Origin of the sequence: Curtobacterium pusillum (assembly GCF_013359865.1) — a bacterium.
Classification (GTDB): domain Bacteria; phylum Actinomycetota; class Actinomycetes; order Actinomycetales; family Microbacteriaceae; genus Curtobacterium; species Curtobacterium pusillum.
In genome coordinates this window covers 1-110,613 of the sequence record NZ_JABMCE010000084.1, presented here as the reverse complement: position 1 = coordinate 110,613, position 110,613 = coordinate 1, and the positions used below count along the sequence as shown (strand labels likewise).

General features: G+C 71.0%; 114 protein-coding genes, 1 tRNA gene and 1 pseudogene (1 of these 116 only partly in view). 71 read left to right on the top strand and 45 right to left on the bottom strand.

Annotated elements, in window-relative coordinates; all coding sequences use genetic code 11:
- The 4 genes in view from HP507_RS13955 to HP507_RS13940 are tightly spaced (at most 13 nt apart) and all read left to right on the top strand, a layout consistent with a single transcriptional unit that may run on beyond the window.
- Window positions 1-232, top strand: partial view of an MFS transporter gene (locus tag HP507_RS13955; RefSeq protein WP_175352396.1) — the 3' portion only. Its footprint begins 1,208 nt before the window's first position; 232 of the gene's 1,440 nt are visible here — the last part of the coding sequence; the start codon falls outside the window, past its left edge; its stop codon occupies window positions 230-232.
- Entirely contained in the window at window positions 229-1,179 is a 951-nt protein-coding gene (locus HP507_RS13950) for a nucleoside hydrolase (RefSeq protein ID WP_175352395.1), read from the top strand. Before HP507_RS13955 ends, HP507_RS13950 begins: the two co-directional genes overlap by 4 nt.
- Window positions 1,176-2,045, top strand: a complete 870-nt coding sequence (locus HP507_RS13945) for a PfkB family carbohydrate kinase (protein ID WP_175352394.1) — start codon at window positions 1,176-1,178, stop codon at window positions 2,043-2,045. The genes HP507_RS13950 and HP507_RS13945 overlap by 4 nt, the downstream gene beginning before the upstream one ends.
- Window positions 2,046-2,058: 13 nt before the next feature.
- Window positions 2,059-2,835, top strand: coding sequence for a GntR family transcriptional regulator (locus tag HP507_RS13940; protein ID WP_175352393.1), 777 nt, complete (start codon window positions 2,059-2,061; stop codon window positions 2,833-2,835).
- Between the two features lie 4 nt (window positions 2,836-2,839).
- Here HP507_RS13940 and HP507_RS13935 read toward each other — a convergent pair whose 3' ends face one another.
- Entirely contained in the window at window positions 2,840-3,601 is a 762-nt protein-coding gene (locus tag HP507_RS13935; protein WP_175352392.1) for a glycosyltransferase family 2 protein, read from the bottom strand.
- 146 nt (window positions 3,602-3,747) lie between these two features.
- Here HP507_RS13935 and HP507_RS13930 point away from each other — a divergent pair, with 146 nt between their 5' ends.
- From HP507_RS13930 to HP507_RS13890, 9 genes are all read left to right on the top strand, one after another.
- On the top strand, window positions 3,748-4,563 hold the full coding sequence (locus HP507_RS13930) for a hypothetical protein (protein WP_175352391.1): 816 nt from the start codon (window positions 3,748-3,750) through the stop codon (window positions 4,561-4,563).
- A complete protein-coding gene (locus HP507_RS13925) occupies window positions 4,560-5,003 on the top strand; it encodes a phage holin family protein (RefSeq protein WP_175352390.1) in 444 nt (147 codons plus the stop codon). Before HP507_RS13930 ends, HP507_RS13925 begins: the two co-directional genes overlap by 4 nt.
- On the top strand, window positions 5,000-5,572 hold the full coding sequence (locus tag HP507_RS13920) for a DUF3618 domain-containing protein (RefSeq protein WP_175352389.1): 573 nt from the start codon (window positions 5,000-5,002) through the stop codon (window positions 5,570-5,572). The genes HP507_RS13925 and HP507_RS13920 overlap by 4 nt, the downstream gene beginning before the upstream one ends.
- A gap of 89 nt (window positions 5,573-5,661) precedes the next feature.
- Window positions 5,662-6,093, top strand: a complete 432-nt coding sequence (locus HP507_RS13915) for a MarR family winged helix-turn-helix transcriptional regulator (protein WP_175352388.1) — start codon at window positions 5,662-5,664, stop codon at window positions 6,091-6,093.
- 58 nt (window positions 6,094-6,151) lie between these two features.
- Window positions 6,152-6,793, top strand: coding sequence for an MBL fold metallo-hydrolase (locus tag HP507_RS13910; RefSeq protein WP_175352387.1), 642 nt, complete (start codon window positions 6,152-6,154; stop codon window positions 6,791-6,793).
- Window positions 6,794-6,847: 54 nt separating this feature from the next.
- A complete protein-coding gene (locus HP507_RS13905; protein ID WP_175352386.1) occupies window positions 6,848-7,528 on the top strand; it encodes an HAD family hydrolase in 681 nt (226 codons plus the stop codon).
- Between the two features lie 33 nt (window positions 7,529-7,561).
- Window positions 7,562-8,044 (top strand): GNAT family N-acetyltransferase, encoded by a 483-nt coding sequence (locus HP507_RS13900; RefSeq protein ID WP_271207338.1) that lies wholly within the window; start codon window positions 7,562-7,564, stop codon window positions 8,042-8,044.
- 49 nt (window positions 8,045-8,093) lie between these two features.
- A complete protein-coding gene (locus HP507_RS13895; protein WP_175352385.1) occupies window positions 8,094-8,714 on the top strand; it encodes a TetR/AcrR family transcriptional regulator in 621 nt (206 codons plus the stop codon).
- Complete coding sequence (locus HP507_RS13890) at window positions 8,711-10,396, top strand: MDR family MFS transporter (RefSeq protein ID WP_175352384.1); 1,686 nt, start codon at window positions 8,711-8,713, stop codon at window positions 10,394-10,396. The genes HP507_RS13895 and HP507_RS13890 overlap by 4 nt, the downstream gene beginning before the upstream one ends.
- A 299-nt stretch (window positions 10,397-10,695) precedes the next feature.
- Here HP507_RS13890 and HP507_RS13885 read toward each other — a convergent pair whose 3' ends face one another.
- On the bottom strand, window positions 10,696-11,694 hold the full coding sequence (locus HP507_RS13885) for a LacI family DNA-binding transcriptional regulator (protein ID WP_271207337.1): 999 nt from the start codon (window positions 11,692-11,694) through the stop codon (window positions 10,696-10,698).
- 156 nt (window positions 11,695-11,850) lie between these two features.
- Between HP507_RS13885 and uriH the strand changes: the two genes are divergently transcribed.
- The 4 genes from uriH (at window position 11,851) to HP507_RS13865 (ending at window position 16,210) form a co-directional block, all read left to right on the top strand.
- A complete protein-coding gene (gene uriH / locus HP507_RS13880; RefSeq protein ID WP_175352383.1) occupies window positions 11,851-12,867 on the top strand; it encodes a uridine-preferring nucleoside hydrolase UriH in 1,017 nt (338 codons plus the stop codon).
- A gap of 5 nt (window positions 12,868-12,872) precedes the next feature.
- Window positions 12,873-14,291: a uridine transporter UriT gene (uriT, locus tag HP507_RS13875; RefSeq protein WP_175352382.1), complete on the top strand. Its 1,419-nt coding sequence runs from the start codon at window positions 12,873-12,875 to the stop codon at window positions 14,289-14,291.
- Window positions 14,288-15,145: a ribokinase gene (locus HP507_RS13870; RefSeq protein ID WP_175352381.1), complete on the top strand. Its 858-nt coding sequence runs from the start codon at window positions 14,288-14,290 to the stop codon at window positions 15,143-15,145. Before uriT ends, HP507_RS13870 begins: the two co-directional genes overlap by 4 nt.
- 129 nt (window positions 15,146-15,274) lie before the next feature.
- On the top strand, window positions 15,275-16,210 hold the full coding sequence (locus HP507_RS13865; protein WP_175352380.1) for a Ppx/GppA family phosphatase: 936 nt from the start codon (window positions 15,275-15,277) through the stop codon (window positions 16,208-16,210).
- A 3-nt stretch (window positions 16,211-16,213) separates the two neighbouring features.
- On the opposite strand, the gene HP507_RS13860 is transcribed toward HP507_RS13865, so the two are convergent.
- Window positions 16,214-16,864 carry an antibiotic biosynthesis monooxygenase gene (locus HP507_RS13860; protein ID WP_175352379.1) on the bottom strand — a complete coding sequence of 217 codons (651 nt, stop codon included), beginning with the start codon at window positions 16,862-16,864 and terminating at the stop codon, window positions 16,214-16,216.
- A gap of 77 nt (window positions 16,865-16,941) precedes the next feature.
- Here HP507_RS13860 and HP507_RS13855 point away from each other — a divergent pair, with 77 nt between their 5' ends.
- On the top strand, window positions 16,942-17,421 hold the full coding sequence (locus HP507_RS13855; RefSeq protein ID WP_175352378.1) for a DUF6328 family protein: 480 nt from the start codon (window positions 16,942-16,944) through the stop codon (window positions 17,419-17,421).
- Here HP507_RS13855 and ku read toward each other — a convergent pair.
- On the bottom strand, window positions 17,418-18,461 hold the full coding sequence (ku, locus tag HP507_RS13850; protein ID WP_175352377.1) for a non-homologous end joining protein Ku: 1,044 nt from the start codon (window positions 18,459-18,461) through the stop codon (window positions 17,418-17,420). The two genes, HP507_RS13855 and ku, sit on opposite strands and share 4 nt — an antisense overlap.
- 106 nt (window positions 18,462-18,567) lie before the next feature.
- On the opposite strand from ku, the gene HP507_RS13845 reads away from it, so the two are divergent.
- From HP507_RS13845 to HP507_RS13835, 3 genes are all read left to right on the top strand, one after another.
- Complete coding sequence (locus HP507_RS13845; protein ID WP_175352376.1) at window positions 18,568-19,458, top strand: SDR family oxidoreductase; 891 nt, start codon at window positions 18,568-18,570, stop codon at window positions 19,456-19,458.
- Window positions 19,455-21,977, top strand: coding sequence for an ATP-dependent DNA ligase (locus tag HP507_RS13840; protein WP_175352375.1), 2,523 nt, complete (start codon window positions 19,455-19,457; stop codon window positions 21,975-21,977). The genes HP507_RS13845 and HP507_RS13840 overlap by 4 nt, the downstream gene beginning before the upstream one ends.
- Window positions 21,978-22,112: 135 nt before the next feature.
- Window positions 22,113-22,271, top strand: coding sequence for a hypothetical protein (locus HP507_RS13835; protein ID WP_175352374.1), 159 nt, complete (start codon window positions 22,113-22,115; stop codon window positions 22,269-22,271).
- Window positions 22,272-22,560: 289 nt separating this feature from the next.
- Here HP507_RS13835 and HP507_RS13830 read toward each other — a convergent pair whose 3' ends face one another.
- The 4 genes from HP507_RS13830 to HP507_RS13815 form a co-directional block, all read right to left on the bottom strand.
- The gene (locus tag HP507_RS13830) at window positions 22,561-22,737 is read right to left on the bottom strand and encodes a hypothetical protein (protein WP_175352373.1); all 177 of its coding nucleotides are present in this window, start codon (window positions 22,735-22,737) and stop codon (window positions 22,561-22,563) included.
- Between the two features lie 10 nt (window positions 22,738-22,747).
- Window positions 22,748-23,710: a sugar phosphate isomerase/epimerase family protein gene (locus tag HP507_RS13825; RefSeq protein ID WP_175352372.1), complete on the bottom strand. Its 963-nt coding sequence runs from the start codon at window positions 23,708-23,710 to the stop codon at window positions 22,748-22,750.
- 185 nt (window positions 23,711-23,895) lie between these two features.
- The gene (locus HP507_RS13820; RefSeq protein WP_175352371.1) at window positions 23,896-24,579 is read right to left on the bottom strand and encodes a fumarylacetoacetate hydrolase family protein; all 684 of its coding nucleotides are present in this window, start codon (window positions 24,577-24,579) and stop codon (window positions 23,896-23,898) included.
- A 37-nt stretch (window positions 24,580-24,616) separates the two neighbouring features.
- Window positions 24,617-27,088 carry a phosphoketolase family protein gene (locus tag HP507_RS13815; protein ID WP_175352370.1) on the bottom strand — a complete coding sequence of 824 codons (2,472 nt, stop codon included), beginning with the start codon at window positions 27,086-27,088 and terminating at the stop codon, window positions 24,617-24,619.
- A 207-nt stretch (window positions 27,089-27,295) separates the two neighbouring features.
- Between HP507_RS13815 and HP507_RS13810 the strand changes: the two genes are divergently transcribed.
- The gene (locus tag HP507_RS13810) at window positions 27,296-27,973 is read left to right on the top strand and encodes a hypothetical protein (protein WP_175352369.1); all 678 of its coding nucleotides are present in this window, start codon (window positions 27,296-27,298) and stop codon (window positions 27,971-27,973) included.
- 108 nt (window positions 27,974-28,081) lie between these two features.
- On the opposite strand, the gene HP507_RS13805 is transcribed toward HP507_RS13810, so the two are convergent.
- The gene (locus HP507_RS13805) at window positions 28,082-28,684 is read right to left on the bottom strand and encodes a DnaJ family domain-containing protein (RefSeq protein WP_175352368.1); all 603 of its coding nucleotides are present in this window, start codon (window positions 28,682-28,684) and stop codon (window positions 28,082-28,084) included.
- A 71-nt stretch (window positions 28,685-28,755) separates the two neighbouring features.
- Here HP507_RS13805 and HP507_RS13800 point away from each other — a divergent pair, with 71 nt between their 5' ends.
- The gene (locus HP507_RS13800; RefSeq protein WP_175352367.1) at window positions 28,756-29,817 is read left to right on the top strand and encodes a sodium:calcium antiporter; all 1,062 of its coding nucleotides are present in this window, start codon (window positions 28,756-28,758) and stop codon (window positions 29,815-29,817) included.
- Here HP507_RS13800 and HP507_RS13795 read toward each other — a convergent pair.
- Window positions 29,772-31,649 (bottom strand): glycoside hydrolase family 15 protein, encoded by a 1,878-nt coding sequence (locus HP507_RS13795; protein WP_175352366.1) that lies wholly within the window; start codon window positions 31,647-31,649, stop codon window positions 29,772-29,774. The two genes, HP507_RS13800 and HP507_RS13795, sit on opposite strands and share 46 nt — an antisense overlap.
- A gap of 463 nt (window positions 31,650-32,112) precedes the next feature.
- On the opposite strand from HP507_RS13795, the gene HP507_RS13790 reads away from it, so the two are divergent.
- The 3 genes from HP507_RS13790 (at window position 32,113) to HP507_RS13780 (ending at window position 34,859) form a co-directional block, all read left to right on the top strand.
- Window positions 32,113-33,279 carry an RtcB family protein gene (locus HP507_RS13790; RefSeq protein ID WP_175352365.1) on the top strand — a complete coding sequence of 389 codons (1,167 nt, stop codon included), beginning with the start codon at window positions 32,113-32,115 and terminating at the stop codon, window positions 33,277-33,279.
- A gap of 1 nt (window position 33,280) precedes the next feature.
- Complete coding sequence (locus tag HP507_RS13785) at window positions 33,281-33,910, top strand: DUF6226 family protein (protein WP_175352364.1); 630 nt, start codon at window positions 33,281-33,283, stop codon at window positions 33,908-33,910.
- A gap of 115 nt (window positions 33,911-34,025) precedes the next feature.
- Window positions 34,026-34,859 carry a DUF1206 domain-containing protein gene (locus HP507_RS13780; RefSeq protein ID WP_175352363.1) on the top strand — a complete coding sequence of 278 codons (834 nt, stop codon included), beginning with the start codon at window positions 34,026-34,028 and terminating at the stop codon, window positions 34,857-34,859.
- Window positions 34,860-34,954: 95 nt separating this feature from the next.
- Here HP507_RS13780 and HP507_RS13775 read toward each other — a convergent pair whose 3' ends face one another.
- Window positions 34,955-35,527 carry a hypothetical protein gene (locus tag HP507_RS13775; RefSeq protein WP_175352362.1) on the bottom strand — a complete coding sequence of 191 codons (573 nt, stop codon included), beginning with the start codon at window positions 35,525-35,527 and terminating at the stop codon, window positions 34,955-34,957.
- A gap of 89 nt (window positions 35,528-35,616) precedes the next feature.
- Between HP507_RS13775 and HP507_RS13770 the strand changes: the two genes are divergently transcribed.
- Both HP507_RS13770 and HP507_RS13765 read left to right on the top strand, forming a co-directional pair.
- Window positions 35,617-36,492 carry an SMP-30/gluconolactonase/LRE family protein gene (locus tag HP507_RS13770; protein ID WP_175352361.1) on the top strand — a complete coding sequence of 292 codons (876 nt, stop codon included), beginning with the start codon at window positions 35,617-35,619 and terminating at the stop codon, window positions 36,490-36,492.
- Window positions 36,493-36,562: 70 nt separating this feature from the next.
- Window positions 36,563-37,642 (top strand): alpha/beta fold hydrolase, encoded by a 1,080-nt coding sequence (locus HP507_RS13765; RefSeq protein ID WP_175352360.1) that lies wholly within the window; start codon window positions 36,563-36,565, stop codon window positions 37,640-37,642.
- Window positions 37,643-37,722: 80 nt separating this feature from the next.
- On the opposite strand, the gene HP507_RS13760 is transcribed toward HP507_RS13765, so the two are convergent.
- The 5 genes from HP507_RS13760 to HP507_RS13740 form a co-directional block, all read right to left on the bottom strand.
- Window positions 37,723-38,916 (bottom strand): NAD(P)/FAD-dependent oxidoreductase, encoded by a 1,194-nt coding sequence (locus HP507_RS13760; protein WP_175352359.1) that lies wholly within the window; start codon window positions 38,914-38,916, stop codon window positions 37,723-37,725.
- 8 nt (window positions 38,917-38,924) lie between these two features.
- A complete protein-coding gene (locus HP507_RS13755; RefSeq protein WP_175352358.1) occupies window positions 38,925-39,725 on the bottom strand; it encodes an SDR family NAD(P)-dependent oxidoreductase in 801 nt (266 codons plus the stop codon).
- A 9-nt stretch (window positions 39,726-39,734) separates the two neighbouring features.
- Entirely contained in the window at window positions 39,735-40,241 is a 507-nt protein-coding gene (locus HP507_RS13750) for a Dps family protein (RefSeq protein WP_175352357.1), read from the bottom strand.
- Window positions 40,242-40,326: 85 nt separating this feature from the next.
- The gene (locus tag HP507_RS13745) at window positions 40,327-40,839 is read right to left on the bottom strand and encodes a MarR family winged helix-turn-helix transcriptional regulator (RefSeq protein WP_175352356.1); all 513 of its coding nucleotides are present in this window, start codon (window positions 40,837-40,839) and stop codon (window positions 40,327-40,329) included.
- 130 nt (window positions 40,840-40,969) lie between these two features.
- Window positions 40,970-41,530 (bottom strand): NADPH-dependent FMN reductase, encoded by a 561-nt coding sequence (locus tag HP507_RS13740; RefSeq protein ID WP_175352355.1) that lies wholly within the window; start codon window positions 41,528-41,530, stop codon window positions 40,970-40,972.
- 192 nt (window positions 41,531-41,722) lie between these two features.
- On the opposite strand from HP507_RS13740, the gene HP507_RS13735 reads away from it, so the two are divergent.
- From HP507_RS13735 to HP507_RS13710, 6 genes are all read left to right on the top strand, one after another.
- Window positions 41,723-43,675, top strand: a complete 1,953-nt coding sequence (locus tag HP507_RS13735) for a DUF11 domain-containing protein (protein WP_175352354.1) — start codon at window positions 41,723-41,725, stop codon at window positions 43,673-43,675.
- A gap of 184 nt (window positions 43,676-43,859) precedes the next feature.
- Entirely contained in the window at window positions 43,860-44,501 is a 642-nt protein-coding gene (locus tag HP507_RS13730; protein ID WP_175352353.1) for a DUF308 domain-containing protein, read from the top strand.
- The gene (locus HP507_RS13725) at window positions 44,498-44,761 is read left to right on the top strand and encodes a hypothetical protein (RefSeq protein WP_175352352.1); all 264 of its coding nucleotides are present in this window, start codon (window positions 44,498-44,500) and stop codon (window positions 44,759-44,761) included. The genes HP507_RS13730 and HP507_RS13725 overlap by 4 nt, the downstream gene beginning before the upstream one ends.
- A gap of 19 nt (window positions 44,762-44,780) precedes the next feature.
- Entirely contained in the window at window positions 44,781-46,229 is a 1,449-nt protein-coding gene (locus tag HP507_RS13720) for an MFS transporter (RefSeq protein WP_333781369.1), read from the top strand.
- 97 nt (window positions 46,230-46,326) lie between these two features.
- Window positions 46,327-46,872, top strand: coding sequence for an RNA polymerase sigma factor (locus tag HP507_RS13715; RefSeq protein WP_271207335.1), 546 nt, complete (start codon window positions 46,327-46,329; stop codon window positions 46,870-46,872).
- Window positions 46,862-47,644: a hypothetical protein gene (locus HP507_RS13710; RefSeq protein WP_175352351.1), complete on the top strand. Its 783-nt coding sequence runs from the start codon at window positions 46,862-46,864 to the stop codon at window positions 47,642-47,644. Before HP507_RS13715 ends, HP507_RS13710 begins: the two co-directional genes overlap by 11 nt.
- A gap of 54 nt (window positions 47,645-47,698) precedes the next feature.
- Here HP507_RS13710 and HP507_RS13705 read toward each other — a convergent pair whose 3' ends face one another.
- Window positions 47,699-48,610, bottom strand: a complete 912-nt coding sequence (locus tag HP507_RS13705; RefSeq protein WP_175352350.1) for a LysR family transcriptional regulator — start codon at window positions 48,608-48,610, stop codon at window positions 47,699-47,701.
- Window positions 48,611-48,658: 48 nt separating this feature from the next.
- On the opposite strand from HP507_RS13705, the gene HP507_RS13700 reads away from it, so the two are divergent.
- Complete coding sequence (locus tag HP507_RS13700) at window positions 48,659-49,936, top strand: MFS transporter (RefSeq protein WP_175352349.1); 1,278 nt, start codon at window positions 48,659-48,661, stop codon at window positions 49,934-49,936.
- Window positions 49,937-50,118: 182 nt separating this feature from the next.
- On the top strand, window positions 50,119-50,730 hold the full coding sequence (locus HP507_RS13695) for a hypothetical protein (protein WP_175352348.1): 612 nt from the start codon (window positions 50,119-50,121) through the stop codon (window positions 50,728-50,730).
- Between the two features lie 26 nt (window positions 50,731-50,756).
- Here the strand turns inward: HP507_RS13695 and HP507_RS13690 are convergent, their stop codons facing one another.
- The gene (locus tag HP507_RS13690; RefSeq protein ID WP_175352347.1) at window positions 50,757-51,665 is read right to left on the bottom strand and encodes a cation diffusion facilitator family transporter; all 909 of its coding nucleotides are present in this window, start codon (window positions 51,663-51,665) and stop codon (window positions 50,757-50,759) included.
- Window positions 51,666-51,713: 48 nt separating this feature from the next.
- Between HP507_RS13690 and HP507_RS13685 the strand changes: the two genes are divergently transcribed.
- Both HP507_RS13685 and HP507_RS13680 read left to right on the top strand, forming a co-directional pair.
- Complete coding sequence (locus tag HP507_RS13685; RefSeq protein ID WP_175352346.1) at window positions 51,714-52,391, top strand: DUF4166 domain-containing protein; 678 nt, start codon at window positions 51,714-51,716, stop codon at window positions 52,389-52,391.
- Entirely contained in the window at window positions 52,391-53,368 is a 978-nt protein-coding gene (locus HP507_RS13680) for an epimerase (protein ID WP_175352345.1), read from the top strand. Before HP507_RS13685 ends, HP507_RS13680 begins: the two co-directional genes overlap by 1 nt.
- Here the strand turns inward: HP507_RS13680 and HP507_RS13675 are convergent.
- The gene (locus HP507_RS13675) at window positions 53,337-54,278 is read right to left on the bottom strand and encodes an EamA family transporter (protein ID WP_175352344.1); all 942 of its coding nucleotides are present in this window, start codon (window positions 54,276-54,278) and stop codon (window positions 53,337-53,339) included. The genes HP507_RS13680 and HP507_RS13675 overlap by 32 nt on opposite strands.
- 72 nt (window positions 54,279-54,350) lie before the next feature.
- Here HP507_RS13675 and HP507_RS13670 point away from each other — a divergent pair, with 72 nt between their 5' ends.
- Window positions 54,351-55,265: a LysR family transcriptional regulator gene (locus tag HP507_RS13670; RefSeq protein ID WP_175352343.1), complete on the top strand. Its 915-nt coding sequence runs from the start codon at window positions 54,351-54,353 to the stop codon at window positions 55,263-55,265.
- An 83-nt stretch (window positions 55,266-55,348) separates the two neighbouring features.
- On the opposite strand, the gene purB is transcribed toward HP507_RS13670, so the two are convergent.
- The 3 genes from purB to HP507_RS13655 all read right to left on the bottom strand — a co-directional run bounded on the left by purB (window position 55,349) and on the right by HP507_RS13655 (window position 57,737).
- Window positions 55,349-56,734: an adenylosuccinate lyase gene (gene purB / locus HP507_RS13665; protein ID WP_175352342.1), complete on the bottom strand. Its 1,386-nt coding sequence runs from the start codon at window positions 56,732-56,734 to the stop codon at window positions 55,349-55,351.
- A complete protein-coding gene (locus tag HP507_RS13660; protein ID WP_175352341.1) occupies window positions 56,731-57,243 on the bottom strand; it encodes a low molecular weight protein-tyrosine-phosphatase in 513 nt (170 codons plus the stop codon). Before HP507_RS13660 ends, purB begins: the two co-directional genes overlap by 4 nt.
- 95 nt (window positions 57,244-57,338) lie before the next feature.
- Entirely contained in the window at window positions 57,339-57,737 is a 399-nt protein-coding gene (locus tag HP507_RS13655; protein ID WP_175352340.1) for a phage holin family protein, read from the bottom strand.
- 50 nt (window positions 57,738-57,787) lie between these two features.
- On the opposite strand from HP507_RS13655, the gene HP507_RS13650 reads away from it, so the two are divergent.
- The 5 genes from HP507_RS13650 (at window position 57,788) to HP507_RS13630 (ending at window position 63,399) form a co-directional block, all read left to right on the top strand.
- Window positions 57,788-58,867, top strand: coding sequence for a histidinol-phosphate transaminase (locus HP507_RS13650; RefSeq protein WP_175352339.1), 1,080 nt, complete (start codon window positions 57,788-57,790; stop codon window positions 58,865-58,867).
- A gap of 23 nt (window positions 58,868-58,890) precedes the next feature.
- Window positions 58,891-60,027, top strand: a complete 1,137-nt coding sequence (locus HP507_RS13645) for a thiamine pyrophosphate-dependent enzyme (protein WP_175352338.1) — start codon at window positions 58,891-58,893, stop codon at window positions 60,025-60,027.
- A gap of 86 nt (window positions 60,028-60,113) precedes the next feature.
- Window positions 60,114-61,073, top strand: a complete 960-nt coding sequence (locus HP507_RS13640; protein ID WP_175352540.1) for an alpha-ketoacid dehydrogenase subunit beta — start codon at window positions 60,114-60,116, stop codon at window positions 61,071-61,073.
- A 40-nt stretch (window positions 61,074-61,113) separates the two neighbouring features.
- The gene (locus HP507_RS13635) at window positions 61,114-62,694 is read left to right on the top strand and encodes a dihydrolipoamide acetyltransferase family protein (protein ID WP_175352337.1); all 1,581 of its coding nucleotides are present in this window, start codon (window positions 61,114-61,116) and stop codon (window positions 62,692-62,694) included.
- Between the two features lie 129 nt (window positions 62,695-62,823).
- A complete protein-coding gene (locus HP507_RS13630) occupies window positions 62,824-63,399 on the top strand; it encodes a GNAT family N-acetyltransferase (RefSeq protein ID WP_175352336.1) in 576 nt (191 codons plus the stop codon).
- A gap of 80 nt (window positions 63,400-63,479) precedes the next feature.
- Here HP507_RS13630 and HP507_RS13625 read toward each other — a convergent pair whose 3' ends face one another.
- The 3 genes from HP507_RS13625 to HP507_RS13615 are packed head-to-tail and all read right to left on the bottom strand — an operon-like array spanning window position 63,480 to window position 66,548.
- Window positions 63,480-64,118 (bottom strand): ABC transporter ATP-binding protein, encoded by a 639-nt coding sequence (locus HP507_RS13625; protein WP_175352335.1) that lies wholly within the window; start codon window positions 64,116-64,118, stop codon window positions 63,480-63,482.
- Window positions 64,115-66,139, bottom strand: coding sequence for a hypothetical protein (locus tag HP507_RS13620; RefSeq protein WP_175352334.1), 2,025 nt, complete (start codon window positions 66,137-66,139; stop codon window positions 64,115-64,117). The genes HP507_RS13625 and HP507_RS13620 overlap by 4 nt, the downstream gene beginning before the upstream one ends.
- Window positions 66,140-66,155: 16 nt before the next feature.
- Window positions 66,156-66,548, bottom strand: a complete 393-nt coding sequence (locus HP507_RS13615) for a lactococcin 972 family bacteriocin (protein WP_175352333.1) — start codon at window positions 66,546-66,548, stop codon at window positions 66,156-66,158.
- A gap of 217 nt (window positions 66,549-66,765) precedes the next feature.
- Here HP507_RS13615 and HP507_RS13610 point away from each other — a divergent pair, with 217 nt between their 5' ends.
- Window positions 66,766-67,500, top strand: a complete 735-nt coding sequence (locus HP507_RS13610) for a GntR family transcriptional regulator (RefSeq protein WP_175352332.1) — start codon at window positions 66,766-66,768, stop codon at window positions 67,498-67,500.
- Window positions 67,501-67,600: 100 nt separating this feature from the next.
- On the opposite strand, the gene HP507_RS13605 is transcribed toward HP507_RS13610, so the two are convergent.
- Together HP507_RS13605 and HP507_RS13600 are read right to left on the bottom strand one after the other, a co-directional pair.
- Window positions 67,601-68,053 (bottom strand): PTS sugar transporter subunit IIA, encoded by a 453-nt coding sequence (locus tag HP507_RS13605; RefSeq protein ID WP_175352331.1) that lies wholly within the window; start codon window positions 68,051-68,053, stop codon window positions 67,601-67,603.
- Window positions 68,050-68,286, bottom strand: a complete 237-nt coding sequence (locus HP507_RS13600) for a PTS sugar transporter subunit IIB (RefSeq protein ID WP_144761695.1) — start codon at window positions 68,284-68,286, stop codon at window positions 68,050-68,052. Before HP507_RS13600 ends, HP507_RS13605 begins: the two co-directional genes overlap by 4 nt.
- A 179-nt stretch (window positions 68,287-68,465) precedes the next feature.
- Between HP507_RS13600 and HP507_RS13595 the strand changes: the two genes are divergently transcribed.
- The 13 genes from HP507_RS13595 (at window position 68,466) to HP507_RS13535 (ending at window position 80,191) form a co-directional block, all read left to right on the top strand.
- On the top strand, window positions 68,466-69,731 hold the full coding sequence (locus HP507_RS13595; protein WP_175352330.1) for a PTS transporter subunit EIIC: 1,266 nt from the start codon (window positions 68,466-68,468) through the stop codon (window positions 69,729-69,731).
- A gap of 115 nt (window positions 69,732-69,846) precedes the next feature.
- Complete coding sequence (locus HP507_RS13590) at window positions 69,847-70,758, top strand: metal ABC transporter solute-binding protein, Zn/Mn family (RefSeq protein WP_175352329.1); 912 nt, start codon at window positions 69,847-69,849, stop codon at window positions 70,756-70,758.
- The gene (locus HP507_RS13585; RefSeq protein WP_376984991.1) at window positions 70,755-71,639 is read left to right on the top strand and encodes a metal ABC transporter ATP-binding protein; all 885 of its coding nucleotides are present in this window, start codon (window positions 70,755-70,757) and stop codon (window positions 71,637-71,639) included. Before HP507_RS13590 ends, HP507_RS13585 begins: the two co-directional genes overlap by 4 nt.
- Window positions 71,639-72,562, top strand: a complete 924-nt coding sequence (locus HP507_RS13580; protein WP_175352328.1) for a metal ABC transporter permease — start codon at window positions 71,639-71,641, stop codon at window positions 72,560-72,562. The genes HP507_RS13585 and HP507_RS13580 overlap by 1 nt, the downstream gene beginning before the upstream one ends.
- Complete coding sequence (locus tag HP507_RS13575) at window positions 72,559-72,984, top strand: Fur family transcriptional regulator (protein WP_175352327.1); 426 nt, start codon at window positions 72,559-72,561, stop codon at window positions 72,982-72,984. The genes HP507_RS13580 and HP507_RS13575 overlap by 4 nt, the downstream gene beginning before the upstream one ends.
- Window positions 72,985-72,994: 10 nt before the next feature.
- A complete protein-coding gene (locus HP507_RS13570) occupies window positions 72,995-73,690 on the top strand; it encodes an alpha/beta fold hydrolase (RefSeq protein ID WP_175352326.1) in 696 nt (231 codons plus the stop codon).
- 54 nt (window positions 73,691-73,744) lie between these two features.
- On the top strand, window positions 73,745-75,205 hold the full coding sequence (locus tag HP507_RS13565) for a lipase maturation factor family protein (protein WP_175352325.1): 1,461 nt from the start codon (window positions 73,745-73,747) through the stop codon (window positions 75,203-75,205).
- 259 nt (window positions 75,206-75,464) lie between these two features.
- Complete coding sequence (rpmB, locus tag HP507_RS13560; RefSeq protein ID WP_022903747.1) at window positions 75,465-75,701, top strand: 50S ribosomal protein L28; 237 nt, start codon at window positions 75,465-75,467, stop codon at window positions 75,699-75,701.
- Window positions 75,701-75,871: a 50S ribosomal protein L33 gene (gene rpmG, locus HP507_RS13555; protein WP_022908193.1), complete on the top strand. Its 171-nt coding sequence runs from the start codon at window positions 75,701-75,703 to the stop codon at window positions 75,869-75,871. Before rpmB ends, rpmG begins: the two co-directional genes overlap by 1 nt.
- A gap of 2 nt (window positions 75,872-75,873) precedes the next feature.
- The gene (rpsN, locus tag HP507_RS13550; RefSeq protein WP_022908192.1) at window positions 75,874-76,179 is read left to right on the top strand and encodes a 30S ribosomal protein S14; all 306 of its coding nucleotides are present in this window, start codon (window positions 75,874-75,876) and stop codon (window positions 76,177-76,179) included.
- Window positions 76,180-76,455: 276 nt separating this feature from the next.
- Window positions 76,456-76,743: an HU family DNA-binding protein gene (locus tag HP507_RS13545; protein ID WP_175352324.1), complete on the top strand. Its 288-nt coding sequence runs from the start codon at window positions 76,456-76,458 to the stop codon at window positions 76,741-76,743.
- Window positions 76,744-76,877: 134 nt separating this feature from the next.
- Entirely contained in the window at window positions 76,878-78,875 is a 1,998-nt protein-coding gene (locus HP507_RS13540; protein WP_175352323.1) for a bifunctional copper resistance protein CopD/cytochrome c oxidase assembly protein, read from the top strand.
- On the top strand, window positions 78,875-80,191 hold the full coding sequence (locus HP507_RS13535) for an ATP-dependent DNA helicase (protein ID WP_217508798.1): 1,317 nt from the start codon (window positions 78,875-78,877) through the stop codon (window positions 80,189-80,191). Before HP507_RS13540 ends, HP507_RS13535 begins: the two co-directional genes overlap by 1 nt.
- A gap of 74 nt (window positions 80,192-80,265) precedes the next feature.
- On the opposite strand, the gene HP507_RS13530 is transcribed toward HP507_RS13535, so the two are convergent.
- Complete coding sequence (locus tag HP507_RS13530) at window positions 80,266-80,718, bottom strand: DUF4383 domain-containing protein (protein ID WP_175352321.1); 453 nt, start codon at window positions 80,716-80,718, stop codon at window positions 80,266-80,268.
- Window positions 80,719-81,058: 340 nt separating this feature from the next.
- On the opposite strand from HP507_RS13530, the gene HP507_RS13525 reads away from it, so the two are divergent.
- The 5 genes from HP507_RS13525 (at window position 81,059) to HP507_RS13505 (ending at window position 86,361) form a co-directional block, all read left to right on the top strand.
- Window positions 81,059-81,856 (top strand): phosphatase PAP2 family protein, encoded by a 798-nt coding sequence (locus HP507_RS13525; RefSeq protein WP_175352320.1) that lies wholly within the window; start codon window positions 81,059-81,061, stop codon window positions 81,854-81,856.
- Between the two features lie 88 nt (window positions 81,857-81,944).
- On the top strand, window positions 81,945-83,084 hold the full coding sequence (locus HP507_RS13520) for a CE1758 family FMN-dependent luciferase-like monooxygenase (RefSeq protein WP_175352319.1): 1,140 nt from the start codon (window positions 81,945-81,947) through the stop codon (window positions 83,082-83,084).
- Window positions 83,085-83,170: 86 nt separating this feature from the next.
- A complete protein-coding gene (locus HP507_RS13515) occupies window positions 83,171-84,193 on the top strand; it encodes a permease (RefSeq protein WP_175352318.1) in 1,023 nt (340 codons plus the stop codon).
- The gene (locus HP507_RS13510; RefSeq protein ID WP_175352317.1) at window positions 84,180-84,962 is read left to right on the top strand and encodes a TIGR03943 family putative permease subunit; all 783 of its coding nucleotides are present in this window, start codon (window positions 84,180-84,182) and stop codon (window positions 84,960-84,962) included. The genes HP507_RS13515 and HP507_RS13510 overlap by 14 nt, the downstream gene beginning before the upstream one ends.
- The gene (locus tag HP507_RS13505; protein WP_175352316.1) at window positions 84,952-86,361 is read left to right on the top strand and encodes a hypothetical protein; all 1,410 of its coding nucleotides are present in this window, start codon (window positions 84,952-84,954) and stop codon (window positions 86,359-86,361) included. The genes HP507_RS13510 and HP507_RS13505 overlap by 11 nt, the downstream gene beginning before the upstream one ends.
- Here HP507_RS13505 and HP507_RS13500 read toward each other — a convergent pair.
- The 8 genes and pseudogenes from HP507_RS13500 to HP507_RS18565 form a co-directional block, all read right to left on the bottom strand.
- A complete protein-coding gene (locus HP507_RS13500; RefSeq protein WP_175352315.1) occupies window positions 86,358-87,317 on the bottom strand; it encodes a helix-turn-helix transcriptional regulator in 960 nt (319 codons plus the stop codon). The genes HP507_RS13505 and HP507_RS13500 overlap by 4 nt on opposite strands.
- A 158-nt stretch (window positions 87,318-87,475) precedes the next feature.
- Window positions 87,476-88,522 (bottom strand): NAD(P)-dependent alcohol dehydrogenase, encoded by a 1,047-nt coding sequence (locus tag HP507_RS13495; RefSeq protein WP_175352314.1) that lies wholly within the window; start codon window positions 88,520-88,522, stop codon window positions 87,476-87,478.
- A 110-nt stretch (window positions 88,523-88,632) separates the two neighbouring features.
- Window positions 88,633-89,667 (bottom strand): glycerate kinase family protein, encoded by a 1,035-nt coding sequence (locus HP507_RS13490; RefSeq protein WP_175352313.1) that lies wholly within the window; start codon window positions 89,665-89,667, stop codon window positions 88,633-88,635.
- 134 nt (window positions 89,668-89,801) lie between these two features.
- Entirely contained in the window at window positions 89,802-90,947 is a 1,146-nt protein-coding gene (locus HP507_RS13485; RefSeq protein ID WP_175352312.1) for an FAD-dependent oxidoreductase, read from the bottom strand.
- 63 nt (window positions 90,948-91,010) lie between these two features.
- Window positions 91,011-91,973: a class A beta-lactamase gene (gene bla / locus HP507_RS13480; protein WP_175352311.1), complete on the bottom strand. Its 963-nt coding sequence runs from the start codon at window positions 91,971-91,973 to the stop codon at window positions 91,011-91,013.
- Between the two features lie 241 nt (window positions 91,974-92,214).
- On the bottom strand, window positions 92,215-92,442 hold the full coding sequence (locus tag HP507_RS18570) for a zinc-ribbon domain-containing protein (RefSeq protein ID WP_217508813.1): 228 nt from the start codon (window positions 92,440-92,442) through the stop codon (window positions 92,215-92,217).
- 207 nt (window positions 92,443-92,649) lie between these two features.
- Window positions 92,650-92,880 (bottom strand): IS3 family transposase, encoded by a 231-nt coding sequence (locus HP507_RS13470; RefSeq protein ID WP_175352310.1) that lies wholly within the window; start codon window positions 92,878-92,880, stop codon window positions 92,650-92,652.
- Window positions 92,881-92,938: 58 nt separating this feature from the next.
- A pseudogene (locus HP507_RS18565) lies at window positions 92,939-93,166 on the bottom strand (DDE-type integrase/transposase/recombinase); the annotation flags it as partial.
- A 408-nt stretch (window positions 93,167-93,574) separates the two neighbouring features.
- Between HP507_RS18565 and HP507_RS13460 the strand changes: the two are divergent.
- Window positions 93,575-94,036 (top strand): hypothetical protein, encoded by a 462-nt coding sequence (locus tag HP507_RS13460; RefSeq protein WP_175352309.1) that lies wholly within the window; start codon window positions 93,575-93,577, stop codon window positions 94,034-94,036.
- 3 nt (window positions 94,037-94,039) lie between these two features.
- Here the strand turns inward: HP507_RS13460 and HP507_RS13455 are convergent, their stop codons facing one another.
- Window positions 94,040-95,101 carry a hypothetical protein gene (locus HP507_RS13455; protein WP_175352308.1) on the bottom strand — a complete coding sequence of 354 codons (1,062 nt, stop codon included), beginning with the start codon at window positions 95,099-95,101 and terminating at the stop codon, window positions 94,040-94,042.
- Window positions 95,102-95,625: 524 nt separating this feature from the next.
- On the opposite strand from HP507_RS13455, the gene HP507_RS17610 reads away from it, so the two are divergent.
- Complete coding sequence (locus HP507_RS17610) at window positions 95,626-95,886, top strand: hypothetical protein (protein ID WP_217508797.1); 261 nt, start codon at window positions 95,626-95,628, stop codon at window positions 95,884-95,886.
- Between the two features lie 24 nt (window positions 95,887-95,910).
- Here the strand turns inward: HP507_RS17610 and HP507_RS13450 are convergent.
- Window positions 95,911-95,981 (bottom strand) — tRNA-Gly (locus HP507_RS13450).
- Between the two features lie 210 nt (window positions 95,982-96,191).
- Between HP507_RS13450 and HP507_RS13445 the strand changes: the two genes are divergently transcribed.
- Together HP507_RS13445 and HP507_RS13440 are read left to right on the top strand one after the other, a co-directional pair.
- Entirely contained in the window at window positions 96,192-97,259 is a 1,068-nt protein-coding gene (locus tag HP507_RS13445) for a DUF6177 family protein (RefSeq protein WP_175352307.1), read from the top strand.
- Window positions 97,249-97,596 carry a hypothetical protein gene (locus tag HP507_RS13440; RefSeq protein ID WP_175352306.1) on the top strand — a complete coding sequence of 116 codons (348 nt, stop codon included), beginning with the start codon at window positions 97,249-97,251 and terminating at the stop codon, window positions 97,594-97,596. Before HP507_RS13445 ends, HP507_RS13440 begins: the two co-directional genes overlap by 11 nt.
- Before the next feature lie 96 nt (window positions 97,597-97,692).
- Here HP507_RS13440 and HP507_RS13435 read toward each other — a convergent pair whose 3' ends face one another.
- Entirely contained in the window at window positions 97,693-99,738 is a 2,046-nt protein-coding gene (locus HP507_RS13435; protein WP_175352305.1) for a bifunctional copper resistance protein CopD/cytochrome c oxidase assembly protein, read from the bottom strand.
- A 96-nt stretch (window positions 99,739-99,834) separates the two neighbouring features.
- The gene (locus HP507_RS13430) at window positions 99,835-100,950 is read right to left on the bottom strand and encodes a GNAT family N-acetyltransferase (protein WP_175352304.1); all 1,116 of its coding nucleotides are present in this window, start codon (window positions 100,948-100,950) and stop codon (window positions 99,835-99,837) included.
- Between the two features lie 81 nt (window positions 100,951-101,031).
- Here HP507_RS13430 and dcd point away from each other — a divergent pair, with 81 nt between their 5' ends.
- From dcd to HP507_RS13415, 3 genes are all read left to right on the top strand, one after another.
- Window positions 101,032-101,619 (top strand): dCTP deaminase, encoded by a 588-nt coding sequence (gene dcd / locus HP507_RS13425; RefSeq protein ID WP_070417116.1) that lies wholly within the window; start codon window positions 101,032-101,034, stop codon window positions 101,617-101,619.
- Between the two features lie 98 nt (window positions 101,620-101,717).
- Entirely contained in the window at window positions 101,718-102,233 is a 516-nt protein-coding gene (locus HP507_RS13420) for an XRE family transcriptional regulator (RefSeq protein WP_175352303.1), read from the top strand.
- Complete coding sequence (locus HP507_RS13415; protein ID WP_175352302.1) at window positions 102,230-102,559, top strand: HepT-like ribonuclease domain-containing protein; 330 nt, start codon at window positions 102,230-102,232, stop codon at window positions 102,557-102,559. The genes HP507_RS13420 and HP507_RS13415 overlap by 4 nt, the downstream gene beginning before the upstream one ends.
- A gap of 152 nt (window positions 102,560-102,711) precedes the next feature.
- Here HP507_RS13415 and HP507_RS13410 read toward each other — a convergent pair whose 3' ends face one another.
- From HP507_RS13410 to HP507_RS13390, 5 genes are all read right to left on the bottom strand, one after another.
- Entirely contained in the window at window positions 102,712-103,812 is a 1,101-nt protein-coding gene (locus HP507_RS13410) for a substrate-binding domain-containing protein (RefSeq protein WP_175352301.1), read from the bottom strand.
- Window positions 103,813-103,888: 76 nt separating this feature from the next.
- Window positions 103,889-105,181 (bottom strand): multiple monosaccharide ABC transporter permease, encoded by a 1,293-nt coding sequence (gene mmsB / locus HP507_RS13405; protein WP_175352300.1) that lies wholly within the window; start codon window positions 105,179-105,181, stop codon window positions 103,889-103,891.
- Window positions 105,178-106,701, bottom strand: coding sequence for a multiple monosaccharide ABC transporter ATP-binding protein (gene mmsA / locus HP507_RS13400; protein WP_175352537.1), 1,524 nt, complete (start codon window positions 106,699-106,701; stop codon window positions 105,178-105,180). The genes mmsB and mmsA overlap by 4 nt, the downstream gene beginning before the upstream one ends.
- A 405-nt stretch (window positions 106,702-107,106) precedes the next feature.
- Window positions 107,107-108,126 (bottom strand): LacI family DNA-binding transcriptional regulator, encoded by a 1,020-nt coding sequence (locus HP507_RS13395; protein WP_175352299.1) that lies wholly within the window; start codon window positions 108,124-108,126, stop codon window positions 107,107-107,109.
- A 177-nt stretch (window positions 108,127-108,303) separates the two neighbouring features.
- Entirely contained in the window at window positions 108,304-109,353 is a 1,050-nt protein-coding gene (locus HP507_RS13390; protein ID WP_175352298.1) for a magnesium and cobalt transport protein CorA, read from the bottom strand.
- A gap of 337 nt (window positions 109,354-109,690) precedes the next feature.
- Here HP507_RS13390 and HP507_RS13385 point away from each other — a divergent pair.
- On the top strand, window positions 109,691-110,613 hold a 923-nt coding region (locus tag HP507_RS13385; protein WP_175352297.1), incomplete at its 3' end, for a PKD domain-containing protein.

The following is a 110,613-nucleotide window of genomic DNA, read 5'->3' as shown; positions in this document are numbered from 1 at the left end:
TGCCCCGGGCTCGCTGCCCGGGATCCACGGCGCGTGCTTCGGCCTGGGAGCGGGCACCGGCGTGGCCCTGGTCGGACCCGCCGTCAGTGCGGGCACTCCCGAGGGGTACCACCTCGCCCTCTGGGTCTCCGTCGCGCTCACCACCGCCGCGTTCGCCGCCGCACTCGTCCTCCGTCCCACCCCGAACGCTCTGCCCGCCGGAGCACGCCCCGAAGGAGCCATGACCGCATGACCACCCCCACCGTTCCGCTCTTCCTCGACTGCGACACCGGCGTCGACGACGCGCTCGCGCTCACCTACCTGCTCGACGTCCCGCACGTCGACCTCGTCGGCATCGGCACCGTGTCCGGGAACATCGACTCGGCCACCGCGGCCGTCAACACCACGGCGCTCCTCGGCATGTGCGGTCGGACCGTCCCCGTGGCCGTCGGGGCGCACGACCCGCTCGGCGGTGCCTACGGCGGCGGGGCCCCGCACGTCCACGGCGTCAACGGCGTCGGCGGAGTCGACCTGCCCGCGGGGGTCGCGGCGGCGGAGGACCCGGCCGCGGAGCTCCTCGTCCGCCTGGCGCGTGACCACGCCGACACCGCGCGGAAGCTCGACGTCCTCGCCATCGGACCGCTGACGAACCTGGCCGTCGCCCTCGACCTCGAGCCACGCCTGCCGGAGCTCGTCGGCACGCTCACGATCATGGGCGGCGCCGTGTGGGACGCCGGCAACGTGTCCCCGACGGCCGAGGCGAACATCCACAACGACGCCGAGGCTGCACGTCGGGTCCTGCGCGCCGGCTTCGACCTCGTGCTCGTCCCGCTCGACGTCACGCGGCAGCACCGGTTCGACGACGCCGACGCGGAGCGGTTCACCGCCGCCGGTGACCCGCTGCGGGTGGCGCTCGGGACGATGCTGAGCCGGTACATCGACTTCTACGAGACGGTCGACCACGTCCGCCGCGCACCGCTGCACGACCCCCTCGCGGCGGCGATCGCGGCCGGCGAGGTCGAACCCACCGTCCGCCCCACGCCGCTCGACGTCGTGGTCGGCGGTGCCGAGCACGGCCGGACCGCCCCCGTCGCCGACGGCCCGTCGGTCCGGGTCGTGGTGACCGCGGACGAGCGGGCGGCCGACGTCATCCGGGACCGCATCCTCGCAGTCGCCCCGAACCCGGCGGTGCGAGCGTGACCCGCACGGGCGCACTGCCGTCCATCGCGGTGCTCGGCAGCATCAACGTCGACACCGTGTTCCGGGTCGGGGAGCTGCCGGCGCCGGGCGAGACCGTCCTCGCCGACGACCGCATGACGTTCCTCGGCGGCAAGGGTGCGAACCAGGCGGTCGCAGCAGCCCGACTCGGCGCGGACGTCACGGTGATCGGGACGGTCGGGGACGACGCCGACGGTGCGTTCGCGCTCGCCCGGCTCCGGGCCGCCGGGGTCCGGACCGACCTCGTCGCCCGCGCGACGGACGCCCGGACCGGCACCGCCGCCGTCGCCGTGGACGCGGCGGCCGAGAACGCGATCGTCGTGCACCCCGGTGCGAACGACCGCGTCACGCTGCCGCACCGGATGCCCGACGTCGATGTGCTCCTGTGCCAGCTCGAGGTCGACCCGGCCGTCGTCGACGCCGCCGTGGCACGCGCCGACGGCTTCGTCGTGGTCAACGCCGCACCGGCCCGTCGACTCGACCCCGCGACGCTCGACCGCGCCGACCTCGTCGTCGTCAACGAGCTCGAGTGGGCGGCGTTGCCGGAGCTCGCCCGCTGCCGCCGCGTCGTCGTCACGGCCGGGTCCGAGGGAGCGGCGCTCGTCGAACACGGCGAGCGGGTCCTCCGGGTCCCGGCGGTCCGGACGGCGGCGCGGAACACCGTCGGCGCCGGCGACGCGTTCACGGCCGCGGTGACCATCGGCTTCGCCATCGGGCTCGACCCCGCCGAGGCACTCGCCACCGCGGCGCAGGTCGGTGCGTCGGCCGTCGCCCAGGAGGCGTCGCAGCCCGACCTCGACCCGTTCGACACCCAGCGCTCGCGAGCGCTCGCCGCGGCCGTCGTCTGACATGGTGGGGAGCATGACCGCACCCGCCGAGGCCCTCCGCGGCCCGCTCCCCGCACACGCGGGCGTCCCCCTCCGCGTCGCTGCGTACATGCGCATCAGCGACGCGATCCGGAGCGGAGCCCTCGCCCCCGGTATCCTCCTGCCGTCGGAGGCGGAGCTCGTGGAACTCCTCGGCGTCTCCCGGACCGTCGTGCGCGAGGCGCTCATCTTCCTCGAGGAGGACGGTTTCATCCGCTCCCGTCGCGGCATCGGACGGTTCGTCGCTGAGCGCCTGCCGGTGTCGGGCATCGAGCGGGTCGAGGCACCCGAACGCCTCCTCGCACCCGAGGGCGGCACCGTCGTCGAGCGCACCGAGATGGTGGTCCAGGACCGGACGGGGCTGTTCGCCGCCGAGTCGCTCGGCCTCGCGGAGTCCGCCCAGTCCTGGTTCGTCGAGAGCGTCGTCCGCCGCGGCGACGTCGCCGTCGGGCTCGTCCAGGAGCACCTGCCGTCCGACGACGCCCTCGTCGGCGAACTCGCGCCCGTCCGCGAACTCCTCCGAATGAGCCGGCCGGACGAGACGGTGTTGACGGCGCTGCTGCAGGCGGGGATCGTCCCCGGCCCGGGCACCACCGAGATCTCGATCGGCACCCCCGGCGAGACACGTGGTCACCGCCTCGGCGTCGCCGCGGACGAGCCGGTGCTCGTCCTGTCCCGGAGCCTCCGGTTCGCGGGTCGACCGCTCTACGTCTCCAAGATCCTGGTGAACCCGCACGAGGCACGCATCACCGTCGCCCACGGCGCCCCCTGAGCCGTCAGCGACGGGACCAGCGGGTGGCGGCGCGCTCGCGCACCGCCACGCGTGCCCGTCGCGCCCACCGCCGCACCGGGTTCGCCCGTCGCCCGTTCACACGGAAGGTGTGGAAGGCGCGTCGGGTCCGCAGCAATGCGGACGGGAGGCTCGACAGCGGTCGTGCGGACACCTGCACCTCGAGCGCGGGGTCGGCCACCACGCGCCAGCCCGGGTCGAGCTGCATGCTCAGGTCCACGTCGTCGTGCACCTCGGCGTCCTCCCGGTGGACGTGTGTGCGGACCGCGAGCCACGTGCGCCGACGCATCGCCATCGCCGACCCGAAGAGCGGCGGTCGACCGAGCGCGGCCCGCATCAGGACGAAGTAGGGGCGCATGTACACGACGTCCCAGAGTCGGCTGACGACGGGGCCACCATCGCGCGGGCGTCCGGGGCCGGTCACCGCGACGACCGCCGGGTCGTCGAGGAGTCGCACAGCGGCGGCGATCCACCCGGGTGGCGGGACCGAGTCGGCGTCGAGCCGGACGATCACGTCGCCGGACGCGCGGTCGTAGCCGCGTGCGGAGGCGCGGGCGATGCCGCGGACGCGCTCGGTGAGGACGACCGCCCCTGCCGCACGCGCCACCGCGGCGCTGTCGTCACGGCTCCCGTTGTCGACCACGATCACCTCGTCGGCCGCCACGGACTGTTCGGCCAGGGCGTCGAGGCAGCGGCAGAGGTGCACCGCGTCGTCGCGCACGGGCACGACGACCGAGACGGAGAGCATCCTCCGATCCAACCGGGAGCGCGCTGTGCGGACCGACGATCCGCGCTTCGCGGCGTTCCTGGACCGTGGCACAGCGCCGTCCGCGCACGGTCGATGTCGCAACGCCCCCGGTGCACGCCGGGGCCACGACAACCGGAAGGCCGACCATGACCACGAACCCACCCGGGAACGACTCCGGGACGCCCATCCACGACCGCACCGCCGCCTCCGAGGGGCACGAGATCCGTCCGGGCGTGACCGTGCCGTCCTTCGCGAGCGGCACGACCGCCGCCGGACCCTCGGACCCCGACGCAGCACGCCCGTACGCTCCGTACGGCGACGACGCGGCGGAGTTCGACGCGCCCCTCGACGCGATCCCCGCGGACGAGCAGCTCCCCGCCACCCCGAGCTCGACGGCGGCCCCGTCCTACACCGGGACCGGGACGACGAGCGGGAGCGCGGACGGTGGTTCCGGCAAGGCCGACGCGGCGAAGGGTGCTGCGCAGGACGTCGCCGGTGACGCGAAGGCGAAGGCCTCGGACGTCGCCGGCACGGCCAAGGAGCAGGCCTCGAACGTCGCGTCCGAGGCGACCGACCACGCCAAGCAGCTCTACAGCCAGGCGACGGACACGCTCAAGGAGCAGGCGGCGGACCAGCAGCAGCGTGCCGCCGGGGGCCTGCGGAGCATCGGTGAGCAGCTCGGCCGCATGGCGGAGAACGACGACGAGCAGGGCGTCGCGTCGAAGGTCGTCCGCGACCTCTCGGGGCGCGCGAACTCCGTCGCCGGGTTCCTCGAGAACCGCGACCCGGGCTCGCTGCTCGACGAGGTGAAGTCCTTCGCCGCGAAGCGTCCCGGTACCTTCATCGCGATCGCCGCCGGTGCGGGGATCCTCGCCGGGCGTCTGACGAAGGCGCTCGCCACCGAGGTCAAGCACGAGAAGGAAGCCGGCGACTCGTCGACCGGGACCGGGAGCGGCGTATGAGCCACACCGTCCCGGGCGCCACGCCCACCGGCGAACCGTCGCCCGAGGAGCGCGCCGCCACGACGCCGCTCGGCGAGCTGCTCTCCGACGTGTCGCGCGACCTGTCGAGCCTGTTCCGGCAGGAGGTCGCCCTCGCCAAGGCCGAGTTGACCGACTCCGCGAAGAAGGCCGGCAAGGCGGGCGGGATGTTCGGCGGCGCCGGGCTCACCGCACTGTTCGCGCTGCTGTTCCTGTCGATCGCCGCCTGGTGGGGCCTCGGGTACCTCGTCGGCAACGCGTGGTCGGCCCTCATCATCGCCGCGATCTACGCGATCGTCGCCGCGGTCCTCGCGCTCCGCGGGCGCAAGGAGATCAAGGAGATCAAGGGCGCGCCCCAGACGATCGAGACCGCCAAGGAAGTCCCCGAGACACTGAAGCCCAACACCGGGAGGAAGCCATGAGCACCCCAGACGAGATCCGCGCCGACATCGAGCGCACCCGAGGTGAACTCGGTTCCGACGTCGACGCCCTCGCCGACAAGGTGAGCCCGTCGTCCATCGCGCACCGTCAGACCGAGAAGGTGAAGAGCCGGTTCCAAGGCGTCCGCGAGTCCGTCATGGGCGCGGCCGGTTCGGCACGCTCGAGCGCCTCCGGATCGGCGTCCGGCGCCACCGACCAGGCGAAGGACGTCGCGCACCGGGGCGTCGAGAAGGCGAAGGGCAACCCCCTCGCAGTCGGTCTCATCGCCTTCGGAGCCGGTTGGCTCGCCTCGTCGCTGATCCCCACCTCCGACAAGGAGGAGGAGCTCGCCGGCGAGCTGAAGGACAGGGCTGCGCCCCTCGTCGAGGACGTCAAGGGCCAGGCGAAGGACGTCGGTTCCCAGCTCGGCGACGTGGCGAAGGGGCACGCGCAGGACCTCAAGGACACCGCGCAGGACGCGGCGCAGACGGTCAAGGACGAGGCGCAGGGTGCCGCGTCCGACGTGAAGGACCACGCGCAGGGCGCTGCGGACGACGTGCGCAGCAGCTGACGCGACCAGACGACGCAAGGCCCGTGGCGACACCGCCACGGGCCTTGCGTCGTCTGCCCGTGGACCGTCACCGGCGGTACGGTCGAGACATGACGACACACCCCGACGCCCTCGCGGAGGAGCTCCGCGAGTCGATCGGGCGCATCGTGCGGGCGACCCGGGCGCTGACGGACGGGCTCCCGCAGACGCAGAGCGCGAGCCTCGGGCTGCTCGACCGGCAGGGGCCGATGACGATCGCCGAGCTGGCCCGCGCACGCGGAGTCAAGCACCAGGGGCAGTCGAGGACGGTGGCCGAGCTCGAGGAGCGCGGCTTCGTCGTCCGCGGGGTCGCCGACGGCGACCGCCGCGTGTCGGTCATCCGGCTCACGGACGCCGGCCGGGACGTCATGCTCCGCGAGCGTCGCGCGCGTGCCGGGACCTTCGCATCGGTCATCGACTCCGACCTCTCCGACGCGGAGCGCGCGGTGCTCGCCCAGGTGCCGGAGCTCCTCCACCGCATCGCCGGTCGGCTCGAACGGTGAACGGGCTCTCATCCGGACCAGGCTCACCGATGTACAACACGGTTGTAGACTCGTCCGCATGGAGCTGACGAAGTACAACCACGCCACCGTCGTCCTCGAGCAGGACGGCGCCACCCTCGTCATCGACCCGGGCACCTTCACGCCCGAGGCCGCCGACCTCGTCCGACGCGCCACTGCCGTGCTCGTCACCCACGAGCACGCGGACCACTTCGACGTCGACGCCATCCGCTCGGGACTCGACGCGAACGAGTCCCTCGTGGTCCGGGGGCCCGCCGGGGTCGTCGAGCAGCTCGGGGAGCACGGCGGCCGGGTCGCCGCGGTGCGGGCGGGCGACGCGTTCGAGGTCGGCCCGTTCTCCGTGCAGGTCTTCGGCGAGGAGCACGCCGTCATCCACCGGGACATCCCGACGATCGCCAACGTCGGCTTCCTCGTGAACGGCGCGGTGTTCCACCCGGGTGACGCCTACCTCGTGCCCGGTGTTCCGGTGCAGACGCTGCTCGTGCCGACGAGCGGCCCCTGGGCGTCCACGGCCGCCGGCGTCGACTACGTGCGCGAAGTCGCTCCGGAGCGCGCCATCCAGATCCACGAGCTGCTGCTCAGCGACGCGGGACAGCAGATGAACGTCCGCATGCTCGGGACCGAAGGGCTCGGCGGCGTGCCGACCACGATCCTCCAGGTCGGCGAGACCGCGACCGTCTGACGGACGCGATGCGCTCCTGAGAGGCGATCCGCGCCTCCGGGCCAGCATGGGAGCATGCCCGACGCACCCTCCACTGCTGTCCTCTTCGACATCGACGGGACCCTCGTCGACTCGAACTACGCCCACGTCGACGCCTGGTGGCGCGCCTGCCGCGCGGCGGGCGCGCCCGTCGACGCCTGGCGGGTGCACCGGGCGATCGGCATGGACTCGGGCAAGCTCCTCGAGTCGCTGCTGCCGGACGCTGCGGAGGACGTCCGCGCCACGGCGAAGGAGTTCCACACCGCGTACTACGCGGAGCAGATGCTGCGGCTCCGGCTGCTGCCCGGTGCGCGTGACCTCCTCGAGGCGGTGGCGGCCGCCGGGCATGCGGTCGTGCTCGCGACCAGCGCCCCGGAGCAGGAACTCGAGCGGCTCCGCGAGCTGCTGGACGCCGAGGAGTGGATCGCCGCGGTGACGAGCGGTGAGGACGTCGACGAGGCGAAGCCCGCGCCCGGGATCGTCCAGGTCGCGCTCGACCGGGTCGGGGTGTCCGCCGACCGGGCGGTGATGGTCGGAGACGCGATGTGGGACGTCGAGGCCGCCGGGAAGGTCGGCGTGCCGTGCGTGGCCGTGATGACGGGTGGCATCGGCGGCGACGAACTCCGCGGCGCCGGCGCCGCCGTGGTGGTCGAGGACGCCGCTGCGGTGCTCGCGGACCTCGTGGCCGGGAAGGGACCGATCGCCGAGCTGTCCTGATCGTGTCGGTCCTCCGTGCCAGGATGGACGACCGTGATCACGATCGAACGCGTCGCGTGGGAGGACCCCCGCGGAGTGGCGCTCCGCGCCCGCATGGACGAGGAGATGCACGACCGGTACGGCGCGTCGAACGCTGACGAGGACCCGGCGGTGACCGCCGAACGCGGCCGTGCCCTCGCTGTGGACCCGGCGACGATCATCACCTCGCTGCTCGCGATCGACGAGGACGGCGAGGCCCTCGGCCACATCGCGGTCCGGCGGCTCGGTGACGAGGTCGAGCTGAAGCGCCTCATCGTGCTCGCGGCGGCGCGGGGCAAGGGTGCGGCGACCGCGCTGCTCGCCGAGGGGGAGCGGGTCGGACGGGAGCACGGCGCGACCCGGCTCGTCCTGCAGACCGGGGACAAGCAGCCCGAGGCGGTCGCGCTCTACGAGAAGACCGGGTGGACCCCGATCCCGGTGTACGAGCCGTACGCGGCGACGATGCCGTGGTCGTTCTGCTTCGAGAAGGCGCTCTAGCCACCGAGCCCACGTTGCACTCTGAATCCGAGAGTGCAATTCTTGACCAGTGAGCACCACCGAACGCACGCGCGCGCTGCGACGACGCATGATCGTCGAGGCGCGTCGTTCGACGGTCGAGCACGGGCTGCACGGCTTCACGATCGAGCAGCTCTGCGACACCGTCGGGGTGTCCCGGCGCACGTTCTTCAACCACTTCGCGTCGAAGGAGGACGTCGTCCTCGGCATCGAACTGCACGCGAACGAGGACGTGCTCGTGGACTTCGCCGCGGGCAGGGCCGTACCGGCGGACCTCGACCCGCTCGGGTCGATCGTGGCGCTGGCTATCGAGCACGTGCACCTCGTCGGGCTCGACCGCGCCGACGAGGCCCTGGTCCGCCGGGTCTTCGAGCGGGAGCCCGCCCTGGTCGCGCGGTTCCTCTCGGCGACCGACGTCCAGCTCGCCAAGGTCACCGACGCCGTCGGACAGCGCTTCGGCTGGACCGACCCCGACGACCGGCGGCCCCGGCTCGTCGTCGAGACGGCCGCCGGGCTGCTCAAGGTCACGGCCGGCACGTACTTCGACGACGCGTTCGACGAGGCGACCGGACCCGCGTTCGACGAACTGCTCACCGAGAACCTCCGCCTCCTGAGGGCGGCCATCACGACCGGACAGGACCACACCGCATGAGCGCCACCGCGCCGGGCACGACCAAGCGTGCCCGCCCAGGCTCCGACGGACCGCTGCTCCTCACGCAGCGCCGGATCTGGATCATCTTCTCCGCCCTCATCGCGGGGATGCTGCTCTCCAGCCTCGACCAGACCATCGTCTCCACGGCGATGCCGACCATCGTCGGCGAGCTCGGCGGTGTCGCCCACCAGGCGTGGATCACGACCGGGTACCTGCTCGCGTCGACGATCGTCATGCCGATCTACGGCAAGTTCGGCGACGTGATCGGACGGCGCACGCTGTTCCTGGTCGCGATCGCGCTCTTCACGCTGGCGTCGCTCGGCTGCGCCCTGTCGACGGACTTCTGGCAGTTCGTGGTGTTCCGTGCCCTGCAGGGCCTCGGCGGCGGTGGCCTCATGATCCTGTCGCAGGCGATCATCGCCGACATCGTCCCCGCCTCGGAGCGCGGCAAGTACCTCGGCCCGCTCGGCGCGATCTTCGGTCTCTCGGCCGTCGGCGGCCCGCTCCTCGGCGGTTTCTTCGTCGACCACCTGACGTGGAACTGGGCGTTCTGGATCAACATCCCCGTCGGCATCGCCGCGTTCGGTGTCGCGTGGTTCGCGCTGACGCTGCCGAGCAAGAAGGCCACCAAGCGGGTCGACGTCCTCGGCGTCGCGCTGCTCTCGGCGACGACCGCGTGCCTGGTGTTCTTCACCGAGTTCGGTGGCAACCGCGAGCACGGCTGGGACGCGCCGGAGACCTGGGCCTGGGGTGCCGGGTTCCTCGTCGCCGCCGCGCTCTTCGTGCTCGTCGAGTCCCGGGCGCAGGACCCGATCATCCCCCTGTCGTTCTTCCGGAACCGCACCTTCGTCCTGGCGACGGGGATCGGCTTCGTCCTGGGCATCGGCATGTTCGCGGCGATCGCGTTCGTCCCGACGTTCCTGCAGATGTCCTCCGGCACCTCGGCGGCCGTCTCCGGTCTGCTCATGCTCCCGATGATGGCCGGCCTGATGGGCACGTCGATCGTCTCGGGTGTGCTCATCACGAAGACGGGCAAGTACCGGCTGTACCCGGTCGTCGGCACCGTCCTCGTCGGCATCGCGATGCTGAGCATGACGACGCTCGCGGCGACGACCCCGATCTGGCTGATCTGCGTCTACCTGTTCGTGTTCGGCGCCGGGCTCGGTCTCATCATGCAGGTCGTCGTGCTCGTCGCGCAGAACGCCGTGCCCCCGCAGGAGGTCGGCACCGCGACCTCGACGAACAACTACTTCCGCGAGGTCGGCGCCTCCCTCGGTGTCGCCGTGTTCGGCGCACTCTTCACGTCGCGCCTGACGGACACCCTCACCGGGGTGTTCACCGACGCGGGCGTCCCGGCGTCCCAGGCGGCGAGCAGCAGTGCGAGCATCGACCCGAACGCCCTGTCGAAGCTGCCGGAGGCGCTGCAGGACGGCATCGTGAACGCGTACGCCGACTCCCTCGCGCCCGTGTTCTGGTACCTGCTGCCGTTCATCGCCGCCGCTCTCGTGCTCGCGCTGTTCCTGCCGCAGATGAAGCTGGCGGACGTGGCCGGCATGGTCGCCCGCGGCGAGGCCATCGGTGGTCCCGAGGCCGACGAGCTCGAGCGCGCCCAGCGCGAGGGCCGCGCGGCCGGCGCGCCGGCTGCCGCCGGGCCCACCGCGGTCGAGCGCTCCGAGGAGTAGCTGGCGGGCGGCCCCGCGAAAGCGACAGGCTGCCGCGGGGGTCCTGCGGCAGACTGTCGCTTTCGCGGCACGGGCGGCGCACGAAGCCTGTGGTGAGTCGCTTCGGCGGGGTGGTCGCGCCCGTCTCCGGCCTGGAGGCGCGGGTCGGCCCCGCACCGTGCCTCCCGTCCGTCGCGCTCTCGCGAGAGCGACAGGCTGCCGCGGGAGTGACGCGCCAATGTGTCGCTTACGCGGGACGGACGGCGTCCGGTTGCTGTGGCCTGTCGCTTTCGGGCGGGTGCGCGGCTTCGCGCGGGGCGCTACGCGCCCGTGCTCGCGCGACGCACCAGGTGCGTCGGCAGCGACGCCGACTCCGGCGCGATGCCGTCCAGTGTCGCGAGCAGCCGCAGGGCCGCCGCACGGCCGAGGTCTGCGCCGGGGAGTGCGACGCTCGTCAGGGCCGGCGCCGTCACGGACGACGACGGCAGGTCGTCGAAGCCCGCGACCGCGAGGTGTCCGGGAACGGCGATGCCCAGCTGTCCCGCCACCCGGAGCACCCCGTACGCCAGGGTGTCGGCGGCCGCGACGACCGCCGTGACGCCGTCCTCCTGCCAAGCCTCGATGACGTGCTCGGTCGCGGACGCCGCGGCGTCCACGGTGAGGTCGGCACGAGCCGTGACCTCGGAGACCGCGATGCCGGCGGCGGCGCAGGCCTGCTCGAAGAGCTCCCGGCGGACGCCGAACGTCGTCGCGCGCGAGGTCCCGTCGAGGTACCCGACGCGCCGGTGCCCCTGCTCGTGCAGGTGCCGCACGAGGTCGTGCACGCCCGGGGAGAGGTCGTAGTTCACGGCCTCGGAGCCGCCCGGGGCGTCGAGCAGGACGACGGGCACGGTGGCGGTCATCGCCTCGCCCGCGGCGGGGGCGTCCACCAGGATGCCGGCGGGCCGGAGGCGCTCGAACCGCCGGACGTCGGCGGCGACGGGCTGGGCGCCGCGCTCGGTCACCGAGAGCACGAGCTGGAACCGGTCGCCGACGGTGTCCCGCACGCCGCGGATGACCTCGGCGAAGAACGGGTTCGACAGGTCCGGCGCGATGAGGACGACCAGGTCCCCGCTGCCCCGCGCAAGGGAGCTCGCGGCGTGGTCGACCACGTACCCGAGCTCCTCGACGGCGTCACGGACGCGCGTGGCGATCGGCGCCGAGACCCGGCCGCGGTCCTTGCCGTTCACGACGAGGGACACGGTGGCGATGCTCGTCCCGGCGCGTTCGGCCACCATCGCCGCGGTGACACGACGGGGGACCGAGGCGGATGCTGGCACGCAGCGAGCCTACCGAGATCGGCCAGCGGACTTGACGTCAAGCGTTTGATGCGATGAGATGTCAAACGCTTGACGCGCCGCAGGAGCTGATCCTCCGCTGCGGACCCCCACCGCGTCGGGCCCCGACCTCATCCCCGAAGAAGTGGAGCGCCCAGCGTGCCCGAGAAGATCATCCTCGACTGCGACCCCGGCCACGACGATGCCGTCGCCATCCTGCTCGCCCACGGCAACCCGGACATCGAGCTCCTCGCCGTGACCACCGTCGTCGGCAACCAGACCCTGCCGAAGGTCACCCGCAACGCGCTCGCCGTCGCCCGGATCGTCGGCATCACCGGCGTCCCGTTCGCCGCCGGCGCCGATCGCCCGCTCCTGCGCCAGATCGAGGTCGCACCGGACATCCACGGCGAGAGCGGCCTCGACGGCCCGATGCTCCCCGAGCCGTCCTTCCAGCTGGACGAGCGGCACGCGGTCGACCTCATCATCGACACCGTCATGGCGCACGAGCCCGGCACGGTCACGCTCGTGCCGACGGGCGGCCTGACGAACATCGCGCTCGCCGCCCGCAAGGAGCCCCGCATCATCGAGCGCGTCAAGCAGGTCGTGCTCATGGGCGGTGGCGTGCATGTCGGCAACTGGAGCCCGGTCGCCGAGTTCAACATCGTCATCGACCCCGAGGCGGCGTCGATCGTGTTCGAGGCCGGCTGGGAGGTCGTGATGGTCGGCCTCGACCTCACCCACCAGGCGCTCGCGACGCCGGAGGTCGCCGCCCGCATCGCCGCCGTGGGCACCGCGCCCGCCGCCTTCGTCGGTGAGCTGCTCGACTTCTTCGGCCAGACCTACAAGGACGCGCAGGGCTTCGACGCCCCGCCCGTGCACGACCCCTGCGCCGTCGCCTACGTCATCGACCCCACCGTCGTCCGTGCCGTGAAGGTCCCGATCCACATCGAGACGCAGGGCACCCTCACGCTCGGCATGACGGTCGCGGACTTCCGCGCGCCGGCGCCCGAGGACTGCCGCACGAGCGCCGCCATGGAGCTCGACCACGGCCGGTTCTGGGACCTCGTGGTCGACGCCCTCGAGCGCATCGGCGAGACGCCCGACACGGGCTGGACGCCGCGCCCCACAGCGGACGCGATCGCGTCCGACGAGAACACCGTCAGCCCGGAGGCCTGAACGCCATGACCACCATCTCGACGACGAAGTCGAAGCAGTCCATCGCGGCACTCACCGCCGCACTGCTCGCCGCCTGCATCGCCTTCCAGCTCAACGCGAGCATGCTCAGCCCCGCGCTGGTCACGATGGCCCGCGAACTGCACACCGACGACGCCACGATCGGCCTGTCGCAGACGCTGTTCTTCACCCTGGCAGCGCTGTTCTCGCTGTTCCTCCCGCGCCTGTCCGACATCGTCGGCCGCAAGCGCGTCCTGCTCGGCATGCTCGCCGTGATGCTCGTCGGCAGTGTCGTGGCAGCGCTCGCGGTGAACGTCCCGATGCTGTTCGCGGGCCGGATGATCCAGGGCGTCACGGGGCCGGTCGTGCCGATCGGCCTGCTCATCCTCCGCAACGAGATCGCCGACCCGAAGCGCTACGGCGCCGCGCTCGGGCTGCTGACCGCGGTCAACGGCGGGATCGCGGGTGTCGACGCGCTCGCCGGTGGCTGGATCGCGACGCACTTCGGGTTCCGCGGGATCTTCTGGGTCATCGCGATCGTCACCGTCATCGCGGCGATCATGGTCGCGGCCTGGGGCGTCGAGTCGAAGCCGTCGGCCGGCACCCGCATGGACTGGCTCGGCGTGCTGCCCCTCGTCGTCAGCGTCGGGGCGCTCCTCACCGCGTTCAACGAGGCCGGCAAGCTCGGCAGTGCGAACTGGGCGATCGTCGTCGGCGGGATCGTGCTCGCCCTCGTCGCGTTCGGCGTCTTCTGGGCCGTCGAGTCGCGGGTCCGCGAACCCCTCGTCGAGACGCGGTTCCTCAAGCGCCGCGCGACCTGGGCGCTCCTCGTCACGACGCTGCTGACGATGACCGGTGTGTTCGCCGTGGTGAACGGTCTGGTCACGTCGCTCGCGCAGAACACGGACGCGGGCTTCGGGATGGAGGCCGACCTCGCCTCGCTCGCGTTCCTCACCCCGTACGCGCTGGTCGGCTGGGTCGTCGGACCGTTCGCCGGTCGGCTCGCGCCGACGCTCGGCTACCGTGCCGTGCTGCGCGTCGGTCTGATCGGCAGCATCGTCGCCACCGTGCTCATGGCGCTCGTCGGGGTGCACTCCCTGCCGGTGCTCATCGCCGCCACGGTCCTCATCGGCATCACGTACGCGGGCATCGCGAACATCATCCTCAACGGGCTCGGCATCGTGCTGTCGCCGGAGTCGAACCCCGGCTTCCTGCCCGGCCTCAACGCGGGTGCGTTCAACCTCGGCGCGGGCATCAGCTTCGCGGTGCTGCCGGCGCTCCAGATCGCCCTCGGGACCGGCGGGTCCGCGGGGACCGCGGGCTACTCCGGTGGCATGCTGCTCGGTGCCGTGATCACGTGCGCGGCGCTCGCCACGTCCTTCCTCATCCCCCGCCCGGCCTCGGCCGAGACAGGAGCCGCTGCATGACCCGGATCGTCGTCGTGGGCAGCCTCAACGCGGACCTGGTGGTCCGCACGGAGCGCTTCCCGAAACCCGGCGAGACCCTCCAGGGGTCGGACCTCGCGATCCTGCCGGGGGGCAAGTCCGCCAACCAGGCGGTGGCAGCCGGGAGGCTCGGGGGCACCGTGCGCCTGATCGGTGCGGTCGGCGACGACGGGAACGGTGCGCTGCTCCGCGACTCCGTCGCGGCCGCGGGTGTGGAAACGACGCACGTCGCCGTCCGGGAGGGCGTGGCCACCGGCACCGCCGTCATCACGGTCGACAGCGCGGGGGAGAACACGATCGTGATCTCCGCCGGCGCGAACGGCACCCTGACGCCGGACGACGTGCCCGCCGACGCGTTCGAGGGCGCCGGGGTGCTGGGTCTCTGCCTCGAGGTCTCGATCGACGTCGTCCTCGCCGCCGCCCGTGCCGCACGCGCCGCGGGTGTCACGGTGCTGACGAACCTGTCGCCGTTCGGTGCCGTCCCGCAGGAGCTCCTCGACCTGACCGACGTGCTGCTCGTCAACGAGCACGAGGCCGTGTCGCTCGGCGAGCACGGCGTCCGGCGCTCGATCGTGACCCGGGGCGGCGCCGGCTGCACCGTGCACGACGGCGACGACGACCCGGTGTCGGTCGACGCCGTCCGGGTGGAGCCGGTCGACACCACGGGCTGCGGGGACGCGTTCATGGGGGCCGTGGCGCTGCGGCTCGCGGCGGGCGACTCCCTCGTCGACGCGGCGCGGTTCGCCGTCGGTGTCGGGGCGTACGCCGCGACCAAGCCGGGCGCGCAGTCCTCGTACCCGACCGCCTCGGAACTGGAGTCCTTCCTGCGGGCGTGACCCGCGCCTCCCGACCCGCGCCTCCCGGTCCGCGAAACGCAACGTTGGCGGTTGTTCGCAGCGTTACTGCGCTGCGAGCAACCGCCTCGTTTGCGTTTTGCGGGGGTGGGGTGCCGGTATTCTGCGTGCGTGCGCGTAGGAGTCCTCGACATCGGGTCCAACACCGGCCACCTCCTCGTGGTCGACGCCCACGGCGGGGCCGCGCCGTTGCCGGCCTCCTCGTTCAAGCAGCCGCTCCGGCTCGCCGAGCACCTCGACGCCGCAGGCGCGGTGACCGAGGCGGGCGTCGACGCACTCACCGCCTTCGTCGCCGACGCCGTCCGCGTCGCCGAGGAGCGCGGGTGCGAGGACATGCTCGCGTTCGCGACCTCGGCGGTGCGCGACGCGGGGAACTCCGAGGCCGTGCTCGCCCACGTCGAGTCGGCCACGGGCGTCGAGCTCGCCGTGCTCTCCGGCGAGGACGAAGCGCGGCTGACGTTCCTCGCGGTCCGGCGCTGGTTCGGCTGGTCCGCCGGACGCCTCGCGGTCTTCGACATCGGCGGCGGGTCGCTCGAGATCGCCGGCGGCGCGGACGAGGCGCCCGACGTGGCGTGGTCGATGCCGATCGGTGCCGCACGACTGGCCCGCACGTACTTCGCGGAGGGCACCCCCACGGAGGACGACGTCCGCCGGATCCGCCACGAGATCCGCGTCGAGATCGCCCGCGACGCCGGGCTCCTGCTGCGCGCCGGGCGACCCGACCGTGCGGTGGCGACCTCGAAGACCTTCCGCTCGATCGCGCGGATCTGCGGCGCAGCGCCCTCGGGTGCCGGGCCGCTCGTGCCCCGTGCGCTCGACGGGGCGGTCCTGCGCGAGAAGCTGCCCTCGTTGCTGACGATGAGCGTCGAGCAGCTGTCCACACTGCCCGGGGTCTCGGCGAGTCGGGCGCACCAGGTGGTCCCGGGAGCGCTCGTCGCCGAGGCGTGCCTGGACATCTTCGACCTGCCGGCGCTGGAGATCTGCCCGTGGGCGCTGCGCGAGGGCGTGATCCTCGAGCGGCTCGACCAGCTGTCGGTGCTGGGCTGAGTCCTACGCGCTGCGCGATGCCGCGTTCCGCCGCGCCGCGCGCACCGATGCCGCGCTCCGCGGTGACGCGAGGAGCCACGGCCGGATCAGGCGCGTGACGAACGGCAGCACCCAGAACGTCATGATCGGCGTGAGCACGAGCGTCGTCAGGAGCACCCGGGGCAGCACGGGCAGCGCACCGAACGCGGGGACCAGCCAGGCCATGAGGTATGTGAACGCCAGGTTGACCGGGAAGAACCCCAGCCAGATGCTCACCGCCTGCTTCCACCGCGGCGGTGCGCTCGAGGCCGGGGCGTCCTGCGGAACGTCGAACCAGCCCTCGATGCCGGTGCGCTTCTCGACGCGGGACTCCACCACGAGGTCACGGCCGAGATCGAGCCACCGCAGCCGGTCGTCGGAGTTCTCCCACGTGGCGAGCGAGTCGTGGTCGGCGAACCGGTACAGCATGTGCCACTCGCGGCTCGTGGCGTGCGAGCGCACCCATCCCGAGCCGAGGAACCCGGGGTAGCGGTTCGCCAGGTTCACACCCGACTGCACCCAGCGGGTGACGTCCGGGATCCGGTCGGGTTCGACCAGGCGGGTGATGGAGACGGTGACGGGCGGGCCTGCGCTCAAGGATGACGAGGGCGGGCTCCCTGGCTCTTGTGGAGTCATGCCCCAAGTGTCGCGGACCCGTGTTTCCGGCTCGTGTCGGATCCCGGTCGGACGCTCGCCCTGGGTAGGTTCGCGGTATGAGCGAGACCGAGCGCGGGCGGCACGAGACACCGACCGAACGATGGGACCGGAACTGGGCCGACATCCAGCAGGAGCTCCGGATCGTGCAGACCGGCACGCAGATCCTCGCCGGGTTCCTGCTGACCCTGCCGTTCCAGCAGCGGTTCACGTCCCTCACCGCGCAGCAGGAGACGATCTACCTCGTCCTCGTCGTGCTGGCCGTCCTCGTCACCGTCACGGCGCTGTCCGCGGTGGCCTCGCACCGGCTGGTCTTCCGCCAGCGGCAGAAGCACGACCTCGTGCGGGCGGGCAACGTCATCCTCATCGCGGCACTCGTCGCGAGTGCGCTGCTGTTCGCGGGCACCGTGCTGTTCGTGTTCGACGTGGTCATCGGCGACGTCGGGGGACTCGTCGGCGGGATCGTGGTGTTCGTCGGAACGGCACTGCTCTGGGGGTCGATCCCGATCGCACTCCGGCACACCCGCAGGGACGGCTAGCTCGCCTTCTTCTTGGCGGCGGGCTTCCTGGCCGGCGCCTTCCTCGACGTCGAGTTCGAAGCGGTCGACTTCGAAGCGGTCGACTTCGGCGCTGCGGTCTTCTTCGCGGCCGTGGTCTTCCGGGCCGCCGGCTTCTTCGTCGAGTCGTCCGTGTCGTCGTCCGCCGAACCCGACGACGATCGCGAGCCGGACGACGAGCGCGACCCCGCGCCTCCGGTCCGGGACGACGACGACCGCGACGACGACCGCGACGACCGGTTCTTGTCGACGGACGCCCGCAGGGCGGCCATCAGGTCGATGACGTCGCCGCCCTCGCCCTCGGCCTCCTCGGCGCGCTCGCCGAAGGTCTTCTCGGTGTCGATGTCGTCACCGGCCTCGAGCTTCGCGTCGATGAGCTGCTGCAGCTCCGCCTGGTACTCGTCGGTGTAGCGGTCGGGGTCGAAGTCGGTGGACATGCTGTCGACGAGCGAGGACGACATCTTCAGCTCGTTCGCGCTGACCTTCACGGACGCGTCGAGGCTCTTGAAGTCCGCGGCGCGCACCTCGTCGCCCCAGAGGAGCCCCTGCAGCAGGATGACGTCGTCGTTCACACGGAGCACTCCGAGCCGGGTCTTCTGGCGCAGGGTGAACTGCACGATCGCGAGCCGGTCGGTCTTCGCCAGGGTCTCCCGGAGCAGCACGTACGCCTTGGGGGAGCGGGAGTCCGGCTCGAGGTAGTACGACTTCTCGAACATCATCGGGTCGACCTGCTCGACGGGCACGAACTCGAGAACCTCGATCTCGTGCGACTGCTCCTCGGGGAGCTTCTTGAAGTCGTCCGCGGTCAGCACGACGGTCTTGTCGCCGTCGTCGTAGGCGCGCTGGATGTCGGCGTACTCGACCTCGTGACCGAACTCGCACACGCGCTTGTACCGGATGCGGCCCTTGTCCTCGTCGTGGACCTGGTGCAGCGAGACGTCGTGCGTCTCGGTCGCCGCGTAGACCTTGATCGGCACGTTGACGAGCCCGAACGCGATGGAGCCCTTCCAGATCGACCTCATGTGGACATGATGCCCGTCTCTGCACAGGAGCGCCCGGAGTGGACGGGTTCTCCACAGTTCCGGCTTCGCTGAACCGCGTGACGCGTCCCGCGAGCACGATGGACCCATGAGCCAGCTCGACAAGCAGGACCCGCGCTCGCAGTTCCCGCGACCGCCGTTCCCCGCGCAGACACAGCAGGGGTCCGGGCTGGCGAGTGCGATGGACCCCGAGCCCGACCACGGGGAGACGAGTTACCTCGGCACGGGGCGGATGCCGGGATACCGGGTGCTCGTGACCGGTGCCGATTCGGGCATCGGTCGGGCGGCGGCGATCGCGATGGCGAAGGAAGGCGCCGACGTCGCGCTCAACGCACTGCCCGAGGAACGCGACGATCTCGAAGCGGTCCGCGACATCGTGGGGGACCTCGGCCGGAAGGCGGTGTTGCTGCCCGGTGACCTCACGGACGAGGCCTTCTGCCAGGAGCTCGTCCGCGACGCCGTCAGCGAGCTCGGCGGACTCGACGCCCTCGTCCTGGTGGCGGGGCACCAGCAGGTGCACGAGGACGTCACCCAGCAGTCGACCGAGGACTTCGACCGGACGATGAAGCTCAACCTGTACTCACTGTTCTGGCTCGTCCGCGCCGCCGTGCCGCACATGGCCCCGGGCAGCGCGATCGTGACGACGAGTTCGGTGTCGGCGTACCTGCCGCAGGACCGGATGATCGACTACGCGGCGACGAAGGCGGCGATCATCGCGTACACGAACGGTCTCGCCCGGCAGCTGGCCTCGAAGGGCATCCGCGCGAACACGGTCGTCCCGGGTCCGGTGTGGACGCCGCTCCAGCCGATCAGCTACCCGGGCGACGAGATCGCCGCGTACGGACAGGACACCCCGTTCGGACGGCCCGCGCAGCCGGTCGAACTCGGCAGCGCCTACGTGTACCTCGCCGGGCCGGAGTCGTCGTACACGTCCGGCTCGACCCTCACGGTGGCGGGAGCGACCGGGGTGGCGCTGTGAGCCCGACCGCCCGGAAGACGGTCGTCCTCGTGGGCGACCGACGCATCGCCCTGACGAACACCGACAAGGTCCTCTACCCCGAGACGGGGACCACCAAGGGTCGCGTGATCGAGTACTACGAGCGGGTGGCGCCGTGGATGATCCCGCACGTGAAGGACCGTCCCGTGACCCGGAAGCGCTGGGCGAACGGTGTCGACGGGAAGGTCTTCTTCGAGAAGAACCTGCCGGACTCCGCCCCGGACTGGGTCCGCCACCACACGATCCACCACTCCGAGCACGACAACGAGTACCCGATCGTCGACGACCTGCCGACGCTCGTGTGGATGGCGCAGCAGGCCGCGCTCGAGCTCCACGTGCCGCAGTGGCGGTTCGGGCCCCGCGGCGGGCAGCAGAACCCCGACCGGCTCGTCCTCGACCTCGACCCGGGTGACGGGGTCGGGTTGCCCGAGTGCGTCGAGGTGGCGTTCGCGGCGCGCGAGCTCCTGCACGGCATGGGGCTGGACTCGTACCCGGTGACGTCCGGGTCGAAGGGCATCCACCTGTACGCGGCGCTCGACGGTCGGGCCACGACGGCGCAGGTGTCCGACGTTGCGCACGAACTCGCCAGGGCGCTCGAGCAGGACCTCCCCGATCTCGTGCTGTCCTCCATGAGCCGGGCCGAGCGCACGGGCAAGGTCTTCGTCGACTGGTCGCAGAACAACGGCAACAAGACGACGATCGCTCCGTACTCCCTGCGCGGCCGGGACCGGCCGACGGTCGCGGCCCCGCGCACCTGGAACGAGCTCGAGGAGCGCGGACTCGCCCAGCTCACGCTGGACGAAGTGCTCGAACGCCTGGAGGCGCGGGGCGACCTCCTGCACCCGGTCGCGTCCGCCTCGCTCGCGGTCGGCAGGCAGGACCACGGTCACTGGGACAGCGACCGGACCCAGCGGGCGAACGACGCGGAACAGCCGGCCCGCGACCGCCTGGCCACGTACCGGGCGAAGCGCGACGCCGCGAAGACGCCCGAGCCGGTCCCCGAGGAATCGCCGACGGTCCGGAAGGACGGCACGCCGACGTTCGTCATCCAGGAGCACCACGCCACCCGGGACCACTACGACTTCCGGCTGGAGCACGAGGGCGTCCTCGTCAGCTGGGCACTGCCGAAGGGCGAACCGACGGACCCGGGCAAGAACCACCTGGCCGTGCAGACCGAGGACCACCCGCTCGAGTACGGCGCGTTCGAGGGCACGATCCCGAAGGACGAGTACGGCGGCGGAACGGTCACGATCTGGGACGACGGCACCTACGAGCTCGAGAAGTGGCGAGAGGGCGAAGAGGTCATCGTCACGCTGCACGGACGGGCCGGCGGCGTCCGTCGGCTGGCGTTGCTGCACACGCGCGGCCGGGGCCGAGGGCGCGAGGGCGACGAGAAGAACTGGCTCATCCACCGCACGAAGGACCAGCCGGACCGCTCGGCGGACGACGGTGACGGCGCGGGGCCGAGCCGCGCCTCCCGGTCGTCCTCCGTTCAACGGGACGGACAGCGGCGCATCGCCGGGGCGGCGGCCTCCGAGACGGCGCCGTCCGATCGCCGCACGATGCAGGCGTCGCTCGCGAAGGGGGAGCCGACCCTCGACCCGGCGGACTGGGCGTTCGAGATGAAGTGGGACGGCATCCGAGCGCTCGCGACCGTCCGCAACGGCGAGGTGACCCTCCGCAGCCGGAACGACAACGACCTGACCACGCAGTACCCCGAGCTGCAGGAACTCGGGGAGCGCGCCGGGGTCGACGGTGTGTTCGACGGTGAGATCGTCGCGCTCGACGGCCGTGGCCGTCCGTCGTTCCAGCTGCTGCAGAACCGGATGGGCCTGACCCGGAAGCGCGAGGTCGACGCCGCGCGCGAGGCGACACCGGTCCGGCTGCTGCTCTTCGACGTGCTCGAAGCCGACGGACACGACCTCACGAGGCTCGGGTACGACGCGCGACGGCAGGCGCTCGAGACCGTGGTGGACCCCGGTGGCGCGATCGACGTCCCGCCGGCGTACCAGGGGGATCTGGCACGAGCGATGTCCGACTCGGCCGACAAGGGGCTCGAGGGGGTCGTGGCGAAGAAGCGGTCGTCGAAGTACGCCGAGGGGCGGCGCTCCGAGGCGTGGTTGAAGCTCAAGCACCACGCCACGCAGGAGGTCGTGGTCGGCGGGTGGAAGCCCGGCAGCGGACGGCGTGCGGGCGGTGTCGGATCCCTGCTGCTCGGCGTGCCGGGGCCGGACGGGCTCGAGTACGTCGGGAAGGTCGGCACCGGGTTCCGCGACCGGGACCTCGACGAGATCGGATCGGTGCTCGGGGTGCTCGAGCGGAAGACCTCCCCGTTCGTGGACGTCCCACGGCCGGACGCCCGTGACGCGCACTGGGTGACCCCGAAGCGTGTGGGCGAGGTGGAGTTCGCTGAGTGGACGTCGGACGGACGGCTCCGGCAGCCATCGTGGCGGGGGTGGCGGGTGGACAAGGACCCCTCCGACGTCGTCAGGGAGACGTGAGCATGCATCCGCATGGGGTCAGCCCACGGCGAACTTCCGTCCCCCGCACCGCCCCCCGCCGGGGGACGTTTGGTCAGGGATCGTCCTGGATTCTGGCACGGGCTGTTACGTTCGGCGGGACGAAAGGGCGCGAGCATGAGCGCGAGCAAGTACCTGCCCCCCTTCTCCGCGGAGGAACGAGTCACGATCGCAGGGGACCGATCGGCACGGACAGCCGTGGCTCCGGGAGCCCCGCTGACCGAGTCGGAGGAGGTCACGTACGCGGACTTCCTCGGTGACGAGGTCGACGAGTAGGCACCCGTCCCCGTGCTTCGGTGCGGAGTGATGAGCGGGCCCGGGGAAGGCGGCCCGCGCGCCGGATCAGGGAACGCACGGGCCGCCGTCGAAGCGCCGTGACCGATCGTTGGGGGTGACCGGTCACGACGCCACCAGACGCGTGACGCCTCTGGTGGACACGTGCGGAAGACGTGCCCGACACCGTGAACGTCACGTCCCAGCCGGAGATTCCCGCGTCGACGCCCGTGGTCGCACCGGCATCCGGGGTCGTCGCGATCGACAGAGGATCAGGCGCGCGCGGGGAGGATCACGGCGCGGGCGCAGGACCGTCGGCCGGTTCGGAGTCGTCGGCGACGGGGAGGTCCTCGTCGATGAGCTCGTCCTCGTCGGGCTCGGTCACATCGGCCGCCGCCGCCTTCGCCTCGTCGATGGTCTCCTGCGAGCGGCGGAGCAGGTCGTCGTCGTGTGCTGCGTGGTCGGTCATGCGTTCGACGCTACGCGGGCGTGCCTGTGTCGGCATCACGCCGGCGGTCGCTCCGCTGCCAGGAAGCGGGCGGCTCGAAGTCCACCGCGGAGGTCGGCGCAGGCGTGGTCGGCATCGCCGGGGCGGCGGGTGCGCCGTACGCGTCCGCGGCATCGAGCACGGCCCGGGTCGCCGCGGCAGCGGTCCGGAGCGCGTCCCCGATCGGCATGGCGCGGTGCGCGGCCGTCCGGACCTCGACACCCCACGGTTCGTCGTACCCGAGGTCCCGGACGGTGCGGACGAATCCGGGGAGGTCCCATGCGCCGGCGCCGGGCAGGTGCCGTGCTTCGCGCGATTCCTCGGCGAGCGTCATGCCCGCCGGCGTGTGCAGCAGTCCGTCGCTGAGCTCGACCGCGGCGAGCGTCGCGGGAGCCACTCCCTGTTGGATCGACGCGAGGGTGGACCCGCCCCGGAGCGCGTGCATCGCATCGACGAGCAGGCCGCCGTTCGGATGGCCGGCTGCGGCGACGAAGCGGGAGGCTCGTTCGACCGTCGGCAGGTTCGACCACGGTTCGGGTTCGAGCACGAGCTGAGCACCGACCTTCGCCGCCTGACCGGCCAGTTCGAGCCAGTCGTCGATCATCGCCGCGGGGGAGATCCCGGGCAGGGTCGTGTCGGCCCGGGCGATGACCTGCCAGGCGCTGAGGCTCGAAGCCGCCTCGAGCACGACCCCGCGGTCGGCGTCCTGGTCGGCGGTGCGGCCGGCGCACGTCCACCAGCGTTCGAGCGGCCCGAGCTGGACCCAGACGATGCCGGAGCCGTCGAGCACGCGGCGGAGTTCGGCGAAACCGATCGTGGCGCGCACCTCGTGCAGATCACCGAGCGTGAGTGACAGTCCTGCGAAGCCGGCGGCACCGACGGCGCGGATGCGTTCGACTATCGGCTCGACGCCCGCCCATGTCCAGGACGTCGCGAGCAGGTCGTGTTCCTGCACGGCGCCACCTCCGTTGTCCGGACACGGCCGATGGCCCCGTCGCGATCGGCGTGTCCCGTGTGTGAAGACGTCGCGAGCCCGAACAGCGACGCCGACACCTTGCTACTCGCCGTCGCTGTGAGCCCTCCCAGCCCGCGCACAGCTGTGAGCCCTCCCAGCCCCCGCACATCTGTGCGCGGGGGTGTTCAGGTGATCCGCGTCCGCACCGAACCGACCCCTGCGATGGTGCCCTCCAGGGTGTCGCCCCGCTCGAGGGCACCCACGCCCTCGGGAGTGCCGGTCATGAGGAGGTCCCCGGGGGCCAGAGCAACGAAGCGGGACAGCTCGGCGACGGTCTCCGCCACCGACCAGATCTGGTCCGCGAGGTCACCGGACTGTCGGAGCGCCCCGTTCACCCGCAGCTCGATCGGACCCGAGGCCGGGTCGACGTCGGCGGCGGGGACGAGTTCACCGATGGGCGCCGAGGCGTCGAACCCCTTCGCGGTGTCCCACGGGCGACCGAGCCTCTTGGCCTCGGCCTGCAGGTCACGACGGGTCAGGTCGATGCCGACGGTGTACCCCCACACGTGCGCGAGGGCGTCCTCGACGGCGATGTCCGCGCCGCCGGTCCCGATCGCCACGACGAGTTCGACCTCGTGCTCGAGGCGCTCCGTGATCGACGGGTACGGGGTGTCGGCGCCGTCCACCACGACGGCGTGGGCCGGCTTCGTGAAGAAGAACGGCGGCTCGCGGTCCGGGTCGTGGCCCATCTCCCGTGCGTGGGCGGCGTAGTTCCGTCCGACGCAGAACACCCGTCGGACGGGGAAGCGGCCGCCGGTCGACGTCGGGACGGTCGGGAGGGGCGGGGCCGGGATGACGAGGTCGCTCACCGTTCCAGCGTGGCACCTCGGTCCTGCGAGCTCGGCGTCAGTTGCCGGGCGCCGCCCCCTCGGTCTCACCCGTGCCCGGATCGCCACCGGTGCCACCCGACGCCGGCTCGTCCTGCGGCCACCCCGAGAACCGCCACTCGCCCACCGACGGGTGGTCCTCACCCCGCGTGTACGCGTACGTACGCGCAGCCTCCCGCGCGTCCGAGAGCCGGCCGAGCAGGGACTCGTGCGCCCCGGCGTCCACCCGCGTCAGCGCATCGTGCGCGAGCGCGAACCGATCCATCTCGTTCCGCATGAGCATGTCGAACGGCGTCGTCGTGGTGCCCTGCTCGAGGAAGCCGTGCACGTGCAGGTCGTCGTGCCCGTGCCGACGGTAGGTGAGCTGGTGCACCAGCGAGGGGTACCCGTGGAACGCGAACACGGTCGGCGTCCCGGGCAGGAACAGTTCGTCGTACCGCTCGTCGGGGATCGGGTGCTCGTGCTTCCGGGGGTCCCCGAGCGCGAGGAGGTCGACGACGTTGACGACGCGCACCCCGACGGACGGCGCGTGCTGCCGGATGATGTCCGCGGCGGCGACGGCCTCCACGGTGGGGACGTCCCCGGCGCAGGCGAGCACGACGTCGACGTGCCCGACGGTGTCCTCGGTGCCGGCCCAGTCCCACGTGCCGAGTCCGGCGGACACGTGCGTGACCGCGTCGTCCAGTGACAGGAACACCGGCTCGGGGTGCTTGCCGGCGACGATCACCTCGATGCGGTCGGTGGTCTCCATCGCGTGCGCGGCGACGGCGAGCAGCGCGTTGGCGTCCGCCGGCAGCTTGATGCGGACGAGGTCCTGCTGCTTCGACGCGACGACGTCGAGGAACCCGGGGTCCTGGTGCGAGAAGCCGTTGTGGTCCTGCCGCCAGACGTGCGACGAGAGCAGGATCGACAGGTTCGAGACGGGGGCACGCCAGTCGATGTCCGTCGAGGACTCGAGCCACTTCGCGTACTGGCCCACCATCGAGTCGATGATGTGTGCGAACGCCTCGTAGGTGTTGAGGATGCCGTGGCGTCCGCTCAGCACGTAGCCCTCGAGCATGCCCTCGAGCAGGTGCTCGGACAGCACCTCGGTGACCCGGCCGTGGGCGCCGAGGTGCTCGTCTCCGACACCGCGCTGGGCGCGCCAGACGCGGGAGGTCACGTCGAACACGGCGTCGAGCTTGTTCGAGACGGTCTCGTCGGGGCCGAACAGGCGGAACGCGGACGGGTTGCGCTGGACGAGCGCGGCGATCCACGGTCCGAGGGTGCCCGTGGCGCTCGCCGGGGTGCCGGCGGGGACGCCGAACTCCTCGAGTCCCGGCCGGTCGAGTGCGGTGCGGAGGCGTCCGCCGTTCGCGTGCGGGGTCGCGCTCATCCGGCGGTCGCCGGAGGGCCGGATCGTGGTGAGGATGCCGATCGGCTGTCCGTCGTCGTCGAAGAGCTCCTCGGGCCGGTAGGAGCGCATCCACTCCTCGAGCTGCCGGCGGTGCTCGTCGTTCTCCCTGACAGCGGGAAGCGGGACCTGGTGCGCGCGGAAGGTCCCCTCGACCTGCTGGCCGTCGACCTCCTTCGGCCCGGTCCAGCCCTTGGGGGTCCGCAGCACGATCATCGGCCAGCGGGGGCGGAGGTCCGTGGCACCCGCGGGCAGCCCGGACGCGGCGCGCTGCGCCTGGGCCCGTGCGGCTGCCTGGATGTCGTCGATGGTCGCGAGTGCACGGCGGAGCGCCGCGTCGAACAGGGCGTGCACGGCGTACGGGTCGTCGTCGACGCGGGAGGAGTCCACGGTGATCGGCTCGTACCCGAGGCCGCGGAAGTACGCGTCCAGGTCGTCGGACGGGATGCGGGCGAGGACGGTCGGGTTCGCGATCTTCCACCCGTTGAGGTTGAGGATCGGCAGCACGGCGCCGTCGGACACCGGGTCGAGGAAGGTGTGCGCCTGCCAGGAGCCCGCGAGCGGCCCGGTCTCGGCCTCGCCGTCGCCGACGACGCACGCGACGACGAGGTCGGGGTTGTCGAGCGCCGCCCCGTACGCGTGCGCGAGGGAGTAGCCGAGTTCGCCGCCCTCGTTGATCGACCCGGGCGTCTCCGGGGCGGCGTGCGAGGGGATCCCGCCGGGGAACGAGAACTGCCGGAAGAACGCCTGGAGCCCGGCGGGGTCGGGGGTGATGGAGGGGTAGAGCTCGCCCCAGGTGCCGTCGAGCCAGGCGTTCGCGTTCATCGCCGGACCGCCGTGGCCCGGACCGCAGACGTAGAGCAGATCGCGGTCGGTGTCGGCGATGAGAGCGTTGCAGTGCGCGTACACGAGGTTGAGCGCGGGGGAGGTGCCCCAGTGCCCGAGCAGCCGCGGCTTCACGTCCTCCGGGGCGATCGGGCGGTCGAGCAGCGGGTTGTCGAGCAGGTAGATCTGCCCGACCGTGAGGTAGTTCGCGGCGCGCCACCAGGCGTCGATCGCGCGGATCCGGTCGGTGCTCGTCGAGGATGCGGTGGCCATGCCCCCACGCTACGGAGGGGCATGCGGAGCGATCCCAGAAAGTCGTCCAAACCGTTTGCGAGGGGGTGCCGAATGAGTGTCACAAGGGCAAACGCCCAGGGCACTCTCCGGTCGAACTCGGCCGGGCCTCAGCATTCACACAGAGTGGCATACGCACAGGAGCGCGCCGCCACCGGCCGGAGCGCCCGCCACAGCAAAGGACAGACCATGCGCAAGCTCACCAAGACCACGATCTCCCTCGCCGCCACCGGCGCGCTCGTCCTCGGCGGCGCAGCGTTCGGTGTCTCGGCCGCCCAGGCCGACGGCACGGTCCACACCGTCTCCTCGAGCTCCTCCAAGATCCCCGGGCCGGTCGCCTCCGTCCCCGAGGTCCTCGGCGGCAACACCGCGGTCAAGCTGGACTCCGGCTTCACCGACGCGCTGACCGCCCTCAAGCTGACCCCGGGCGTCTCCGGCAACGCGAAGCTCGCCGACGGTTCGGTCTCGTTCCCGATCACCTCCGGCTCGGTCACGTACTGGTCGCCGGACGGCGACTACCGCCCGTACGTGCAGGGCCTGCTGAACCACGACGACTCCGGCCTGACGCTGAGCGCCGGCGACACCACGGTCACGCTGCAGAACTTCGTCGTCAACCCGGGCTCGTCGAAGCTCTACGGTGACGTCCTCGTCAACGGCAAGGTCGCCGTGAACGACGCGTACCTGTTCTCGCTGCACGGTGGCACGCTCAAGCCGCTCCAGCTCGAGGGCGACGACGCCATCCTGACCGGCACGACCGTGCACGTCTCCGCCGACGCCGCGAAGCTGCTCGACAGCACCTTCAAGACGGACGCCGTCAAGTCCGGCCTCCTCGTCGGCACCGCGACGATCACCGCCAAGATCAAGTAGGACCAGACCGCCAGGGACGACCGCAGCACCACGCCAAGCGCGTGGTGCTGCGGTCGTTGCGCGTCCGCCGCGCGCGTGCGGACCAGCGGACTGGAGGCGCGGATCGCCTCACCGACGTCGGCGCCACCACCGACGTGGCCGGTCCCCGAACGCGGCCGCCCGTTCGGCCGCCGCGCGCGCGTCGGACGCGAGCCGCGCCTCCCGACGGTCCCGCCAGCGGGTGATCTCGTCGTCGACCTCGCGCAGCGGGGTGACCACCGGCGGCCCACCGAGCAACTGCCGGCGGGCCTCCTTCACCCGGGCGTTGAAGTCCTCGAGCACGTCGCGCACGTCGGCCTCGGCGGAGAGGGCGTCGAGGTGCTCGTCGAGCTCCGCGTCCTCCTTCCGCAGGGCCAGGGCGGGCGGGGCGATGCCGGTGATCTCCTCGCGCTCGATCTTCGCCTTGATCCACCAGTCCGGGTCGTGGTGCCCGTCGTTCCCTGGCAGACGCTTGCCGTGGTACGGGTTCCCCTCGAAGGTCCCGCGACGCTCGGCCTCCTCGATGAGAGCCCGGGCGTGCTGACCGACGTCGCGGGCCTGCAGCAGACGGCGTTCCTCACGGACCTCGTCCGGATCGAGGGAGCCGCGCTCGATCTCGCTGTCCACGAGCTGCTGGTACCGGTAGCGGGCGGCCCGTCGCAGCCGGTCCATGCGTGCATCGACGTCGTTCATCGTCAGACCATGATGCGCCGTGCAGCGCACCCCGGTAACGCGTCCGGTGGGGAACGGCCACGATCGGGAGCATGGACTCCCTGCCGCTCTGGCTGCTCGTGCTCGTCTTCGCAGCCGGTGCCGCGGTGATCTGGACAGCCGGCATCCAGCTCTCGAAGACGACCGACGTGCTCGACGCCCGGCTGCACCTCGGCAGTGCGCTCGGCGGTCTCATCGTGCTCGCCGTCGCGACGAACCTGCCGGAGATCGCGATCACCGTCAGTGCCGGCCTGTCCGGCTCGATCGAGGTCGCAGCGGGCAACATCCTCGGCGGCATCGCACTGCAGACCGTCGTCATCGCGGTGCTCGACGCCTTCGGCAAGCGCGGGCGGGGCGTGAAGCCGATCACGTACCGTGCGGCGTCGCTCACCCTGGTGCTCGAGGCGATCGTCGTGGTCGCCGTCCTCGGAGTGGTCATCGCGGGGAGTCAACTCCCGCCCGACCTCGTCGTCGCCCGGCTCACACCGGACGTCGTGCTCATCGCGGCGATCTGGCTCGTCGGGCTCCTGCTCGTGCAGCGTGCCGGCAAGCACCTGCCGTGGCACGAGGACGGACGGGCGCCGGACGCGGCACCGCACGCCTCGGGACACCGCACCCGGAAGCCCGCCGAACCGCCGATGAGCACCCGGCGCGCGGCGATCGTCTTCGCGGTCTCCGCGTTGGCGACGCTCGTCGCGGGCGTGGTGCTCGAGCAGGCCGGCGACGCCGCCTCCGGCAAGATCGGCCTGTCCGGGGTGCTGTTCGGAGCCACCGTCCTCGCCCTGGCGACGAGCCTGCCGGAGATCTCGACGGGCCTGCAGGCGGTGAGGCAGGGCGACGACAACCTGGCGGTGTCGGACATCTTCGGCGGGAACGCGTTCCTGCCGGTCCTGTTCCTCGTCGCCACCGTGCTGTCCGGCAAGGCCGTGCTGCCGCAGGCGAACGCGAGCGACGTCTACCTCACCGCGCTCGCCGTCCTGCTCACGCTCGTGTACGCCGTCGGACTCGTCTTCCGGCCGCAGCGGCGCATCGTCGGGCTGGGCGTGGACTCGTTCGTCGTCGTCGTGCTCTACCTGCTCGGGGTCGCCGGGCTCGTCGCGATCTCGCTCGCCTGACCCGGGCCCTCGTCGTCGTCCTGCTCGGCGGCCGTCTCCTCGACCGTCAGCGCCGCCTGGATGAGCGCGAGGTGCGACAGCCCCTGCGGCAGGTTGCCCATGAACGCACCGTCCTCGCTGATCATCTCGCTGAACAGGCCGACGTCGTTCGCCTGGTCGACCGCGTCGTCCATCAGGGCCCGGGCGTCGTCGATGCGTCCGACGCAGGCCAGCGCGGCGACGAGCCAGAACGAGCACGCGACGAACGGTGACTCCTCGTCCTCGACCCCCGAGTACCGGTACACGAGCGGTCCGTGCTGCAACTGCTCCTGGATCGCGTCGATCGTCGCGCTCATGCGGGGACCGCGGTCGAACGCCGACATCGCGTGGAGCAGGATCGAGCAGTCGAGGGCCTCGGAGCCCGGGTACATGACGTAGTGGCCGCGCTCCTCGTCCCACCCGTGCTCCGACACCCAGGCCTCGATGAGTTCCCGGTTCTTCACCCACATGTCCCGCGAGCCGTCGATCTGCCCCGCGTCGTGCAGTTCGACAGCAGCGTCGAGCGCCTGCCAGCACCCGATCTTGCTCGTCGTGTAGTGCTGTGTCTCCTCGAGCTCCCACATGCTCGCGTCGGGCTTCTCCCACTGCTTGCACGCGCCGTCGGCGAGACCCTCGAGCGTCTTCGCGGTCTTGCGGTCGAGGACGTTGCCGGCGCGGACGTACTGGCGCATGATCTCGAACACGTCGCCCCAGACGCCGAGCTGCAGCTGCCCGGACGCCCGGTTGCCCTCCGTCACCGGGCCGATGCCACGCCAGCCGGGGACGTCGCGCTCGTGCACCTCGTCGGACAGCGTCCCGTCGAGCTCGTAGAAGATTGGCATGGTGTCGCCGTTGTCCGCGATGGTCCGGATCACCCAGGACACCGCGGCGTGGGTCTCCTCGCGCAGGCCGAAGCGGGTGAGGGCGTGCACCGTGTACGCCAGGTCGCGGACCCAGGCGAACCGGTAGTCCCAGTTCTTCCCGCCGGTGCGGTCCTCGGGCAGGCTCGTCGTCGGCGCCGCGGCGATCGCACCGGTGGGCGAGTAGATGAGCAGCTTGAGCGCCAGGGCACTCCGCTGCACGGCGCCGGCCCAGGGCCCGTCGTAGGAGAACTCCTCGGACCAGGTCGACCAGTTCCGGATCGTCCGGTCGATCCCCTCCATGCTCTGCTCCGGGTCGGGCAGGAAGACCGGTTCGTCGTCCGTGCCGACGACCGTCAGGATGTGCTTCGACCCCTCGGCCGTGGTGAAGCGGCCGGAGAACCGAGGGCCGTCCTCGTGCACGGGGCCGAAGCCGTGCTCGGCCATCGCGATCGTGATGCCGTCCACGCCGATGACCGTGCCGTTCACGGTCTCGAGACGCTTCGGCTCGGCGGTGTTCAGCAGCGTGCCGGGGACGATCGACCACTCCAGCTCGACGCTGCCCGAGACGCCCTGCACGCATCGCCCGATCTCCGCCCACGGCAGCCGTCCGGCGACCCCGGTGATCATCGCGTCGGTGACCGTGCACGATCCGGAGTCGGACGTCCAGGTCGTGACGAGCACGTTCGTGCCCGGCTCGTACCGGCGCGAGGCCTCGGCGTCGCCGGTCGGTCGCAGCGCGATGTGGCCGCCGTGCTCGGCGTCCAGGATGCTCGCGAACACGGGTGGTGAGTCCATCGACGGGATCGGGAGCCAGTCGATCCGACCGTCCAGCGCGATGAGCGCGACCGTCCGACCGTCACCGATCGCCCCGTACGAGCGGAGCGGGACGTAGCCGTCGGTGCGCTCCTCGCCCTCGGTCGCGTCGGGAGTGTCTCGGGTCCGCTCGGTCATGCACCCAGACTGCCCCGGTCCGGGGCCCGACCATCAGGCGGACGTACCCCGCTGCGGACGGCCGGAGGCGCGCCTCCAAGCCGTGGACCAATCGCGACACGCCCGGGGTGTCTTGTGCAGCCCGGGCGTGTCGCACTACTGTCGGTCCTCCTGCCCATCGGCAGGAACGCCCGCCCCGGGCACCACCGGAAGGACCGCGCATGCGCGCCGTGCAGCACCACGAACAGCGAGTCGAGCTCCAGCTCGACGCGTTCATCGTGCTGCCCGGACAGCAGTACGCGAAGCAGTCCCTCCGCAATCCCGCGTAGGCACGCGCCGTCACCCGACGCCCCGTGCCCACCCGGCCCGGGGCGTCCCTCTCCGCTGTCCTCCTCTCCCTGCGCTCGTAGCTGCGCGAGAGCGGAGCGGGGGGAGTCCGTCTCGGACCGTCATCGAAGACCGTCACGAAAGCGAGACGAACCACATGAAGAAGATCAACGACCGGCTGCTCAGCTGGGCCTCCATGCTCGAGGAGAACACCGAGCAGCAGGCCCGCACGACCGCCCGCATGCCGTTCGTGTTCCCGCACCTGGCACTCATGCCGGACGCCCACCTCGGCCTCGGCGCCACCGTCGGGTCGGTCATCCCGACCCTCGGCGCGGTCATGCCGGCGGCCGTCGGGGTGGACATCGGCTGCGGCATGATCGCCGTCCGGACCCAGTTCGGGAAAGCGGACGTGTCGGACGACCTGCATGAGCTGCGCGAGCAGATCGAGCGGGCGATCCCACTGTCCGCCGGCGCCTCGAACCGGAAGATCGTCGCGACCGCGGAGCCGCGCGTCGCCGAGCTCGAGACGATGGCCGAGACCGCCGGGTTCGACCCCGCGGGAGCGCACGGCGGTTGGCGGAACCAGCTCGGCACCCTCGGGTCCGGCAACCACTTCATCGAGGTCTCGCTCGATGAGGAGGACCGGATCTGGCTGTTCCTGCACTCCGGGTCCCGGGGCATCGGCAACAAGATCGCGCAGCGGCACATCGCGGTCGCCAAGCGGATGATGAAGCGCTGGTGGATCGAGCTGCCGGATCCCGACCTGGCGTACCTCGTCGAGGGCACCCCGGAGTTCGACCGGTACATCGCCGAGCTGCGGTGGGCGCAGCACTTCGCGCTCCTCAACCGCGACGAGATGATGGACCGGGTCGTCCGGCAGCTGTCGGAGGTGCTCGGTCAGCCGGTCGACGAGCAGGAGCGGATCAACTGCCACCACAACTTCACCCAGCGGGAGACGCACTGGGGGAAGAGCGTGTGGGTGTCCCGGAAGGGTGCGATCCAGGCGAAGGCCGGTCAGCTCGGGCTGGTCCCGGGCTCGATGGGCACGGCGTCGTACGTCGTCGAGGGACTCGGGAACAAGCCGTCGCTCGAGTCGTCGCCGCACGGTGCCGGCCGGCTGTACTCGCGGTCGGCGGCGCGGCGGACCTTCACCCACGACGAGCTCCGGGCGGCCATGGTCGGCATCGAGTACCGCGACACTGACGCGTTCCTCGACGAGATCCCGGCCGCGTACAAGCCCATCGACCAGGTGATGGCCGACGCGTCCGAGCTCGTGTCCATCCGGCACACGCTGCGGCAGGTCGTCAACGTGAAGGGCGACTGACATGGGCGTCCCGACCCTCCTGGACGTCCGTCGTGCCGTCGCGTCCTCGTGGCGGAGTCGACCCGAGAGCACCATCTCGTGGCCGGATCCTCATCCGGACCGCGCCCCGCTCGACGAGGAGTACTCCCGCGTCACCGACCCGCACCGCTACACCGTCGTGGGCGCGCGGGTGCGCTCCTGGGCCGACGCGCTCGTGGCCCTCGGCCTGGCCGAGGCCCACCCGACCGCCGACGACGGCGTGCGGCTCATCCCCGCTGCTCCGGGTGCGCTGCCGCTCCACATCGGCGTGCGCTCGATGGAGGGCGCTCCCGGCACCGTCGTCGACCTGCTCGTCGGCGACCCGCCGATCGAGATCGGGGTCCTGCCGGACTGCGGGTGCGATGCCTGCGACTCCGGCTCGGCCGACCTGCTCGAGGCCATCGACGAGCAGTTCGTCGGGGTCATGGGTGGCGGGTTCGTCCTCATCGACTCGGAGCGCTCGAGGATCATCGCCTGGTCCGACGGGTGGAGTGCGTCCGGCAACACAGGTGATGTGGCGGCGGCGGTCGCCGCGGCGAGGCGCGGCGAGCGGCGAGCCGGGCAGCGCGTGCTCGTCGGGGCGTCGTGGTGGTCGTGCGCTGCGCCAGCGTGACCGGGGACCGACTGGAGGCGCGGGGCGGGCTCGACCCGCGCCTCCAGTCCGACAGACGGCTGCGTTCCACGGCTCCTGCCGGACACGGCGCGCAACGTCGGGCACGCTCGGCGTGGTGAGTGAGCAGGCGGAACAGGCGGCCCGGAAGACCGGTCGCGAAGCGAAACGCTTCGCCGACAGCCGGTGGTTCGAGGTGACCGCGCGCGCCGGGTACGTCGGCAGCGGCGTCGTGCACCTGCTGATCGGGTACCTCGCGATCCTGCTCGGATTCGGGAACGGGTCGTCCGGCAGCGAGACCGACCAGTCCGGCGCGCTGCAGCAGGTCGCATCGATCCCCGGTGGTGTCGTGCTGCTGTGGCTCGTCGCCGTCGGCACCGCGGCGCTGATGATCCGTCTCGCGGTCGAGGCGATCGTGGGCGGTCGATCGGACAGTGCACGCGCATGGGCCGGACGGCTGAAGAACCTCGGGAAGGCGATCGTCTACGGCGTGATCGCGTACTCGGCTGCGTCGTACGCCGTCGGTGCGGGGAAGAGCTCGACCGGCTCGACCCGAAGCGCCGCGGCGAAGGCGCTCGCGACGCCCGGTGGGGTGTTCGTGCTGCTCCTCGCCGCGGGGGTCGCCATCGCGATCGGCGTCGGGCTCGTGGTGATCGGATGCCGGCGTTCGTACCGGAAGGACCTCGTGCGACCTCCCCGGGACCTCGACCGCGTCGTGACGGTGCTCGCCGTCGTCGGCTACGTCCTGAAGGGTCTCGCCGTGGCGATCGTCGGCGTACTCATCGCGGTCGCGGCCTTCCGGAGCGAACCCGACCAGGCGACCGGACTCGACGGGGCGTTCGACGCACTCCGGAGCATGCCGGGCGGGGTGTTCGTCCTCGTGGCGATCGGCATCGGGTTCCTGGCCTTCGGCGTCTTCAGCTTCTTCCGCGCCCGCTACGCCCGCCTGTGATATGTTGGTTCCGCTCGCCTCCTGCTGGGGGATCGAGAAGCAGAGCCGGTGCAACTGGGGTATACCAGGTCCCGGCTCTTGCGCTTTCCCGTCCCTCAGGGCTCCACATCGAACGTGTCGAGGGAGCCTCTGATCGCGGCGTCGATCTCGCGCCGCTCCGCTCGGGCTCGTCCGAATGCGCCGAGCACCTGGTCGGGGAGCCACAGCATCGGTTCGGCCTTCGGGTCGCCGTGCTGGATGCGCAGTGAGGACGGCACGACGAATCGGCCTCGGAGCGCTCGGACCGTCCGGAGGTCGCGGTCCATCAGCCGGCGCGAACGGGCTTCGAGGGTCAACGCGGTCACGTCGTGGCTGGCGAGCTCCCAAGCGAGTCGCTCGAGGCACAGTGCTCGAGCGCGTTCTTCTCGCCGGTGATCGATCGGCGACGCGACCACGACGAGGTGGAACGCTTCCAACTTCCCGATGACGGACACCACCCGCTGCCGCTCCCGAGGGTTCAGGTCGTGCCAGTGGAGTTTGCCGTGCGTCGGGCGCAGCGCTTCGAGCGTGTCCCGGGTCGCCGGAACGTCGTCGGTGTCGACGATCGAGGCGCCGAGCAGGTACGCGGGGGCGTCGAGGCCGTGCGAGCGGATGCTCTCGTCGCCCCAGGCATGCAGCGGACAGATCACCGGGTCACGCTGCCACCGACACTGCGGGGCCGCCGAACATTCCGTATCTCGCTGGGGGAGGGCGGAGGCGTCGTCGGTAGACCGGGGGCATGAGCACCGACGCCGTGACCGGACCCGCGACCGTCTTCTGCGACGAGCAGGCGGTGCTCGTCGAGAGCATCGTCTGGGACCCGCGGAGCGATCGGCTGCGCTGGACCGACATCACGCTCGGCCTGCTGACCACTGCCCGGGCGGACGGCTCGGTGGAGTCGAGCGTCGCCCTCCCGCCGCCGCTCGCGAGCTTCCAGCCGCGGGCCCGGGGCGGCTTCGTCGCGGCTCTCGGGGACTCCGTCGTGCTGACCGACGAGCGCGGCACGGTGGAGCGTGAGCTGGCCCGCGTGCAGCACGCGGCCGCCGACATGCGGTTCAACGAGGGCAAGTGCGATCCGTTCGGCAGGTTCCTCGTCGGCAGCATGGACCTCTCCGAGCAGGACCCCGCGGCGGCGCTGTACGCGTTCGAAGCGGACGGGACGACCCGGCTGCTCCGTGGCGGGTTCGGGGTCACGAACGGCATGGAGTGGTCCGCCGACGGCAGCGTCATGTACGTCACGGACACGAGCACGTCCACGATCTACCGCGGGAGCTACGGGCCGGACGGTGAGCTGGGCGACCTCGAGCCGTTCGTGAGCGGTGCCGCGCACGACGGTCTCGTCCGGGACGACGAGGACTGCTTCTGGACGGCGGTGTACGGCAGCGGGCGGGTCGAGCGGTGGGACGCGACGGGCGCGCACCTCGAGACCGTCGAGGTCCCGGCGCCGAACGTCACGTCGGTGGCGTTCGGCGGCCCGGACATGTCGACGCTGTTCATCGGTACGGCGCGCGAGAACCTGACCGAGGAGCAGCTCGACGAGCATCCGCGTTCCGGTGCCGTCTTCGCGGTGCCGACCAGGGTCCACGGGTTCCCCGCGAACGCCTTCAGCGGCTGACGGGGCGCCAGCGGCGTCAGCGGGTCAGCGGCGGGTATCCTGGGCGACCGCTAGACCCGAGGAGACCGAAGTGAACGACGAGCACACGGCAGCCACCCCGGACCCGGCGAGCGAACTCGCGAAGGCCGAGAACGCCGACGTCACGGTGGAGATCGACCGCGTCGCGGTCGACGGCACGTACGTGCGGGTGAGTTCCATCGGCGAGCCCGGCGAGCGGGCCTTCCTGCTCGTGGCCGGCCTCGGCATCGCCGCGACGTACTACGAGCGGCTCGCCCCGCACCTCAACCAGAACGGGCCGGTGCACGCCCTCGACCTGCCCGGGTTCGCGGGCGTGCCGCGGTTCCGGGGCGCGGTCTCGATCGAGCGCTACGCCGCCGCGGTCGAGCGGGTCATCGACGACCTCGGACTGGTCGATCCGGTGCTCGTCGGGCACTCGATGGGCACGCAGGTCGTCACCGAGGTCGCTGCTCGTCGTCCGGAGATCTCCGATCTCGTGCTCATCAGTCCCGTGGTCGATTCGCGCGCGCGGACGATCCGGCAGTCGGCCTTCCGGTTCCTCCGCTCGACGCTGCACGAGCCGGCCGCGGTCCGCTGGCACGGCATCACGGCCTACGCCCTGTGCGGCTGGCACTGGTTCTCGAAGGTGCTCCCGCGGATGATCGCGTTCCCGCTCGAGGAGCGCGCGGCGCACGTGCGGGCCCGCACGCTCATCGTCCGCGGTGAGTACGACGCGATGGTGCCCCGCGACTGGGTACGGCGGTTGGCGCGTGAGTTCCCGTACGCGGTTCTCCGCGAGATCGTCGACGGCGCCCACTCGGTCATGCACGCCCAGGCGGACGCGGTCGCGCTGCTCGCGGTGGCGCACGTCGGCCGCCAGCTGCCGGACCGCGGGGTGTCCTCGCTGCAGCGGGTCCGCGACGACTCGACGGCGTCGGACCTCGCGCGGCTCAGCCCCCGCGACGTCTGGCTGCTCGTGAAGTCCCGGTTCGTGGAGCTGTTCGGCATGGCACGGAACGACGACGAGACGCTCGAGGCGGCCAAGTCCGCCCACGCCGTCGCGGTGGCGGACGGCGACGACCAGCCGGTCGACCCGGCGGACCGCCGCGAGGTCGTCGACGCGGTCGCCCCCGAGACCCGCAGGGCGGGCTGAGCGGGAGCGGTCGACGGAACCGACTGGAGGCCCGGTGCCGGTTCTCGGAACCGGCACCGGGCCTCCAGTCGGTCGCGACGCTACGGCGTGATGAGGCCTGGCAGCATGTCGGGCGTGAGCGCGTGTGCCTCGGCGAGGACCTTGCGGGCCTCGTCGGTCTTGTCCCACACGTTCCAGAGCAGGACGCCCCGCACGGTGTCGTCCTCGTCGAGGTAGTAGACGACGCCGGTGACGGTCGGCTCCTGCCAGTCCTCGACGGGGCGGAGCTTCGTGGTGACCTGCCCGACCGCCTCGTACCCCATGTCGAAGACGTCGGAGTAGAACATCGGCGTGTGGTCGTAGGTCTCGTCGGCGTCCGCGAGGTTCCGGCCGGCCTGTCGACCCTGCTGCTGGGCGTTGTCGACGTGCTCGACGCGGCGTGTGCCGAGGATCCGGTCCGGGTACTCGGCGATGTCCCCTGCGGCGAAGATCGAGTCGTCGTCCGTGAGCAGCGTCGAGGAGACGACGACGCCGTCGCGCACGGTGAGTCCGGCGTCGGCGGCGAGCTTCGTGGCGGGTTCGATGCCGAGCCCGACAACGACCGCGTCGGCTTCGACGACGGAGCCGTCGTCCAGCGTGAGCACCACGCCCGCCTCGCTCTGCGATCCCTCGGAGACGCGGCGCCCGAGTCGGAGCTCGACGCCGTGGTCGACGAACCGCTGCTGGAACGCCTGCGCGAGGTCCTCGGGGAACATCCGGCCGCCGACGACCTCGTCCGGGTCGATCAGCGTGACGCGGGCGCCGTTCTGGACGATGCCCGAGGCGATCTCGGTGCCGATGTAGCTGCCGCCGACGACGGCCACGTGCGCCCCGGCGTCCGCGAGTTCCCGCAGCCGGCGGTAGTCCGTCGCGCTGCGGTAGTCGAGGACGCGCGGCGACGGGTCGAGCCCGGGGAGGCTGCGCGGCTTCCCACCCGTGGCGAGGAGCAGCCGCTCGTAGCCGTGGGTCTCGCCGTCGGAGGTCGTCACGGTCTTGGCGGTCCGGTCGATCGACGTCACGGCGGTGCCCAGGAGGAAGGACGCCCCGGTCTCCTCGGTGTGCAGGTCGACCTTCTCGTCCCAGCTGAAGTCCGGGTCGGTCCAGAGCTTCTTCGAGAGCGCCGGCCGGGCGTAGGGCCGGTCGACGTCCTCGCTGATGATGCCGATCGGGCCCTCGGTGTCGATCTCCCGGATCCCGCGGGCGGCGGCGTCGGCGACCATCCCGCCGCCGACGATGAGGTAGCGGAAGTCGGTCATGGTTCCCCCTAGATCGTGGCGACCGAGCCGGAGTCGACCCGGTAGTTCGAGCCGTTCACGAAGCTCGCGAGCTCGGAGCACAGGAACGCGACGACGTTCGCCACCTCTTCCGGCTCACCGCGGCGCTGCAACTCCATGTACGGGCGCTTCTCGTCGAGGAACGACTCGATCGCCTCGTCGAACGAGGTGCCGAGCTCCTTCGAGCGCTTGTTCATCATCGCGTCGGTCATCGGCGTGTGGATGAACGCGGGTGACACCGTGTTGACGAGGAGACCCTCCTTCGCGTAGGTCCGCGACAGGCCCTTCGCGAACGAGAGCACCCCGGCCTTGGCGGCGCAGTACGGGAGTTCATCGTCGTACGGCTGCGAGGCGTCCTCGGAGACGAGGTACACGATGCGACCCCAGCCGCCCTGTCGCAGGTCGGCGATGAACTCGCGCGTGATGCGGACGGGCCCCATGAGGTCGATGTCGATCGTCTTCGCCCAGCCTTCCTCGTCGATCTCGTGGAACAGCCCCTGGGCGCCGGTGACGCCCGAGGACTGCACCAGGATGTCGATCTCGCCGACGGCGTCGCGCACCTTCGCGTGCAGGGCGGCGAGGCTGGCGGCGCTGGTCACGTCGGCCGCGAAGGCGTGCAGCTTGCCCTGCGGCGCCTCCAACTGGTCCGCGCTGTTGTCGAGCTGCGCCTGGTCGATGTCGCTGACGACGACCGTCGCACCCTCGGCGAGGAGGATGCGGGCCGTGTTCCACCCGATGCCGGAGTCGCCGCCGAAGACCAGCGCGGTCTTGTCCTGGATCCCGAGGTCCACCGGCCGCCCCTACGCGTGCGCCGAGGCGTCCGCGACGGCAGGCGTGGTGGCCGAGGCGAGGGGCGTGCTCGGTGCCCGGTTCTCGGCCGAGACCATCCAGGCGAGCTGCTCGAGGCGCTCGATGAAGCCGTGGAGCAGGTCCGCGGTCGTCGGGTCCTCCTCGTCGACCTCGTCGTGGACGTCGCGCATCGTCCCGGTCGCCTGGTACAGCCGCAGCGTGATCTGGTCGATGGCGTCGTGCGTGGTGATCTCGCCATCGGGGAACTGGTCGAGGTGGCTCGTCTCGGCGACGGTGCTGGAGCGGCCGTCCGGCACGGCGTAGAGCGCACGCATGCGCTCGGCGGTGTCGTCGGCGAACGCACGGGCCGCTTCGACGATCTCGTCGAGCTGGAGGTGGAGGTCCCGGAAGTTGGTCCCGAGGATGTTCCAGTGGGCTTGCTTGCCCTGGACGTGCAGGTCGATGAGGTCCACGAGGACCGCCTGGAGGTTCTTGGCGAGCTTGTCCGATGCGTGCATGATCGGCTCCTTCCGCGTTGGTGACCAGTCCGGTCTACGCGGGTCGCCAGGAGACTCGCTCAGAAGCGCGTCCCCCGCGCGCCGCTCAGTGCGCGACGGCGGGGTCGACCTGGTCGACGGCGGAGCGCATCCGCTCGAGGAACACCGTGACGACACGGCCGTCGTCGGGGGAGAGGTCCTCGGCGATCGTCATCATCCGGCGGTGCATCACGCCGAGCGTCGCGCGGACCTCGTCGTCGGTCTCGGCCGTGGGCGTGATGACGAGGGCGCGGCGGTCGGTGGGGTGCGGGTCGCGGCGGACGTGGTTCGACTTCACGAGTCGGTCGATGAGGATCGTCGTCGACGCGGACGAGATCCCGAGGTAGGCGGCGAGGTCCTTCGGGCTGACCGCACGACCCGAACGCTGGGCCTGCAGCAGGAACCGGACGGCGAGCAGATCGGTCTCGCCCATGCCCATCGAATCACGGGTGCGGCGGCGCATGGCCGTCTCCGCGGTGCGGTACTTGCGCAGGGCGTTCAGCACGGTGACGCCGCGCTGGGTCGCGTCGTCGTCGGGGAACCAGTACCCGGACGCCTCCGTGATCTCCTGCGTGGACATGCCGTTCAGGGTAGCCCGTCACGTTGCTCGAGCATCGAGGGACCTGACGGGTCGGCCGCTTCCACACGACGGACGGGAGGCGCGGTGCGACCCCGCACCGCGCCTCCCGTCCGTCGTGTGGTGCGGACCGTCAGGCGGCGGTCGGCTCCTCGTCGGCTGCCTCCGCGAGCGCGCTCAGCGCGCCCTGGACGAGCTGCGTGACCTCGGCGTCCTCGCGCGGATGGGTCTCGGCGAAGCGGACGACCGACTGCGGGATCGCGACCTTGACGTCCTCGAGGACCTTCGCGCCGGCGATGCCGGCGGCCTTGCGGGCATCGTCGTGCGCCCAGACGCCGCCGTACTGGCCGAAGGCCGAGCCGATGACGGCGAGCGGCTTGCCGGAGAGCGGCGAGGCGCCGAAGGGGCGCGATGCCCAGTCGAGCGCGTTCTTCAGGACGGCCGGGATCGTCCCGTTGTACTCGGGCGTGATGAGCAGCAGGGCGTCGGCGGCGTCGATCGCGGCGCGGAACTCGACGGCGGCGGCCGGCGGGGTGTCGCCGTCGATGTCCTCGTTGTAGAACGGCAGCTCGACGATGCCGTCGAACGTGGTCAGCTCGATGCCCTCCGGGGCGTGGTGTGCGGCCGCTTCGGCGAGCTTGCGGTTGATGGATGCGGCGCGGAGGCTGCCGACGAGGGCGAGGACGTTCGTCATGGTGATCCCTATCTGGTTCTGTGACGGAAAGGTGTCAGCGACAACCAATGCGCTCGGCCGCCCCGCTATTCCCGATCGGCAGAGCATCGATGACTCCCGCTCTGTCCTCCACAGCCAGGAGGCGCGGTGTGGCGATCCACAGATCGGCCGACGCCGCCCCGGTGGTCGCCACCCGATCGCGACGATCGGGGCATGAGAGATCCCAACACCCCGACGGGTGGCCGTGCGGCCGCCCGCTCACGTCCAGCGCGGCGCGCCGTGGCCGTCGCCAGCGTGCTCACGGCGCTCGGCGTCCTCGCCGCGCCGGCGCTCAGCCCGGCAGCGTCCACCGCGGGCGAGCTCGCCTTCCCCTACGAGAACCGGTTCGACTCCGCGGCAGGCGGCACCCTCAGCGGTGACGCCGAGATCAGCGGCGGACGGCTCCGACTCACCGACGACGTCCGGAAACAGGCCGGGTCGTGGTCGACCGACGACACGTTCCCGTCCGATCTCGGACTCGAGATCGAGTTCGAGTACGCGATGTACAACGACGTGGGCGACCCGGGCGCCGACGGCCTGCTCCTCTCGCTCGCCGACGGTGCCGCACCCCAGGGCGTCGGTGCGTTCGGTGCCGCCCTGGGGTACGCCTGCCGGGACGAAGCGAGTCAGGGTGGCGGCCTGCCCTGCGACCTCCCGGGTCTCCCCGGCGGGTTCGCCGCGATCGCGCTCGATCGGTACGGCAACTTCTCCTCGCCGCTGAACCTGTCGGGCCCGGGCGCACGCGCGGAGTCGGTCGTGATCCGCGGATCCGGAGACGGCCTCGTCGGTTACCGCTACGTCGACGGGGTCACGGCGCCGGGCGGCGTCGGGACCGAGGGGGCCACGCCCCGGAAGGTCCGCGTCACGCTCCTGCCTGGCGGGGCCGGCGAGCTCTCCGTCACCGTGCGGCTCGAGGCCGGCGGTGCGATGCGGACCGTGCTCGACCGGGTGCCCCTGCACGGCGACGGGCAGGCCCCGCTCCCGAGCACGCTCCGGCTCGGGTTCGCCGGGGCCACCGGGGTCCACGTGAACACGCACGAGATCGACGCCCTCCGCGTGTGGCAGCCCGCCGACCTCGCCGTGGAGCACGACCTCGCGCCGACCGTCACCGCCGGGGGCGCGGTCGAGTACGCCGTGACCGCACGGAACGTCGGCGCCAACGCGTCCGAGCCGAGCACCCTCGACGTCGACGTGCCCGAGGCGCTGCGGGACGTGACGTGGAGCTGCACCGCGGTGAGCGGCTCCGCGTGCGGCTCGCAGTCGGGAACGGGCGACGTCTCGGCCGAGGTCGACCTGCCACGCGAGGGTTCGGCCACCGTGACGATCACCGGGCAGCTCCCGTCCGGAGTGACCGGGAGTCTCGACAGTGTGGCGGCGGTCGCCCCGGCTCCTCCCCTGGCGGACACGAACGAAGCGGACAACGTCTCCACTGCGAGCGCGGCGGTCGAGCCGGGTGACGGTCCCGAGGCGCACGTCGAGACCGACAAGTCCGTCACGCCGTCGACCGGAGTGGAACCGGGTGACGAGGTCGAGTACACCGTCACCGCGCGGAACGTCGGGCCGGACGTCGCCCAGGACGTCGGCGCCGTGGACGAGCTGCCGGAAGCGATGCGGTTCGTCGGCTCGGACGACGGGTGCACCGCCGCCGGGCGAGTGGTGACGTGCTCCTCGGGGAGCGCGCTCGCCGTGGGGGAGTCCACGGCGTTCCGGATCCGGGCGGTGCTCGACCCGGCGTACCGCGGGGACGGGTCGGACGTGGTGAACGTCGCGACGGCGACCTCGCCCACGGACCCGGACGGCGGCCGCCCCTCGCCCGAGGTCGGGATCGGGGTCGTCGACCCCGGTGACGGCGGCCCGGGAGACCCCGGCCCGGGTGACGGCGGCCCGGGGGACGCCGGCCAGGGCGACCGCGACGGGGACGGACTCGGGCGGGGTGACGCCAGCCCGCAGCTCCCGAGCGGGCGGGACACGGCACCCGGCGGCTCACTCGCCTACACCGGCGCCGAGGAGCTCGGGCTCCTGGCGGTGATCGGGGGCGTGGCCGTCGCCGCCGGTGCGGCCTGCTGGTGGCTCGCACGTCGACGCCGTCGGGGCAGCGTCGACGCGGACGACGTGTCGAGCGCCTGACGCCGACGGACCCGGCGGAGCGGCGCGTTCGACGCCGCTCCGCCGTCGTTCCGTCGTGCGGGTGCGGGTGCGGGTGCGGGTGCGGGGTTCGAGCATCCTCAGCGGCGGGGCACCGCCCGCGGTCGGCCGCGCCACGGTCCGGCGGTAGGATCGAACCACGATCCGCATGCCCGAAAGAGGTCTCGTGTCCGACTCCGTGGACGACTCCGGCCAGCGCGCGCGGTACTGGCCTGTCCCCGTCCTCCGGGCCGTCCCAGCCGCGATCGTGGCCCTCGTCATCACCTTCTCGTCCAACCACGCCGCGGGCTACGGCCTGCTGCTGTTCGGCGGCTTCGCGGTGGTCGACGGGCTCGTGCTCCTCTTGGCGGGCGCCACCCGGCTCCCGGCCGACGGTCGTTCGCGGCGGACCACGCAGGTCCAGGCCGTGGTCACCCTGGCCGCCGCGGTCGCTGCCTTCGCGTGCAACGGGTTCGGACTCCCGGCGTTCATCGCGGTGATCGTCGTCTTCGCTGTGCTGACCGGCGCGCTCGAACTGACGCAGGGCCTGCGCGCCCGCCGTCGGTCGCCGTTCGCACGCGACTGGATGACCATCGGCGGTCTGACGCTGCTGCTCGCGGTCGCCTTCCTCCTGACGCCCCCGGACTACTCCGAGCAGCTCGGTGGTGTCGAGCAGGTCACCGGGATACTGGACGCCTCGATCGTCCTCGTCGGCCTGCTCGGCGCATACCTCGCCATCACGGCGGTCTTCCACGCGATCGCCGGCCTCTCGCACAAGTGGGGAACGGTCGCACCGGCCGCAGCCCCGGACGGAGCACCACACGCATGACCACCCCCAGCCGTCGCGACCGCCTGCGCCCGGTCGAGCTCCTCGGGATCTCCGCGATCATCGCGGTCTTCACCGGACTCGTCGTACTGTTCTCGACGCGTGAGCTCCAGCTCGCCGTGATCTTCCTCGGCATCGCGTTCATCGTCGTCGTGGTCGTCCTCGCGATGCTCCAGCTCGCCTCGTCGAGCGACCAGGACGACAACGACATGCTCGGCGGTCACAAGACCCCGGGTGAAGGAGACGGCAACGACTTCCACTGAGTCACGCGCCGCGCGAGCGCTGCCGTCACGCCGCCCCTTCCAGGGCGATCCGGACCTGCCGCGACGGTACCGGCACCGGTACCTCATCCTCGCGGTCTGCTGCATGAGCCTGTTCATCGTCTCGATGGACGCCACCGTGGTGAACGTCGCGCTGCCCTCGATCGGGCGTGAGCTCGACAGCACCATCTCCGGGCTGCAGTGGACGATCGACGCGTACACGCTCGTCCTCGCGAGCCTGCTCATGCTCTCCGGGTCCACCGCGGACCGCATCGGTCGCCGGACGACCTTCCAGATCGGTCTCGCGCTGTTCACGGTCGGCTCGCTGCTGTGCTCGCTGGCGCCCGGTGTCGGCTGGCTCGTGGTGTTCCGGATGGTCCAGGCCGTCGGGGGATCGATGATGAACCCCGTGGCGATGTCGATCATCACCGCCACGTTCGACGATGCGAGGGAACGCGCCCGTGCGGTCGGCATCTGGGGTGCGGTCGTCGGGGTGTCGATGGGGCTCGGGCCGCTCGTCGGCGGGGCGCTCACGGACACGATCGGCTGGCGGGCGATCTTCTGGATCAACGTCCCGATCGGCGTCGCGGCGATCGTCCTCACGTTCCTGTTCGTCCCCGAGTCGAAGTCGCCGAAGCCGCGGCGGCTCGACCCCCTCGGCCAGGTGCTCGTCATCGTCCTGCTCGCGACCCTGGTCGGCGGGCTGATCGAGGGCCCGCGGCTCGGCTGGACGTCGCCGGCCGCCCTCGGCCTGTTCGTCCTCGCGGCGGCGTCCCTCGCGGTGCTCGTCGCCGTGGAGCGCCGCCGTCGGGAGCCGCTCGTCGACGTCCGCTTCTTCCGGAGCATCCCCTTCTCGTCCGCCGTCGTCACCGCGATCGCGGCGTTCGGCGCCAACGGGGCGTTCCTCTTCCTCAACGCGCTGTACCTGCAGGAGGTCCGGGGCATGTCCCCGTTCGAGGCCGGTCTGTGGACGCTGCCCGCTGCGGTCGCGACGATGGTGCTGTCCCCGGTGTCCGGTCGGCTCGTCGGGTCGGTCGGCTCACGGGTCCCGCTCGTCCTCGCGGGGATCGGCGTCGGCGGTGCCGGGGCGATCCTCACCACGATCGACGCGCACACCCCGATGTGGGTGCTCGTCGTCGCCTTCGTGCTGTTCGGCTTCGGGTTCGGCATGGTGAACGCCCCGATCACGAACACCGCCGTGTCGGGCATGCCGCGCGCGCAGTCCGGGTCGGCCGCGGCCGTCGCGTCCACGAGCCGGCAGACCGGGGTCTCCCTCGGGGTCGCACTCGCCGGTACGGTCACGGGGGCGAGTGCGGTGGCGAGCGTCGGCGCTGGGTTCGCTGTCGCCACACACGCGATGTGGTGGATCGTGGTCGGCATCGGAGCGGGGATCCTCGTCGTCGGCTTCGTGTCGACCTCGGCCGCGGCGAAGCGGTCGGTCGCCGGGATCGCGCACCTGCTCGACGGCTAGGTCCGGCCGGCTCCGACACGCCCGGAGTCACGTTTTCGCCACGGTCCTGTCAGGATCGCGTGTCCGTCCGACACCTCTGGAGTGAAGGAGGTGGCATGTGGACGTGACGACCGGCACCGAAACGGACGAGGCGATCGTCCGGTCGATGGCCCATGGCGACAAGACCGCGCTGGCCCGTGCGTTCGACCGCTACGCCGCCACCCTCACCCGGTACGCGTGGGCCCTCGCCGACGACCGGCAGGACGTCGAGGAGATCGTGCAGGACTCGTTCCTCACCCTCTGGCAGCGCGCGGCGACCCTCGAGCTGCCGGCGGACACGATGCTCCCGTGGCTGCTCGTCGTGTGCCGCAACCACGCGTTCAACACGGGCCGCAAGCAGGCTCGGCGCCGCGCCGACGAACTCCCCGAGCAGCTCGCCGCGCCGGAGGACCACGCCGAAGCCCGTGAACGCCTCCGCTGGGTCCGCGACGAGATCGCCGCGCTCCCCGAGACCGACCGCCGCATCTGCGAGCTGTGCCTGCTCGACGGGCACTCCTACTCCGAGGCCGCCGAGATGCTCGGACTCAGCGTGGGTGCGGTCACCCAGCGGGTCTCCCGCAGCCGACGCCGACTGAAGAAGGTGGTGATGCACGATGAACACTGAGCCTCCCGAGGGAGACGACCTGCAGCGCCTGCTCGTCTCGATGAAGCAGAACGTCCTCGAGCGCGCCACCCCGCGTCCGAAGCGGCGCCGGTTCCGACCCGGCATCGCGATCGGGGTCGTCGGACTGCTGGCCATCGGCACCGCGACGGGCGCCGTGGCCCTGTCGCTCTCGCAGCACGACGAGCCGGTGGCCGCACCGACCCGGACCCAGCAGCCCGAGCCGGCGCCCTCCGCGACGACCCCGACGTCCGCGCCGATCACCGCGACCCCGACACCGACGCCCCGAACGACGCCGAAGGACATGGTGTCGGCGATCCCGAAGGACTGCCGCGCGCTGGTCCCCGCCTCGGACTACGACCGGCTCTTCGGGGATGCGCCGCTTCAACGCGTGCTGCCGGTCGAGGAGGGGCTGCCGGCGGATGCCACACCGCCGCCGTTGCCGACGGACCAGGAACCGAACTTGCCCGCGACCGACCTGTACTGCATGTGGGAGGACCCTGAGGCTGCCCGCAGCCTCGCGGTCACGGCTGGACACGGGACGCCGTCACAGCTCGACGAGCTCCAGCGCACCTCCTACGAGGGATGGTCGCCCACCTGCACCGATGCCGACGGCATCAGGCTCTGTCGTCAGACCAGGAGGGTCGCGCCGGACTCCCCGGACTGGGCGCGGACGCTGTACGTCCGCGGCGACACCTGGGTCGAGATCGACCAGGCCAACTTCCCGACCGACAACCTGCTGGGTGCGATCGTCGGGGAGATCTGGGGGGACTGACGGCCTGGAGGCGCGTGGCGGCGACGACCAGCGCCTCCAGTCCGTGGGGGGCCCTCAGCTCACGCGGGCCGCGACGATGTCGCGGGCCAGCGTCCGCACCGCGCGGTTCGGCTCCGGACTCGTCCTCGTCGCGAGCCCGATCCGGAGGGGCTCGACCTCGTCCTCGAGTTCGAGCACCGCGCCGTCGTGCCGCACCCCGGAGTCGGGCACGACCCCGACACCGAGGCCGGCGGACGCGAACCGGATCACCGCGGGCATGTCGTTCATCTCCGCGACGATGCGCCGACGGATGCCGAGCCGTTCGAGCGCGGTGTCGAGGATGATCCGGTTCCCGAACCCGTGTGCGGTGTCGATGAACGGCTCGTCGGCGAGCTCGGCGAGTGAGACCGACCGTCGGCCCGCGAAGCGGTGGTCGGCGGCGGTGAAGACCCGGAACGGCATCTCCCGGAGCGGTTCCACCACGACGCCGGCGGGGACCGCGGGCAGCCCGGTGTACGCGATGTCGAGTCGCCCCGCGACCAGGTCCTGCACGAGACCGGTCGTCCCGGACGGCGACGTCATGAGTTCGACGGCGACGAGCGGGTGCCGCTGCCGGAACCGCCGCAGAACTCCGGTGAGGTCGACGATGTCCATACTCGTGAAGATCCCGAGTCGGACCCGGCCGCGGAGGTCGGCGTCCTCGACGGTCGCGAGGTCGCGCATCCGGTCGAGGGACTCCAGCACGCCGCGGGCGTGGGGGAGCAGGTCCTCACCGGCGGTGGTGAGGACGAGGTGCCGCCCGGTGCGGTCGAACAGCCGGACGCCGAGGCTGCGCTCGAGCGAGGCGATGCCGGCGGACACGGTCGATTGTGCGGCCCAGAGCCGCTCAGCCGCCCGGGTGACGCTGCCCTCGGCTGCGACGGTCACGAACTGTTCGAGCAAGCGGGTCTCCACCCACCCAGTATCGACCGCATCGATGGTAGCCATCAAGAAGGTCCGTTGGACTCGATGACGGGGAAGCGACACCATCGGAGCATGTCAACCGTCACCCGGACTGCCGCCACTCCTGCAGCAGCGCACGAAGTCACCGCCGACCGCGTCCCCGCGCCCCGCGGCCGCCGTTCGCACACGCGCCGCCGTCACGGCTTCGGCTTCTGGGCCGTGGCCCTCGCGTTCCTCTCGGTGATGGCCTTCGCGACCGTCCCCGCTCCGCTGTACGTCATCTACCAGGCGCGCGACGGGTTCCCGACGTTCACGACGACCGTGGTGTTCGCGGCGTACGGCGTCGGCGTCGTCGGGTCGTTGTACCTCGCCGGACACCTCAGCGACGTGCACGGCCGCCGGCCGCTCATCCTCGTGTCGGTCGCCCTCGAGCTCGTCGCGGCGGTCCTCTTCCTGCTCTGGAACGACGTCAGCGGGCTCATCGTCGCGCGGCTCGTGACCGGCCTCGGTGTGGGACTCCTCACGGCGACGGCCACGGCACACCTCGGTGAGCTCCGGGTCCGGGCGACCGGGACCGCGTCCTCGGCCGCGGGCGCCGGTGTCGTCGCGGGGGCGGTGAACCTCGGTGGGTTGTCCCTCGGAGCCCTCGTCGGGGGAGCCCTCGCCGAGTTCGTCGGCCAGCCGCTCATGGTGCCGTACGTCGTGTTCGTCGTGGCTCTCGTCGTCGCGTTCGTCGTGGTGCTCGCGGCACCGGAGACCGTCGACCGGCCCGCGTCGCCCGTCCCGTACCGTCCGCAGCGACTGCAGGCCCCGGACGGCAAGGCGGGTGCGTTCTGGGCCGCCGGCACCGCAGCGTTCGCGGCGCTCGCAGTGCAGGGCCTCTTCACCTCGGTCGCGCCGACGTTCCTCGCGACGACCTTCCACGTGACCGACCGGCTCGCTGCGGGCGCCACGACCTTCGGGGTGTTCGCCGCGAGTGCCGTGTCCCAGATCGTGTTCGCCCGGCTGTCGCAGCGGACGCAGATCCGACTCGGCATGGTGCTGCTCGTCGGCGGCCTCGTGGTCCTGGCAGTCGCCGCGATCGTGCTGCAGGTCGCCGGGTTCATCGGCGGCGGGGTCGTCGCCGGAGCCGGTGTCGGGCTGCTGTTCCGTGCGTCGATCGGCAGTGCCGGGGCGCTCGTCGGGCCGGAGCGTCGCGGCGGGGTGCTCGCGGCGACGTTCCTCATCGCCTACGCCGGTCTGACGGTGCCGGTCGTGGCCGTCGGCGCCGCGCTGCTGGTGCTGCCGACGCTGCCGGTGCTGCTCGGGTACGTCGTGTTCGTGGCCGTCCTGGCGGTCGTCGCCGGCTCGCGCCTGGCCGCTCGCGCGTAGCGCGCTGCGCGCCGCGCGTCCGGCGGCTGCTCCGAACCACGATTCCGACATCGCACCGCGGCAACACGTGGTGCGACGTCGGAATCGTGGTTCGACGCGCGCTCACGGCGGGCCCGCAGCGGGCCCGCAGCGGGCCCGATGGTCGGCCAGGAGGCCCGGTGCCGGTCCGGCATACTGGGCGCGTGTCCCAGAAACGCAGCCGTCCGGTCGTCACCGGCGTCGCGGCCGTCCTGGCCGCCGGCCTCGTCGCGGGCGGCGTCGCACTGACCGCGCAGCGCGGCGCGGACGACCCCGTGCTCGGTGCCGACGGCGCCGGCGTGACCCCGAGCGCCACGGCCGGCGACGGGACGTCCCGCGACGGCACGGTGACGATCGCCCGCACGGGCCCGGACCTCCCCGGAACCGGCGTCCTCGACCGCTGCGGCACGAGCGCCCGCGAGACGGTGGCCCGGTACGACAGCGCGGCGCTCGGCACGGTGGTGCTGCAGTGCGGGGACTCCGGCCAGGGCTACGAGCACATCCGCGTCCGCCACACCCAGGACTGGGAGGACGTCGTGTCGGGCCACGGCTCCCGCGACTGGGACGACGCGATGCTGACCGCGGTGCAGACGGCGCTAGAGTCCCCCGCCGCCGGGTACCCGCAGGACGCCGGCGACGGGAAGGTCTGCTACGCCGCCCCGGTGCGGTTCGACGACGGGTCCCGCCCGGCCGCGGAGCCGTTCGTGCGCGTGATCGTCTCGTCCACCACCGACCGCGTCATCACGGCGTTCCCGACGAGCGACGGCGGCTGCTGACCTGCTCCTACGCGTACACCTCGTGCCTACGCGTGCACCTCGTGCTCGTGCCGCCGGTGTGAGGCCGGCTCGAGCTGGAACGTCGAATGCTCCACGGGGACGTCGAAGTGCTCCGCCACGCACCGCTGCAGCTCGTCGAGGATGCGCGGCGCGTGGGCGGTCGAGAAGCAGTGGTCGTCCACGACGACGTGAGCCGTCAGGTTCGGCACACCGGTCGCCACGAGCGTCGCGTGCAGGTCGTGCACGGCGATGACGTGGTCGAGTTCGAGGATGTGACCCCGCACGGCGTCGAGGTCGAGCCCCGGCGGCGTCGACTCGAGCAGCACGTTCGCGGTCTCGCGCAGCAGTCGGATCGCCCGAGGCAGGATGAGCAGACCGATCAGGATGGCCGCGACCGAGTCCGCCCGCTCCCACCCGGTCAGCATGAGCACGAACGCTGCGGCGATCACGGCGACCGAACCCAGGGTGTCGTTGAGGACCTCGAGCCGCGCGGCGCGCGAGGTGAACCCCTCACCCGCGGCCCGCAGCAGGACGGCGTACGCCACGAGGTTGCCGACGAGCCCGATGACGCCGAACACGAGCAGCGGTCCGGAGTGGATCTCGGCGGGGACGAACAGCCGCTGCACGGCGGAGATGATGACGTAGACGCCGACCGCGAGCAGGATCGCGGCCTGCGCCGTGGCGCCGAGGACCTCGGCGCGCTGGAACCCCCACGTGCGCTGCGCCGTCGGACTGCGCCGGGCCAGGCGGGTGGCGACCAGACCGATGCCGATCCCCCCGGTGTCGACCACCATGTGTCCGGCGTCGACGAGCAGCGCCAGCGACCCGGTCACGACCGCGCCGATGACCTCGGCCAGCAGGATGCCCGCGGAGATGCAGAACGCCACGAGCAGGGCGCGCTCGGACGCGTGCCCGTGCCCGTGGTCGTGTCCCATGCGCAACATCGTAGGGAGCCGCACTGGCGACATGCCAGTATCGAGTGTGTGACCCGGTCGCCGTACCAGCTGAGCACGCCGCCCGACGTCCTCGCCCGCCTGCACCCTCGCCTCCGGACGTACTTCGGCCCGATCCCGCCCGGCCACGTCGGCCGTGGCGAGGGCGTCTTCGACGTCGTCGGTACGCCCCGTCGCTGGCTCTGGCCGCTGCTCGCCTGGTTCGCGCGTGACGCCGTGATGTTCCCGGTCTGGGAGCGGGACGTTCCCTTCAGGGTCGAGAACCGCCCGGCTCGCGTCCGCCGGGGGTCGACGCCGGGCCAGGAGGAACGGGTCGCCGTGCGCGCGTACCGCACCTTCCGCTTCCGCTCAGGCACCCGCACGATGGTGGACGCCATCACCGCCGAACCCGAGGGGCTCGTCGACCACCTCGGTCACCGCGGGCGCGTCAGCGCCCTCCTCCGGACCGAGGTCGACGCGGACGGTCCGGACACCGGCGCCCTGCGCCTGGTCTCCACCCGCGTGACGTTCCGTGCGCTGGGACGCGAGCTGCGCCTCCCGGCCCTGATCGCGCCGCGTGTGACGCTCGTGGAACGATTCGATGACGATGCCGACCGGCAGCGCGTGTCCCTGGTGCTCACCGCGCCGCTCATCGGCACGCTGTACCGGTACGAGGGGGCCTTCCGGTACGCCGTCGTGCCCGACACCGGTCCAGAAGGGGGACGTTGATGGTCGAGCAGCAGCCGCGGGTCGTGATCGCGGGAGCGAGCGGGTTCGTCGGACGGTACCTGCAGGACGCCTTCCGCGAGGAGGGCTACCAGGTCGTCACGGTCGGCCGCACCGGGGACGCCGTGTGGGGCAACACCCTGCGGATCCGGGAACTCGTCGACGGTGCCGCCCTCGTCGTGAACATGGCGGGCAAGAGCGTGAACTGCCGGTACGGGCGACGGAACCGCGCGGAGATCGTCCGGTCCCGGGTCGACACCACGCTCGAGCTGGCCGAGGCGATCCGCACGAGCGAGCACCCGCCGCCGCTGTGGGTCAACGCGTCCACGGCGACGATCTACCGCCACGCCGACGACCGCCCGCAGGACGAGACGACGGGCGAGCTCGGCGAGGGGTTCTCGGTCTCGGTGGCGAAGGCGTGGGAGGACGCCCTGTTCGCGGTGGACCTGCCCGGTACCCGCCGTGTGGCGCTCCGCATGGCGATCGTCTTCGGCGACGGCAGCGCCCTCGTCCCGCTGCTCCGGCTCGCGAAGGCGGGGCTCGGCGGGCCGCAGTACGACGGCAGGTGGTTCCCGACGCGCTCCCGACTCCGAGCGGGGACGTACCACCACGACCGGCACACCCGCGGCCGGCAGAAGTTCAGCTGGGTGCACATCGCCGACGTCCTCGGGGCGATCCGCTTCGTGCGCGACCACGAGGGCATCGACGGACCGGTCAACGTCTCGAGTCCGAACCCGTCCGACAACCGCACGGTGATGGCGACGATCCGCGATGCCGTCGGACGACGGTTCGGTCTGCCGACCTGGCGGTGGATGCTCGAGGTCGGGTCGTTCGCGATCCGCACCGAGACCGAACTCGTGCTGAAGAGCCGGTGGGCCGTGCCGACGCGTCTGGTCGAGGCGGGCTACGAGTTCCGCTACCCGCACCTGCGCGGCGCGCTCGCCGGGATCATCGCGGAGCGTCGCCAGCACCGGGGCTGAGCACCGGGACCGTGATCCCCGCGGTGGTGACGGGCAGCGCGCGTGCTCGGGCCGGACGTGACGACCACAGCACCGCCCCCACGACGACGACGCCCGCGACGATCTCGACCGCGTCCGGTACCTCGCCGAACGCCGCCCACGACGCGAGGACGCCCACGACGGGCACCAGCATCGAGAAGGGTGCGACGGTGCTCGACGGGTAGGTCGCCATGAGCCTCGACCAGATGCCGTAGCCGACGAGGGTCGCCACCAGCACGATGTACAGCAGGCCGAGGTCCGCGGGCAGCGCCGCCGCCGTGAAGGCGGTGCCGAGGGCGTGCCCGATGCGCTCCGGCCCCTCGACGACGAAGGACAGCACAGCCATCGGGATCGGGGGCACGACCGACCACCACAGCGTCAGGTGGAGCGGGTTCGACGCACCCGCACGCCGGGTCGCCACGTTGCCGATCGCCCACCCGAGGGCACCGCAGAGGGCGAGCACGACGGGGAGCAGCGCCGCCGCCTGCGCGCGGTGCACGGCGATCGCCGCCAGGGCGCACACGGCGATCGTGACACCGATCACCTGCCGACCGGTGAGCCGCTCGCGCAGGAACACCCCGGCGAGGACGACCGTGAACGGCGCCGACGCCTGGAGCACGAGTGACGCGAGTCCCGACGGCAGCCCGGCCGCCATGCCGAGGTAGAGGAACGCGAACTGCAGCACGCCGAGCCCGAGACCGACGAGCAGCAGCCGACCGAACGGGATCCGTGGTCGGGGCACGAGCAGCACGGTCGGAACGGCGAGCAGCGTGAACCGGATCGCGGCGAGCAGGAACGGCGGGAAGTGCTCGAGAGCGAGCGCGGTCGCGGGGAAGTTCAGGCCCCACACGACGGCGACGACGACGGCGAGGAGACGGTCACGAGTGCGCACGGGACGATCGTGACGCACCCTGATCCTTCAGCACCAGCGAAGAGTTCCGGAGCCACGTTGTAGGGTCACTGCATGGTTGGCTTCGACGTGCAGCTCCTCGCCGTCCTCCGCGAACTGGGCGAGCGGGGCAGCGTCACGGCGGTCGCCGAGGCCACCCACCGCACGCCGAGTGCGGTGTCCCAGCAGCTGCAGACGCTGCAGCGCCAGGTCGGGGTCCAGCTGGTCGAGCGGGTCGGCCGCGGGGTGCGGCTGACCGAGCACGGTCGGGTCCTCGCCGGGCTGGCGACCGGTGTGGCGACGGCGATCGCCGCCGTCGACGCGGCGTGGCGGGAACACCTCGGCGGCGCGACCGGACGCGTCGACCTCGCGGTGTTCCCCTCGGCCGCCGAGCTCCTGCTCCCCGGACTCCTCACCCGGATGCGCGCCCACCCCGGCATCGAACTGGTCCTGGTCGACGTGGACGTCAGCGAGGACGAGTTCGGTCCGCTCGCCGCCGACCACGACGTCGTGATCGGGCACCGGCCGGACGGCGCCCCGCCCGCGGGACGGGCGGCGCTCGAGACCGTCCCGCTGCTGCGCGAGCCGCTCGACGTCGCCCTCCCGCTCGGACACCGGCTCGCCGGCCGCGACCGGGTCAGCATCGGCGACGTCGTCGGGGAGTCCTGGATCGGCGTCCCGGAGGGCTACCCGATCGACCGGGTGCTCACCGCGATGGCGGCCGCGACCGACACCCCGCCGAGTGTCGGGTTCCGGACGGTCCACCTGCCGGTCATCGAGAACCTCGTCGCGGCCGGGCACGGTGTCGCGCTCGTGCCGCGGTACACCTCGGGGACGCGGGCTCCCGGGCGGTTCCGCCTCGCCGAACTCGCCGACGTCCGCGCGGGTCGGCGCATCGAGGCGCTCGTGCGGGCGGACCGCGCGGTCCGCCCCGGGGTGCGGAGGGTCCTGGAGGCACTGGTCGCCGAGGCGACGGACGTCACCGCCTGAGGACGGCCGGCGCACGGCGGAGGCGCCCCGCGCCTCCAGGCCGCCCGCCGACCACCCGCCGACCACCCGCAGAACGCGGACCGTCAGACGTCGAGGTGGTCGACCAGCTCGTCGGCCAGACCCGTGTAGGTCGCGGGCGTCAGGTTCGTCAAGCGCGCCTTCGCCCCGGACGAGATGTCCAGGCCGTTGACGAACGCCACGAGTTCCGCCTGGCCGATGCGCTTGCCGCGCGTGAGCTCCTTGAGCATCGCGTACGGGTCCTCGATGTTGGACTGCCCGGCGGTGACCTCGGCCCGGATGACGGTCTGGATCGCCTCGCCGAGCACCTCCCAGTTGTGGTCGAGGTCCTCGGCGAGCCGGGCCTCGTTCACGGAGACCTCGATCAGGCCCCGACGGAGGTTGTCGAGCGCGAGCAGCGAGTGCCCGAACGCGACGCCGATGTTCCGCTGCGTGGTGGAGTCCGTGAGATCCCGCTGCAGGCGGCTCGTCACGAGCGTCTCGGACAGCGTGGAGAACAGCGCCGACGAGATCTCGAGGTTCGCCTCGGCGTTCTCGAACCGGATCGGGTTGATCTTGTGCGGCATCGTGGACGACCCGGTGGCGCCGGCGACCGGGATCTGGGTGAAGTACCCCATCGAGATGTAGGTCCACATGTCGGTCGCGAGGTTGTGCAGGATGCGGTTCGCGTGCCGGACCCGGTCGTACAGCTCGGCCTGCCAGTCGTGCGACTCGATCTGCGTGGTGAGCGGGTTCCAGGTGAGACCGAGGCCCTCGACGAACTCGCGGGACAGCGCGGGCCAGTCGGCCTCGGGGTCCGCGGCGAGGTGTGCCGAGAAGGTGCCGGTCGCGCCGGAGAACTTGCCGAGGTACTCGCCGCCCTCGATCTGCGACAGGACGCGCTCGAGGCGGTACACGACGACGGCGATCTCCTTGCCGAGGGTCGTCGGGGTCGCCGGCTGCCCGTGCGTGTGCGAGAGCATCGGCACCGCCTTCAGCTCGTCGGCCATGGCACGGAGCGCGGCGACGACGGCCTTGTACGCCGGCAGCCACACCTGGTCGACGGTGTCGCGCACGGTGAGGGCGTAGGAGAGGTTGTTGATGTCCTCGCTCGTGCAGGCGAAGTGCGTGAGTTCCGCGATCGAGTCGAGCCCGAGCTCCGACAGACGACGACGGACGAAGTACTCGACCGCCTTGACGTCGTGCCGGGTGGTCGCCTCGATCTCGGCGAGTTCGGCGATCTGGGCGTGCCCGAAGGTCTCCACGACCTGGCGGAGCGCGGTCTTGTCGTCGACGCTGAGGGGCGACGTGGTGAACATCGCGTGGTCGGTGAGGAAGATGAGCCACTCGACCTCGACCACGACACGCGCGCGGTTGAGACCTGCCTCGGAGAGGTGCTCGCCCACCGTGTGCACGATCGGGTAGTAGCGCCCGTCGAGCGGACTGATCGGCTGCGGGGGAAGGGGGGTCATGGGGCTCCCTGACGGACTGCCGGCTCGAGTTGGCGGAAGAGCGCCCGGCAGGCCCGTTCGACGGTCGAGAGCACTCGGTCGAACTCGTGCCGGTCCGCGTAGTACGGATCCGGTACGTCGGTCTGCTGGGGCCAGGCGTCGTCGTACCGCAGCAGGAGCGTCACCTTCGCGGCGTCGTCCATGGTCGGTGCCCACGAGCGCAGGATGCGTTCGTGGGAGCGGTCGAGTGCGACCACCAGGTCGAGATCCGGGAACCGGTCCGGGTCGAACTGACGGGCGCGATGCCTGCTGCCATCGTATCCGCGCGCTGCGAGTGCCGCGATCGTGCGCTCGTCGGCGGGCTCGCCGACGTGCCAGTCGCCGGTGCCGGCGGACTCGACGTGGAACCGCTCGGCCATGCCGGCTTCCGCTGCCAGCTGGGCGAAGACGATGCCGGCCATGGGGGACCGGCAGATGTTGCCGCTGCAGACGAACGAGACGCGGAAGGGGGCTCCGTCGTCCGTGGTCATGGGGACATCATGTCGCAGGGACCGGCTGACCGCGACGGCGGTCGCGTCGGCGTGCAGACCGGGAGGCACGGTGCGGGTTGCGTCGTCGGCCTGCGTCACGCGCGCTGACGGTTGAGCACCGGCCGCACGAACAGCCCGATCAGCCACGCGAAGACCGCGAGGACGAAGGCGCCGACGATGCCCCACCCGAAGGACTCGACGTTGAGCCCGAAGCCGAACGCGTCCGAGATGCCAGCGACGATGAGCAGCAGGATGGCGTTCACGACGAACGAGATGAGCCCGAGCGTGAGGATGTAGATCGGGAACGCCACGATCCGGATGAGCGTGCCGATGACGGCGTTCACGAGCCCGAACACGAACGCCACGAGCAGGAACGTCAGCACCGTGGCGGTGGTCCCGCCGTCACCGAACGGGGTGACGGAGACGCCGCTGACGATGAGTGTGGTGAGCCAGAGCGCGACGGCGTTGACGACGAGGCGGACGAGGAATCGCATGCCCCCATGATGCCCTCCGACGTTCTCCGGGGTGCAGATACCCTGGCACGGTGACTGACGAGCGCGTGCACATCCGGCCCGAGATCGCGGTGCTCCCCGCGTACAAGCAGGGACGCCAGGCGGCCGCCTCCGCCTTCAAGCTGTCGAGCAACGAGAACCCGTTCCCGCCGCTGCCCGGCGTCGTCGAGGCCGTGCAGGCGCAGACCGCGTTCAACCGCTACCCGGACGCCACCGCCCTCGCCGTCCGCGCCGTGCTGGCCAACCGCTTCGGCGTCACCGTGGACGAGGTGCACGTCGCACCCGGAAGCGTCGCGATCCTGCACGAGCTCGCCAAGGCCACGAGCGGACCCGGCGACGAGATCGTGTACGCCTGGCGCTCCTTCGAGGCCTACCCCGGGGTCGTCACGGTGGCCGGCGCCACGAGCGTGCAGGTGCCGAACCGCGCCGACGGCGGACACGACCTCGACGCGATGGCCGCCGCGGTCACCGATCGCACCCGCATGGTGATCGTCTGCACGCCGAACAACCCGACCGGGCCCGTCGTCACGGCGGCCGAGTTCGACGCGTTCATGGCGCGGGTTCCGGAGTCCGTGCTGGTGGTGCTGGACGAGGCGTACGCGGAGTTCGTCACCGAGCCGACGGCCGTTCGCGGTGCGCCGCTCCTCGAGCGCTACCCGAATCTCGTCGTCCTCCGTACCTTCTCGAAGGCGTACGGGCTGGCGGGACTCCGCGTCGGCTACGCCCTCGGCCCGGCGTACGTGCTCGACGCCGTGCGCGCCTGCGCGATCCCGTTGTCGGTGACGGCTCAGGGGCAGGCCGCAGCGCTCGCGAGTCTCGAGCGCGAGGCCGAACTGCTCGAGCGGGTCGCCGAGCTGGCCTCGCGGCGTGACCGCATCGTCGCGTCGCTGCGCGGACAGGGGTGGGACGTCCCCGACGCGCAGGGCAACTTCGTGTGGCTGCCGACGGGGGACCTGACCGCGCACGCCGCGGAGCGATTCGAGCACGCAGGCATCATCGTCCGGGCCTTCGGGAACGAGGGCATCCGCATCTCGATCGGCGAGCACGAGGCTGTGGAAACGCTCCTCGAAACGGCTCGCTCACTTGTGGGGGACCTCCAGGTAGCCGAGTAGTCGCTGCCGCTACGCTGGCCCGCATGTCATTCCGCGCCGCGGCTCCCGCGACGACCACCATCCGGCTCCTCGACCCCGAGGGCCGGTTCGTGGAGACCGACGAGAACGCCGAGTTCGCCGCCGCCGCGCGCGCGATCCCGGACGAGACCCTGCTGGCGATGCACCGCCGCATGGTGCTCACGCGTCGGTTCGACCACGCCGGCCACAACCTGCAGCGCACCGGGCAGCTGGGCCTCTGGGTCCCGAGCCACGGCCAGGAAGCTGCTCAGGTCGGCTCGGTGTTCGCCCTACGCGCGCAGGACCACGTCTTCCCGTCGTACCGCGAGCACGCCGTCACCATGCACCGCGGTGTCGAGCCGATGGAGATCATCGCGATGTACCGCGGTCAGACGCACGGCGGCTGGGACCCGGACGAGCGCGGCAACACCCACATCTCGACGCTCGTGATCGGTTCGCAGACGCTGCACGCCACCGGGTACGCCCTCGGTCAGCACCTCGACGGCGACGTCGGCACGGGTGACCCGGAGCGTGACGCCTGCACGATCGTGTACTTCGGCGACGGCGCGACGAGCCAGGGCGACGTGAACGAGGCGTACGTCTTCGCCGCCTCGACCAAGGCCCCCGTCGTGTTCTTCCTGCAGAACAACCACTGGGCGATCTCCGTCCCGGTGTCCGTGCAGTCGCCGACCCCGCTGGTGGACCGGCCGCGCGGCTTCGGGATCCCGAGCGTCCGCGTCGACGGCAACGACATCCTGGCGTCGTACACGGCCTCGGTCGTGGCGACCGACCACGCCCGCAGCGGCGCGGGTCCGGCGTTCGTCGAGGCCGAGACCTACCGCATCGGCGCGCACACGAGCTCCGACGACCCGAGCCGGTACCGCGGCGACGACGAACTGACCTCGTGGGTGGAGCGCGACCCGATCGCACGGTCCGCCGCCTACCTGCGATCGAAGGGCGTCACCGACGAGCAGCTCGCCGCGTTCGACGCGGAGGGCGAGGACATCGCCGCCGACGTCCGCCGCCGCACGGTCGCCCTGACGCCGCCGTCCGTCGACGTGATGTTCGACAACGTGTACCGCGAGCCGCACCCGCTGATCGCCGAGCAGAAGGCCTGGCTCGAGCAGTACGAGGCCGGCTACGAAGGGGGCGCCCACGCATGAGCAGCACCGAGCAGCTCTTCGACTACACGCTGCGCTCCCACCCGGGCGCCGGTGAGGTCCCGAGCGACCCCACCCCGACCCTGACGATGGCCAAGGCGCTCAACGCCGGCCTCGCCGCCGCGATGCAGGCGGACGACAAGGTCCTGCTCATGGGTGAGGACATCGGGGCGCTCGGCGGCGTCTTCCGCATCACGGAGGGCCTGCAGGAGAAGTTCGGCGCCGAACGCGTCCGGGACACCCCGCTCGCCGAGGCCGGCATCGTCGGCACCGCGATCGGCCTTGCCCTGCGCGGCTACCGCCCGGTCGTCGAGATCCAGTTCGACGGCTTCGTCTGGCCCGGCTTCGACCAGATCACCTCGCAGCTCGCGAAGATGGCGAACCGGCTGCCGGCGCACATGTCGCTGCCCGTCGTCATCCGGATCCCCTACGGCGGCCACATCGGCGCCGTGGAGCACCACCAGGAGTCCCCGGAGACGTACTTCGCGCACACCCCGGGCCTGCGCGTGGTGAGCCCGAGCACCCCGAACGACGCCTACTGGATGATCCAGGAAGCGATCGCGTCGAAGGACCCGGTCGTCTTCCTCGAGCCGAAGTCCCGTTACTGGCCGAAGGGCCAGGTGGACCTGGTCGACGGCCACGTCCCGATGCACACCACGCGAGTCGCCCGCACCGGCACCGAGGTCACCCTCGTCGGCCACGGCGCGATGGTCGCGACCCTCATGCAGGCGGCGGAGATCGCCGAGGCCGAGGGCACCAGCTGCGAGGTCATCGACCTCCGCTCGATCTCCCCGATCGACTGGGAACCGCTCCTCGCGTCCGTGCGGAAGACCGGCCGCCTCGTCATCGCGCAAGAGGCATCAGGGTTCGTGAGCGTCGGCAGCGAGATCGCCGCCACCGTCGCCGAGAAGGCGTTCTACACGATGCAGGCGCCGCCGCTCCGGGTCTCCGGGTTCGACATCCCCTTCCCGGTGTCGAAGTTGGAGCACCTGCACCTGCCGGACGCCGACCGCGTCCTCGAGGCCGTCGACCGCGCCCTCGCCTACTGACATGCTGACCGAGCCCGACCAGAACGCCGAAGGAGCCGTAGTGGCCGTCGCCGAATTCCCCCTGCCCGACGTGGGCGAAGGCCTCACCGAGGCCGAGATCGTGCAGTGGCGCGTCGCGATCGGGGACGAGATCGCCGTCGACCAGGTGCTCGTCGAGATCGAGACGGCCAAGTCGCTCGTCGAGCTCCCGTCGCCGTTCGCCGGCACGGTCACCGGGCTGCTCGTGTCCGAAGGCGACACCGTCGAGGTCGGTCGCCCGATCATCCGCGTCGAGTCCGAAGCGTCCGTCGCCTCCGGTGCGTCCGTCGGCCCTCGGCCGGGAGGCGCGGCTGCAGTCGCCGACAGCGTCCCGACCAGTCCCGCGGTCGCGTCCACCCCGCCTGCCGCACCCGCGCCGGTCGTTCCGGTCGTGCCGGCACCGACAGCACCCGCTCCGGTCGCCGCCCCCGCGCCGACTCCCCCGGCTGCTGCTGCGCCGGCCGCTGCCGTGCCGCCGCAGCCGGTCGCCGTCGACGCCTCCGTCGTCGGCACCGACGAGTCCTCCGGCGCCGTCCTCGTCGGCTACGGCTCCGCGACCTCGTCCCCGTCCCGCCGCAAGCCGGGCGCGCGCCGGGCAGCAGCCCTCGCGGCCGAGGCGAGCCGCGCCTCCAGTGCGGACGCGGCCGCAGCCGCCGAGGTGGCGACCGATCCCGGTGAGGACAGCACCGCGGAAGCCGTCGCGGCCCAGGGCTCGAACCCCGCACGCACGAGCCGCACCGCGACCAACGTGCTCGCGAAGCCGCCGATCCGGAAGCTCGCGAAGGACCTCGGTGTCGAGCTGACCGAGGTCGTGCCGACCGGCCTCGCGGGCGAGGTCACCCGCGACGACGTCATCCGCCACGCGAAGCAGGCCAGCGTCTTCCGGAACATCGAGACCCCGGAGTGGGGCGACGTCCGGCGCGAGACCCTCCCGGTGAAGGGCGTCCGCAAGGCGATCGCGACCGCGATGACCACATCGGCGTTCACCGCGCCCCACGTCTCACTGTTCGTCGACGTCGACGCTACCCGCACGATGGAGTTCGTCAAGCGGCTGAAGTCCTCGCCCACGTTCGCCGGCGTGAAGGTCTCGCCGCTGCTCATCATCGCGAAGGCCGTGATCTGGGCCGTCCGCCGCAACCGTTCGGTGAACTCGACCTGGACCGACCGCGAGATCATCGTCCACCACTTCGTGAACCTCGGCATCGCTGCGGCGACCCCGCGCGGACTCATCGTGCCGAACATCAAGGACGCGCAGGACATGTCGCTCCTCGAGCTGGCGCAGGCCCTCGAGGAACTGACACTCACCGCCCGCGACGGCAAGACCACGCCCCAGCAGATGGCCGACGGCACCGTGACGATCACCAACATCGGGGTGTTCGGCATGGACACCGGGACGCCCATCCTCAACCCGGGCGAGGTCGCGATCGTGGCGATGGGCACGATCAAGCCGAAGCCGTGGGTCGTCGACGGCGAGGTGCGCTCGCGGATGGTGACGACGGTCGGCGCCTCGTTCGACCACCGGGTCGTCGACGGGGACGTGGCGTCGCGCTTCGTGCACGACGTGGCGTCGGTGATCGAGGAGCCGGCGCTCCTGCTCGACTGATCGGTCTTTGACGCTCGGCAGATCACGGTCGGTCGCGCCCGCGTGCGGTTTGCCGCACGTCCCGGCCCGTGCGCGCGGAAGTCGCGTGGTGTTCACCCGGATGTCGGTGGTCGGCGTGATGATCGGTGCATGGTCCACCAGCTCCTGATGCCCCCGCAGGAGATCCGAACGGATCGCCTCCTGCTCACCCCGCTCACCCCGGCGGACATCGACGACGTGCACGGAGTGTTCTCCGACGCCCGCACGTGGACCCATCTGCCCGCCGGACGCCACTCGGTGCGGGCGTCCACCGTGGACCTCGTGCAGCGGAAGATCGGCGGCCGCGCACGGCACGGCCTCGGCTCCTGGGCGGTACGGGCGGCCGCGGACAACGCGTTCCTCGGGGTCGGGGGCGTCGACATGACCTCCGCCGGGATGTGGAACCTCGGGTACCGTCTCGCGCCGTCGGCGTGGGGGAACGGCTACGCGACCGAGGTGGCCCTCGCTGCCGTGGCCGCGGCGCACGACGTCGCACCCGACGTCCCGGTCACCGGACGGGTGCTCACGAACAACCCGGCGTCGGCCGCCGTGCTCGAGCGTGCAGGGCTGTCGCTGGTCTGGCAGGGGCAGACGTCCGCGCCCCTGCCGGTCGGTGTCGACCGGCAGGTGTGGGCTGACCGGGCGCTGTCACGGACCGAACTGGCCTGGCTCGTCGCCAACGCCTGACGACTTCCCCCGCCCGACCCGCCCGGGCACATCCAGTGCCCCCTCCGATCCGTCAGGCCCGTCGAATCGGTTCCCGCCGGTCAGTCCGACGGACCCGACAGTGAGACGGTCCGCACTGCTCTCGCTTCGACGGCTGCCGAGTGCGTCGCGATGACCACCGCGGCACCGTCGGCGGCGAACTCGCACAGCAGATCGAGCACCATGTCGGCGTTCCCTCCGTCGAGGGCGCTGGTGGGTTCGTCAGCGAGGATGACCTCGGGCTGCTTGGCGAGGAGCCGTGCGAGCGCCACCCGCTGCTGTTCACCGCCACTGAGCTCGTGTGCACGGTCCGTCGCGCGACCGCCGAGTCCGACCCGGTCGAGCGCCTCGGCCGTCGGGAGCCCTCGGCGCGCCGCCAGGCGTTGCGGCACCCGGGCCAGGTCGATGTTCGCCTGTACGGTCATGTCGGCAACCAGACCGAAGTCCTGGAAGAGGTACCCGAGGAACCGACGGCGCATGCGACGCGCACGACGGGCGCTCCGACCGGCCGTGACGCCGTCGAGGTGGATCGTGCCGTCGTCGAGGGTGTCGATGTGGCCGAGACAATCGAGGAGCGTCGACTTCCCGGCGCCACTCGGCCCGACCAGGGCGACGACTTCGCCGCGGTCGACGTCGAACGACAGGTCGCGCCAGAGCTCCCGGCGTCCCCGCCGTTTGGACGCGTGGCGTACTTCGATCATCGTGATCCGTTCCCTCGGGTTCGAGTGACGTTCCGCGCGGTGACGGCCAGGGCGACGACGCTGGCGGCGCTCAACGCCACGAGTGCCAGCGCCGCGAGTGCTCCAGCGGTGCCTGCGGACTGGGCGACCGGGTCCAGGACGGAATTGCGCCCCGTTCCGTCCGGGCGCTGATCCCACCACCGGTTGATCGCGACCACGGTCGCCATCATCAGCAATGCTGCCTCCATCGCCAGCAGACCGGTGTCGACCCGGAGGAAGGGTGCGCCGCTCGCGAACCTCGCGAAGAGGGCGCGACCGTGGCGTCGTCGATGAGCCGTCGTGGCGAGCAGTGCGAGCACGAGGCCGACGACGGAGCTGCTCGCGACCGTCGCCCCGCCGATGATCACGGCGGTGGCGGCGCGCCGCGCCTGTTCCGCCGCGACCTGACCGACCGCCACGACGGCACTGAACTCCGACGCGAGGCCCGATGGCCTGATCGACCGTTCTGCGGCGGCGCGGTTCGTGAAGACCACGTCCCCGGTGGACAGCCACGAGCCGAGCTGGTCCGCGGAGAAGGCCTCGGCGGGTTCCGGGACGACCACGAGCACGGCGTCGTCGAACCAGGAACGCGCGACGGAATCACCGGGGTACGAGTAGAGCTCCTGCGGGGCGAGACGGCCACCGGCGATGTCCTGACGGACCGGTGCGGGGGCATCGCGCAGCTCCCACTCGGACAACGACCGTACGAGCGGGCCGCGGGCCAGATCGCTGTCCGCCGGCAGCCAGACGGACACCCGGTCGCCGGCGGTCACGCGCGTCCCATCGGCCGCGCGCACGTCTCGCAGGCGCAGATATCCGGGATCGACGACGACAGCCGGGACCGTCGTGCGGCCCCTCCCGGTCGACACCTCGACCGTCGCGGACAGCAGGGCGTCCCGGTGGGCGATGGCGTGACCGGCGAACTCTCCGATCCGGTCCCAGTACCGCTGCGTCCCGATCGGGCGCGGGTCCGGCGTGACCCAGAGCTGCACGGTGTCACCGGCCGCCCGGAGATCACGTTCGGCAGTTCCCGCACGGGCGACGGCGACGGCACCGGTGAGCTCGAACACCGCGGCGACGAGCAGGAGGAGAGCGGGGACACGTGCGGCCTGCGCGACGACCGCGACCAGGCCGCCGGGCCGCGCGCCGCGGAGAGAACCCACCATCGGTCGTCGGTACGCGAGGAGGGTGCCGATCACGTGCGACGCGAGGACCGGCAGGAGCAGGGCCGCCCAGAGCGCCGCGACGGCGGCGGCGAGCGTCGTCGCCGAGGTCAGGCCGTTGTACACCCACAGTCCGGCTGTGACGACCGGTGTCCCGACGGCGACGACGAGCACCCCGGCACGCGCATCGGACAGCTCGGCGAGCAGGACGCGCCCGGCGCTCCAGCCGTGCAGCCGCCGGATCGCGCTCCGCCGAGGGGACCCGATCGTTCCGGTCAGGCACAGGATCACGCAGCCGAGCGTGAGTGCGCCGACGAGCCCCGTCGTGCTGGTCACGCCGTCGGTGACGCCGACCCGCTGCAACCACGGGAGCCGTTCGGACGTCACCTCGTAGCCGACGTCCGCCAGAGCGGCCATGGTCGCCTTCCGGGCCCGCTCGTCTCCGAACACGTCGTACGACCCGGTCGGGTCGTACTCGTCGAGCACGGACATCGGTCGGACCTCGGTGGTCATCGACCTCGAGAAGTCCGGGGCGCCGTCCCGTAGCCAGGCCTCTCCTCGGCTCGTCGGGGCATCGGTGACGAGCACGGCGCGACGTGTCGTCGGTGCCGCTCGGTCCGCCACGACCCGGGCGATGGTGGCGCCCTCCGTCCGGGCGACTCGTTCGAGTGCGTTCACCACTCGCTGGTTCGACCCTGTCTCGGGTCCGGCCGACGCGGTCACCACCGCCGAGGCGCCGACGACCCCGGCCTCGTTGACCTGCACGAGCCCGAAGAACCCCAGGACGAACGCGAGGAGCGGCGGGATGCCGTACGCGAGCATCACCGGTCGAACGGTCATGATGCCCCCTCGTCGATCAGCAGTTGTGGTAGTACGCCTTGTTGCCGCTGGAGGCCTTCGGCGTCGCCGCGTACGCGTACTTCCCGCCGGGGACGCCCGTGACGCGCTTGGTCCCCTTGCCCACCGCGGTCGCGCCGTGGCAGCGCTTCTCGCGGAAGTAGTTCGACCACGTGTCTCCGCCACTGACACCCCACTGCCAGAAGGCCCCGCCTCCGCCGTCGCTCCGCGTTCCGGTGCCCATGGACTCGCCGCTCGACCGTGCGCCGGTGTCGCTGATGGCCACTCCACCAGCCTCCGGCCCCGTCCCCATGACCTCGAGCGGCCCGGCCGCGGCCATCGTCGCGGTACCAGCGATCAGACCGACTGACAGCCCGAGTCCGATCAGGACCTTCGTCTTCAGGTGCTTCATGAGCTCTCCCTTCTCGTCGCCCCTTGAAGAGGTTCGCCTGCACCCTGTCAGTACTTGAAAGCTGGAGTCAAAGATTTCACATACGAATACTCCTGTGATCGCGTCCGTCATGTCGTCATGGACGTTGGCGTTCGGAGAGGGACTCGCTACTGTGATGGCAACTGGTCATGTCCGCCCATGACCACTCGCACCACCAGCGACGGAGCACGAGGAACCAATGACGAGCCGCATCACCGAGGGTGCCGAACCGAAGCACCAGCAGCTGCGGCGCATCCTGCTCGACCTCGCGACCTCGCGGCTCGCGCCCGGCGCGGCGATCCCGTCGGAACGGCAGCTCATCGCCGAGTACGGCGTCTCCCGGATCACCGTGCGCGAGGCACTCGGGCAGCTCGTCAACGAGGGGTACCTCGAACGCGTGCGCGGCAAGGGCACGTTCGTGGCGCACCGCCCGGTGCAGTCCACGCTGCACCTGGCATCCTTCACCGAGGAGATGCGCGCGCTCGGCCACGTGCCCACGACGGTCGTGCTCGTGCGCGAGGAGCGGATCCCGCCCGCGGACACCGTCGCGGCGCTCCGCCTGGGGGAGACGGACACGGCGTACCACCTGAAGCGCCTGCGGATGGCGGACGGGGCGCCGGTGTCGATCGACGACGCCTGGCTCTCCGCCGACGCCTTCCCCGGGCTCCTCGACCACGACCTGTCCGGGTCGGTCTACTCGCTCGCGGCGGTCGAGTACGGCACGCCGATCGACCGCGCGCAGCAGACCGTGGCGGCGAAGCCCGCGGCGGACGACGTCGCGACCCTGCTCGGGACGAAGACGGGCGCACCGGTGCTCGAGTTCGACCGGGTCTCGTACGCGGGGGACCGGCCCGTGGAGCACAGTCGCTCGTGGTACCGCTCGGATCGCTACCGCGTGCAGATGGAGGTCACCGCGTCCCAGTCGGCCACGTAGGACAGCAGCGCGGGACGCGAAAGCGACAGTGCGTCGTCGGGTTCCCGCAGCACACTGTCGCTTTCGCGTCCTGGAGGCGCGTGGTGCGGGCGCAGGTCCGTTATGCGTCGAAGAGGGCGTCGCCCTCGCGGACCGTCGTGCCGACGGTGTCCTGCGCGATGGAGTCCGGCGCCGAGCCGAGCACGACGACGGGGCAGATCGGCGAGTAGCCGGCGGCCGAGATCACCGACGGCGTGAACCGGACGACGGGGTCACCCGCGGTCACGGTGTCGCCCTCGGCGGCGAGGAGCTCGAAGCCCTCGCCCGAGAGCTTCACCGTGTCGATGCCCACGTGCACGAGGACGTCCGTTCCGGCTGCCCCCTGCAGCGCGAACGCGTGCGGGTGCAGTTTCACGATCGAACCGTCGACCGGGGCCACCGCGGTGACCGCGCCCTCGACGCCGGTCGGGTCCACCGCGACCCCTGCGCCGACGAGCTGCCCGGCGAACACCGGGTCGGGCACGTCGGCGAGCGAGACGACCGGGCCCGCGAAGGGGGTCCGGACGCTCGTCACAGCTCGTCCTGGATGTCCTGCGCGAGGTTGTCGGCGATGGGGCCGACGATGACCTGCCAGCCGGTGCCGCCGCCGACGACCGCCTGCGCGCCCGCGGCCTGCAGTGCACCCTTGTCGACGAGGTCACCGTCCTCCACCTCGACGCGGAGGCGCGTGATGCAGCCCTCGACCTCTTCGATGTTGTCCGCGCCACCGAGCGCGGCGATGATGTCGGCTGCCTTGATGTCGGCCATCGTTTCCTCCTCGTTAAGGGTTTTCGTACCAGGTTGACATGTGTCCGGTCTCGGTTCAGACTACGGAACTGGTCATGACCGGACAGGACCGGACCTGGCGACATCGCCGAGGTTACCGGTGCCGGCGGCACGACTCAACTCACCCCGACAAGCTCCACCCGATGACGAGAGGAACTCCGATGAGCACTGCTGCTGCCACGGATGTGCCGGAGAAGAAGACCCCGAAGAAGCAGTCGCGCGTCTTCGCCAACGCCCAGCGCCTCGGCCGGAGCCTGCTCCTTCCGATCGCGGTCATGCCCGCCGCGGGCATCCTGCTCCGTCTCGGTCAGGCCGACATGCTCGGTGCCATCCCCGGTTTCGAGAAGGGCGCGACGATCATCGCCGCCGCCGGCAACGGTGTCTTCACCTGGCTGCCGCTGCTCTTCGCGGTCGGCATCGCGATCGGCTGGGCGAAGAAGTCGGACGGCACCACGGCGCTCGCTGCGGTCGTCGGCTACATGGTCATGTACCAGGTCTTCGCGGCGATGTCGCCGATCGTCCTCGACGGCGTGAAGGATGCCAGCGGGAACCAGGCGACGATCAACTTCGGTGTCCTCGGCGGCATCGTCATGGGTCTCGTCTCGGCCGTGCTGTGGGAGAAGTTCCACCGTACGAAGATGCCCGACTTCCTCGGCTTCTTCTCGGGTCGCCGCCTCGTCCCCATCCTCACCGCGGTCGCGGGCCTGCTCATCGCCGTCGTGATGTCGTTCTTCTACCGTTACTTCGACATCGCCCTGACCGCGGCCGGTCAGGCGGTCGCGGACAACGCTGTCATCGGTGGCGGCATCTTCGGCTTCGTCAACCGCATGCTCATCCCGATCGGGCTGCACCAGCTGCTCAACTTCTTCCCGTGGTTCCAGCTCGGGAGCTTCAGCACCGGCGGCACGACCTACCACGGTGACATCGCCCGCTTCCTCGCCGGCGACCCCTCTGCGGGCATCTTCCAGACCGGGTTCTTCCCGATCATGATGTTCGCGCTCCCCGCCGGTGCCCTCGCGATCTGGCGCAACGCCAAGCCGCACAACCGCAAGCTCGTCGGCGGCATCATGCTCTCGGCGGCGCTCACCTCGTTCGTCACGGGCATCACCGAGCCCCTCGAGTACTCGTTCATGTTCGTGGCGTTCCCGCTGTACATCATCCACGCGGTGCTCACGGGCACGTCGCTCGCCCTCGTGAACGCGCTCGGGATCCACGACGGGTTCTCGTTCTCGGCCGGTGCGATCGACTACGTGCTGAACTTCGGCAAGGCGGACGGGGCGATCTGGCTCATCCCGATCGGCCTCGGGTACGCGGTCATCTACTACTTCCTGTTCAGTTTCGTGATCAAGAAGTGGAACCTCCGGACGCCGGGGCGTGAGGAGGACACGATCGCCGAGAACACGATCGAGGCGGCCACGAAGCCGTAGACGTCACCGAGTGACGGACAGGAGGCGCGGTGCCAGCTGGCACCGCGCCTCCCGTCTGTCGATGATCTGATACTGGTTTTGACAACCGTTATCAACAAGCCCTACGCTGGTCGACATGCGCAACCGCCTCCTCGCCCTGCCGCTCGTCGCCGGCGCCGCCGCACTCGCCCTGACGGGCTGCGCGACGTCCTCTGCCTCCGGTGATGCCTCGAGTGACGGCACGATCAAGGTCGTCGCCTCCACGAACGTCTACGGCTCGATCGTCGAGGCGATCGGCGGCGACCACGTCTCCGTCACGAGCATCCTGAACGACCCGTCGCAGGACCCGCACTCCTTCGAGTCGAGCGCGAAGACGCAGCTCGCGGTGTCGAAGGCAGACCTCCTGATCGAGAACGGCGGCGGGTACGACGACTTCATGACCACGCTCGCCGACGCCTCGAGCACGAAGGCCGACACGATCAACGTGGTGAAGCTCTCCGGGCTCGACAAGGGCGGCGACTCGGAGTTCAACGAGCACGTGTTCTACAGCTACCCGACGATGGTGAAGCTCGTGGCCGACGTGTCGAAGCGTCTCGGCGATCTCGACAGCACGGACGGGGACACGTTCACGAAGAACGCGGACGCCCTCACGACGAAGCTCGAGGGGCTCGAGTCGAAGACGGCCGAGCTCAAGAAGACGTACGACGGCGAGAAGGTCTCCTACACGGAACCGGTGCCCGGGTACCTCTTCGACGCGATCGGGCTGGACAACGTCACGCCGGACGACTTCTCCGAGGCGATCGAGGAGGGCGACGACGTCCCGCCGGCCGCGCTCAACGACACGCTCAAGCTGTTCAGCGGCGGCACCGTGAAGCTCCTCGCGTACAACGATCAGACCTCCAGTCCCGAGACGGAACAGGTCAAGAAGGCGGCCGAGGACAACGGCATCCCGGTCGTCGGTGTCACGGAGACGCTCCCGAAGGGGGAGGATTACGTCTCGTGGCAGCAGGCGAACATCGACGCGGTGCAGGCGGCGCTCCAGAAGTGACGACCGTTTCCCACCCGACCACCGAGCGGACCGCCACTGCCCCGGGCAGTGGCGGCTCCGCCGTGCTCACGCTGCGCGACGCCGGGTTGTCCTACGGGGCGCGCCGGCTGTGGTCGCACCTCGACCTCGACCTGGCGCCCGGCGAGTTCGTCGCCGTCCTCGGGCCGAACGGTGCGGGCAAGACCTCGCTCCTCCGGACCGTCCTCGGCCAGCAGCGACTGACCTCCGGCACGATGTCGTTCCTCGGCCAGCCGGTCCGGCGCGGACACCGGCGGATCGGGTACATCCCGCAGCAGCGGTTGATGGACGCGGGCACCCCGCTGCGGGCGCGGGACATGATCGCGCAGGGCGTCACCGGGTCGCGGTGGGGGATCCTGCCCGCGAGTCGCGCCGAGCGCTCCCGGGTCGACCGCATCCTCGACGAGGTCGGTGCCACGGCGTTCGCCGACGCCCCGGTCGCCGAGCTGTCCGGCGGCGAGCAGCAGCGCACCCGTGTGGGGCAGGCCATCGCCGCCGACCCCGCTCTGCTCCTCTGCGACGAGCCCCTCATCTCGCTCGACCTGCGACACCAGCGCGGCGTGACCGAACTCATCGACCGGCAGCGCCGACAGCGCGACGCGGCCGTGCTGTTCGTGACGCACGACGTGAACCCGATTCTCGACGTCGTCGACCGGGTCCTCTACATCGCCGGCGGGCGGTTCCGGATCGGCTCGCCGGACGAGGTCCTGCGCGCCGACGTCCTGAGCGACCTGTACGGCACGCCCGTCGACGTCGTCCGCACCATGGGTCGGATCGTCATCGTCGGGGCGAACGAGGCGCACGAACACCACCACGGCGAGGTCGACCCGCACCAGCCGGTACCGGACGAAGGGCGGATCTGATGGACGTCTGGTCGACGATCTTCTCCTTCCAGGACTACGGCGAGCTCGTCGTGCTCGTGCAGAACTCGATCTGGGCGGGCGCGGTGCTCGGCATCGTCGGCGGCCTCGTCGGCCCGTTCGTGGTCGCTCGCAACATGCCCTTCGCGGTGCACGGCATCTCGGAGCTCTCGTTCGCGGGCGCCTCGGCCTCGCTGCTGCTCGGGGTGAACGTCGTGACGGGGTCGCTCGTCGGTTCGGTGATCGCGGCGCTCCTCATCGGGCTGCTCGGCTCGAAGGCGCGGGACCGCAACTCGATCATCGCCGTGCTCATGCCGTTCGGTCTCGGCCTCGGGATCCTCTGCCTGGCGCTGTACAAGGGGCGGGCTGCGAACAAGTTCGGTCTGCTCACCGGGCAGATCGTCTCGGTCGACAACCCGCAGCTGACGTTCCTCATCGTGATCGCCGCGATCGTCGTCGTGACCCTGCTCGTGATCTGGCGCCCGCTGATGTTCTCGTCGGTCGACCCCGACGTGGCCGCCGCCGCCGGCGTCCCGGTGCGGACCCTGGCGATCGTGTTCATGCTCGCGCTCGGCCTCGCGACGGCGGTGTCGGTGCAGATCGTCGGCGCCCTCCTGGTGCTCTCGCTGCTCGTCACCCCCGCGGCGGCGGCCCTGCGCCTCAGCTCGAACCCGGTCGTCGTGCCGATCCTGTCGACGGTGTTCGCCGTCGTGTCGGTCGTCGGCGGCATCCTGCTCGCCCTCGGCGGCGGACTGCCGATCAGCCCCTACGTCACGACGATCTCGTTCCTGATCTGGGTGGTCTGCCGGATCGTCGGCGGCCGACGCGAGCGCCGTGGACGCGACCGCGTTGCGAGCCGTGAGCAGACCGGCGGGGGCGAGCCGCGCCTCTCCCAAGCCGCGGACAGGGAAGGGGTGGCAGCGTGAACGCCGTGCAGAAGCCGAAGCGGAACACCTGGCAGCGGGAAGCCGTGCGCACCGCGCTGTCCAGCACCGAGGGGTTCGTCAGCGCGCAGGCGCTGCACCAGCACCTGCGCGACGACGGCTCCACCATCGGACTGGCGACCGTGTACCGGGCGCTCTCCGACCTGGCGACCGAGGGCGACGCCGACTCGCTGCAGCAGGACGGCGAATCGCTGTACCGCGCCTGCACGACCGACACCCACCACCACCACCTGATCTGCCGGAACTGCGGCCGCACGGTCGAGATCGAGGCGGACCCGGTGGAGCGGTGGGCGCAGGAGGTCGCAGCGGCGAACGGGTTCTCGAACGCGAGCCACGTCGTGGACATCTTCGGCGAGTGCGCAGCCTGCACGACGGCACGCACGGATGTCGGCGGCGTCGAGTAGCCTCCGCGTCATGCACGTGATCCTGGTGCCCGGCTTCTGGCTCGACGCGAGCGCATGGGACGAGGTGTCCCCGGTGCTCCGCGCCGCGGGGCACTCGGTCGAAGCGGTCACCCGCGACGGCGACACGCTCGACGAGCAGGTCACGGCCCTCGTCGAGAAGCTCGACGACGTCGCGACGCCCGAGGAACCGGTGGCGCTCGCCGGGCACTCCGGCGCCGGCCCCATCGCATACATGGCGGCCGACCAGCGCCCGTCGCTCGTCGCGCACCTGCTCTACGTCGACACGTTCCCCGGACCGGAGGGCGGCTGCATCAACGACGAACTGCCCGTGGTGGACGGGGTCGTGCCGCTGCCGTCGTGGGACGTCTGGGAGCCGGCGACCCTGCGGGGGATGACGCCGTCACTTCGTACATCGTTCGAGCACCGGGCGATCCCCGAGCCCGCGGCAGTGCCGTCCGACCCGTTCCACTACTCCGACGCGGCACGCCACACCATCCCCGCGACGGTCATCACGTGCGAGGTCCCGGCGACCGACCTCGCCACGATGGTGGCCGACCACCAGACCTGGGCAGCGGAACTCGTGGCCACCGAGGAACTCTCGATCGTGGGGCTCGAGACGGGGCACTGGCCGATGTTCACGGCACCGCAGCAGCTGGGGGAGCTGATGGTGCAAGCGCTGGCGCCGAAGCCGACCGAGGCGCCGTAGCGACTCCGCTGCAGCCGGGCCCCACCGCAGCGGGACGCGCGTAGCCTCCGGGACGTGGACCTCGCAGCCTGGACCCAGTGGGCCGGCGCGTCCGACTACGACGTGGCCCGGTTCGTGCTGCAGCGCGGCGTCGCGGCGATCGCCTGCCTGGCGTTCCTCTCCGCGCTCGCCCAGTTCCCCGCCCTCGTCGGTGAGCACGGGCTCCTCCCGGTCCCGCGCTTCATGGAGCGCCCGTACGCGCGACGGCTCCCGGTCGTGTGGCGGTGGTGGCGGTACACGGACCGGCGGCTCCGGATGCTCGCCGGCGGGGGAGCGGTGGTGTCGTTCGCCGTGGTCCTCGGGCTGCCGCAGCGTGCTCCGTGGTGGGTGCCAATGGTCTGCTTCCTCGTGCTGTGGCTGGCGTACCTCTCGATCTCCGACGTCGGGCAGACCTTCTGGGCATTCGGGTGGGAGTCGCTGCTCGTGGAGGCCCTGTTCACGGTGGCGTTCCTCGGCGCGGACGACGTCGCGCCGCCGATCGTCGTCGTGTTCGCGTTGCGATGGCTCGTGTTCCGGCTGGAGTTCGGGGCCGGGATGATCAAGATGCGCGGCGACCGCAGCTGGCGGGACCTGACGGCGCTGTACTACCACCACGAGACGCAGCCGATGCCGAACCCGGTGTCGCGGACTGCCCACCTGTTGCCGCGTCGGGTGCACCGGCTCGAGACGCTCGGCAGCCACTTCGTGCAGCTCGTCGTGCCGTTCTTCCTGTTCGCACCGCAGCCGGTTGCATCGGTGGCGGCGGCGCTCGTCCTGTTGACGCAGCTGTGGCTCGTGGTCTCGGGGAACTTCGCGTGGCTCAACTGGATCACGCTCGTGCTGACCTTCGCGGCCGTCGACGATCGATCGGTCGGGGCCGTCCTGCCGTGGCTCGAACCGGCGGTGACGGCGGGTCCGACGGCGACCCCGGTGTCGTTCGTCGCGGTGACGGTGGTGGTCGGAGGACTGCTGGCGTGGCTCTCCTGGCCTGCAGCGAGGAACCTGGTGTCGCGGCGGCAGCTCATGAACGCCTCGTTCAACCGGTGGCACCTCGCGAACGCCTACGGAGCCTTCGGCAGCGTGACCCAGCAGCGCGACGAGGTCATCGTCGAGGGAACACTCGCGGAGGCGCCGGCCGAGGAGGACTGGCAGCCGTACGAGTTCCGCGGGAAGCCCGGTGACCCCCGGCGTCGGCCGGGGCAGTTCGCGCCGTACCACCTGCGGCTGGACTGGTTGATGTGGTTCCTCCCGCTCGGCGCCGACGACCGGTGGTTCCGGGTGTTCGTCGTCCGTCTGCTCGAGGCCGACCGGCCGACCCTGCGCCTGCTCGGACACGATCCGTTCGGCGGTGAGCGGCCGAGGTGGGTCCGAGCGCGGATGTTCCGGTACCGCTTCGCGACGCGGGCCGAGCGTCGCGCGACGGGGCTGTACTGGATCCGGCAGGAGCGGTACCTGCTGCTGGCGCCGGTCGAACTCGGGCGACGCCCCCGAGGCTGACCGGCGGGTTGCGACACGCCCGGTCGTCGCGTAACGTTGACCCCTGGTCCGCCGCGTCCGCGCGGTAGACCCAGTTGTTCCAAGCCCTCCGACCGTCGCGAACGCCGCGGTCGCGCGGTGCTCACGGCCTCTTCGACAGGGTCCGCGGGCCTGGGCGGCGCGCACAACCCCCTCGCTTCGTCAGCTGACGAGCGCGTGCGCGCCAGGCAAGTGACCTTGGGTGCGGCCGTCCGGTCGCACGGTACCTCAGGAGGAAACCATGGCAGCAGTGTGCCAGGTGACCGGAGCCACCCCCGGCTTCGGACACAACATCTCGCACTCGCACCGCCGGACGAAGCGTCGCTTCGACCCGAACGTGCAGAAGAAGACGTACTACGTGCCCTCGCTTCGTCGTAACGTCACGCTCACGCTCAGCGCGAAGGGCATCAAGGTGATCGACGCACGCGGCATCGAGTCCGTCGTCAAGGATCTCCTCGCCCGTGGGGAGAAGATCTGATGGCCAAGAAGGGTCAGGACGTTCGTCCGATCATCAAGCTCCGCTCGACGGCGGGCACCGGGTTCACCTACGTGACCAAGAAGAACCGTCGCAACAACCCGGACCGCCTCGTGCTCAAGAAGTACGACCCGGTGATCCGCAAGCACGTCGACTTCCGTGAGGAGCGCTAAGCATGGCGAAGAAGAGCAAGATCGCGAAGAACAACCAGCGCGCCGAGATCATCGCGCGCTACGCCGAGCGTCGTCTCGAGCTGAAGAAGGCCCTCGTGGACCCGAACGGCACCGACGAGTCGCGTGAGGCCGCCCGCGTCGGCCTGCAGAAGCTCCCGCGCGACGCGTCGCCGGTGCGCTACCGCAACCGCGACGCCATCGACGGCCGCCCCCGTGGCCACCTCGGTGAGTTCGGCATCAGCCGTGTCCGCTTCCGCGACATGGCTCACCGTGGCGAGCTGCCGGGCATCACGAAGAGCTCCTGGTAAGCACCTGCTTCCGCGGACGCCCCGTCACCCCAGCGGTGACGGGGCGTCCGTCGTTTCGGGGGACATCTTCGTCACATCGGTCACATCTGCCCCATGAGTACCGCGACAACCCCGGAAATCCGGGCGAGTCGGCCGATTTCGTCCCCGGTGGCTGGTACGTTCGACTCCGGTTCCGCCGGGCAGCTCGCCCCCGGTACCGCGGCACGGGGCAACCGCTCCGGGCGCCGGGCGAGAAGTCGTCCGACCGATACTGCAAGAAGTCCGAGGAGGACATCCATGGCTGACAAGTCACTGAACCGCACCGAGCTCGTCGCTGCCGTCGCGCAGGAGTCCGGCCAGAGCCAGGCCACCGTCAACGGCGTCGTCGACGCGCTCTTCTCCGTCGTCTCGAGCTCGGTTGCCGACGGCACCAAGGTCACGATCCCCGGTTGGATCGCCTTCGAGAAGACCCACCGCGCCGCCCGCACCGGCCGCAACCCGCAGACGGGTGACGCCATCGAGATCGCCGCGAGCGACTCGGTCAAGGTCAGCGCCGGCTCGAAGCTGAAGGCTTCGGTCAAGTAAGACCGCTGCACCACATGGAAGGGACGGCTGCGGCCGTCCCTTTCGTCGTTCCCGGGCCTGGAGGCGCGGCTCGTCCTCCACAGGCCGGCTCGGTCGATTCCGTGGCCGGGTGGGGCAACGCCTAGGCTTGACGGGTGAACCGGATCGCGCGCATCGCAGGCCCCGCCGCGTTGCTGCTCGTCGCGTTCGTCTCACTCCTGGTCGCCCTCGTCATCGGTGGTGGGGCGAACGCCGCCCTCATCGCCGACCCGGGTGCCGTCGTCCGCTTCGGCCTGCCGATCGCCCGCCTCGTCGTCGACCTCTCCCTCGCCACGACGATCGGTGGACTGGCCCTCGCGACGGTGGGGCTCTCCCGCACGGCGCCGGAGTGGAACCGTGCGATCGACATCGCCGCCGGTGCCGCCGGCGTCTGGACGGTGGCGTCCGCCGTCACCACGTTCTTCACGTTCCTCAGCGTCGCCGGTTCGAAGGTCAGCATCGACGAGCAGTTCGGCCAGTCGATGGGCGTCTTCCTCACCGGGACGGACCTGGGGCTCGCTTGGCTCGTGACCGTCCTCGTCGCCGCGGCCGTCACGGTACTGTGCTTCGCCGTCCGCTCCCGGGGCATGGTCGCCCTGACGACGGGCGTGGCGATGATCGGTCTCATCCCGCTCGCCCAGCAGGGCCACGCCGCTGGGACGGCCAGTCACGACGCCGCGGTCACCGCGCTGGGCCTGCACCTCGTCGGGGCGGCACTGTGGGTCGGCGGGCTCGTGATGCTCGTGCTCCTGCGGCCGGTGATCGGCGGGGATCGTCTCGCCGTCGTGGTCGGCCGCTACTCGAGCATCGCGCTGGGCTGCTTCGTGCTCGTGGCCGTGTCGGGCGTCGCGTCGGCGCAGATCCGCGTCGGGGCGCTCTCGAACCTGTTCACCGCGTACGGTGTGCTCGTCCTCGTCAAGATCGGCGCGATCGTGGCGATGGGGGTCCTCGGCGCGGTGCAGCGGCAGCGCGCCATCCGATCCCTCACGGCCGCTCCCGAGCGCCGGCGGCCGTTCTGGCTGCTCCTCGTCACAGAGCTCGCCGTGATGGGCGTCGCCAGTGGGTTCGCGGCGGCGCTCGGGCGGACGGCGACACCCGTCGACCAGATCGCGCTGAGCAAGACCACGAACCCGTCCCCCGCCGAGCTGCTCACGGACGACACGCTCCCGCACGCGCCCGGCACGTGGGGGTGGCTGACGGCGTGGAACATCGACCTCTTCTGGCTGATGACAGCCGTGCTCCTCGCGGCGACGTACACCGCCGGGGTCGTCCGGCTGCGCCGCCACGGTGGGCGATGGCCGGTCGGTCGCACGGTCTCCGCCGGCATCGCCCTGGTGTCGCTCGTCGTGGCCACGTCCGGGTCGCTGCACACCTACGACCGCTTCCTCCTCTCCGCGAACGTCGGGGCACACCTGCTGCTCGGACTCGTCGTCCCCGCGCTCGTCTGGGCATCGGCTCCGGTGCAGCTCATCCGCGCGGCCGTCCACCCGCGTGACGACGACAGCACCGGCGTCCGCGAGTGGACCGGCCTGCTGCTCGACAACGCTGCCGTGCGGTACCTCGTGCAGCCGTTCCCGGCGTTCGTGTTCCTCGCCGCGGTGTGGTGGGTGTTCTTCGTGACCGACGCGCTGCGGTGGTCGGTGGGCGACTCGACCGGGCGCACGGTGATCGACGCCGTGTTCCTGCTCGTCGGGTTGCTGGCGGTGCCGACCCTGCTCACGCCGATCGCCGCCGGTGCACGGCGCCCGTCGATGCCGGCCGCCCTCGTCCGGATCGCCGGTGCCGTGGTCGTGTCCGCCGGGCTGGTGTCGCTCGGCATCGCGATGCGCGGCCCCCTCGGACTCCTGCAGGCCTCGTGGTTCGGCGCGATGGGGCGCACGTGGGGACCGGACCCGCTCGTCGACCAGGCGCGAGGGGGCATCCTGCTCGTGGTCGCGGGCGTCGCGTTGGTCGTGGCCGTCGTCATCGTGGTGTTCGTGCGGCTCCGGCGGGTCGTGCCAGTGGTCGGTCCGAACCACGGATCCGACACCGAGCCGCGGCAGGACGTGGTTCGACGTCGTGATCGTGGTTCGTTCGCAGCCGAGGAGCTCGCCGATCCGGGCACGGGTGCGTGATGAGCGTCGAACTCAGCGCCGAGCAGCGCGCGGTCTTCGAGTACATCGAGCACACCCGCGACCACGTGTTCATCACCGGGCGTGCGGGGACGGGGAAGTCGACGCTCCTGAACCACCTGTCGTGGAACACGGAGAAGCAGGTCGTCATCTGCGCCCCGACCGGCGTCGCCGCGTTGAACGTCGGTGGGCAGACGATCCACTCGCTCTTCAGGCTGCCGATCGGGCTCATCGCCGACGCCGACCTCCGCCAGGGGCCGGAGACCCGCAAGCTTCTCAACACGATCGACACCCTCGTGATCGACGAGGTCTCGATGGTGAACGCCGACCTCCTCGACGCGATGGACCGGTCGTTGCGCAAGGCCCGTGGCCGCCAGTTCGAGGCGTTCGGCGGCGTGCAGGTCGTCATGTTCGGCGATCCGTACCAGCTGCCGCCGGTTCCGGGCGACGGCGACGAACGTGCGTACTTCACCGACCACTACCGTTCGATGTGGTTCTTCGACGCGAAGGTGTGGCTCGAGGCCGAACTGCACATCGTCGAACTCGCGACCGTGCACCGACAGCGCGACGACGCCTTCGCGGCCATGCTGACGGCGGTGCGACACGGGCGTGTGACCGCTGACGTCGCGGGGCAGCTCAACGCCGCGGGGGCGCGGCCGGCGCCCGACGACGCGATCACCCTCGCGACCCGGAACGACACCGTGGCGCGCATCAACAAGGCGGCGCTCGACCGGCTGCCCGGCAAGGTGAAGACCGCGCGGGCCGACGTCAACGGCGACTTCGGCGGCCGGAACTTCCCGGCGGACGAAGCCCTCGAGCTGAAGCCCGGCGCGCACGTGATGTTCCTGCGCAACGATCCCGACCAGCGCTGGGTGAACGGCACCCTCGGCATCGTGCAGACCATCCGAGACACCGTGTGGGTGGACGTCGACGGGGAGTCGTTCGAGGTCCAGCCGTCGGTGTGGGAGAAGTTCAAGTACTCCTACGACCCGGACAAGAAGGAACTCAAGAAGGACACCGTCGGGGAGTTCCAGCAGTTCCCGCTGCGCCTGGCCTGGGCGGTGACGATCCACAAGTCGCAGGGGAGCACCTACGACCGGGCCGTGGTCGACCTCGGCAACCGGGTGTTCAGCGCCGGCCAGACCTACGTGGCGCTCTCGCGGCTGACCTCGCTCGAGGGGCTGTACCTCTCCCGTCCGCTGCGGCCGCAGGACATCATCGTGGACCTCGACGTCCGGCGTTTCATGTCCGAGGCGCCGCGCGTGGTCGCGACCGAGCTCGAGGCCGCTGCACCCCCGTCGGAACCCGACGCGGACTGACGCGCGACGCCCCGCCGGCCACGAGGGCGGGCGGGGCGTCGGGAACGTCGAGCGACGGGATGACCCGCGCGACGTCAGGCGCGAGCGGCCTCGGCGCGGAGCGCGCGGATGTTCTGCTTGTCGGCGCCGAGCGCCGTGAGCAGCAGGATCACGCCGACGATCGCGTGGAACACGTTGTCCGTGGTGTTGAGTGCGAAGACGTTGGCCGAGGTGTTCACGAACACGAAGCCGTAGGCCGCGAACACGACGAGCACGACTCCCACGAGGAGGTTCACGTTGCGCGACCCGATGGTGTTGCCGAGCCCGACGAGGAGGAGCGCGGCGGCCAGCAGGACCCAGACGAGCGCGGTCGCGGGGTTGACCCCGAACGCGTTCCAGAGCATCCCGCCGTGGCGGTTGAAGAAGCCGGGGTCGCCGTCGGCGGCGAGGAAGAAGCCCAGGAAGCCCCAGATGGCCAGGACGCTCCCGGCGGTCAGCGCGAGCCCGCGGTTCGGGGAAGCGGTGATGCTCGGTTCCTTGATGGCCACTTCGGTATCCTCCTCGTACGCAGCCGACGCGGGGTACGTCGGTCCGGCGATGTGCGCCGGTGCGTTCACCCGCGCGTGACGGGTCGGTGCGTTCCGGGACCCGAGGGACGATGCCCCGCGGTTCCCAGGCTCCGACCGGCGGTCCAACGGTATCGTGTCGGACCCCGACCGTCCGAATCGCACGCGCGTGACCAGGCGCGCGACGACACCGACCACGAGGACCCCGAGGAGGACCAGCCCGGTGACCCGAACGCCCGAACGCAACCGCCCGGAGCCGCGTGGACCGAGTGTCTCGCGGCGGTTGCGGTGGGGTCTGTTGGCGGCTCTGGGGTTCGTGATCGTGCCTCTCGTCTACGCGGCGGCTGTCCTGACGCCGGTGGGGCAGCGGGTCGAGGACGCCGCGCTCGGCGGGGTTCGGGAGTCCGACCTGTTCTCGTCGGACACTGCTCTCAACGTCATCTCGGTGCCGGTGATCCTGTTGCTCGTGGTCGTGATCGCCGCCGTCGCGTTCGCCCGGCGTCGGCTCGCGGTGGGACTCGGAGCGGGCGTCGTCGTGCTCGCGTCGGCAGCCACCTCGACGCTCCTCAAGCGTATCGCCGAGCGCCCGGAGATCGCTCAGTCGACGACGCCGAACTCGTTCCCGTCCGGACACGCCACCATCGCGCTCGCCGCCCTCTTCGCCGTGCTGATGGTCACACCGCGCCGGTTCCGGCCGATCGTCACGCTGATCGGTGCCGCCTACGCGGTCTTCGTGGCGAACCAGACCGTGGTGTACGGGTGGCACCGGGTGAGCGACATCGTGGGTGCGTGCGGCATCGCGCTGTGCTGGCTCGGGCTGGTCCGCGCCGTCGGGCCACGGGTCGACCGCGGGGAGCGCGGGGACCGCGACGGCCGGAGGGGTCCCCGGCACGTGGTCTCCGGCGTCCTGCTCGTCGCGACCGGCGTGACGTTCCTGGTCGGCGTCGCGGCGCTCGTGTACGGCGTCGCCGGCGGCCAGCACGACCACGCCGCGATCCTCGTCGCCGGTCGGATGGCGTCGAGCGCGAGCGTGCTCGCGGTGGTGACGATCGTGTGGATCGCGGACGGCATGCACCACGCCGCACGCACCGACACGGAGGCGATCCCGGCCGCTGGGTGAACGCCGATGGCGGGAATGCCGACGGCTGCGGTACGTTGTACCCAGCAAGTCGATGCAAACGCATTGATATCGCGAAAGGTGGCGCATCATGCAGTTCGGGATCTTCACGGTCAGTGACGTCACGACCGACCCCACGACCGGCACCACGCCGGATGACACCCAGCGCGTCAAGGACATCCTGACGATCGCCGAGCACGCCGACCAGGCGGGCCTCGACGTCTTCGCCACGGGTGAGCACCACAACCCGCCGTTCGTGGCGTCCAGCCCGACGACGATGCTCGCGTACCTCGCCGCCCGGACGAAGAACATCACGCTCTCGACGTCGACGACCCTGATCACCACGAACGACCCGGTGCGCATCGCCGAGGAGTACGCGATGCTCCAGGTCATCTCCGACGGCCGCATGGACCTGATGATGGGCCGCGGCAACACCGGCCCGGTCTACCCCTGGTTCGGCCAGGACATCCGTCAGGGCGTGAACCTCGCGATCGAGAACTACGCGCTGGTCCGCCAGCTCTGGGAGAACGACGTCGTCAACTGGCAGGGCAAGTTCCGCACGCCGCTGCAGGGCTTCACCTCGACCCCGCGCCCGCTCGACGGCGTCCCGCCCTTCGTCTGGCACGGCTCGATCCGCACCCCGGAGATCGCCGAGCAGGCCGCCTACTACGGCGACGGCTTCTTCCACAACAACATCTTCTGGCCGATCCAGCACACCTCGCAGATGGTCGGCCTCTACCGGCAGCGCTTCGAGCACTACGGCCACGGGCGTGCCGACCAAGCGATCGTCGGCCTCGGTGGGCAGTTCTTCGCCCGCAAGAACTCGCAGGACGCGATCGACGAGTTCCGCCCGTACTTCGACAACGCCCCCGTCTACGGTCACGGCCCCTCGATGGAGGACTTCACGCAGCAGACCCCGCTCACGGTGGGTTCGCCGCAGCAGGTCATCGACCGGTACGCCGCGATGAAGGACCACGTCGGCCACTACCAGCGTCAGCTGTTCCTCGTCGACCACGCCGGGCTGCCGCTCAAGACGGTCCTCGAGCAGATCGACATCCTGGCGACCGAGATCGTGCCGGAGCTCCGCAAGATCAACGACGAGGGGCGCCCCGCCGACGTGCCCGCGGACCCGCCGTCGCACGCCTCACGCGTGGCCGCGGCGCTGGCTGCCGGCACGGCGGGCAGCGACCACGTCGCCGCCGAGGACGAGTGGACGGGTGCGTCCGTCTGACGACGTGACCCCCTGACGGACGGGAGGCGCGGTGCCGGCCGGCACCGCGCCTCCCGTCCGCCGCATCGGTCGCCTATCCTTGCCCGGTGACGACGACCACGCCGCCGCCGCAGCAGCGCTCCCGCTCCCGGGCCCTCACCGGTCCCGGGCTCGTGCTCCTCGCCGTCGTCGTGCTGCTCGGGATCCGCCTGCTCTCCCCGGCCGTCGGCAGCGCGGGCCTGCCGAACGTCGTGCAGGACTTCCTCACGCTGGCGATCAGCGTCGTCGTCGAGTCCCTGCCGTTCGTGGTCCTCGGCATCGTGCTGTCGATCGTCGTCGAGGTGTGGGTGCCGGTGGGTGCGCTCGAGAAGGTCCTCCCGCAGCGCCCGATGCCGCGCCGGGCGGTGATCTCCCTGATCGGCATGCTGTTCCCGGTGTGCGAGTGCGGCAACGTGCCGCTCGCGCGCGGCCTCATGATGCGCGGCTTCACCCCGGCCGAGGCCGTCACCTTCCTGGTCGCCGCCCCGATCCTCAACCCGCTCGTGATCATCAGCACCGCGCAGGCGTTCGGCTGGTCCGGTTGGATCCTCCCGGTCCGCATCGTCGGCGGCTTCGTCATCGCGAACCTCGTCGGCTGGATCGTCGCCGCACACCGGCGCCCGGCGGACCTGCTGCTGCCCGCCTTCGAAGCCCGCTGCCGCGCGGCGATCGGAGCGCCCCGCGCGCGGAACCGCTGGCGGGAGAGCGCTGCGCAGTTCGGCGGCGAGACCGCGACGATGATGCCGGCCCTGTTCGTCGGCGCCGGTCTCGCCGCGGCGATCCAGGTCGCCGTGCCCCGGTCCACGCTGGTGTCGATCGGTGCGAACCCGGTGCTGTCCGTCGCCGCGATGATGCTCCTCGCGATGACGGTGTCGCTCTGCTCGAACGTGGACGCCTTCTTCGCGCTGTCGTTCGCATCGACGTTCCTGCCGGGGTCGATCACCGCGTTCCTGATCATCGGGCCGATCATCGACGTGAAGATGATCGCCCTGCTCCGGACGACGTTCCGCACACGCTTCCTCGTGCTGCTCGCCGTCGTCTGCGTCCTGTTCGCCGCGACCGTCGGGTTGGTGATGAATGTCCTCGTCTGAGCCGCGCCTGCCCTCGTACCTCGGCCTCGGGTCGGTGCTCGGAGTGGCGCTCTGCACGCTGTGGCTCGCGGTCGCCGGGCACCTGGACCTGTACATCAACCCGCGGTACTCGGTGTTCACGGTCGTGCTCGCGGCCGTCGCGGTGCCCGCGTCGGTGGCCGGACTGGTCGTGGTCGCGCGCGGTCACGGACACGCGCACGGCGACGAAGGACACGACGAGCGGACCGGAGGCGCGGCTCGCCTCACGCGCATCGCCCTCGGTGGCGTGGCGGCTCTCGTCACGATCGGGGTCACCGCCGCCATGCTCGTCCTGCCCCCGACGACGCTGTCCGCCCGCACCGCACAGCAGCGGAGCGTGGACTCGGCGACCCTGTCGGACGCCGCCGGGTCCGAGGCCGCCGTCTCCCTCCTCGGCAGTGGCTCGGTCGACACGTCGGAGTACGGCGTGAAGGACTGGGCCGCCCTCATCCGGCAGACCACGGACACGACCTCCCTCGTCGGCAAGAAGGTGGAGCTCTCCGGGTTCGTGGTGCCCGGATCGGACGGGTCCTTCACGCTGACCCGGTTCGTGATCAGCTGCTGCGCGGTGGACGCACAACCCGTCGGGCTCGCGGTCGTCACGGACGGCGGCGTCCCGGACGAGGACCAGTGGGTCACCGTGTCCGGGGCGCTCGCCGCGAACCCCGACCAGTCCGCGGACGCCCGGATCGTCATCAGGGCCGCGAAGGTCACGAAGATCGCGCAGCCGAAGGACCCGTATGAGTACTGAGCTCCGGGCGCGCCCACGGAACCGGTTCCGACGCCGCCTCGTCGCCACCGTGCTGGTGTTCGTCATCGTGGGCGCGGTCGCCGCGGTCGTCGGCTCCCAGCAGGGACCGCGGCTGCGGGACGTGTCGTACGACGCGAGCGGCCTCGTCTCCCGCCCGGCCCAGCGCGTCATCCTCACGGCGAACCAGGCGATCGAGAAGGTGTCCGCCGCGGACGTCCGGGTCAGCCCGGCCGCCGCGCACACCGTGACCTCGAGCGGGAACACCATCGCGGTCGAGTTCGCCGGGCCGCTGGCCTACGACCGCTCGTACGAGATCTCGGTCGACGGCGTCCGGGCGCCCGGCCAGCGTGCCACCGCCGACCTCCGCGCCTCGATCCGCACGGGCAGCACCGACGTCCTCGCGCTCGTGCCCGGCGGCGACGGTGCCGGCGGCGGGAAGGACCGCATCGTCCGGCGCTCGCTCGACGCCGGGGGAGCGAGGACCGTCTACGAGGCCACCGGCATCTCCGAGTACGCGCGGCTCGGCCGGTCGCTCGTCGTCGTGAGCGGCACCGACACCGGTTCCTCCGTCGACATCGTCCCGCTCAGCGGCGGGGTGCAGGACGAGGACGCCCCCGTCGAGCACCTCACGCTGCCGACCCGCGAGGGCCGCGTGACCGCCCTGCACGCGGCGGACGACGGCGCCTCGTTCGGGTTCGAGTACGCCGACACCTCGACCGGGCAGTCCCGCGACGTCGGGCTGTACGTGGTCGACATGACCGGCACGCACCTGCCCACCGCGATCGACGGCAGCGGCGCGCCGGTCACCGGAGCGGTACCGATGACGGTCGGGCAGTGGGCGTACGTGCCGCGCACCGAGAGCGCCCTCGTCCGGACCGGCAGCGACGACCTCGTGCTCGTCGACATGAGCGGGCGGACCGACGCCGTCCGGCTCGGCAGCGCCACGTACCTGCACGGCTTCGTCGGCACCGGCACCACGGCCGTCGTCGAGACGGGGACCGGCATCGTCCGCCTCGACCTCACCGACGGGAAGCGCACCGAACTGCAGGCGCCCGCTGCCAGCACCGACGCCGCCTACCTGGGGCGGATCGCCCAGCTGACCGACGACAGCTACCTGCGCGTCGTGGGCGACGTGCGGTCGGACGGGACCATCTCGCAACGGATCGTCCGCGTGGACGGGAGCCGCGCCTCCAGGCTCCCCGTGACCGTCCCCGACGACGCGAGCGTGACCGCCGTCTGCCCCTCCCCGAACGGCCAGTTCGTCGCGGTCGCGGCGAAGTCCCCGACGGGCGGCCTCGTGAGCATCGTCGACGCGACCTCGGGCGCGCTCGAGGCGAGCATCGACGCCGGGTCCGTCGACTGGTGCAACGCGCTGCCCTCGGGCGACGAAGTGGGCTAACGCCGCAGCGTCACCTTCGGGTACTCGCCGAACCGGCGGAGGTACTCGCCCGAGAAGCGGCCCATGTGCGTGAAGCCCCAGCGCGCAGCGACGTCAGCGACCGAGACCTGGCCGGGCTGGGCGTGCAGGAGGTCCTCGTGGGCGCGTCGGAGCCGCACCTCGCGGAGGTACTGCATCGGCGAGCGGTCGAGGGTGCGCTGGAACGCCTCCTGCAGTCCGCGCACGCTGAGGTCGGCGACCCGCGCGACGTCCGACACCGTCAGGGGCTCGTGGGCGTGGGTGTGGATGTGCTCCACGGCGGTCCGCACCCGGGCGTTCCGGTGCTCGTACCAGCCGACCGGGGCGGGCTCGGCGCGGAAGCGGTACAGGTCGAGCAGTGCCCGGGCGACCTCGCGCTGCGATTCGTGCCAGGCGAGCGACCCCGGCCCCGACTCGCGGAGCACGTCGACCGAGGACGCGACCGCTCGGCGCCACCCGTTGATCGAGGCCGCGGACGGCGGTGTGGACCGGTCGAAGTCGACCGAGCCGTCGACGAGGTACTGCTCCGAGGCGACGTCGAGCACGAGGTCGCGGTCGAGGTGCACGAGCCGCTGGTCCCAGTCGCGGTAGTCCACGTCGAAGCGCCGCTCGACCGGGAAGAGCGTCGGCACACCCGGCTGCATGCGGACCTCGTCACGCCCGGCGTCGACCGTCGCGGTGCCGGCGTCGATCCACTGGACGACGACCTCGCCCTCGACGGCGACGTCACCGCGCAGCGAGCCGTGCATCTGCGACCGGCGGATGCTCATGCGTTCGTCGCCGATGCCGACGTAGCGGTACCAGTAGTCGCCGTCGGTCCGGCTGGAGTGCCACGCGCGGCCGGCGTACATGCCGGCGAGGTCCGCGATGGCGGAGTCGGTGTCCGTACCCGACACCGACACGAGGGACGAGGGCCCCTCGCCCGTCGTGTTGCTCATCTATCGAGTCTGCCGTGGCCGGACCGGCCCGCGCCGCGGGGTGCGCGAGCCGGACGACCGGCCCGCGTTCCGGGGACAGCACGGAGGAGACGGGAGGCGCGGTGCCCGCCGGCACCGCGCCTCCCGTCTCCTGCTGGTCGCGTCGTGGACGCGAGCCGCTACGCCAGCGTCGCCGCGTCGATCACGAAGCGGTACCGCACGTCCGAGGAGAGGACGCGCTCGTAGGCCTCGTTGATCTGCTCGGCGCTGATGAGCTCGGTCTCCGGCAGGATGCCGTGCTCGGCGCAGAAGTCGAGCATCTCCTGCGTCTCGCGGATCCCGCCGATGGACGAACCCGCCCACGAGCGGCGCGACGGGATGAGCGCGAAGGCCGGTACCTCGAGCGGCTCGGACGGTGCGCCGACGTTGACGAGCGTGCCGTCGACCTTGAGCAGGTCCAGGTAGGCGCCCATCGGGATCTTCGCCGACACCGTGTTGATGATGAGGTCGAAGGAGCTCGCGAGCTCCTCGAACGTCGCCGGGTCCTGCGTCGCGTAGTGGGCCTTCGCACCGAAGCGGAGCGAGTCCTCCTGCTTCGCGGTGGTCTGGGACAGCACGGTCACGTCCGCGCCGAGCGCCGCTGCGATCTTCACACCCATGTGACCGAGGCCGCCCATGCCGACGATCGCGACCTTCGTGCCGGGGCCGGCGTCCCAGTGGCGCAGCGGCGAGTACAGCGTGATGCCGGCGCAGAGCAGCGGCGCGACCTTCTCGATGTCGAGCGACTCGGGGATGCGGAGCACGAAGTCCTCGTTCACGACGACGGCCTGCGAGTAGCCGCCCTGGGTGATCGAGCCGTCGGCGGGATCGACGCCCGCGTAGGTCTGGATGTTGCCCTTGAGGCAGTACTGCTCCTCGCCCTTCAGGCAGCTCTCGCACTCCCCGCAGGAGTTCACCATGCAGCCGACGCCGACGAGGTCGCCGACCTGGTGCTCGGTGACGTCGCTGCCGACGGAGACGACGTGGCCGACGATCTCGTGGCCGACGACCTGCGGGTACTGGATCTCGCCCCACTCGCCGCGGACGGTGTGGATGTCCGAGTGGCAGATCCCGGCGTAGGCGATGTCGATCTCGACGTCGTTCGGCCCGAGGTCACGACGGGTGATGGTGGTCTTGACGAGCGGCTCCGTGGCCGACGGTGCGGCGTACGCGTTGACGGTGCGCAATGGTCTCCTCGTGGATGGTGCGTGCGGGCCGGATCCGGCCCGGCGACCAGTCTGGTGGAGCGCGCCATCCGGGTGGGAGGTCCCGTTGGGGCACCCTTGCGAGGAATGCGTCAGGCCATCCGGGCGAGCCGCCGGCCCGCGATGGTCGCGAAGCGCAGCGGGTCGGTCAGCGCGTCGGAGGGCTCGCCGGTCGTCTGCGTCGCCAGGACGGTGAGCGAGGCCGCGGCGTCGTAGTCGTCGAGCGGCGCGTCGATCGCCCCCGCGACGAGCATGATCCGCGCGGTCGGCGCGTGCGCTGCGCCGAGGGAATGCACCACCACGGGCACCTTGCCAGCCGCGCTCTGCCCGTCGAAGCGGCCCTCGCCCGTGATCACCACGTCGGCCCCGTCGAGCAGTGCCGGCAGACCCAGGACCTCGGCGACCGCCGAAGCCCCGCGCGCGAGCGTCGCGCCCCACGCGAGCAACCCGAATCCGACCCCACCGGCGGCCCCTGCGCCCGGGGTCGTCGGGTCGACCGCGGGGAACTGCGCCGCCCAGTCGGAGAGTCGTTCGTCGAACGACGCGATGCGGTCCGGGGTGATGCCCTTCTGCGGCCCGAACACCGCGGCGGCACCGGTCGGCCCGAGCAGCGGCGACGTCACATCGGTCAGCACGGTGACGCCCAGCGGTGGGAGCCCGCGCAGACCGGGGCCGTCGTACCCGAGCGCCTCGAGCACCGGCCGACCGCCGTCCGTGGACGCGCTCCCGCCGATGCCGAGCACGAGTCCCGTGGCCCCCGCGTCGAGCGCCGCGGCGATCGCCTCGCCGAAGCCGGCGGAGGTCGCGGTGTCCGGGAGCAGCTCGTCGCCGAGGAGCGGCAGCCCGCTCGTGGCCGCGAGTTCGACGACCGCACGGCCGTCGGGCAGCCGGAGCCAGGACGTGTCGACGGGGGAACCGGCCGGTCCGGTGACCGTGACCGGAACCCGGACGGCACCGGCAACGGCGGCCTCGAACGCGTCGAGCGTGCCCTCGCCGCCGTCGGCCATCGGCGCGAGGAGGACGTCGTCGTCCGGGCGCTCGACGAGCCAGCCGTCGCCCACCGCTGCGGCGACCTCGGCCGCGGTCGCGGTGCCCTTGAACGAATCGGGCGCGATCACGACGCGCATGCGGAGACCTCCATCATCCGGTTGCCGTCCGCGAGCGAGCGCACCGCGGCACCCGGCAAGCGTCGCACGTGCGGCCCCCCGATGACGCCGCGGTGGGCGCGCTGCCGCACCGGACGCGTCGCGGGGTCGGGTCCTCAGGAGTCTTCGGGGGCCGGGGCGGACTGCTCCGACAGGGAGAACCGGGGATGTGGTGCCCCGCCGGTGGCGAGGTCGGCGATCATGTCGCCGAGCAGCGGTGCGAACTTGAACCCGTGGCCCGAGAACCCGGTCGCGACGGTGATCGGACCCCGGCGGTCGATGACGAAGTCCTCATCGGGGGAGGTGTCGTACAGGCAGCTGATGAACGTCGGCCGCGTCGCGTCGACGCCGGGCACGTACCGCGCGACGTACGCCTGCAGCCGCTCGGCCTCAGCGGGCACGGGCGTGAAGTCGCGGTGGTCCGGGTCGACCACCGGTCCCGTGCCGTGGAACCCGACCTTGACGCCCTCGCCCGGCGTGAGCAGGCCGTACACGTCGTCCCCGTCGGCCCAGTGCACGAAGCTCGGCCACGCCTCGTCCGGCAGACGGCTGGGGAAGTGGGCGGGCTGCTCCTGGGTGATCCGGAGGGCCGGGAGGCGCGCCCCGCGCTCGGCGAGCAGGTCGCCGACCAGCGTGGGGGCCCAGGAACCGACGGCCGCGATCACGGACGAGGTGCGGACCGTGCTCCCGTCCGACAGGGCCACCGTGACATCGCCGCCGTGGTCCTCGATGCCGGTGACGCGGGTGTCGAACCGGAGCTCCACGAGTCCGGTCCGTTCGGCGAGGGTGAGGAAGACCTCGATCGCCTCCGCCGAGCGGATGCGTCCGGCCGTGGCGTGGGCCAGGACGTGCCCCTCGAACGCGATGCCGGGCCAGCGTGCGGCGGCCTGCTCCGGGGTCAGGGTGTCGTGCGGGATGCCGGCGTCGGCCAGCGCGGCGGCGATGGCGTCCACGACCTCGGGCCGGCCGTGGTCGACGGCACCGGTCCGGACGATGAGCTGCTCGTTCGCCGCGCGCTCGAGCCCTTCCCACAGCTCGAGCGCGCGGGACGTGAGCGTCACGTACTCGGGATCGGCGTAGCCCTGCCGGAAGATGCGCGTCGCCCCGTGCGAGGAGCCACGCTCGTGCCCACGGCCGTGCTGTTCGAGGAGCACGACGCGCTCGCCGCGGGTGGCGAGCGAGTACGCGGTCGCCGCACCGACCACACCGCCGCCGATGACGACGTGGGTTCGCGTGCCGGCGCCGCCGAGGCGGGTTGTCATGTCCAGATCGTAGGTGTGGCGAGCTTTCGACACGTGTCGTCCGTGACGTCGTGTGACCCGGCGTCAGCGCTCCGTGTCGAACGGCGTGAGCACCGCGGCCGCGGCGTCGGCGACGAGGGCGTCGTCGTAGGCCGCGCCCGGGTCGTTCTTCGTCGTGAGGACGGAGATGACGATCGTGCCGCCGTCGGGACGCGTCACCAGGGCGATGTCGTTCCGGATGCCGCCCGCACCGCCGGACTTGTCCGCGACCGTCCACCCTGTCGGCGCTCCGGCGCGGACGAGCGTGTCGCCGGTCGCGTTGCCGCTCATCCACCGCTCGAGCAGCGCCGTGTCCGACGCGTCGAGCGTGCGGCCGTCGAGGACCCTCGCGAGCGAGGCCGTGAACGCCGCCGGGGTCGTGGTGTCCTCGGTGCTGCCGGGTTCGATCGTGTTGAGGTCCGGCTCGTCGTGCACGACCTCGGTGGTCCGGTCGCCGAGTCGGGCGAGGGCGTCGTCGAGGGCCGCCGGTCCGCTGAGGCGGTCCAGGACGAGGTTCAGTGCGGTGTTGTCGCTCTGTCTGACGGCGGCCTCGGCGAGCTGCGCGTACGTCAGCCCGTCGGACTCGTGCTCGCTCGTCACGGGGGAGTGCCCGGCGGCGGCGACGTCGGCCGCGGTCCAGTGCGCGCGTTCCGCACGGGCCGCCCCGTGCACGGAGCGCAGGAACTCGGCGGCCGCGAACACCTTGAGCGTCGAGGCGTACCCGAACCGCCGCTCGCCGTTGTACGCCACGGTCTCGCCGGTCGTCGTGTCCGTCGCGGTCACGCCGACCGTGGCGTCGTACTCCCGCTCGAGGGCGGCGAGCGACCTCGTGACGGCTTCGCGGTCCGCGTCGCTGATCGTCGGCGTCGGCGTCGGCGTCGGACTCGCGCTCGACCTGGCGGTTGCGCCGGCACTCGGTCCCGCGGACGTGCTGCCGCCGCTGCACCCGGCGAGGGCGAGGGAGAGAGCGATGCCACCGGCGACGAGGAACGGGAGGGAGTGACGCATCCCAGCACCCTCGTGCCCGATCCTGGACGGACCCCGCACGCAGAAGGGCCGCCCGGTCGTGTCGCTTCTCAAGTCAAGTGAGACTCCTTCGCAGCAATGAGACCATGCAGCGCTTGAGGAGGTCTCTGTTTTAGAGGTCGCGGATTCTTCTCACCGGACGTGAGACCTTCTGAGCCGGGTGCTCACAACGACGAAAACGACGGCGGAAGCTGGAGAGCTTCGCCGTCGTTTTCGTGTTTGTTCAGTTCTGGTTGAGGATCCTGTCCTCAGGTTTGCACTCGGTGCATCCCCGCGACTTCCGCCGGTTCGGGACGCTCTGTTGCTGGACGTGTCCGAAGGCGCACTTCCACCAGTACCGGTCGGTTCCGGCGAACATCAGCTCGGGCCGTTTGGAGCCGTTGAGGTAGTCGTGCCACTCGGTGACGAGAAGCGGGTCGGTGGTCGCGAGGTCGTTGACTCGAAGGGCCAGTCGTCGGCTTGAGCAGAGTGAGCATCCGTAACCCTGGAGCGATGTCGGGGTGCGTGTCGACGAGGCTCGTGCGGGTCCGGCGGAGTCGGGCGCGGCGGCATGGGTCGCAGCCGGCGCACATCTTTGGTGGCGGGGTGCGCAGATTCGTAGGCGGGGTCGAGTTCTGCTGACCTGTCCCGGGTTCTCCGGGCACGTACTTCGTGTTGATCATGCCGCGGTTTCGGCAGCGGTGTAGAGGTTCTCGAACTCGATCGGTGAGTAGTAGGCCAGCGCGGAGTGACGTCGGGTCGGGTTGTAGAACGTTTCGATCCACTCGAACATCGCGGAGGCAAGTTCGGCGCGGGTCGGCCAGGAGCAGCGGTCGAGCAGTTCGATCTGCATCGAGCCGAAGAATGACTCCGTCAGCGCGTTGTCGTACGCGGACGCGACTCGCCCCATCGAACCGAGCAGTCCCGCTTCGCGAAGCCGGACTGCCGAACAGCCATGACGTGAATTGCGCGCCCCGGTCCGAATGCACGACCGTCGCGACAGGCTGGCGGCGCCAGGTGGCCATCTGGATCGCGTCGACGACGAGCTCGGAACGCAGATGATCCGTGAGCGACCAACCAACGCAACGGCGTGACAACACGTCGATCACCGCCGCGCAGTACACCCACCCTTCATCAGTTCGGTGCTGCGTGATGTCGGTGACCCACAGCTTGTCGGGTGCATCCGCGGCGAACACGCGTTTGACGCGGTCCTGGAACACCGCCGGCAACCGCCCGACCCACCGGTGCGCCACTTCCGGTGGTGCACGCCCTGCAACACCATAAGTGCCGCGAGAACGAGTATGCACATCCCGAATCTGGTTGATCAGGTGCGCATCCTCGACGTCTCGACTCGACGGCCGGCGGGATCGCCACTCGTAATAACCCGAAGCAGAGACCTGCCGGACCCGGCACGCCACCGCGACGGGCACTCCGTCATCGGCGAGTTCACGAACGAGCCGGAAGCCTATTTTGTCAGGTGTCCGGAAACCCGGGACAGGTCAGCTTGGACAACGAGGGCGGTGTGATCGATCAGATCGGTCGAGCGCTGCGCACGATGAGGGAGACAAGCCTCATCCCGTGGGGGCTACCGGACGAGCGTCCGGTTGACGATCGCCCTCCGGGACGGGCCTGCGCTGGTTGTTCTCAGAGAGTGTGGTCCATCGCCGCGCCATGGTCGGCGCATGGGGTCTCGGGGGCGGACGCAGTGGGGACACGTCAATGTTCGGGCGCTCCTTGCGATCGCGCTGATCGTCCTGTGGGGCGCCGTGCTCATCGCGACCGGAGTGTTGGGCTCCGCCGGTCAGACTCCGCCTTCACAGTTCGACTACGACAACGGGAGCTTGCCGCCCTCGGCCGATGATCGCGCCGTTGCGACCATGCAGGCTGCCGCATTGGTCGCAGCCCTGCCTGTCGCTGTTCTCGCCCTCTGCATCGCGGCAAGCTCTCTTCGCCTGTGGAAGGAACAAGTGTCCGCGATCATCGCGACCAGCGTCGCTAGCCTCTCCGCCCTGGTGAGCATCGGCCTCGCCTGGATCGGGATGGGGACTCTGGTCTTCTTCACCTAGGCGTCAATGATAACGGCCGACTGCCTTGGGGTTGAGGACTGCTCGTGAGGAAAGTGGCGTCAGGCGGAGGATCTGCCTCGCTGCGGTCATGCCAATGACAGCGATGACCACGAGAACCATGAGTGTCGGCCCTTCGCCCCGCGGTCCGAGCTCGTTGATCAACACCCGGGCGACGTACCCGAGGAGCCCAGTCACCGAGGGTCGGTAGGCAAGACGGCCGAGTATCGCGACGACGGCTGCCACGCCAGCCGTGCCGAGCCACAGCACGAGGATCGAAACAATGGCACTGGTAAACCGTCGTATCGAGCCGATGCCTCGTAGAGCGATGGCGCAGCCAACGAGCAGAGGGGGCACCCACCGCACGACCGTGAGGATCGCGTCGCTCGACTCTGTTGCGAGCGCCCCGACCGGCACCACGAAGCCACTGATCCAGGTCCCGACCGCGAGCGCGGCCACCGCAAATGCGACCAGGGCGGCGCCGGGAGGCGCGGAAGCGAGGAGGACGAGAAGCGCCGCGGCCAGCACGATCGACAAGGCGCCGCCGGCGAGGAGCGCCACCGTGTACTCCTGGGGGACGGTGAACCGCGACGCGGACGTCGCCCACAGGACGGGGTCAGCGTTCATGTGGGCGCGCTGAGCACTGAGGGCGGTGACCGCAGTCTGCACGAGCGCCGCCGCCTGCAATCCGGCAACGACACCAGCGATGATGAACAGGTGGGCGCGACGGAGGCCAAGACGCTTTCTGCGTCGCAGGAGCCGGAAACTGATCCCCGCCACAGCACCGCCGACGAGCAGCAGGGACGCCAGTAGCGCGGCCGAGTACTGGTTCAGCGGCAGGATGACGAGGCGTGCGCCTACTCCCCCCCCGGGCCGGTCCCAGAGGGTCGGCGCGGGCAGCCGCATCCCGGTGACGATCCAGGGAGTCAGCCCGGCAATGACCGAGACGACGCCGAGCCCGATTGTGATGACGACAGCGTGGCCAACACGGCGCCTGCTCAGTCCCTCTGCGTCCGCACCAGCCGCGATGCACGCTTTCCCCACGGCATTGACCTGTTCGTTGAGCATCCATTAAGGCTAGGTTGACAGGCCGAATGCGTGATCCGATGAACTGTGGAATGGGTAACGCCGCCGAAAGTGGCGGCTTTCCGCCAACAGGGCACGCACGGGCCGCCAAGGCCCAGCGCGACGTGGTAGCCGTGGGCGTGAATTCGGTGGTGCTCGCCACGAGCGAGCAGGCATTGACCGGGTCCCCCTCGCTCATGCCAAGGAGACCGGGAACTCTCGCCGAGAGTGCAGTCTCGGCGCAGGTTCTGCCATCGCGCACTTGCCGAGGAGTGCGATCCGGAAATCCGGCGATTGAAGCCCAATGACTGCGCAATTCGGTCGCTCCGTATGCGAGCTCGCGCTCCTGGCGTCCCGGCTGCGTGCACCGGGGGTCAGACGAGGCCAGCCAGCCGGTCAAGACAAGGACACCGAGAAGCAGCCCTACACCGATCGTCGTCCCCAACCCGACTTCATTCCGGTCAACCACGAGTATGAACGCGACCGCGGGCATCACCCCCACGACGACTCCCAGCCATCAGCTAGCGATGGCGGTCAGCATCAAGCTCATCTTCTACCGTGACATCTCCCGGAGGACAGGCCCGCCTTACGGCACGAAGCTGCGCGCCGCGTTTCAGCAGCCTCGCACCGCGGACGATCTGCTGCAGCGGGATCTGGTGCCGCTCGCAAAGGCGGCATCACACCCGCTGCGGGGCTGGCTCGTCAGTCAAGGCACCAGTACAGCGAGGCCGTTCGCGGGCTGGGGTCTCAACTCAGTCGAGAGAAGTCTCACCCGTCTTGTGAAATGACGGTCGGGCGGCCCTTCGTGTCGGAGCGAGTGACGGGAATCGAACCCGCGCTACCAGCTTGGGAAGCTGGAGTTCTACCATTGAACTACACTCGCGCGCCCCGCTCAGCGGGACGACGCAAGCCTAGCGGATTCTGCGCTGGACGCGAGCCGAGTGCCCGCCGAGCGTCCTGCACCGGACGTGCGCCGCGCCTCCCGGCCCGCACCCGAGTCTCCGCTGTGAGCCCGCCTGCCTGACGGACAGGTGTCGTCCCCGTGTGTACCGTCCAGGTGGATCGAGCGACGCCGAACCCGAGGAGGACACGGATGGTCAGGCATCCCCTCATCGACGATGTCGTCGGCCCCGCCCTCGTGGTCGAGTCAGCCTCGCCGGTGGTGTGGCTGACCGAGGCGCTCACCTCGCTGCTCCGTCGGGCCTCCGAGTCCGGACGGATGGTCGTGCTCCGGACCGGCCGGGAGGCAGCGGTCACCCCCGCCCTCCGCCACGCGCTGGGTGTGTACGGAGGCGCATGGGCCGTGGCCGACTTCGACGGCACGCTGCGCGACGGACGCACCGGCGTCGCCGCCTCCGGCATCGAGGACTTCGCCCAGCGCGGCCCCGAACTCATGGGCACGCCGTCGCCGGAGCACCCCGTCGCGAACGACTCCGTGCGGCAGATCAGCATCGACCTGACGCTGCGACACCACTCCGCGCGGGCGATCGACATCGGCTCCGCGATCGAGGCGCTGTGCGAGGCGGTCGGCACCTGCCCGACGCGCTGGGGCACCGCCGAACCGCTGGCCGTGCCGTGGGACCGCTGGGTCGTCACGCAGTACGCCAAGCACGAGGCGCCGGGGGTGTCCACCTCGTACGCCGTGGGCGAGGGGTTCTCGGCCACCATGACCGCGCACCTGCTCGACGGGGTCGTCGTGGAGACGATGTCCGCCGTGCTCACCATCCCCGAGGACGGCGCGGACCCGGCCCTCGCCTCGAAGCTGCTCGACGCCGTGCACCGCGTGGCGGACGAGGTCGAACCGGTGTTCGGCGTCGTGATGCAGCGCCGCGGTGACGCCGACCACCTGGTCCGGGCCGTGTCGCACGGCGAACCGTCTCCCCTCGCCGTCGTGGTCGGACCCGAGGCGAGCGAGTTCCTCGACCGGGACGGCGTGTGGCCACCGCCGCGCACCACGACGTCGACGTTCGGCGGCGGCGGACTGGTCGTGCGGTTCGACGACGGGTGGGAAGCGCTGGAGGACTTCCTCGACCGCATCGACGAGGACCGCTTCCTGCAACTCGTCGGCGGTGCCCCGCTCGACCCCGCGCACGACGAGGGCACGCTCGACGGGCACGTCGGCGGCGCCCCGCACGCGTTCGGCGGTCACCGTGCCCCGTGACGTCACCCTGCTCTGCCGCGAGCCGGTCGAGACGCGCGACGTCGCCGAGGCGCTGCTCCTGCACGACGAGACCTGGGGCGTCCGGGCGCTCGACGACGGCCCGATGGTGCAGGTCTGCCGGGACGCCACGCACCCGGTCATCACGGTGCTCGGGGTGCGGCGGGTGGACTCCTTCGACGAGGTCGAGCGGATCCTGCCGGACGCTCCGACACTGTCCACGCCGCTGTGGTGGGTCGACACGGTGACACCCGGGGGAGCGGACGGCGAGTCCGGGATCTCCGCTGCGCTCGAGGCCGCGATGGACCTCGACGCCGTGTGCATCGTGCACGGGGACTGACGCGTATTGACCTCGCGACCGTGCGCCAGCGGGCGCGTGCCGCGTGCGCCAGCGGGCGCGTGCCGCGTGCGGCGCCCGGCCGCCCGGGCCCGGAGGTCAGTCGCGCTCGTGCATCGCGGCCAGGCGCTCGTTGTAGGCCTTGAGGTCCGCATCCCCGTCGCGGTCGGCCTTCCGGTCGAGGCGCTTCGCGTCCCGCGAGTCCGACTTCACCCAGTTCCGCACCACCAGCAGCGCCACGAACACCATCGGGAGCTCGGACGCCCCCCACGCGATCCCGCCGCCCGTGTGCTGGTCGTCGAGCAAGGCGGCGTCGTTCGTCTGCCCCAGCGCGTGGAACCAGTCGACCGCGAACACCGACTCCGAGGTCATGACGGCCACGCCGAAGAACGCGTGGAACGCCAGCGTCGCGAGGAGGGCGATGATGAGGATCGGGTACTGCGGGCGCGCCGGACCCGGGTCGACGCCGACGAAGACCCAGAAGAACAGGTAACCGCTGAACACGAAGTGCACGACCATCGCGACGTGCCACTCGTGCGACTGCATCGCGTACTGGAACGCCGGCGTGAAGTAGAACACCACGAGGGACCCGGCGAAGATGACCCCGGCGACAGGGGGCCGTGCGAGGAACTGCATGTACCGGGAGTGCGTGAAGAGCATGAGCCACTCACGGGCCCCGCGGGAACCGTCGTTGCGCACGGGCAGGGTCCGCAGTGCGAGCAGCACCGGGCCGCCGAGCACGAGCGGCAGCGGCACGAACATCATCAGCAGCATGTGCTGGAGCATGTGCGACGAGAAGTGGATCATGCCGTAGACCGCCGGGCCGGCCGAGGTCGTCCAGATGAAGAGCGCGCAGCCGAGCAGCCACGCGATGGTGCGTCCGACGGGCCACTTGTCCCCGCGCTTCCGGAGCTTCCGCACGGCGAGCAGGTACCAGCCGGCCCCGACCACCGCGATCGCGAGCCAGACCCAGTCGATGTGCCACTGCGTCAGGTAGGTCTGCACGGTCTGCGCCGGTGGGTACGGGAACCCGATCAGTCCGGAGCGGGTGTCCTCCCCGGTCTCCGGCGTCTGCGGGATCGGCGGCTGCGATCGTGAGACGGCGACCGAGACCCCGATCGCGACGGCCATGAACACGATCTCCGCGAGCGCGAACCGTGTGAACGAGCGCCGGTCCAGCGGGGACCGCAGCAGGGCCGGGACGAGTCGGCGGCGCTGGACCACACCGGCGAGCCCGAGCGCGACGAGGATCACGGCCTTCACCGTGATCAGCCACCCGTACGTCGTGGTGAACAGGTCGAGCGGTCCCGTCAGCCGGAGGGACGCGTTCACGATGCCCGAGAACGCGACCGCGGCGAACGCCCAGCCGGCAAGCGTCGAGTAGCGGGAGACCACCCGGCCGGTGGCACCCTTCGTGCGGGTGCGGAGGGCGACGACGGCGACGAGCCCTCCGGCCCAGACGCACACCGCGACGAGGTGCACCGCGAGGGAGTTCACCGCGTTCGCGTGCTCGAGCGACCCGGCGGCGTGCCCGGAGAGTGCGAGGGGGAGGAGCGCGAAGAGCCCCGCGACCGTCGCCACCGCGAGCGTGGTCACCCGAGTGGCGAACGCGGCGACGACGGTCGCGATGAGGATCGCCGCGGCGGAGACGACGAGCGCCTGCCCGATCTCCACCTGGAACGTGAAGAGCATGAAGTTCCGCGCGAACACCGGGCTGGTGAGGGGGACGCCGAGCGTGTTCGCGCCGGTGAACACGATGCTCACGACGGCGGCGAGGAACCACACGGCACCCGTGACGGCGGCCCAGCGCGTTGCCCGGTGCTGCACGCTCGAGAGGGCCCCGTGGTCCTTCTTCTGCGCAGGCAGCGCGAACGCCGCGACGACGAGCAGGCCGATCGTCAGCGCCGCCATCGTGTCGTGCACCACACGTGCGACGGGCAGGCCGTACTCGACGAGGTCGCCCGCGGACACCAGCTGCTGGTTCGCGGTGAACGCGCCGGTGAGCGTCATCCCGAGGATCGAGCACGCGACCGCGAGCGGAACGGCGACGACGAGGACCGTCGCGACGGTGGACGTGCGCGCGGTGACTGGCGCGGATTCCGGCGCCGCGCCTCCAGGCTGGGTTTCGGGTGACGTGACGGTCATGACCGTCCAATGGTAGGTGTGCTGGCCTGGAGGCGCGGCGTGCGTCTCGTGCTCCGGCTGCGGTCCGCCTCAGAGTGACGTCCACGCGCCCCGCCGTCACGTGCGGCGTTCCCAGATCCCCTCGCTGCCGACACCGACGAACCCGACGGCCTCGTTGACGTCGAGCATCGGCCGGTTCTCCTCCGCGTTGAACGTGATGATCGACGGCCGCCCTGGGAAGTCCTGCTCGACGCGCTCGATCCCGACCACCTTGAGCAGCCAGCCGAGCCGGTGTCCGCGGTGCTCCTTCAGGACGAGGGTGTCCCACTGCATCACGGCCCGCTCGGGGTCGTCCGGCACGGCCAGCTGCGTGAAACCGGCCAGGGTGGTGCTCGGGACGTGCTCGACCGCGACCGTGAGCATCGTTCGCGGTGCCCGTGCGAGCTCCTCCTCGTGCTCGCGGAGCCGATCGGCGGTCCAGACGTCCTCCGGCTCCGCCATGTCCCCGTCTGGCGCATCGGTGCTCATCCGGGTCTCGAGCAGCGCGATGCCGTCGAGCCACTCCTCGGGCGTCCGCCCGACCCAGGCGTGCACGCGGTAGTCCGGTCCGGCGCGCACCGCGGCACGGTCGTGGAGCTCGCGGACGACGGAGTGGTCGGCGGGGAGCCCGAGCCGGCTGATCCGGTTCACCTGCCCGAAGCGCCAGCCACGGGCCGTGAGGAACCGCGCGCCGGCCTCGTCCGCAGGCACGGCTCCGAACCCCGTCCGAGCGGCGAGGTACCCGTGGCCGGATGCCGGTCCGACCTGCCGGGACACTGCGTACGTCTTCCACTGCGTGCGACCGTCCTCGCGGGCGATTCGCTCGAGGTGGTCGGCGAGCAGCGTGCCGATGCCGTGGCGCTGGTGCTCGGGGAGGACGCCGAGTGCGATCCAGCAGTTCGGCGTGCCGGGTGCCTGCTTCGTGTCGTACGAGCCGGCGGCGACGACCGTGCCCCCGTCCGCCCCACCGTCCGGCCCGCTGTCCGCCCGCACGACGAACAGCCGGCTCGGTGCGCCGGGCTCGTGGCACATCGGGAGGTACTCCTCCGGCTTCCACGACAACTCGGTCAGACCGTGCACGTCGACCTCGGCGGCATCGGTGACCGCGAGCCACTCCCGGAAGGCTCGTACCTTCTCCGGGTCGTCGTCCATCGTCGTGGGCACGTCGAGCTCGTGCACGGTGTACGCGGTCATCGTCTGCGCCCCTCCCGCTGCCCGGCGCTGGACAGCCTCGCAGCATATCGGCGCGCGTCCGCTGCCGCTAGGCTTCTGCGCGTGCTGCTCTCCGACCGTGACATCACCGCCCAGCTCGCCGAAGGCCGCATCGGGCTCGACCCGTACGACGCCTCGCTCGTGCAGCCCTCGAGCATCGACGTCCGGCTCGACAAGTTCTTCCGGCTGTTCGACAACCACAAGTACCCGCACATCGACCCCGCCGTGGACCAGCCGGACCTCACCCGCCTGGTGGAGACCGACCCGGACGAGGCGTTCGTGCTGCACCCGGGCGAGTTCGTCCTGGGCTCGACGTACGAGGTCGTCACGCTGCCCGACGACATCGCGGCACGGCTCGAGGGCAAGAGCTCACTCGGTCGACTCGGACTCCTCACCCACTCGACGGCGGGCTTCATCGATCCGGGCTTCTCCGGTCACGTGACGCTCGAGCTGTCGAACGTGGCGACCCTGCCGATCAAGCTCTGGCCGGGGATGAAGATCGGCCAGCTCTGCTTCTTCCAGCTGTCGAGCCCCGCGGACAAGCCGTACGGCTCCGCCGAGTACCAGTCGCGGTACCAAGGGCAGCGAGGGCCGACCCCGTCGCGCTCGGCGCAGAACTTCCTGCGGACCGACGTCTCCCGACGGTCGTAGCGCGCACCGCGATATCGCTGTTCGCAATCTCGACGGGCGAGCACTCCGAATCGTCAGATGTGCGTAAAGAAATGTCGCATTCTGTGTATCGTGGCCGCATGTCCGCAGTTCTCCCTCGGCCCGCGCCGCCAGTGTCGGCTGCCGGGCTCATCCGTGACGCCCGTACCCGTGCCGAGCTCACCCAGGTGCAGCTCGCCGACCGCGCGGGCGTCACGCAGAGCGTCATCAGCACCTACGAAAACGGACGTCGCGAGCCGTCCCTCGCCGCACTGCAGCGGCTCCTGCTCGCCGCCGGTTTCACGACCGCGATCGACCTCCGCCCCGTCGAGGAACCGCCGCCGCTGCGGGAGCGGGTGACGGCGGCCCGCCGGGAACTCACCAGGATCGTGTACCGCTTCGGCGGCCGGAACCCGCGGCTCTTCGGCAGCGTCGCCCGTGGCGAGGACGGTCCGACGAGCGACGTGGACCTCATGGTGGACCTCGACCCGGGACTCGGGATCTTCGCGCTCAGGCGGATCCAGGACGAGGCGGAGCAGCTGCTCGGCGTGCGGGTCGACGTCGTGGACGCCGCGGGCATGGGCGCTGACGCCGTCCGGGATGCGGTCCCGCTGTGAGCCGTGACGTCGGGGACCGGCTGGACGACGTCATCCGGGCGTGCGGGGTGATCCGGCGGTACGTCGACGACGACGCGCTGCCGGAGGACCTCGTGTACGACGCGGTCAGGATGCGGCTCGTCGAGATCGGCGAGGCCGTGCGGATGCTCCCGAGCGCGGTCACGTCGGCCGAGCCGGGCATCCCGTGGTCGCGGGTGTCGCTGCTGGGGGAGCGGCTCACGCGTCGGTACTTCGACACGACGCCGGCCGTGGTCTTCGGGACGGCGCGGGTGGACGTGCCGTCCCTCTGTGCGGCGGTCCACCGCCTGCGAGCCGCGCACGCCTGAGACGCACCAGGGTGAGACGCGGCCGTGTCTCGGACTGGAGGCGCGGGTCGGCCCCGCCCCGCGCCTCCAGTCCGGTGCTCGGCCGCCGCCCGGACGCGGGACGGCCCCGTCTCGCCGAGGCGAGACGGGGCCGTCCGTGGGAGCGAAGGAGATCAGCCCTTCTTGGCGAGCGCCTCGAGGGTGTCGTTGCCCTTGTAGGCCTCGACGGCGTTGTCCTTCGTGACGAGCACCGGGGTGAGCTCGATCGCGGGGACCGTCTTCACGCCGTTGTAGTTGTTCGTCTTGTCGATCTTGGTGTCGGGCTTGTTGCCCTTCGACAGGTCGGACACGAGGTCGATGGCCGCCTGGGCCTCTTCCGTGGTGTTCTTGTAGATCGTCGAGTACTGCGTGCCCTGCATGATCAGCGGGATCGAAGCGGTCTCCGAGTCCTGACCGGTCACGACGGGGTTGTCCTTGCCGGCGGCCTTCGTCGCGGTGAGGATCGCACGGGCGAGGGTGTCGTTCGGCGAGAGCACGCCGTCGATCTTGGTGTCACCCGTGTAGTACTGCGCGAGGAGGTCGGTCATGCGCGACTGGGCCTTCTGCGCGAGCCAGCCCTGCGTGTTCACCTTGGCGAACGTGGTCTGACCCGAGACGACCTTGATCGTGCCGTCGGCGATCTTCGGCTTGAGGACGCTCATCGCGCCGTTGAAGAACACGGTGGCGTTGGCGTCGTCCGGGGAACCGGCGAAGAGCTCGACGTTGTACGGCCCGTCGCCCTTCTTGTCCTTCAGACCCTTGAGCAGGGCGTTGGCCTGCAGCTGACCGACCTTGTAGTTGTTGAACGCGACGTAGTAGTCGACGTTCTTCGTGTTCAGGATGTTGCGGTCCCAGGCGATGACCGTGGCGCCCTGCGCCTTGGCGGCCTTCACCTGCGAGCCGAGCTGCGAACCGTCGGCCGCACCGATGATGACGGCCTTGGCGCCCTTGGTGATCATGCCCGAGATCTGCGACTGCTGGTCCGGCACCGGGTTGCCGGCGTTGGCGTACTGGATGTCGGCCTTGAAGCCGGCGTCCTCGATCGACTTCTTGAACGCGGCACCGGCGAGCACCCAGTTCTGCGAGGTCTTCGCCGGGAGCGCGACACCGATGAGGTCACCCTTCTTGATGGACGATCCCGAACCGGAGTCCGAGGTGCCGCGAGCCGAGCAGCCGCTGAGGGCGAGGCCCGCGACGAGTGCCAGGCCGATACCGGCGATGAGCTTCTTGCGCATGTGATTGCTTTCTCTTCGTTGAGGGGTGGAGCTGTGGTGAGGGGTTCGTGCGTCCGGGATCCCGGACGCCACGTCTTCAGTGGGTGTTGACCTTCTCCGGCTGGTCCTCGATGGACCTCGGCTGCGCGGCGGCCACGGTGTTCTGCTCCGTGTCCTTCCGCTGGAACTGCCGCATCATCCCGCCGATGAGCGACGGTCGACCCTGCGACTTCGAGTAGACGTCGAAGGCGACGGCGACGAGCAGGACGAGGCCGCGGATGATCTGCACCTTGTTGGACTCGATGCCCATGAGCTGCAGACCGTTCGACAGGAGCGCCATCACGAGACCACCGATGATCGATCCCGAGATGGTGCCGATGCCACCGGCGACCGCTGCGCCACCGACGAACACGGCGGCGATCGCGTCGAGCTCCCAGCCGGTGCCGTCAGCCGGGCCGGAGGCGCCCGAGTAGCCGACGAACACCATGCCGGCGATCGCGGCGAGGACCGACATGTTCGCCATGACGAAGAAGTTCACCTTGCGAGCGCTGACGCCGGACAGGACCGCGGCGTTGGCGTTGCCGCCGACCGCGTAGACCTGGCGGCCGAAGATGGTGTTCTTCGTGATGAAGCCGTAGATGATCGTGAGGACGCCGAGGATGATCGCGACGATCGGGATCGACGTGCCGACCGGGCCGGCGGCGAACAGGTAAGTCGCGAACAGGGTGACCGCGACGAGGATGCCGGTACGGACGATCGACACCCAGAGCGGCGGGACCTCGGCCTGCATCTTCTTGCGGCGACCGCGTCCGCGGACCTCGATGATGATGAGCGCGGCGATCGTCACGAACCCGATCAGGAGCGTGCCGTTCGAGAACCCGAAGTCGGGACCGAAGTCGCCGAGGAAGCCGGCGCCGATCGGGGTGTAGCCGTCGGGGACGGGCACCGAGGTGGAGGAGCCGATGATCTGGTTCGCACCGCGGAAGATCAGCTGCCCCGCCAGGGTCACGATGAACGCCGGGACCTTGACGAACGCCACCCAGAAGCCCTGCCACGCACCGACGAGTGCGCCGACGGCGAGGCCGAGGACGATCGCCAGCCAGACCGGGAAGTGCCACACGGACATCGACTGGGCCACGATGATGCCGACGAACGCCGCCACCGATCCGACGGAGAGGTCGATGTGTCCGGCGATGATCACCATGACCATCCCCAGCGCCAGGATGAGGATGTAGGAGTACTGCAGGAACAGGTTGATCACGTTGGTGGGCTCGAGGATGAGCCCGTTCGTGGTGAACCAGAAGAAGATGACGATCGCGATCAGCGCGATGATCATGCCGTACTGGCCGATGCTGTTGCCCTTGCCGAAGAGCAGTTTCAGGTTCTTCATGAGACGGGAGCGCCCTTCCGCGCGGAGGTCATGCTGCGCATGAGCGTTTCTGGATCGGCCTGGTCAGCGGGGACGTCGGCCGTGATCTGGCCCTCGAAGATCGTGTAGATCCGATCGGAGAGGCCGAGGAGTTCGGGGAGCTCGGAGGAGATGAGGATGATGCCCTTCCCCTGTGCCGCGAGCTGCTGGATGATGCCGTAGATCTCGAACTTCGCACCCACGTCGATGCCGCGGGTCGGTTCGTCGAGGATGAGGATGTCCGGGTCGGTGAACATCCACTTGGACAGGACGACCTTCTGCTGGTTCCCGCCGGAGAGCTTCCCGACGTTCTCCTCGACGGTCGGCACCTTGGTGCGGAGCATCTTGCGGTACTTCTCGGCGACGTCGTACTCCTCGAGGGAGTCGACGACGCCGGCCTTCGAGATCTTGGGCAGGTCGGCGGACACCGTGGACCGCTTCACCGAGTCGAGCAGGTTCAGGCCGAGGGCCTTGCGGTCCTCGGAGACGTAGCCGATGCCGTTGTCGATCGCCTGCTGGACGTTCGTGACCTTGATCTCGCGGCCGTCCTTGATGATCTGTCCGCCGAGCCAGGTGCCGTACGAGCGACCGAAGATGCTCATCGCGAGCTCGGTGCGGCCGGCGCCCATCAGGCCCGCGAAGCCGACGATCTCGCCGCGCTTGACGTGGAAGGTCGAGTTCTTGCAGACCAGGCGCGAGGCGTCGAGCGGGTGCTGCACGGTCCAGTCGCGGACCTCGAAGAAGGTCTCGCCGATCTTCGGGGTGCGGTCGGGGAACCGGGACTCGAGCGAACGACCGACCATGCCGCGGATGATGCGGTCCTCGTTGACGCCGTCGCCCTTGACGTTCAGCGTCTCGATGGTCTTGCCGTCGCGGATGATCGTGATCTCGTCGGCGATCTGCTCGATCTCGTTCAGCTTGTGGCTGATCATGATGCTCGAGATGCCCTTGGCCTTCAGCCCGACGATGAGGTCGAGGAGGTGCTGCGAGTCGTTCTCGTTGAGCGCCGCGGTGGGCTCGTCGAGGATGAGGAGCTTGACGTCCTTGTGCAGGGCCTTCGCGATCTCGACGAGCTGCTGCTTGCCGACGCCGATGTTCTTGATCTGGGTGTCCGGGTCGTCGCTGAGGCCGACGCGGGCGAGGAGGTCCTGCGCGCGCAACTGGGCCGCGGTCCAGTCGATGACGCCGAACCGGCCGGGCTCGTTGCCGAGGAACAGGTTCTCGGTGATCGACAGCTCGGGGATGAGCGCGAGCTCCTGGTGGATGATGACGATGCCGGCCTGCTCGGACTGCTTGATGTCCTTGAACCGGACCTCTTCGCCCTCGAAGACGATCTCGCCGTCGTAGGTGCCGTACGGGTAGACGCCGGACAGGACCTTCATGAGGGTCGACTTGCCGGCGCCGTTCTCGCCGCAGATCGCGTGGATCTCGCCGGCACGGACGCTGAGCGAGACGTCGGACAGCGCCTTCACACCAGGGAACTCCTTGGTGATCGAACGCATCTCGAGGATCGTCTCGGGTGCGGTGATCGACCGGGTCTCGAGTCCGGTGTCGATCGGGGTTGACGCCACGGTGCATCTCCTTCTGCCGCTGCGATGCGGCAGTCCTTCGGGTGGTTCTGCTTGCGGCAGCGAAGGGGCACAGGAGGCCTGTGGACTTCGTTGTCGCGTCCGGTGTCCTGCCCTGTGACGGTCCATGTGACCGTTCACATCGGCGGAACGGAGGTAATACTACGCACGGGATCGGCGCGTCTGTCAATTCGGATTGGTCGCGTTTTCGTAACGGCCCGCGTGATCCGGCGGAACGCGCGCGCCCGCGTCCCCCGCGTTGGGGTACCCGGGCGACCGCCCCCCGCCTGGAGGCGCGGGTCGACCCCGCCCCGCGCCTCCAGTCCGCCGGTCCGCGCGTCAGCGCTTGCGGGGTGCGCTCGTGGAGCCGCGCACCACGAGTTGGGGCACGATGTCGATCGGCCGGAGCAGTTCGTCGTCGCGGGGCAGCAGCAGGTCCACGCACCGTCGACCGAGTTCGGCGAAGTCGACCTGCACCGTGGTGAGCGGCGGCCAGAAGTGCTTCGCCTCGGGGATGTCGTCGTACCCGACCACCGACAGGTCCCCGGGCACGTCGAGCCCGTACGAGCGCGCCGCGTGCACCACCCCGAGCGCCATCTGGTCGTTCGAGCAGAAGATCGCGGTGCAGTCGCGCCAGCGGAGGAGCTCCCGGCCGGCGTGGTAGCCGAAGTCGGCTGTCCAGTCCCCGAGGATCGGCGGCACGACGGGCATGTCACGATCGGACATCTCCCGCAGGAAGCCCTGCATCCGGGCGTCGGCCTCGATCCAGTCCTGCGGCCCCGCGATGTGCCGGACGTACTCGTGACCGAGGTCGAGCAGGTGCGCCGTGGCGAGCCGGGCGCCCTCCATCTGGTCCACCCACAGGGCGGTGGGGTCCTCGCCGACACTCGAGCGCATCGTGACGTACGGCGTGCGGATGCCGAGCTCCTCGATGAGGTCGAACACGCGCTGCTGCGGTGCGATGACCACGATGCCCTCGACGTCGAGGTCGAGCAGGTGCCCGAGACCCTGGCGCACCGCGGCGTCGGTCGCCTCGGTGATGTTCGCGGTCGTGACCGAGTACCCGCGTGCCATCGCGGCGTCCTCGATCGCCTGGAGCGCGACCGCCGGCCCGTAGTGCGCCCGGCGTGCGGTGAGGACGCCGATCGTGTGGGTGCGGCTCGTGACCAGCGCCCGCGCGGCCCGGTTCGGCCGGTACTGCAGTTGTTCCATGGCCGCGAGGACCCTGTCCCGGGTCTCCGCCCGGATCGCATCCGAGTTGTTGAGCACCCGCGACACGGTCTGGTGCGACACGCCTGCCACCCGCGCGACGTCGCGGATGCTGGGCGACCGCGGTTGCTGTGCCCGCGTCGACGCCATTGCTACTCGTTCCCGCTCGGGGCCGTGGCACGCCCATGTGCACGTTCACATTCCGAGCCAGATCATTATGCACGCCCGAGACATCGGTGCCACCTGAGTCGTCGTTGCCGGAGCCTCATCGTGCTGTCTCGGGTTGCGGTCCACGAGACCGGCGCCGCGCCTCCAGGCAGCTCGCGTCTACAGCCAGTTCCGCTTGCGGAACCACGCCCACAGCAGCGTCATGAGCAGGAGCATCCCGACGATCGCCGCCGGGTACCCGTACTTCCAGTGCAGCTCGGGCATGTCGTCGAAGTTCATCCCGTAGACGCCGGCGATCAGTCCTGGCGCGAACAGGATCGCGGCCCATGAGGAGATCTTCTTCACCTCCTCGCCCTGCCGGTGCGCGGCGCGCGCGAGCTGGCGGCTCTCCTCGCCCTGGGCGAGGCTGGCGCTCGTCATCCGGCGCATCGCCTCGTTCTGCTCCTGCGTGACGAGCGTCGAGTGGAGCGTCAGGGCGTTCTCGAGCAGCGCCCGGAACGAGTCGACGCGCTCGGTGACGCGCAGGGCGTGGTCGAGCACGTTGCGCAGGCGGTGCTGGACCTCGTCGTCGACGCCGTACTTGTCGGCGCCACGCAGGAGCCCCTTCACCATCGCGGGCACGGGTGTGGTGGCGCGCTGGAACCCGAGGACCTCGCTGAGGAGCTGGTAGATGCGCTTCGAGACGCCGGCGTCGACCTGGCCCGCGAACAGCTGGTCCTCGATGGTGTCGATCTGGTCCTGCAGGACCTCGACCACCGGGGCGTAGCCGTCCACGACCTCGTCGAGGACCGCTGCGGTGACGGCCTCGGACCCCTTCGCGAGGAACTCCGGGTCGGACTCCACCCGGGCCCGGAGCGCCGCGAGGTCCGGGCGCTCGGCGTGCCGGACGCTCACCACGAAGCGGTCGCCGACGAACAGGTGCACCTCGCCGAACTCCACGGCCTCGGCCCGGCTGTCGAACCACGCCGGCCGGAGCACCAGGAAGAGGGTGTCCCCGTACCGCTCGAGCTTGGCGCGCTGGTGTCCCTTGCGGGCGTCCTCCACCGCGTTCTCGTGCAGGCCGAACTCGGTCGCGACGGCCTCGAGCTCGGACGGATCGGGACGGAGCAGCCCGATCCACGCGAGGTCTCCCCGCGTGGCGAGCGACAGGGTCGACGGCGACTCGACGCGACGTCCTCCGACGTACACCGCGTTGTCGATCAGTGCCATGTGCGTGCTCCTCGTGGTCGGGAGCAGGCAGGCGCGAACCGCCCGGTCACGGGCGGCGGGGATCAGGAGACGGGCGCGCAGATCCGGTGGGGCAGGATCGTTCGGCCCGATCGAGGATGGTCACCCGACATCGCGCCTCACCTGCCCTTCTGTTCGTCCGTGGGCTGCCGCGTGCAGCCGACGTCCGACACTACTCCGGCTCATGGGTCGGGTCGAGTGAGCGTCCTCACATTCCCGGCCGTGACGCCCGGTGGGAGGCGCGTTGGATACGACATGGCATGCGAAATATTTACATCGGAGCATGTGTCAATGAGGGTTCCCTACCGAAAGGACCCCCATGGTCAACTCTCCACGTCGCCGACTCGGCGGCATCGCCTTCGGGCTCGCGGTCACTGCATCGCCGTTGCTCGGTCTGCCGTCGGTCGCAGCCGCCTCGGCGGACGCGGCCGACGACCGTGCCGTCCCGTTCGTCCTCGAACGGGCCAACGGCGAGCACGACGAGAAGGTGTACTACGGCAAGGGCAGCGTCTCGTTCGCGAAGTCGGCGATCCAGGACCGCACGTGGGACGAATCGGTGGGGACCACCATGGCCGTGACGGTGCCGGAACGTGGCGAGCGTGGCAACATCCGCGCCGTCGACGAGCTCATCGCCGGTGAAGCCGGGCGGTGCCTCGCCGTGGCGCGTTACACCATGTCCTGGACCACCGAGGCGTGCACGCCCGAACACGACTTCCTCCGGGCGGCCGACGGCTCACTCCAGCACATCGGGACCGGCGAGTACCTCACGGCGTCCGGTAGTGGATCGGCGGCGCTGCTGTACACGTCGGTCCGGGAACAGGACAAGGCGACGTTCGTCGGCGACGAAGCCCGCTCGGAGGTGCCCGGCCGGCCCGGATTCCCGGTGGCCCACGTATCGGGCAACAAGACGACGATCACGTGGTCGGCACCGCAGGTCGGTGGGAAGCCCGATCTGTACCAGATCAAGCTCGACGACGGAGCCTGGCAGGGAGCGCCGGGGGTCGAGGCATCGTTCACCTTCCTCGACGTCCCGGCGGGCAGTCACAAGGTCACGCTCAAGGCGCAGAACAGCTCGGGGACGAGCCGGGACTGGACGACGGTGTTCTTCGTGATGGAGACCGCGGTCGATGCCGTCGACGGCGAGAAGCGCACGGCGCGTGTGTCGGGGACGGCGCCGGAGGGGGCCGAGATCGAGGTTGATGGGGTCCGGGTTGCGACGGCTGATGGTGCCGGTGCCTGGTC

What these genes read in the sequence shown, in the direction of transcription:
- HP507_RS13950 (WP_175352395.1), top strand. Translation starts at nt 229, where the DNA reads ATGACCACCCCCACCGTTCCGCTCTTCCTCGACTGCGACACCGGCGTC.
- HP507_RS13940 (WP_175352393.1), top strand. Translation starts at nt 2,059, where the DNA reads ATGACCGCACCCGCCGAGGCCCTCCGCGGCCCGCTCCCCGCACACGCG.
- HP507_RS13935 (WP_175352392.1), bottom strand. Translation starts at nt 3,601, where the DNA reads ATGCTCTCCGTCTCGGTCGTCGTGCCCGTGCGCGACGACGCGGTGCAC.
- HP507_RS13930 (WP_175352391.1), top strand. Translation starts at nt 3,748, where the DNA reads ATGACCACGAACCCACCCGGGAACGACTCCGGGACGCCCATCCACGAC.
- HP507_RS13925 (WP_175352390.1), top strand. Translation starts at nt 4,560, where the DNA reads ATGAGCCACACCGTCCCGGGCGCCACGCCCACCGGCGAACCGTCGCCC.
- HP507_RS13920 (WP_175352389.1), top strand. Translation starts at nt 5,000, where the DNA reads ATGAGCACCCCAGACGAGATCCGCGCCGACATCGAGCGCACCCGAGGT.
- HP507_RS13915 (WP_175352388.1), top strand. Translation starts at nt 5,662, where the DNA reads ATGACGACACACCCCGACGCCCTCGCGGAGGAGCTCCGCGAGTCGATC.
- HP507_RS13910 (WP_175352387.1), top strand. Translation starts at nt 6,152, where the DNA reads ATGGAGCTGACGAAGTACAACCACGCCACCGTCGTCCTCGAGCAGGAC.
- HP507_RS13905 (WP_175352386.1), top strand. Translation starts at nt 6,848, where the DNA reads ATGCCCGACGCACCCTCCACTGCTGTCCTCTTCGACATCGACGGGACC.
- HP507_RS13890 (WP_175352384.1), top strand. Translation starts at nt 8,711, where the DNA reads ATGAGCGCCACCGCGCCGGGCACGACCAAGCGTGCCCGCCCAGGCTCC.
- uriT (WP_175352382.1), top strand. Translation starts at nt 12,873, where the DNA reads ATGACCACCATCTCGACGACGAAGTCGAAGCAGTCCATCGCGGCACTC.
- HP507_RS13870 (WP_175352381.1), top strand. Translation starts at nt 14,288, where the DNA reads ATGACCCGGATCGTCGTCGTGGGCAGCCTCAACGCGGACCTGGTGGTC.
- HP507_RS13860 (WP_175352379.1), bottom strand. Translation starts at nt 16,864, where the DNA reads ATGACTCCACAAGAGCCAGGGAGCCCGCCCTCGTCATCCTTGAGCGCA.
- HP507_RS13855 (WP_175352378.1), top strand. Translation starts at nt 16,942, where the DNA reads ATGAGCGAGACCGAGCGCGGGCGGCACGAGACACCGACCGAACGATGG.
- ku (WP_175352377.1), bottom strand. Translation starts at nt 18,461, where the DNA reads ATGAGGTCGATCTGGAAGGGCTCCATCGCGTTCGGGCTCGTCAACGTG.
- HP507_RS13845 (WP_175352376.1), top strand. Translation starts at nt 18,568, where the DNA reads ATGAGCCAGCTCGACAAGCAGGACCCGCGCTCGCAGTTCCCGCGACCG.
- HP507_RS13835 (WP_175352374.1), top strand. Translation starts at nt 22,113, where the DNA reads ATGAGCGCGAGCAAGTACCTGCCCCCCTTCTCCGCGGAGGAACGAGTC.
- HP507_RS13830 (WP_175352373.1), bottom strand. Translation starts at nt 22,737, where the DNA reads ATGACCGACCACGCAGCACACGACGACGACCTGCTCCGCCGCTCGCAG.
- HP507_RS13815 (WP_175352370.1), bottom strand. Translation starts at nt 27,088, where the DNA reads ATGGCCACCGCATCCTCGACGAGCACCGACCGGATCCGCGCGATCGAC.
- HP507_RS13810 (WP_175352369.1), top strand. Translation starts at nt 27,296, where the DNA reads ATGCGCAAGCTCACCAAGACCACGATCTCCCTCGCCGCCACCGGCGCG.
- HP507_RS13805 (WP_175352368.1), bottom strand. Translation starts at nt 28,684, where the DNA reads ATGAACGACGTCGATGCACGCATGGACCGGCTGCGACGGGCCGCCCGC.
- HP507_RS13800 (WP_175352367.1), top strand. Translation starts at nt 28,756, where the DNA reads ATGGACTCCCTGCCGCTCTGGCTGCTCGTGCTCGTCTTCGCAGCCGGT.
- HP507_RS13795 (WP_175352366.1), bottom strand. Translation starts at nt 31,649, where the DNA reads ATGACCGAGCGGACCCGAGACACTCCCGACGCGACCGAGGGCGAGGAG.
- HP507_RS13790 (WP_175352365.1), top strand. Translation starts at nt 32,113, where the DNA reads ATGAAGAAGATCAACGACCGGCTGCTCAGCTGGGCCTCCATGCTCGAG.
- HP507_RS13785 (WP_175352364.1), top strand. Translation starts at nt 33,281, where the DNA reads ATGGGCGTCCCGACCCTCCTGGACGTCCGTCGTGCCGTCGCGTCCTCG.
- HP507_RS13770 (WP_175352361.1), top strand. Translation starts at nt 35,617, where the DNA reads ATGAGCACCGACGCCGTGACCGGACCCGCGACCGTCTTCTGCGACGAG.
- HP507_RS13760 (WP_175352359.1), bottom strand. Translation starts at nt 38,916, where the DNA reads ATGACCGACTTCCGCTACCTCATCGTCGGCGGCGGGATGGTCGCCGAC.
- HP507_RS13750 (WP_175352357.1), bottom strand. Translation starts at nt 40,241, where the DNA reads ATGCACGCATCGGACAAGCTCGCCAAGAACCTCCAGGCGGTCCTCGTG.
- HP507_RS13745 (WP_175352356.1), bottom strand. Translation starts at nt 40,839, where the DNA reads ATGTCCACGCAGGAGATCACGGAGGCGTCCGGGTACTGGTTCCCCGAC.
- HP507_RS13740 (WP_175352355.1), bottom strand. Translation starts at nt 41,530, where the DNA reads ATGACGAACGTCCTCGCCCTCGTCGGCAGCCTCCGCGCCGCATCCATC.
- HP507_RS13735 (WP_175352354.1), top strand. Translation starts at nt 41,723, where the DNA reads ATGAGAGATCCCAACACCCCGACGGGTGGCCGTGCGGCCGCCCGCTCA.
- HP507_RS13725 (WP_175352352.1), top strand. Translation starts at nt 44,498, where the DNA reads ATGACCACCCCCAGCCGTCGCGACCGCCTGCGCCCGGTCGAGCTCCTC.
- HP507_RS13710 (WP_175352351.1), top strand. Translation starts at nt 46,862, where the DNA reads ATGAACACTGAGCCTCCCGAGGGAGACGACCTGCAGCGCCTGCTCGTC.
- HP507_RS13705 (WP_175352350.1), bottom strand. Translation starts at nt 48,610, where the DNA reads ATGGCTACCATCGATGCGGTCGATACTGGGTGGGTGGAGACCCGCTTG.
- HP507_RS13700 (WP_175352349.1), top strand. Translation starts at nt 48,659, where the DNA reads ATGTCAACCGTCACCCGGACTGCCGCCACTCCTGCAGCAGCGCACGAA.
- HP507_RS13690 (WP_175352347.1), bottom strand. Translation starts at nt 51,665, where the DNA reads ATGGGACACGACCACGGGCACGGGCACGCGTCCGAGCGCGCCCTGCTC.
- HP507_RS13680 (WP_175352345.1), top strand. Translation starts at nt 52,391, where the DNA reads ATGGTCGAGCAGCAGCCGCGGGTCGTGATCGCGGGAGCGAGCGGGTTC.
- HP507_RS13670 (WP_175352343.1), top strand. Translation starts at nt 54,351, where the DNA reads ATGGTTGGCTTCGACGTGCAGCTCCTCGCCGTCCTCCGCGAACTGGGC.
- purB (WP_175352342.1), bottom strand. Translation starts at nt 56,734, where the DNA reads ATGACCCCCCTTCCCCCGCAGCCGATCAGTCCGCTCGACGGGCGCTAC.
- HP507_RS13660 (WP_175352341.1), bottom strand. Translation starts at nt 57,243, where the DNA reads ATGACCACGGACGACGGAGCCCCCTTCCGCGTCTCGTTCGTCTGCAGC.
- HP507_RS13655 (WP_175352340.1), bottom strand. Translation starts at nt 57,737, where the DNA reads ATGCGATTCCTCGTCCGCCTCGTCGTCAACGCCGTCGCGCTCTGGCTC.
- HP507_RS13645 (WP_175352338.1), top strand. Translation starts at nt 58,891, where the DNA reads ATGTCATTCCGCGCCGCGGCTCCCGCGACGACCACCATCCGGCTCCTC.
- HP507_RS13640 (WP_175352540.1), top strand. Translation starts at nt 60,114, where the DNA reads ATGGCCAAGGCGCTCAACGCCGGCCTCGCCGCCGCGATGCAGGCGGAC.
- HP507_RS13630 (WP_175352336.1), top strand. Translation starts at nt 62,824, where the DNA reads ATGGTCCACCAGCTCCTGATGCCCCCGCAGGAGATCCGAACGGATCGC.
- HP507_RS13625 (WP_175352335.1), bottom strand. Translation starts at nt 64,118, where the DNA reads ATGATCGAAGTACGCCACGCGTCCAAACGGCGGGGACGCCGGGAGCTC.
- HP507_RS13620 (WP_175352334.1), bottom strand. Translation starts at nt 66,139, where the DNA reads ATGACCGTTCGACCGGTGATGCTCGCGTACGGCATCCCGCCGCTCCTC.
- HP507_RS13615 (WP_175352333.1), bottom strand. Translation starts at nt 66,548, where the DNA reads ATGAAGCACCTGAAGACGAAGGTCCTGATCGGACTCGGGCTGTCAGTC.
- HP507_RS13610 (WP_175352332.1), top strand. Translation starts at nt 66,766, where the DNA reads ATGACGAGCCGCATCACCGAGGGTGCCGAACCGAAGCACCAGCAGCTG.
- HP507_RS13600 (WP_144761695.1), bottom strand. Translation starts at nt 68,286, where the DNA reads ATGGCCGACATCAAGGCAGCCGACATCATCGCCGCGCTCGGTGGCGCG.
- HP507_RS13595 (WP_175352330.1), top strand. Translation starts at nt 68,466, where the DNA reads ATGAGCACTGCTGCTGCCACGGATGTGCCGGAGAAGAAGACCCCGAAG.
- HP507_RS13590 (WP_175352329.1), top strand. Translation starts at nt 69,847, where the DNA reads ATGCGCAACCGCCTCCTCGCCCTGCCGCTCGTCGCCGGCGCCGCCGCA.
- HP507_RS13580 (WP_175352328.1), top strand. Translation starts at nt 71,639, where the DNA reads ATGGACGTCTGGTCGACGATCTTCTCCTTCCAGGACTACGGCGAGCTC.
- HP507_RS13570 (WP_175352326.1), top strand. Translation starts at nt 72,995, where the DNA reads ATGCACGTGATCCTGGTGCCCGGCTTCTGGCTCGACGCGAGCGCATGG.
- rpmB (WP_022903747.1), top strand. Translation starts at nt 75,465, where the DNA reads ATGGCAGCAGTGTGCCAGGTGACCGGAGCCACCCCCGGCTTCGGACAC.
- rpmG (WP_022908193.1), top strand. Translation starts at nt 75,701, where the DNA reads ATGGCCAAGAAGGGTCAGGACGTTCGTCCGATCATCAAGCTCCGCTCG.
- rpsN (WP_022908192.1), top strand. Translation starts at nt 75,874, where the DNA reads ATGGCGAAGAAGAGCAAGATCGCGAAGAACAACCAGCGCGCCGAGATC.
- HP507_RS13545 (WP_175352324.1), top strand. Translation starts at nt 76,456, where the DNA reads ATGGCTGACAAGTCACTGAACCGCACCGAGCTCGTCGCTGCCGTCGCG.
- HP507_RS13535 (WP_217508798.1), top strand. Translation starts at nt 78,875, where the DNA reads ATGAGCGTCGAACTCAGCGCCGAGCAGCGCGCGGTCTTCGAGTACATC.
- HP507_RS13520 (WP_175352319.1), top strand. Translation starts at nt 81,945, where the DNA reads ATGCAGTTCGGGATCTTCACGGTCAGTGACGTCACGACCGACCCCACG.
- HP507_RS13510 (WP_175352317.1), top strand. Translation starts at nt 84,180, where the DNA reads ATGTCCTCGTCTGAGCCGCGCCTGCCCTCGTACCTCGGCCTCGGGTCG.
- HP507_RS13505 (WP_175352316.1), top strand. Translation starts at nt 84,952, where the DNA reads ATGAGTACTGAGCTCCGGGCGCGCCCACGGAACCGGTTCCGACGCCGC.
- HP507_RS13500 (WP_175352315.1), bottom strand. Translation starts at nt 87,317, where the DNA reads ATGAGCAACACGACGGGCGAGGGGCCCTCGTCCCTCGTGTCGGTGTCG.
- HP507_RS13490 (WP_175352313.1), bottom strand. Translation starts at nt 89,667, where the DNA reads ATGCGCGTCGTGATCGCGCCCGATTCGTTCAAGGGCACCGCGACCGCG.
- HP507_RS13485 (WP_175352312.1), bottom strand. Translation starts at nt 90,947, where the DNA reads ATGACAACCCGCCTCGGCGGCGCCGGCACGCGAACCCACGTCGTCATC.
- bla (WP_175352311.1), bottom strand. Translation starts at nt 91,973, where the DNA reads ATGCGTCACTCCCTCCCGTTCCTCGTCGCCGGTGGCATCGCTCTCTCC.
- HP507_RS13470 (WP_175352310.1), bottom strand. Translation starts at nt 92,880, where the DNA reads ATGGGGCGAGTCGCGTCCGCGTACGACAACGCGCTGACGGAGTCATTC.
- HP507_RS13455 (WP_175352308.1), bottom strand. Translation starts at nt 95,101, where the DNA reads ATGCTCAACGAACAGGTCAATGCCGTGGGGAAAGCGTGCATCGCGGCT.
- HP507_RS17610 (WP_217508797.1), top strand. Translation starts at nt 95,626, where the DNA reads ATGGCGGTCAGCATCAAGCTCATCTTCTACCGTGACATCTCCCGGAGG.
- HP507_RS13445 (WP_175352307.1), top strand. Translation starts at nt 96,192, where the DNA reads ATGGTCAGGCATCCCCTCATCGACGATGTCGTCGGCCCCGCCCTCGTG.
- HP507_RS13435 (WP_175352305.1), bottom strand. Translation starts at nt 99,738, where the DNA reads ATGACCGTCACGTCACCCGAAACCCAGCCTGGAGGCGCGGCGCCGGAA.
- HP507_RS13430 (WP_175352304.1), bottom strand. Translation starts at nt 100,950, where the DNA reads ATGACCGCGTACACCGTGCACGAGCTCGACGTGCCCACGACGATGGAC.
- HP507_RS13420 (WP_175352303.1), top strand. Translation starts at nt 101,718, where the DNA reads ATGTCCGCAGTTCTCCCTCGGCCCGCGCCGCCAGTGTCGGCTGCCGGG.
- HP507_RS13410 (WP_175352301.1), bottom strand. Translation starts at nt 103,812, where the DNA reads ATGCGCAAGAAGCTCATCGCCGGTATCGGCCTGGCACTCGTCGCGGGC.
- mmsB (WP_175352300.1), bottom strand. Translation starts at nt 105,181, where the DNA reads ATGAAGAACCTGAAACTGCTCTTCGGCAAGGGCAACAGCATCGGCCAG.
- mmsA (WP_175352537.1), bottom strand. Translation starts at nt 106,701, where the DNA reads ATGCGTTCGATCACCAAGGAGTTCCCTGGTGTGAAGGCGCTGTCCGAC.
- HP507_RS13395 (WP_175352299.1), bottom strand. Translation starts at nt 108,126, where the DNA reads ATGGCGTCGACGCGGGCACAGCAACCGCGGTCGCCCAGCATCCGCGAC.
- HP507_RS13390 (WP_175352298.1), bottom strand. Translation starts at nt 109,353, where the DNA reads ATGGCACTGATCGACAACGCGGTGTACGTCGGAGGACGTCGCGTCGAG.